The following is a 115,343-nucleotide window of genomic DNA, read 5'->3' as shown; positions in this document are numbered from 1 at the left end:
CGCGGTCGATCACTGCGTCCAGATCTTCGCCGCCGAGCATTTCAGCAGGACCGTGCACGAGTGGAGTTGTTCCGCGGCGCCCGTCCATCACCCGACGAGCGGACAGATTCTCGGCGCGATCGATATCACCGGCGGGCCTCGGGTTGCGGTTCCCGAGGTGTTGTCCCTGATCCGCGCCACTGTTGCCGCCGCCGAGTCGGAATTGCGTGTTCATCTGATGAACTCGCCGAAGTCGCTGGGCGACAGTGCCCCTCGTCTGGAAGTGCTGGGTTCTGGGCGACCTGGTCTGACGAAGGGGAGTGGACGTAGCGCGCTGTCGCAGCGGCATGCGGAGATCCTGTTGCTCTTGGCCGATCACCCGGAAGGCCTCAGTTCCGATCATCTCGCCGTACTGCTCGACGAGCAGGAACTGGACTCGGTGACCATACGTGCCGAAATGTCGCGGTTGCGTAAGGCATTCGGAAGCGCAGGCCTGGCGTCGAGGCCGTATCGCCTGGTGGGTGAACTGACCACCGACGTCTCCGATATCCGGCGAGCCCTCGATCGGGGCGATGTCGAGGGAGCGTTGCGCATCTACACCGGTCCTGTCCTTCCCGGATCGACTGCCCCGGGTATCGAGGACATCCGAGAGGAACTGCGCTCCCGGGTCCAGGCAGCCCTGCTGCGCGCGGGAGACCCGGTACTGCTCGCGCAGTGGACCTCGTCGATCCATGGTCGTACCGATGTGTACGCGTGGGAGGCCTACCGGGCGACGCTCAGCCGCGACTCTGCACTGTACGGCCAGGTCAGCGCCAGGATCGAGCATCTCGACCGCCAACTCGGCGTCTGACCTGTCGCGCTTCGTGCACACCACAAAAGGTGCACGCAGTGCAGCAACGTAGTTGCAACGTTGCAGGCTCTAGTGTCTTGAATCACATCAGTTGATGAACGACGAAGGAGTCACCAGATGTCCGTCTATGCCCGCCCAGGTACCGCCGATGCAAAGATGTCGTTCCAGCCGCGCTACGACAACTGGATCGGTGGCGAGTGGGTACCACCCGTCAAGGGGCAGTACTTCGAGAACCCGACTCCCGTCACCGGTGAGAACTTCTGCGAGGTCGCCCGCTCCACGTCCGAGGACATCGAGCTCGCCCTCGATGCGGCCCATGCCGCCGCTCCGGCCTGGGGTAAGACCTCTGCAGCAGAGCGTTCCGTCATCCTCAACAAGATCGCCGACCGGATCGCGGAGAACCTGGAGTCCATCGCGCTCGCCGAATCCTGGGACAACGGTAAGCCGATCCGAGAGACCCTCAACGCGGACATTCCTCTCGCCGTCGACCACTTCCGCTACTTCGCCGGATGCATTCGGGCGCAGGAGGGTTCGCTGTCGGAGATCGACGAGGACACGGTGGCCTACCACTTCCACGAGCCCCTCGGCGTCGTCGGACAGATCATTCCGTGGAACTTCCCGATCCTCATGGCCGTGTGGAAGCTCGCTCCCGCACTTGCTGCAGGCAACGCTGTCGTTCTCAAGCCTGCCGAGCAGACGCCCGCGTCGATCCTGCACCTGATCTCCATCATCGGCGACCTGCTTCCTCCGGGTGTCGTCAACATCGTCAACGGCTTCGGCACCGAGGCGGGTAAGCCACTCGCGTCGAGCCCGAGGATCGCCAAGATCGCGTTCACCGGTGAGACCACTACCGGCCGCCTGATCATGCAGTACGCCTCGCAGAACCTGATCCCCGTCACCCTCGAACTCGGCGGCAAGAGCCCCAACGTGTTCTTCTCCGACGTCCTGTCCTCCAACGACGACTACCAGGACAAGGCGCTCGAGGGCTTCACGATGTTCGCCCTCAACCAGGGTGAGGTCTGCACCTGCCCGTCGCGCTCGCTCATTCAGGCGGACATCTACGACGAGTTCCTGGCGCTCGCCGCGATCCGTACGAAGGCAGTTCGCCAGGGCGATCCGCTGGACACGGAGACGATGATCGGTGCACAGGCATCGAACGATCAGCTCGAGAAGATCCTCTCCTACATCGAGATCGGCAAGGGCGAAGGCGCTCAGGTCGTCACCGGCGGAGAGCGTGCACAGCTCGGCGGAGATCTCAACGGCGGCTACTACGTTCAGCCGACCATCTTCACCGGCAAGAACAACATGCGCATCTTCCAGGAGGAAATTTTCGGACCGGTCGTCTCGGTCACGTCCTTCAAGGACTACGACGAAGCCATCTCCATCGCCAACGACACCCTCTACGGCCTCGGCGCCGGTGTGTGGTCTCGTGACGGTGGCGTCGCCTACCGCGCCGGCCGCGACATCAAAGCCGGACGAGTGTGGACCAACACCTACCACCAGTACCCGGCGCATGCTGCGTTCGGTGGATACAAGCAGTCCGGCATCGGTCGTGAAAACCACAAGATGATGCTCGACCACTACCAGCAGACGAAGAACCTGTTGGTCAGCTACGCCCAGAAGGCTCAGGGCTTCTTCTGATGTCGCCCGTGGTCAGGCCTCCGGCCCGACTCAGAACCACCGCCGGGGCGATGGAGCTTCTCCGTCGCCTCGGCGGTATCCACGGCGCGTTGATGATGCATCAGTCCGGTGGGTGCTGCGACGGTTCGTCGCCGATGTGCTACCCGGCAGGGGAGTTCATCGTCGGTGACCGAGACGTGCTCCTCGGACTGTTGGACCTGAGGCTCGGAGTCGGTGACATCCCGACGGATCTTCCCGAGGGAAACGATGCTGTGCCGGTGTGGATTTCGGGTTCGCAGTTCGAGGCCTGGAAGCACACCCAGATGGTGCTCGACGTGGTCCCCGGGCGCGGCTCCGGATTTTCGCTCGAGACACCCGAGGGGCTGCGATTCCTGAGCCGCGGACGCGCCTTCACCCCAGAGGAGTTCGACGTCTTGAAAGAACAGGCTCCGTTCGTCGGGGTCGACTGGGAAGAAGGGCGACGGCCTCCGGTTCCCGACGATGTCATCGTCGTCGCCGAAGCCGTCGACGCCTGCCCGGTGCCGGGCATGCTGCAGGGCTGACCACTCACAAGGGGGTGGACGCCTACAGTCGAGCGCGTGAAATCTTCCAGCACGACGTCTGCCGGTGCGGAGACCGAGAGCCTTCGAACCGTCGTCATTGCCTTCGCCGCCAATCTGGGTGTCGCGATAGCCAAGACGGTCGCGGCGGTCATCACCGGATCGGCGTCGATGGTCGCCGAGGCGTCGCACTCGTGGGCGGACACCGGCAACGAGATCTTTTTGCTCGTTGCGAACAAGCGGGGTTCGCGTGGGCCGGACGAGCAGAGACCGTTGGGATACGGCAGGGAGGCGTACTTCTGGTCGACCCTCGCCGCGGTCGGGCTGTTCGTCGCGGGCGCAGCGGTGTCGATCTGGCACGGCATCACCTCACTTCTGGCGGGAGAGTCCAGCAGCGAGAACTACACCGTCGCGTACGTCGTGCTCGCGTTGGCGTTCGTCCTGGAAGGTATCTCTTTCCTGCAGTCGGTTCGGCAGATCCGCGGTGAAGCAGCCGAATACGAGAAGGACTTCTTCGACTACGCGCTCGAGACGTCCGACCCGACACTGCGTGCCGTGTTCGCCGAGGACAGCGCGGCCCTCATCGGCATCGTCATCGCCGGTGCGGGTATCGGCCTGCATCAACTCACCGGATCGAGTGCCTACGACGCCGTCGGATCGATTCTCGTCGGTGTCCTGCTCGCCGTCGTCGCCTTCGTGCTCATCGACCGAAATCGACGTTTCCTCACCGGCGAACCGGGGTCACGCGCATTATGGAATGCAGTGGTGGAGCGAATCGAACAGCTTCCGGAAGTGGCGTCCGTTCGGTTCGTTCGCATCGAATTCGTCGGTCCGAAGCAGATCCTTCTGGTCGCGAGCGTCGACCTCGTCGGCGACTCGGTCGAATCTTCGATCGCGCACACACTCCGGCGGCTGGAGCGTGAGCTCGAGACCAACAAGGCTGTGGTGGACGCAGTACTGACAGTCGCAGAACCCGACGAGGGAGATGTCGGTCCGACACCGAGCCACTGACGTAATTCCCTCGTCATATTGCGATGACTCGGTGCTTACACCGCGGGCATATCTTGATTCGGATTCGCTCACCCGCGAAAGAAGTCTCATCGCTTCGAGAGAGGCCGGCCATGTCCGTCACAGAACCAACACCCACCCATCACGACGGGACCGAGTCGCACGTCGAGGGAAGCGACTATCTGGCCAGACGCCAGTTGAAAAAGGGAACCGCAGGGTGGGTCCTCCTCGCGGGACTCGGCGTCAGTTATGTCATCTCCGGTGACTACTCGGGCTGGAACTTCGGTCTGGAACAGGGTGGCTTCGGTGGATTGCTGATCGCCGGCATCCTCATCGCAGGCATGTATCTGGCCATGGTCCTCGGCATGGCCGAGATGTCCTCGGCGTTGCCCGCGGCAGGCGGCGGGTACACGTTCGCTCGTCGCGCTCTCGGACCGTGGGGTGGATTCGCCACCGGTACCGCCATTCTCATCGAGTACGCCATCGCTCCGGCAGCCATCGCGACCTTCATCGGTGCCTACGTCGAGTCGCTCGGACTGTTCGGCATCACCGACGGATGGTGGGTGTACCTCGCGGTGTACGCCATCTTCATCGGTATCCACCTCGCGGGCGCCGGCGAGGCACTCAAGATCATGTTCGTCATCACCGCCATCGCCCTGGTCGGTCTGGTGATCTTCGCGGTATCGGCACTGGGACAGTTCGACTCGGCCAACCTGACCGACATCGCGCCGACGGACGCCGCGGGCGCCTCGAGCTTTCTACCGTTCGGTTATCTCGGAATCTGGGCGGCGGTTCCGTTCGCGATCTGGTTCTTCCTTGCCATCGAAGGGGTTCCGCTCGCCGCGGAAGAAGCGAAGGACCCCACCAAGAACGTGCCACGCGGCATCATCGCGGCCATGGGAGTCCTGTTGCTGACCGGAGCCGGGGTCTTGTTCCTGGTGACCGGCGCGGGCGGCGCCGACGCCATGCAGGCGTCGGGCAACCCGCTGGTCGAGGCTCTCGGTGACGGGACTGCCGCCAAGGTGGTCAATTACATCGGGCTCGCCGGTCTCGTCGCCAGCTTCTTCTCGATCATGTACGCCTACTCGCGTCAGCTCTTCGCACTGTCGCGGGCCGGGTACCTGCCGAAGACCCTGTCGGTGACCAACTCTCGGAAGGCTCCGACACTCGCGCTGATCGTCCCCGGCATCATCGGTTTCCTCCTCTCGCTCACGGGCCAGGGAGCGATGTTGCTCAACATGGCCGTTTTCGGTGCCGCGCTCAGTTACGTTCTGATGATGGTCAGTCACATCGTCCTGCGACGTAAGGAGCCGACCATGCCGCGGCCGTACCGGACCCCGGGCGGCATCGTCACCACGGGGTTCGCGCTCGTCGTGGCAGCTCTGGCCGTGGTGGCCACGTTCCTCGTCGACAGCACAGCGGCATTGTGGTGCCTCGGGGTGTTCGCCGCGTTCATGCTGTACTTCGGGCTCTACAGCCGTCACCACCTCGTGGCCAACTCGCCGGACGAAGAATTCGCAGCCCTCGCGAAAGCAGAAGCCGAACTCGAATGAGCAAGTATTCACACCAAGTCTCCGGTGCCAACTTCTCGTTCGACGGCCTCGTCGACCTGATGGCGAAGGCAACCCCGTTGCGGTCGGGTGACGAACTGGCCGGGTGCGCGGCACAGTCCGACGCCGAACGAGCGGCTGCGCAATGGGCACTGTCCGACGTCTCGCTCGACGTGTTCCTCGAGGATCTCCTCGTTCCGTACGAGAGTGATGAGGTCACCCGGCTCATCATCGACTCGCACGACCGCGCTGCCTTCGGTGCGATCTCGCACCTGACGGTCGGCGGACTTCGGGACTGGCTGCTCGACGCCGCCGCTTCGCGGGACTCGGCGTCGACACTGCGATCCGTCGCAGCAGGGTTGACACCGGAAATGGTTGCGGCCGTCAGCAAGATCATGCGCAATCAGGATCTGATCTCGGTTGCGCGGGCGGCCGAGGTGACGTCGGCGTTCAGGACGACTGTCGGACTGCCGGGGACTCTGAGCACACGGTTGCAGCCCAATCACCCGACCGATGATCCGCGTGGAATCGCTGCGGCCACTCTCGACGGTCTGCTCCTCGGATCGGGTGACGCCGTCATCGGAATCAACCCCGCGACGGACTCGCCGCACGCGACCTCCGACCTGCTGTACCTGCTGGACGAGATCCGGCAACGGTTCGAGATCCCCACACAGTCGTGTGTGCTCTCGCATGTCACGACGACGATGGAACTGATCGGCAAGGGTGTTCCGGTGGATCTGGTGTTCCAGTCCGTGGCCGGGACGGAAGGAGCGAATTCGGGTTTCGGTGTCGACGTCTCAGTGCTACGAGAGGCCAACGAGGCAGGCCGGTCGCTGCACCGGGGAACCGTCGGGAACAACGTCATGTACCTGGAAACAGGGCAGGGTTCGGCCCTCAGTGCAGGTGCCCACCTCGGCACAGGGGGACGCCCGGTCGATCAGCAGACCTTGGAGGCGCGTGCGTACGCCGTGTGCCGCGATCTCGAACCGTTGCTGGTCAACACCGTCGTCGGATTCATCGGACCGGAGTACCTGTACGACGGCAAGCAGATCGTCCGTGCCGGGCTGGAGGATCACTTCTGCGGCAAGCTTCTGGGCCTGCCGATGGGTGTCGACGTCTGCTACACCAACCACGCCGAGGCGGATCAGGACGACATGGACACCCTTCTCACGCTGCTGGGTACAGCCGGGGTTGCCTTCGTCATCGCGGTCCCGGGAGCCGACGACGTGATGCTCGGCTACCAGAGTTTGAGCTTCCACGACGTTCTGTACGTGCGGCAGGTGCTCGGGCTGAAGCCTGCACCGGAATTCGCAGCATGGCTGGACCGGCTCGGCATGGTCGACGGCAGCGGTCGAATCCTCGACGTCGACGCACTGGGGTCGCCGTTGCGTTCGCTGACGAGTGCACGATGAGCGCCGTAGAACGCGCCGACGACGGGTTCTGGCAGGAGCTGCGTCTGAGCACGCAGGCGCGAATCGGACTGGGACGTACCGGAGACTCGCTGCCCACCCGCCGGGTGCTCGAGTTCCGATCGGCACACGCGGCTGCGCGGGATGCCGTGCACATGCCGCTGGACATCGACGAGACTGTGTCGGCCGTGGACAAGATCGGCATCGGGGTACCGGCCGTCGTGACGTCCAAGGCGACCTCTCGCGCCGAGTACCTGCGACGGCCTGATCTCGGACGGACCCCCGACGACCTGTCCTCCATCACCCCAGGTGACTTCGACCTCGGATTCGTCCTCGGTGACGGGCTGTCGCCCCGGGCTCTGATGGATCATGGACCGTCGATGCTCGCGGCGCTGGTCGAGGAACTGTCCGATGTGTACAGCATTGCCCCGCCCGTCATCGCCACCGAGGCCCGCGTTGCGTTGGGTGACCACATCGCGGAGGCAATGGGTGTTCGCACCGTCGTCGTACTCATCGGTGAGCGGCCCGGGCTGTCGGTAGCGGACAGTCTGGGGATCTACCTGACGCATCTGCCCGCACCGGGAAAGTCCGACGCCGACCGCAACTGCATCTCCAACATTCATCCGCCGGAAGGGCTCGGGTACGAGCAGTCCGCCAGGATCGTTGCCAGTCTCGTCGCCGGCGCTCGCAGGCTCGGCAGGTCCGGTGTTGCGTTGAAGGACACCTCGCGCGCCGACGCGCTCGAGAATTCCGACGCGCTGACCATCGAGTAGTACACCCTTTCGGGGGTAGGCGAGTTGTGACGGCAATCACTACTGTGGTCGACATGGAAAGTCGTAGTTATTCGTCCGGGCCGTCGTCGACAGCGTTGCTCGAGGAGACCATCGGCCAGAACCTCGACCGAACCGTCGCCGAGTACGCCGGTCACGACGCACTGGTCGACGTCCCCTCCGGCAGACGGTGGACGTACTCCGAGTTCCTCGCCGACGTCGAACTGCTCGCCGCGGGCCTTCTGGTCAAAGGCGTCACGACGGGTGACCGAGTGGGAATCTGGGCACCCAACTGTCCCGAATGGGTGCTCGCGCAGTACGCGACCGCCAAGATCGGTGCAATTCTGGTCAACATCAATCCTGCGTATCGCACACACGAGTTGAAGTTCGTCCTGAATCAGGCCGGAGTGTCGGTTCTGTTGTCCGCGCAGGAATTCAAGGGCTCGGACTACGGCGCGATGATCGAGGACGCACGCGAGGAGACCGTGCGGGAGGTCGTCTTCATCGGGAGCTTCGGCTGGGAACTGATGACCGATCGCGGACATCGGGCGCTCGCCGAGAACCCTTCCCTGGTCGCGGACATCCAGAGCGCCTTGGTGCCGAGCGACCCGATCAACATTCAATACACCTCGGGCACAACAGGATTTCCCAAGGGCGCAACCTTGAGTCACCGAAACATCCTGAACAACGGGTACTTCGTCGGTGAACTGTGCCATTACACCGAACATGATCGCGTGTGCATTCCGGTGCCGTTCTATCACTGCTTCGGGATGGTGATGGGAAACCTGGCCTGTACATCGCACGGTGCGGCGATGATCATTCCCGGGCTCTCGTTCGACCCGTCGGCGACGCTGACCGCCGTTCAGCAGGAAAACTGTACGTCCTTGTACGGGGTTCCCACCATGTTCATCGCCGAACTTGCTCTGCCGGAATTCGATTCGTTCGACCTGTCCTCGCTCCGTACCGGAATCATGGCCGGTTCGCCGTGCCCGACGGAGGTCATGAAGCAGGTCATCGAAAGGATGGGAATGACGGAAGTGTCCATCTGCTACGGCATGACCGAGACTTCCCCCGTGTCGTTGCAGACACGCAGCGACGACACCATCGAGCAGCGCGTCTCCACCGTCGGCGCAGTCGGGCCGCACCTCGAAGTGCAGATCGTCGACCCCGTCGACGGATCGCCCGTCGCACACGGGGAGCCCGGCGAGCTCTGCACCCGCGGGTATTCGGTGATGCTCGGTTACTGGGACCAGCCGGAGAAAACAGCCGAGGCCGTCGACACGGACGGATGGATGCACACCGGCGACATCGGTGTCATGGACTCCGACGGTTACGTCTCCATCACCGGCCGGATCAAGGACATGGTCATCCGTGGCGGCGAGAACGTCTACCCGAGAGAGGTCGAGGAATTTCTCTACACCCACCCCGATATCCTCGACGCCCAGGTCATCGGGGTGCCCGACGCCAAATACGGTGAGGAGCTAATGGTTTGGATTCGTATGCAGGACGGAGCGGCTCCGCTGGATGCGGATTCGGTACGCGCCTTCTGCGACGGTAAGCTGGCGCACTACAAGATTCCGCGCTACGTACACGTCGTCGACGAGTTCCCCATGACCGTCACGGGCAAGGTACGCAAAGTCGAAATGCGCGAGCGGTCGCTGGATCTGATCTAGTTCTCGAAGGCAGGTGTCCGAGCTCCGAGGACAGTCAGCGCGATTGTGAACGCACATTCAGCTCATGAGTGCACGAGCCCTGGCTCGTTCGAATCGCATGAACACCTCCGCGAAATTCCACAGGTCCCTCCAGACCCAGCGGATGACCTGGTAGCCCTCGTCACGCAGGGCGTCCTCCCGGGCCTTCTCGCGAGCTAGGTTCCGGGAGTCGCCGCCGTACTTGCCCAGCCCGTCGAACTCGCCGATGATTCGTAACTTCGGCCAGAAGAAGTCCACCCGGAAATCGAGCAAGGGGACTCTGTACTGCAGAGTGGGAGTAGGCATTCCGTGCTCCTCCATCCGCAGTCGACTGAGGGATTCGCCTGCGCTTTCGCTGAGTCCGTTCATCCGGTGAACCGCCCGCCGCGCTGCGGCTATGTTGTGCAGCCTCGAACTCCGCTCGAGGGCGTCGGTGAGCTCGTCCGGCGTGATCGCGAACTTGCGCAGTGCCGAGTCGCCGATCACCACTGCATGATCCAGGTCGAGCACGCGCGCGGTGTCGACGATCGTGCGCGCCGGGGAGGTAACCGGTACCGACCCGAGTTCGACAGTGGTGGACGGCGTCGAACGGCCCGTATGCACGTGAAGGGTCGCGGTCCTCCTGGCCCCTGTCGCACGATCGGCCGTGAGGTGCACGCGCCCGAGGTCGGTGTTCCACATCGTCAAGCCGTGCAGCACCGCAGCGGAGACGTGGCTCACCGCATGTCCCCGCTTTCCTCGAACTGCGGCGACGGCTCTGAGTCGATGAACGCCCGTCGGTGTCAGAGCATCGAATCGATCTGCTGGACAGTAGATCCCGGTGGTGACCTTTCTGATCTCACCGGAGGCGATCATTCGACGGAATTCGTCGTCGCTGTATCCGGCTGCAGATGCTGCTGCACGGGTGAGGAAGCCATCGGCGTCGGGATGCATGCGGTGATCGTGCAGCTGATCAGGCGTCGAAACCACCCCCTCGCGTCCGATTGTGGACGAACGAGTGGGTTGTGGATGAATTCTGGTTCACTCGTACCATTCCGTCTGGTGTCCTTACAACGTCGATGGTGTTTTCACAACACGCATCAGCGTTGTGAACGCACATCTTTGTTGTGCGAAGCGACGCTCAGGGGATACTGGAACGCATGACCGAACCGCAGTGGACACCGTCGACGGAGGACGTCGAGAGCGCTCGCATCACCGACTTCACGCGAGAGGTGGAACGCAGGCACGGCGTCTCGCTGCCGGACTACACGGCGCTGTGGCAATGGTCGACGCAGAATCTGGGTGAGTTCTGGCGTCAGGTCTGGGACTATTTCGACGTCGCCGCCTCCCAGCCCGCGATCTCGGTGCTCGGCTCGTCCGATATGCCGGGGGCGCAGTGGTTTCCAGGAGCCGAGCTCAATTACGTCGACCAGGTGAGACGCCACGTGCGAGACGATCGTCCGGCCATCGTCCACGTCGGTGAGGACGGTGCCCGATCCGAGCTTTCCTGGGCCGAACTCGCGCGTCAGTGTGCTGCGTTGGCGGACGCTCTGCGCCGCGAGGGCGTCGTGCCGGGGGACCGTGTCGTCGGATACCTCCCGAACATCCCGGAGGCGGTGGTCGCATTCCTCGCTGCAGCAAGTATCGGGGCGGTGTGGTCGGCTTGTGGGCAGGACTACTCACCATCGGCGGCGATCGATCGTCTCGGACAGTTGGATCCGAAGGTCCTCGTGGTTGCGGACGGGTACTCCTACGACGGCAAGTTCCACGACAAGAGTGCCGACGCGGCCGTGCTGCGGGATGGCCTCCCGACGGTTCGGACGGTCGTCCAGGTCGGGAGCAAGGTCGCCGAAGGATCGATGTCGTGGGCAGAATGCACGGCAGGTGAGCACGAGTGGGTCACGACGCCCGTTCCGTTCGACCACCCGCTGTGGGTGGTGTTCTCGTCCGGCACGACAGGTCTGCCGAAGGGGATCGTCCACGGGCACGGGGGAGTCCTGCTCGAGCATCTGAAGGCCGTTGCGCTGCAATCGGATATCGGTGCCGACGACGTCTTCTTCTGGTACACGAGCCCGAGTTGGATGATGTGGAACTTCCAGGTCGCCGGCTTGCTCGTCGGGGCGACCATCGTGTGCAGCGACGGGAGCCCGTCCTATCCCGCGCCCGACGGGTTGTGGTCGATCGCGGCGGCGGAGTCGGTGACGTTTCTCGGGACCAGTCCTGGTTACGTTCTGTCCTGTATCAAAGCGGACTCTCTTCCGTCTCGTGATCACGATCTGAGTGCGCTTCGCGCGATCGGAATCACCGGGTCCAGCATGCCTGCGTCGTCGTCGGAGTGGTTGGCGCGGAGCGTCGGTGAGCGGATTCCGGTGTTCTCCATCTCGGGAGGAACCGACGTCGTGTCCGCGTTCGCCGGCGGTGTTCGCACTGTTCCGGTGTGGCCCGGGGAGTTGTCGGCGCCGTTTCTCGGAGTTGCCCTCGACGCGTTCGACGAGGATGGACGCTCCGTGACCGGGGAGGTCGGGGAACTGGTGGTCACGAAGCCGATGCCGTCGATGCCGGTGAGGTTCTGGAACGACACCGACGGAGAGCGATACCGAGACGCGTACTTCGACACCTATCCCGGCGTGTGGAGGCACGGGGACTGGATCACGCGTACCGACCACGGCAGCGTCGTCGTGCACGGCAGGTCCGATTCGACGTTGAACCGCAACGGTATTCGTATGGGCAGCGCCGACATCTACCAGGCTGTGGAATCCCTGCCGGAAATCGTCGAAGCTCTGGTTCTGGGAGTCGAATCCGAGGACGGTGGTTACTGGATGCCGCTGTTCGTCGTGCTGGCGGACGGTGAGGAGTTGAGCGACGCACTGCAGGGCAAGATCAAGGACTCGATTCGTCGACACGCATCGCCTCGGCACGTACCGGACGTGATCATCGCTGCGCCTGGCATTCCGCACACCCGGACCGGCAAGAAGCTCGAAGTGCCGCTGAAGAAGATCTTCCAGGGGCGAGATGCCGCGCGTTCTCTCGACCGATCAGCCGTCGACGCCCCGGACCTCATCGACTGGTACACGGATGTCGGGCGGACTCGTCAGGGCTGACGAGTCCACTTCGCCAGGTACTCCTTCTCCGTCGGACTGATCCGCCGCAGGCGCTCCGAGCCGACGTCGACCATCGCCATGCGCGTGGTAGCCAGCACGGCCGGAGCGGAGTCTGCCGGTGCGCCCGCTGCGCGCACTTCGTAACCGATAGTGAAATCGACCGAGCGCACCTGCTCGAACCAGAGCGTTACATCGAGCGGACTGTCCGAGTGGCGCAGGGGCTTCTTGTACGCGATGTTCACGTTCACGATCAACGCACTCTTGATCAGGGACTCGTTCGCCTGCGCGGCCTGATCTTCCGGACGTTCGCCTGGCTCGGTTCCCGTGCTGAGCAGCCATTCGATTCTGGCTTCCTCCAGCAAGGTGACCATCCGCGCATGATTGATGTGCGCGAAAGCGTCCATGTCCGACCAGCGGACGGTGATCGTGGCGTGGTAGCCGGGCTTCGAGTTCGTCACCGCATCACGGTCTCACGCCCCGCGGTGTTCTAGAGTCCGGGTGTGTTGATCAAGAACGTGGTCCTTACTCCAGGCGGCGCCGCGGTGGACGTACATACGGTCGACGGCCGGATCGCCGACATCAGCGCAACCACGGCGTCGGGCAGCGCGATCGAGCGCGACGCGATCGAGGGCGACACTCTCGACGGGCGCGGCGCGGCTCTGCTGCCGTCCTTCGTCGACAATCACGTTCACCTGACGCAGTGGGCGACGTCGTTGACTCGCATCGACGTCTCCGGTGCCGATTCCGCCGCGGATCTCGCGGACATACTGGCCCGCTCGAACGAGCGGCACGGTTCGGGGATTCTCCGAGCGCAAGGATTTCGCGACGCCCTGTGGCCGGACGCCCCGCACAAGGACATCCTGCAGAACGCGTTGCCCGGCCGCCGTGCGGCGATCACGAGCATGGATCTGCACACTCTGTGGCTCAGCCCTGCGCTTCTGGACGACCTCGGGATCGATCATCCGACGGGGGTGCTTCGAGATCACGACTGCATGGAGGGCCTCGGCGCTCTCGATCGGCTGGCGGACCCCGTGGACAGTGACCGCGGTGCCCTCGCCGCGACTCAGGAACTTGCACGACGAGGAATCACCGCTGTCACGGACTTCGAGTACGCGGACAACCGAGCCGTGTGGACCCGACGGTCGGCTTTGGGGCGCGCGGATGTCGACGTCGATTTCACGATCTGGCCCGAATGGCTCGATCACGAGTTGGAGAGCGGCGCATCCACGGGCGTCACCGTCGCCGACGGTGTCGCGCTCGGTCCGCTGAAGGTCATGTTCGACGGTTCGCTGAACACGAGGACCGCGTGCTGCCACGACCCGTATCCCGGCGGCACGTCGAGCGGGGTGCTTCTCGAGACGCCCGAGGACCTCGTGGCCGTCATGAGGCGGGCCAGGGCGGGCGGCATCACACCGGCCATCCACGCCATCGGTGATCGTGCCAACTCGCTCGCGCTCGATGCATTCGAGACGGTGGGCGGAGGAGGCCGCATCGAGCACGCTCAGCAGATCCGCCCCGGCGACATCGCGCGATTTGCTGCCGCGGGCGTTGCGGCGTCCGTCCAACCTCAACATGCAATGAGCGACCGGGATGTAGCCGACGAGCTGTGGGCGGGCCGCAGTTCCATCGCGTACCCCTACCACTCTCTGTACCGAGCTGGAGCACGGCTGTTGTTCGGTTCCGATGCCCCTGTCAGTCCTCCCAGCCCGCTCGACGCCGTCGCCGACGCCGTCTGGCGAACCGACGACGAGCGTCCGCCGTGGCAGCCGTCGGAAGCACTGCCTCTGGACGCAGCACTCGCCGCTGCGACCGGTGGGCGACACTCCGTCGAACTCGGATCGAAGGCGAACCTGGTGCTGCTCGCCGAGCATCCTGCACGGCTCGGCAACCGCGATCTACGAGCCGTCCCGATTCTCGCCACCGTGCTCGGCGGCCGCCTGACATTCGACGGTTCCTTCGCATGAACGACACGGGGTCCTGGCGCCGATACGAGGCGTCGACGCTACCCACGCCGTTGGCCGCAGCTCTGTCGGCCTTCGTCGACCAGGGGTACCACGGCACGTCCGTACGTGAAATCGCCGGACGAGCAGGGCTGTCCGTCCCTGGCCTCTACCATCACTACCCGTCCAAGCAGGCGCTGCTCGTCGGACTGATGACAGCAGCGATGGACGAGCTGCTGGAGAGGTCGCGATCGGCAGAGACCGAGGCCGGGCCGTCGCCGCGGAAACGATTCGACGCCGTCGTCGAGTCGTTGCTGCTGTTTCATATGCATCGCCGTGAGCAGGCATTTCTCGGGTCGACGGAAATTCGAAGCCTCGACGACGTGAACCGGATCGACTACGTCGGCAGGCGCGACGAGCAGCAACGCATGCTCGACTCCATCGTCGCCGACGGTATCGCGACCGGGGACTTCGACCTCGATCACGCCGAGGACGCGTCGCGTGCAGTCACGACGATGTGCGTCGGCGTCGCCGGCTGGTATCGGCCGGACGGGCCCCTCTCGCCGGCTGATCTGGTCGAGACCTACCTCGCCATCGCGCGGCGAATCGTTGGGGGGGGCGCGAGTGGAGCCTGCGGAATGAGCAGATAGGGCGCGAGTGGAGCCTGCGGAATGAGCGGAACGAGATGTGTCGGAACCTAGCGGTAGCGTTGTGCGCATGGCATCTCTTGCGGATCTCGAGGTCAGGAATTTTCTGCTGACGGGGACACGAACCGGAAAGCTCGGATTCGTGGCGTCGGACGGTCGGCCGTTGGTGGCGCCGGTGTGGTTCGTGCTCGAGGACGACGCCGTCGTGTTCAACACGGGCGCGGACACGGCCAAAGGTAAGGCGATCGCCAGGGATCCGCGGCTGGTGTTGTCGGTCGATCTGGAGGAGCCGCCGTACGGTTTCGTGCAGATTCAGGGTGTGGCGGAGACATCGGAAGACCCCGATGACTTGCTTCGGACGGCGACGGCCATCGGTGGTCGGTACATGGGCGCGGACCGAGCCGAGGAATTCGGTCGACGCAACGGCGTGCCCGGAGAACTGGTCGTGAGGATCAAGCCGACGAAAGTGATTGCGTCCATGAACGCGACTGCGTGAGTGGACCGAGAGTGGAGGGGATTCGTCGGTGTGCCGGGCTCGGTCCGCTCTCCTTGATGCCCTGTAGATTGGACAAGTGATGTGCACAGGCGCGAACGTCGCCGGCAGACGTCGATCCGGTCCTTGTCGTTTCGGGTCTCACGGAGCGCTGTCCGAATCGATATCTCACCTGATGGGACCGAGGCCGATGGCCGTGTAACGATTGATCCCATGTGCGCAGATGTACCCATGAGTAACATCAGCGACTGCTGGGGCGTCGATTAGTTCTCGTTGCAGATACCAATTAGATTTGTGAGTTCGGTGTTCGGAAGTGTCGGAACTGTCGACGCGGACCGAAGGCGTGTGATTGTGGGAAAGAGAGGATTCGATTGGACCCGCTAGGTTGGGACGAATCAGTCGGAGGAGCACAGGCGCATCAGGAAGTGCCGGACTCGTCTTTCCCGCTTTCTCCCGCACAGCTGGGCATGTGGTTCGCCCAGCACGTGGATCCGTCGGTGCCCGCCAACATCGCTCAGTACGTCGAGCTGCGCGGGGATCTCGATCTGGACGCACTGCGCACAGCGCAGTCCCGCGCCGCGTTGGAGCTGCAGTCCGGTTTCGTCCGCATCGTGGAGGTCGATTCCGAGCCACGCCAGTTCGTCGACTCCACCCTCGAAGATCCACTCGGTTACATCGATCTGCGGGGTGAACCGGACCCGGTCAGTGCAGCTCAGGATTGGATGCGCGCGGATTACAGCGCGCCCATCGACATTCTTCGGGATCGACTGATCGCGGCCACCGTTCTGCATCTCGAGGACGACAGGTACTTCTGGTTCAATCGAGTCCACCACGTCGTGCTCGACGGCTTCGGCGCCGTCACGTTCATGAACCGCGCCGCGGAGTTGTACACGGCATCCGTGGAGGGCCACGAGCCACCGCCGAGCAAGGCCTCCGATCTCAGCAAGGTGTACGAGGCCGAGGTCGCGTACCGTGAGTCGAGCCGGTTCGAGAACGACAAGAATTACTGGGCCGATCGCGTCGCGGGTATCGAGGCCCCCACGAGTCTCGGTGGCCGTACTGCCGCCCCCGCGCCCGTCAGTCAGATCGACAGTCGATCGCTGTCCGCGGGGACGACGGCGGACCTCGCTGCACTGGTCGACTCGGCTGACACCACGACTGCGACGGTGGTCATCGCTGCGTTCGCGAGCTACCTGGCTCAGATGACCGGCACTCAGGATGTCGTCCTCAGTTTGCCGGTGACCGCTCGTACGACGGCAGTGCTGCGTAGGTCCGGTGGCATGGTGTCCAACGTGGTGCCGTTGCGTCTGACGGTGACGGCGGACATGTCCGTCGAGGATCTGTTGGCGAAGGTCACCACCGAGGTGTCCGGCGCACTCAGACATCAGCGTTATCGCCACGAGGACATCCGTCGCGACGCAGGCAGTACCACCGGGCAGGCGTCGTTCTTCGGACCTTGGGTCAACATCATGCTGTTCTTCAGCGAGGTGCGGCTCGGCTCCATGGTCGGAACCCTGAACGTTCTGTCGACGGGTCTCATCGAGGATTTCGGGCTGAACCTGTACCAGAGCATGGGTGGACAGCAGACTCACATCGACTTCGAGTCGAACCCCAACGTCTACTCGGCAACGGAATCCGAGCGCAACCACACGCGTTTCGTGGAGTTCCTCGACCGATTCGTTGCGGCGGCACCCACCGACCGTGTGTGGGATCTCGATTTGCTCACCACGACGGAGCAGGAACTCGTCGTCGGTAGGTTCAACGAGACCGACCACGAGGTTTCCCAGCGAACGTTGCTGTCCGATTTCCACGCCCGCGTGGATATCGATCCGTCGGCAACGGCCTTGGTCTACGAGGGAACGACTCTCAGCTACGGCGAATTGGCCTCCCGGGTCAGTGGTCTCGCGCGACTTCTGGTGAGCAAGGGGGTCGGGCCGGAAACACTTGTCGGTCTGTCCATCCGACGATCACTGGACCTGATCGTCGGAATGTACGCCATCGTCGAAGCCGGTGGCGGATGGGTTCCCATCGATCCCGACCATCCCGCCGAGCGCACCAGGTACATCCTGGAGTCCGCCGATCCGCTGTGCGTCCTCACCGTCGCCCGCGACGACGTCGATCTGCCCGACGGTGTCGAGGCCGTGGAGATCGACCTCCTCGATTTCGAATCGATGAACCGTACGCGCATCGAGGACGGGGAGCGCATCGCTCCGTTGCGCCTGGACAACACGGCATACGTCATCTACACGTCGGGTTCGACGGGACGCCCCAAGGGTGTCGCGGTGTCGCATGCGGCTATCGACAACCAGCTGCAATGGATGCGTGAGGAGTATCGCCTCGACGCCTCCGACGTCTACCTGCAGAAAACTGCGACGACGTTCGACGTGTCGTTGTGGGGGTTCTTCCTGCCGTTGCAGGTGGGTGCCACCATGGTGCTGGCGACCCCCGATGGGCATCGAGATTCGATCTACGTCGCAGACAGGATCGCCGAACACGGCGTGACGGTCACGGACTTCGTGCCGTCCATGCTGACTGTGTTCGTCGCCAATGCCCCTGTGGGAACGTGTGATTCGCTCCGTCACGTGTTCGTCATCGGTGAAGCGCTCCCTGCCGAGACCGCGGCGGCGTTCCGCGAACTCTGTGGGGCAGGTCTGCACAATCTGTACGGCCCGACCGAGGCTGCAGTGTCGGTGACCTACTACGAGAGCGGGATCCAGGACGTCAGAACTGTCCCCATCGGCGTCCCGGAATGGAACACTCGTGCGTTCGTGCTCGACGGCAGGCTCAGGCCGTCGCCGATCGGGGAAGCGGGCGAGCTCTACCTCGCAGGTGTCCAGCTGGCACGCGGCTATGTCGGTCGACCCGATCTGAGCTCGGATCGTTTCGTCGCGAACCCCTTCGGTGCGGGCGGGGACCGCATGTATCGCACAGGCGACCTCGTGAAGTGGCGCGCTGACGGCAATCTGGACTACATCGGCCGAACTGATTTCCAGGTCAAGTTCCGTGGTCAGAGAATCGAGCTCGGCGAAATCGAGACTGTGCTACTGGCCGACGAGACTATCTCGCAGGCAGTCGTTCTCGTGGTGGAGACGGCGACGGGTGAGCAGATCGTCGCGTATGTCGTTCCGGGGAGCGGCGAGTCGATAGACGTCGCGGCGGTGGTGGAGCGAGCGGGCCGATCGCTGCCGTCGTACATGGTGCCTGCGTCCATCATGGCGTTGGACGCATTCCCACTGAACACCAGCGGCAAGCTCGACCGAAAAGCATTGCCGGAGCCTGTTTTCAGTAGCGACCGCGAGTATCGCGCGCCACAGACTCACGCGGAGCAGGTCGTCGCGACCGTATTCGAGGACGTGCTCGGCGCCACCCGTGTCGGGCTCGACGAGGACTTCTTCGAACTCGGCGGAAACTCCTTGGTCGCAACGCAACTCGTGACGCGCGTCGGATCGGCGCTCGGAGTACGCCTCGGTGTACGTGAACTGTTCGAGGCCCCCTCCGTCGGTGCCCTGGCAGCGCGCGCAACGAGCGCTCTGGCGCAGGGCTCCGTCGGACCCGAGCTCGTGGCAGGGCCCAGGCCGGATGTCGTGCCTCTGTCACTCGCTCAGCAGCGAATGTGGTTCCTGAACAGGTTCGACCCGGATACCGCTGCGTACAACCTTCCCTTCATGGTTCGACTTCGTGGAAACGTCGACCGATCGGCCGTGGAGCGCGCCTTCGCGGACGTCGTCGAGCGCCACGAGACATTGCGGACGGTCTACCCCCAGATCGACGACGCCCCACAGCAGGTCGTTCTGCGTGCACAGGACGTGTTCGACGGACTGAACGTGACGGATGTCGACGAGGCCCAACTCGTCGACAGTCTCGTCGAACTCGCGCGGGGTGGGTTCGACGTCTCCGTTCGGGCGCCGTTCCGAATCGAGCTGTTCAAGCTGTCCGACACCGACTACGTGTTGGCGATGGTGCTGCACCACATCGCAGCCGACGGGTCGTCGTTCGGACCTCTCGCGCGTGACATCATGGTCGCCTACGAAGCTCGCATCGACGGGCGGTCGCCGAGCTGGACTCCACTCGAGGTCCAGTATGCGGATTACGCACTGTGGCAGCGCCGAGTACTGGGCGCCGAATCGGACGAGAATTCGCTCTCGGCACGGCAAATCGCGTTCTGGTTGCGCACGCTCGACGAACTCCCCGATCAACTCGACCTCCCGTCGGACCGACCGCGCCCGGCGGTTGCGACCAACGGGGGCGCCAAGAGTCGCTTCGTGATCGAACCCGATGTGCATCGTGGATTGAGCACCGTGGCTCGATCGCACCAGGCGTCGCTGTTCATGGTGGTTCAAGCTGCGTACGCAGTTCTGCTGTCGCGCTTGAGCGGAACGACCGACATCTCCATCGGTGCGCCGATCGCCGGTCGAGCGGACGAGAAACTCGACGACATCATCGGCATGTTCGTCAACACTCTCGTGCTCCGCGCGCGGGTGGATCCACACTCGTCATTCGACGTGCTGCTGGATCAGGTCAGGAATACCAACCTGTCCGCGTTCGCGCACGCCGACATCCCGTTCGAACGGCTCGTCGAGGTACTGAATCCTGCGCGGTCCACGGCACGGCACCCACTGTTCCAGGTCGCTCTGTCGCTCGAGTCCGCCCGCCAGCGTGAGCTCAGCTTCGCGGGCCTCGAGGTGGCCGCGGAGGAACTCGACGTTCCCATCGCGAAGTTCGACCTGCAGTTGTGGTTGACCGAGCATCAGGACGAGAACGGACGACCTGGCCGGATCGAAGCGGTCTTCGAGTACGCCACCGATCTGTTCGACGAGGCCACGATCCAGAGCTTCTCGAAACGGTTCGTGCGGATCCTGGACGCGATCGTGACCGATCCCTCGGTTCCGGTCGGCGCGATCGACATTCTGGCGGCCGACGAAGCAACGACGCTGACATCGGTGCACGGCGGTGCGAACGAATCGCAGCGATTGCTGCACGAGTTCTTGGACGCCGGTGTCGCAGCCAACCCCGACGGCGCGGCTGTACGCGCATCCGGAGCGGAACTGACGTACAGCGAACTCGACGTGCTCACCAACCGCTACGCGCGGTACTTGATCGAACGTGGAATCGGCCCGGAGACCGTGGTGGCTCTCGCGTTTCCGCGATCGCTCGAGATGGTCCTGTCCATCTGGGCAGTCGCGAAAACCGGCGCAGCATGGGTGCCGGTGGACCCCGAGTACCCCGTGGATCGGGTGCGTCACATGCTCTCGGACTCCGGGGCGGTTGTCGGCATCACCACCTCGGCGCGAGTCGACGCCCTACCCGCGACGTGCGAATGGTGGCCGATCGACTCCGAGGAATTCGAGAAGTCGGTCGAACGTCGTTCCGGCGCAGCGTTGGTCGATACCGACAGGCTGTCCTCGGTGACCCTCGACAGCGTCGCCTACGTCATCTACACCTCCGGTTCGACCGGCCTGCCCAAGGGCGTGAGCGTCACCCACCGTGGCCTGTCCGGACTGATCGATTCTTCACGCGAGCTGTACCGAGTCACGCCCGAATCACGCTTCCTGCACGTGATCTCACCGTCGTTCGACCCGTCTGTCCTGGAATGGGCGCTGGCTGCTTCCGCCGGCGCGACACTGGTTGTGGTCCCGCCGTCGATCATCGGCGGACCTGAGCTTCACACGCTTTTCGCGGACGAATCCGTGACGCACGCCGTCATCACACCTGCCGTGCTCGGTTCGATGGATTCCGCCGGTCTCGACGATCTCGAGTTGCTTTCCGTCGGCGGCGAGGCGTCGGCGGCAGATCTGGTCGGCCGGTGGGCCCGAGGGCGTCGCTACTTCAACGCATACGGTCCCACCGAAACGACAATAGTTTCGACGCGCGGCGAGCTCTTCGCCGGTGAGCGGATCACCGTCGGTGGCCCCGTGCCCGGAGTTGGGGCACTGATCCTCGACACCCGGCTGAACCCCGTTCCGGTGGGTGTCGCAGGTGAGCTCTACCTGTCGGGCGAAGCCGTAGCGCGGGGGTACTACCGTCGTCCCGGATTGTCCTCGGAACGATTCGTCGCCGATCCCTTCGGCGTGCCGGGCACGCGTATGTACCGGACGGGCGACGTCGTCCGGTGGACCAACGAGTTCGACATCGAATACGTCGGACGGTCCGATTTCCAGGTGAAGGTCAGAGGGTTCCGCATCGAACTCGGCGAGATCGACGCGGCACTCGAAAGCTTCCCCGCGGTGACCTTCGCTGCCACTCTCGGCCGGGAAACGGCGTCGGGACAGACGGCGCTGGTCTCGTACGTGCACGGTTCGGCCGGTATCGACAGCGACGAGTTGGCCCGGTACGTATCGCGGCTGCTCCCGAACTACATGGTGCCGTCGGCGATCGTCGTGCTCGACGAGGTCCCGCTGACACCGATCGGCAAGCTCGACCGTCGGGCACTTCCCGAGCCGGAGTTGGGAATCAGCTTTCGCAAGTTCCGTGCTCCCACGACACCGATCGAAGAGACCGTGGCGACGGTGTTCAGCGACGTTCTGGGAGCGCCCGTAGTCGGTCTGGACGACGACTTCTTCGAACTCGGTGGAAACTCGCTGGTCGCGACTCAGGTCGTCGCCAGACTCGGTGCCGCGCTCGACGCGCAGGTGCCGGTGCGGGCGATCTTCGAGTCACCGACCGTGGCGCAGTTGGCCATCAGGGTCGAGCAGGAGGCCGGACGTGGAGCTCGTATCGAGCTCTCCAGAGGTGTTCGGCCGGAACGTATTCCGCTCTCCCTGGCGCAGCAGCGGATGTGGTTCCTCAACCGTTTCGACACCGAGTCGGCCACGTACAACCTGCCCATCGCGCTTCGTCTGTCCGGAGCGCTCGACGTGCCTGCACTTCAGGTCGCGATCATGGACGTGATCGACCGCCACGAATCGCTGCGGACGGTGTTCCCCAACTCGGCCGACGGTCCCCACCAGGTGGTGCAGGACGCAGCACAGATCGTTCCGAATCTGATGCCGGTGTCGACCACCGCGACGGACCTGCAGGGATCCATCGCCCACCTGGCTGCGACCGGATTCGACGTCACTGCGGACGTTCCCGTGCGCGCGCAATTGTTCGAGATCACGCCGACCGAGCACGTTCTGACGATCGTCGTTCACCACATCTCGGCAGATGGTTGGTCACTGGGCCCCCTCGCGCGCGACGTGATGATCGCGTACGCCGCGCGGACGGAGTGGGACGCTCCTGCCTGGGTTCCGCTTCCGGTCCAGTACGCCGATTACACCCTGTGGCAGCGCGCGGTTCTCGGTTCCGAGGACGACGCGTCCTCGTTGATCTCTCAGCAGGTTGCGTACTGGAAGTCGACGCTCGACGCGCTTCCTGATCAACTCGATCTCCCGACGGACCGTCCGCGCCCGGCGCGTCAGTCCTTCGGCGGGGGGACAGTGGAGTTCGAGATCGAGCCTCGGATCCACGCCGGGCTGCTCGAGCTCGGACGAGAGCGCAATGCATCGCTGTTCATGGTGGTCCACGCAGCGTTGGCTGTGCTTCTGGCACGCCTGTCGGGAACCGAGGACATCGTCGTCGGAACCCCGGTGGCGGGGCGCGGCGAGCAGGCACTCGACGACGTCGTGGGCATGTTCGTGAACACGCTGGTGTTGCGCACCGATGTCGACGGACACGAGAGCTTCAACGACCTGCTGGCGCACGCCCGCGAGGCCGCGCTCGGCGCATTCGCGCACTCGGACATTCCGTTCGAGCGCCTCGTCGAGGTGTTGAACCCGTCCAGGTCGACGGCACGGCATCCGCTGTTCCAGGTGATGCTCTCGTTCGAGAACCTCGGGCCCACGCATCTCGATCTACCTGCGCTGAGTATCGACAGCCTCGATCTGGATGTCGCAGTCGCGAAGTTCGATTTGCAACTGACGCTCACCGAGCGACTGACGTCGGGCGGCGACGCGGACGGTCTTGCGGCCGAATTCACCTACGCGACCGATCTGTTCGACGAAGCCACTGTCCAGGCGTTCGCGGACCGCTTTCTGCACGTGCTCGGCGCGGTCATCTCCGACAGCTCCGTTTCGGTCGGCGACATCGAATTGTACGACGCCGTCGAGCGTGGGTTGATCCTGAAGTCCTGGAACAACACCGAGCACGGAATCAACGCCGACGCAACAATTCTCGACGCATTCGACGCCCAGGTCGACGCGCGCCCCGACGCGATTGCCGTCGTGTTCGACGGACAGGGTGTCACGTACGCGGAACTCGACGCACGTATCAACCGTCTTGCTCGCGAACTCGTTGCCCGTGGTGCGCGACCGGACAGGTTGGTCGCCGTGGCGATGCGGCGGTCGTTGTCGATGATCGTCGCGCTGTACGCAGTTCTCCGGTCGGGAGCAGGCTACGTCCCGGTCGACCCGGACCAGCCGGCCGAGCGTAATGGGTACATCCTCGATGTCGCGTTGCCGATCGCTGCGCTGACGACGTCCCACGACGACCTCGACCTTCGAGCCGACGTACCGATCGTCGAGGTCGACTCGCTCGACACGAGCAGTCACTCGGCGGCGAAGGTCACCGATGCGGATCGCCTCGCGCCGCTCCGCGCGGACAACGTCGCCTACGTGATCTTCACGTCCGGATCGACGGGCAAGCCGAAGGGTGTCGCCGTTTCACACTCCGCCGTGGTGAACCAGATCTCGTGGCTGGTCGCCGAATACGGCCTGAGCACCGACGACGTCGTCCTGCAGAAAACTCCGTTCACGTTCGACGTGTCGGTGTGGGAACTGTTCGCGTCGCTCGCTGCCGGTGGTCGCCTCGTCGTTGCCGAGCCGGATGGTCATCGCGACCCGGCATATCTGGTGTCCGTCATAGAGTCGGAGGGCGTCACCGCGACGTCGTTCGTGCCGTCCGTCCTGTCCGCATTCGTCTCGGCTGTCGGTCCCGACGGATGTTCGTCGCTGCGGACGGTGTTGGTCGCAGGTGAAGCTCTGCCGACATCGGTGGTTCGGTCCGCTGCGTCGGCGCTTCCGTCTGCACGGATCCACAACCTCTACGGTCCGACCGAGTTCGCGGTTCACGCAACCGCGCGTGCAGTGGCCGGACTTCCGGGCGTGTCCATCCCCGGTGCCTCGGCGCCGATGGGATCGCCGGTCTGGAACGCACGGGTGCTCGTGCTCGATTCTCGGTTGCGTCCGGTTCCGATCGGTGTCGCGGGAGAGCTGTATCTGACGGGCGCACAGGTCGCACGCGGTTACTTCGGCCGTCCCGACCTGTCGGCAGATCGCTTCGTTGCCTCGACGTTCGGCGACGGCACTCGGATGTATCGCACCGGTGACCTCGTTCGGTGGTCTGCTGCCGGGGAACTCGACTACCTCGGACGCACGGACTTCCAGGTCAAGCTGCGCGGCCTGCGTATCGAGCTCGGCGAGATCGAGTCCGCGCTGCTCGGACACGAGCTCGTGGCGCAGACCGTCGTTCTGGTTCGTTCCGATCAGCTCGTCGCGTACGTCGTTGCCGTCCCGGGTGCAACGGTGGACACCGGGGCGTTGCAATCCGCCGTTTCCACGGTGCTGCCGACCTACATGGTGCCGTCCACCTTCGTCGTGCTCGATGCTCTTCCACTGAACGCATCCGGCAAGCTCGATCGCCGGGCTCTGCCGGATCCGGTGTTCGAAGCGCGAGTGTTCCGTGCGCCGCGCACACCGGTCGAGGAAATCGTGGCGGGTGTGTTCGCCGAGGTCCTGGGTGCGCCGCGAGTAGGTCTCGACGACGACTTCTTCGAGCTGGGCGGAAACTCGCTCGTCGCGACGCAGGTCGTGTCGAGAGTCGGTGCTGCCCTCGGAGCCCGCGTGCCCGTGCGGACGCTGTTCGAAGCTTCGACCGTCGAAAGCCTCGCTGCCCGTGCGGAATCCCACATCGGTGGTGGTCGAGTCGCGCTCGTTGCAGGCCCGCGTCCGGATCACATTCCGCTGTCGCTCGCTCAGCAGAGGATGTGGTTCCTCAACCGCTTCGACACCGAGTCGGCTGTGAACAACCTCCCGGTGGCCATCCGGCTCTCGGGAAGCCTCGACGTGTCTGCGCTGCAGGCCGCCATCGCCGACGTGCTCGAGCGTCACGAAGCGCTGCGCACCGTCTATCCGGAGACCGATGGGGTCGCCTCGCAGGTGATTCTGCCGACGTCGTCGGCTGTTCCTGTGTTGGTGCCGGTCGCCGTTGCCGAGGACGACCTTCCGGGACGAATCGCGTCCGTGGTCTCGACAGGGTTCGACGTGACGCGTGAAGTGCCGCTTCACGCCGAGCTGTTCGCCGTCACCGAGACCGAGCACGTGCTCGTGTTCGTCGCGCACCACATCAGCGCCGACGGCTGGTCGATGGGCCCGCTGACGCGCGATGTCATGATCGCGTACGCAGCACGGACTGTCGGCGAGGAGCCGGGTTGGTCCCCGCTCGCAGTCCAATACGCGGATTTCACGCTGTGGCAGCGTGAGGCACTCGGAAACGAATCCGACCCCCGGTCGCTGATCTCGACGCAGGCAGATTTCTGGAAGTCGACGCTCGCAGGTCTGCCGGAGGAACTCGTTCTGCCGTTCGACCGGCCGCGCCCGGCCGTGCAGTCCTTCCTCGGTGGTACGAGCAGTTTCCGCATCGAACCGGAACTGCACCGAGACCTCGTCGAATTGGCTCGCCGTACCGGCACGACGCTGTTCATGGTCGTTCACTCGGCGCTTGCAGTTCTGTTGGCCCGCTTGTCCGGAACGTCGGACATTGCAATCGGCACGCCGATCGCCGGGCGTGGTGAAGCGGAACTCGACGACGTGATCGGCATGTTCGTCAACACGCTCGTCCTCCGGTCCGACGTCGAACCGAGTCGGTCGTTCGAGAACCTGCTCGAGACGACTCGCGAGGTCGACCTCAAGGCATTCGGTAATGCCGACGTGCCGTTCGAGCGGCTCGTGGAGATCCTGAACCCGGAACGTTCCACGGCGCGCCACCCGCTTTTCCAGGTCGCGTTGTCGTTCCAGAACCTGCCGCAGACCAGCTTCGAACTGCCGGGGCTCAAGGTCAGTGCGGTCGATTTCGACATCGACGTCGCCAAGTTCGATCTGTCGTTGCTGTTGTCCGAGCACACCGATCAATCGGGTGCGCAGACCGGAATCTCCGCTGAATTCACTTATGCGACAGCTCTGTTCGACCGCTCGACGGTCGAGGTGTTCGCTCGCCGGTTCGTTCGAATTCTCGAAGGTGTCGTCGCACGACCCGATCGTCCGGTCGGTGACCTCACCATTCTCGAGAACGACGAGTACCAGTGGCTGACTCACGTCCACGGCGACGAGGTGACTCACGGCGGTACTTTGCCGGAGATCTTCCAGCGCGGTGTCGACATCGATCCCGACGGTGTGGCGGTGCGCGCGGACGGCCGCTCCATCACCTATCGAGAACTCGACGAGACGTCCACGCGTGTCGCGCGTGCGTTGATCGAACGTGGTGCCGGACCTGATCGCATCGTTGCGCTCGCCTTTCCGCGCTCCTACGACATGGTCGCCGCGGTCTGGGCGGTGGCCAAGTCAGGAGCTGCGCACCTGCCGGTCGATCCCAACTACCCGTCCGGACGCATCGAGCACATGGTCGGCGACTCGGGCGCTCTGTTCGGCCTGACGTCGGGCGACCACGTCGAGGAACTGCCTTCGGCGATCGAGTGGCTCGTGACCGACGGCGCGGATTTCGCAGCGGCGGTCTCTCGGCAGTCCGACGCTCCGATCACCGACGCGGATCGCACGTCGCCGCTGTCCATCGATCACGCCGCGTACGTGATCTACACGTCCGGCTCGACGGGACTCCCCAAGGGCGTCGTCGTCACGCACAGTGGTCTGGGCGGCGTGCTCGACGCGGCGACCGACCTGTATCACCTGGACCGAACATCCAAGTTCCTGCACATCTGTTCGCCGAGCTTCGATCCGTCGGTTCTCGAATGGATGGCCGCGTTCTCCGAAGGCGCGACCCTCGTCGTCGTGCCGTCGACCATCATCGGCGGTGAGGACCTCGCCGAGTTGCTCGTCACCGAGCAGGTGACCCATACGATCATCACGCCCGCCGTGCTCGGAACAGTGGACGCGGCGGGGATCGACAGTCTCCGGGTCGTCTCCGTCGGCGGCGACGTCACCACTCCCGATCTCCTCGCTCGGTGGGCGCCGGGCCGCACGTACTTCAACGGGTACGGTCCGACCGAGACCACGATCATCTCCACGTTCGCCGAGCTTCGTCCGGGCATGCCCATTACCGTGGGCCGACCGATTCACGGTATGTCGGCGCTCGTTCTCGACGCGCGTCTTCACCCGGTTCCCGTCGGGGCCGCAGGTGAGCTCTATCTTGCGGGCGGCGCTCTCGCGCGGGGCTACCACGAGCGCGAGGATCTGACGTCGTCGCGCTTCGTCGCCAATCCGTACGGCGCTCCCGGTGCTCGGATGTACCGCACGGGCGACGTCGTCCGATGGACCTTCGGATCGGATGCCGTGATCGTCGACCCGAACGCGGTGACCATCGAATTCGTCGGGCGATCGGACTTCCAGATCAAGGTCCGCGGATTCCGTGTCGAACTCGGTGAGGTCGACGCAGCACTGACCGAACACGACAGTGTGTCCTTCGCGGCCACTCTCGGACGTGAGCTTCCCAGCGGTGCAACCGGTCTGGTTGCCTACGTGCTCCCGGCGCGAGGGGCGACAGTCGACGTCGAGGATCTCACCGAGTTCGTGGCGAAAACTCTTCCTGCGCACATGGTCCCGGCGTCGATCATCGTTCTCGACAGTGTTCCGTTGACCCCGGTGGGCAAGCTGGACCGTGCGGCGCTACCGGAACCGGTGTTCACCGAACAGGAATTCCGCGGTGCGACCGGAGAAATAGAGACGATCATCGCCGAAGTCTTCGCCGATGTTCTGAACATGGAGCGTGTGAGCGTCGACGAGTCGTTCTTCGCTCTCGGCGGCGACAGCATCGTGTCTATTCAACTGGTCTCTCGGGCGCGTGCACGGGGTATCTCCTTCACCCCTCGGGACGTGTTCGAGCGCAAGTCCGTTGCCGCGCTTGCCGAGGTCGCCACCGTGGTGAGCGAGACCACGGACGTCCCGGTGGTGGAAGAGCTGCCCGGCGGCGGACTGGGTCCGCTCGCACTGACGCCGATCATGAAATCCATCCTCGAAGGTCCGGGTGGATTCGCCAGGTTCGCGCAGTCGGTGGCGGTCACGCTGCCCACCGGCATCGACCACGGGCTGCTGAGCAGGACCATCGGCGCGGTCGTCGATCACCACGACGTGCTTCGGTCCGTCGTCGAGCGTGCCGAAGGCGGCGAGTGGACCTTCTACGTCCGTGATCACGGCACCGTCGACGTCGACGATCTGCTGGTTCGCGTCGAGCTCGACTCCGGGCTCGACGACGCAGCGGTCCGCGTGCGTGCCGAGTCCGCGCTCGACGAGGCCAAGGACCGCCTCGATCCCGAGCGTGGTCGGATGTTGGAGGTCGTCTGGTTCGACTTCGTCGGTGACGGGCCTGCGCGGGCCGGCATCCTCCTCCTGGTCGCACACCACTTCGTGGTCGACGGCGTGTCGTGGCGAATCCTGCTGCCCGACCTCGCCGTGGCATGGGGGCAGGGAGCGGCCGAGCAGCCGATCACTCTTCCTGCCGTCGGTACGTCGATGCGTCGGTGGGCCCACGGTTTGGTCGATGCCGCTCACGACAGCGAGCGCGAAGCTGAAATTGGCTGGTGGACAAGCGTTCTGGCAGGTGCTGATCCGCGGATCGGTTCTCGCGCGTTCGACGCGCGAATCGACACGCTGTCGTCGACCGACCGTGTCGACATCGAACTGTCCGCGGCGGTCACAGACGCCGTGCTCACCCGAGTACCGAGCGCGTTCAACGGTGGCGTCAACGACGGACTTCTGGCCACCCTGGCGTTGGCTCTCGGCGAATGGCGATCCCGAACCGGCGCTGTGACCTCCGAAAGCCTGGTCAAGCTCGAGGGCCACGGTCGCGAGGAGGACATCGTTCCGGGTGCGGACCTCTCTCGAACCGTCGGATGGTTCACCAGTGCGTTCCCGGTCCGACTCGATTTGAACGGGATCGACGTCGACGACGCTCTGTCCGGTGGCACAGCGGTCGGCGATGCGGTCAAGGCCGTGAAGGAACAACTCCTCGCTGTGCCGGACAAGGGAATGGGCTACGGTCTGCTCCGCTACTTGAACGGTGAGACCGCCAAGGTTCTGCAGTCCAGCGCGAACACTCCGCAGGTCAGCTTCAACTACCTGGGACGCGTGTCCACCGAGGGCATTTCGGCGGAACTGACCGGCGGTGCTTGGCTCCCGTCCGCGGTGCTGGCAGACGTCGGCGCACCGGGTGACCCGGACATGCCGGCCAATGCCGCGGTGGACATCAACTCTGCCGTCGTCGACACCGTCGACGGACCACGTCTGACAGCAAGTTTCACGTTCGCGACAGGGATGCTCACACGCACCCAGGTCACCGAATTGGTCGAGCTGTGGGATCGTGCGCTGACCGCGCTGACCGAACATGTGGCAGGAGACAACGCAGGGGGACTGACTCCGTCGGATGTTCCTCTGGTGTCCGTGTCGCAGGCCGACATCGATCGTTGGGAAGCGTCGTATCCCGCGGCGGCAGATATCTGGTCGCTCGCACCGCTGCAGTCGGGCTTGCTGTTCCATGCACTGATCGCCCAGTCGACCGACGCCCAGGCTGGGTCGGTCGACGTCTACACGATGCGGGTCGTACTGCGGCTGAGCGGAAACGTCGAGCGCGAACGTCTACACGGCGCCGCACAGGCACTGCTCGACCGATACGAGAACTTGCGAACGGCATTCGTCCAGAACGTCGACGGTACGTCGGTCCAGTTGGTGCTGGACCGAGTCGACGTGCCGTGGAAGGACGTCGATCTGACGTCGCTGCCGGAATCGGAGCGCGAGGCGGCCTTCGACGAGCTTCGAGCAGCCGACAAGATCGAACCGTTCGACCTGACGTCGGCTCCGCTCATGCGGTTCACGTTCGTCACCGTGTCGGCCACCGACGTACGGTTCCTCGTCTCCAGTCACCACCTTCTTCTCGACGGTTGGTCGACGCCGCTGCTGATGCGAGATCTTCTGGCTCTGTACGCGCTTGAAGGTGACGTGTCGTTGCTGCCTCGTGTGCGGTCCTACCGGTCGTTCCTCGGCTGGGTCGCGGAGCAGGACGCACGCGTGTCGATCGACAAGTGGATCGAGGCCTTGGCGGGTGTCGAGGAACCGACGATGCTCACGTCGGCCGAGCGCGCAGGACAGGCGTCCACCGATATCGGTGAGGTGATTCTGGATCTCAGCCCGGCGTTGTCGTCGGCGCTTCACTCGGTCGGAGCGCAGCTCGGTGTCACGCTGAACACGATGGTCCAGGCAGCGTGGGGTCTGCTCCTCGGCCGGTCCGTCGGAAGCAACGACGTGCTGTTCGGCGCCACGGTGTCCGGACGCCCGGCGGGCCTGGCGGGCGTCGAATCCATGGTTGGTCTGTTCATCAACACCCTCCCCGTCCGTGTTCGGTTCGACGGCCACGAATCCGTCGAATCCGTACTGGTGCGTCTGCAGGGTGAACAAGCCGATCTGCTCGATCATCATTATTTGGGGCTCAACGAGATTCAGCGAGCCGCGAATCTGGGAGCGTTGTTCGACACCCTGACGGTCTTCGAGTCGTACCCCGTCGACGAAGCGGGTCTCGCCGAACAAGCGAAGAACATCGACGGTATGTCGGTGTCCGGGGTGGAGCTGGAGGACGCGACCCATTACCCGCTCACGCTGCTCATCGCGGTGGACTCGCAGGTGCATCTGAAGCTGAAGTATCTGACCGATGTTCTGGACGGCGCGGCCGTGGCCACCATGATGGGCCGGTTGGAACGCATTTTCGAGGCTTTCGCCGCGGATCGAACGGCCGCTATCGGCGATGTCGACCTGTCCGACCCGAGCGAACGCGCACTGATCGCGGCGGCGAACGACACCGCTCACGCTGTCGACGAGTCGGCGACGCTCGTTTCGATGTTCGACGCCCAGGTGGCGAGGACGCCCGATGCGGTGGCGCTGACGTTCGAGGACGAATCGCTCACGTACGCCGAGTTCCATCGCCGGGTCAATCGACTCGCCCGCGCCCTCGTCGAACGTGGTGTCGGCGCGGAATCGCTTGTCGCGGTTGCCTTCAAGCGGTCGCTCGATCTGATGGTCGGCATCTACGCCGTTCTGGAAACGGGTGCGGGCTACGTGCCGGTCGATCCGGATCAGCCGGCCGATCGTGTCGAGTACATCCTGGACACTTCCGGGGCGGCCACGGTCCTGACCACGTCGCGGGAGGGTTTCCGCGCGGACGACGCGGTGGTGCTCGAGATCGATCGTCTGGGGCTCGGCGAGTACTCGGATGCGCTGCTCACCGACGCGGATCGCATCGGTGTTCTTCGTCCGTCGAATGCCGCGTACGTGCTGTTCACCTCGGGCTCGACGGGTCGGCCGAAGGGCGTGACGATCACTCACGCCGCCATCGTCAACCGCCTCGTCTGGATGCAGGAACAGTACGGCCTCCGGGGCGACGACGTGGTGGTGCAGAAGACACCGGTGACGTTCGACGTGTCGGTGTGGGAACTGTTCTGGCCGCTGCAGATCGGCGCGCGTCTGGTGATCGCGAAGCCGGACGGGCATCGTGACCCGGTCTATCTGGCGGAGCTGATGCGCGGCGAGCAGGTGTCGGTCGCACACTTCGTGCCGTCGATGCTTGCCGTCTTCGCAGCGGAACCGTCGGCGAACGGGGCCGACGCGCTGCGCTGGATCTTCGCGTCCGGTGAGGCGCTGCCGCCGGCCACTGCGCGGGCGATCGGGTCGGTTCTGCCGGCCGCTCGGTTGGTCAACCTGTACGGCCCCACCGAGGCGGCCGTCGACGTGACCTACCACGAATTCGTCGGTACGGACGTCGCCTCGGTGCCCATCGGACGTCCGGTGTACAACACCCGCGTCCATGTGCTCGACGATCGTCTGCGCCGGGTCCCGCTCGGGATGGTGGGCGAGCTCTACCTGGCCGGTGTGCAGCTCGCTCGTGGATACCATTCGCGTCCGGACCTGACGGCCGACCGGTTCGTCGCCGATCCGGCAGACGGGCAGGGTGGCCGCCTCTACCGCACCGGCGACCTGGTTCGCTGGACGTCGAACGGCGAGCTCGAATACATCGGGCGCTCGGACTTCCAGGTCAAGCTTCGTGGCCTGCGTATCGAGCTGGGAGAAATCGAGTCCGCCCTTCTGAGTGCCGATTCGGTGGCTCAGGCCGTCGTACTGGTCGTGCGCGATCAGCTTGTCGCCTACGTAGTGCCCACAGCAGGCGCGTCGGTGGACGTCGACGCGGTACTCGCGTCGGCGGCGACCACGCTGCCTGAGTACATGGTTCCGGTGTCGGTTCTCGTTCTCGACGAACTGCCGGTCGGACCGTCGGGCAAGCTCGACCGTAGAGCGCTGCCGGAGCACACGTTCGAGAGTTCGGCCGAGTTCCGCGGTGCCGAAACCGATGTCGAGCGAGTACTCAGCGAAGTCTTCGCGGACGTCCTCGGTCTCGACACCGTCGGCGTCGACGACTCGTTCTTCGCGCTCGGCGGTGACAGCATCGTGTCGATCCAGCTCGTTGCACGCTCTCGAGCCAGGGGTGTCGTGATCACCCCGCGTGACGTGTTCGAGCAGAAGACCGTCGCCGGTCTCGCGTCGGTGGCCGCCGCTGCCGAGAACCTCGTCGACGAAGTCGTTCTCGGTGAGCTCGACGGCGGCGGAATCGGCTGGGCACCACTGCTTCCGTTCGCTCGTTCGATGACCGATCGGGGTGGATCGTTCGATCGGTTCGTGCAGTCGGTGACCCTCGAGTTGCCCGTCGGTATAGACCGTCAGGGAATCGTGGCGACCATCCTCGCCGTGGTGGACCGACACGACGGACTCCGAGCGCGCCTGGTGAACGGGTCTCAGGGGTGGGGTCTCGAGACTTCCGCACCTGGTTCGGTCTCGGTCGATCGACTCGTCGACCGCATCGACATGGGCGCCGAGCTCGATATCGACGAGGTTCTTGCTCGTACCGCAGCGGCCGTAGACGATTCCATGTCGCACCTCGATCCGTTCGCAGGTGACATGCTCCGTTTCGTGTGGGTCGATTTCGGTTCGTCGAGGAGCGGCCGTCTCGTCGTCGTGGCACACCACCTCGTCGTGGACGGCGTGTCCTGGCGAATCCTGGTGCCGGACTTCGTCTCCGCCTGGGCGCAGACAGCGGCGGGTGCAGTCCCCGCTCTGCCCGAGGTCGGCACGTCGGAGCGTCGCTGGGCGCACGCCCTCGCGGACGACGCGCGTTCGCCTCGCCGTCTCGCGGAGATGGACCTGTGGCGGAGCGTCGCGGAAACTCCGGACCCGGTCCTCGGTACGCGCCCGTTCGACCCCGCCCGTGACGTGACGTCGACGGTGGAACGTTGCGCGATCGAGTTGTCGCCGAGCGTGACTCGCGCCCTGCTGACTACCGTGCCCGATGCCTTCCACGGTGGAGTGTCGGACGGTCTGCTGGCCGGTCTTGCTCTTGCCGTGCAAGAGTTCCGTGCGCGTCGCGGAGTCGATGCGCCTGCGACGTTGGTTCAACTCGAAGGGCATGGCCGCGAAGAAGAACTGATTCCAGGTGCCGATCTCTCGCGCACCGTCGGATGGTTCACGAGCATGTACCCGGTCCGTCTCGATCTCACCGGAGTCGACATCTCCGACGCGCTCGGCGGTGGCTCCTCCATCGGTGCCGCGGTCAAGCTGATCAAGGAGCAACTGCTCGGCATTCCGGACAAGGGCATGGGATACGGGTTGTTGCGGCACCTCAACGAGGACACCGCGAACGAGCTCGGCTCGCTGTCGACCGGTCAGATCAGTTTCAACTACCTCGGTCGTGGTAGCACCGGTGAGGTTCCGGAAGGAATCGAAGGGTGGTTGCCCGCAACCGATTTCGACGATCTGGCTATCATCGGTGACGCCGACATGGCGGCGAACAAGACCGTCGACATCAATGCGATCGTCCGCGGAGCCGGCGACGATTCGGCGCTCGCCGCGACGTTCGCATTCCCCATCGGTGCCATCGATGCAGACGACGTTCGGGAACTGGCCGACCTCTGGGTGGGCGCGCTGACCGCTCTGGCCGCTCACGTCGCGGACGGTACCGCCGGCGGTCTGACACCGTCGGACGTCCCGCTGGTCCGTATCGGTCAGCGCGACATCGACGTCGTCGAACAGCGCTACCCGTCGACGCGTGACATCTGGTCGCTTGCACCGCTGCAATCGGGTCTGTTGTTCCACGCATTGCTCGCGGAGTCGTCCGTCGACGTGTACACGATGCAGATGGTTCTGCGCCTGACCGGCGACGTCGATGCCGGTCGTCTTCGTACCGCCGCGGCGTCGCTCGTCGACCGGTACGACAACCTGCGTTCCGCGTTCGTGACGGTCGCCGACGGCTCCACCGTTCAGGTGGTTCAGGACGACGTCGAACTTCCGTGGTTCGAGCACGACTTGTCCGGACTCCCGTCGGGCGATCGTGAGCGTGCGTACGAGGAGCTGCGTACGGGGGAGCAGGAAGCTCGATTCGACACCGCCACGGCACCTCTCGTGCGCTTCACCCTGGTGAAGATCGCCGAGGACGACAGTCGGCTGCTGTTCGCGAACCACCACGTCCTGCTCGACGGATGGTCCATGCCGTTGCTGATGCGGGACCTGTTGGTTCTGTACGCCGCACACGGAGACGCGTCCGGTCTGCCGCGTGTGTCGTCCTACCGAACGTTCCTGTCCTGGATCGCACGTCAGGATCGAGCACGGTCGGAAGGTGTGTGGGCCCGAGCGTTCGAGGACGCTCCGGAGCCGACGATTCTCGCTCCCGGTGCCGCGGGACGTGAGATCACGTCGCGGTCGGGTGCTGTGGAGACAGTCCTGTCGGCAGAGTTGTCCTCGTCGCTGACGCACTTGGGCGCGCGCCTCGGAGTCACCGTGAACACGCTGGTTCAGGCCGCGTGGGGAATCCTGCTGTCGGCATCGACCGGCCGGGACGACGTCGTGTTCGGTGCGACGGTATCCGGTAGGCCTGCAGGACTTCCCGGTGTCGAGTCGATGGTCGGTCTGTTCATCAACACACTCCCGATCCGTGTTCGCCTGAACGCAGCCGAGTCCGTCGAGTCGGCGCTCACGAGGCTCCAGGCCGAGCAGGCCGATCTGCTCGATCACCACTACCTCGGGCTTACGGACATCCAGCGCGCAGCCGGTGTCGGTGCCCTCTTCGACACACTGACCGTGTTCGAGTCCTACCCCGTCGACGAGGAAGGCCTCGCGGCCCAGGCGTCGAACATCGACGGCATGGCCGTGTCCGGTGTGGAGTCGAACGACAGCACGCACTACCCGCTGACGTTGCTCATCGTCGCGAACGACCGAATTCGGTTGACACTGAAGTACTTCGAGGACCTGTTCGACGAAGGTCACGTGGCAGCACTGATCGGTCGGATGGAGCGAATTCTCACCGCGGTGGCAGCCGATCCGAGTGTCAGGGTCGGCGACCTCGACCTACTCGGCGACGACGAACGTCATGCCCTGGTCGTCGATCGCAACGAGACCGATCATGCCGTCGACGAGGCGCTGCTGCTGGACGCCTTCTTCTCCCGCGCAGAATCGACTCCCGACGCACCTGCGTTGACGTTCGAGGGCGACACCATCAGCTACCGCGAGTTCGCCGAACGCGTTCACCGGTTGGCGCGCTACCTGGTGGGCCGCGGTGTCGGGCCGGAGATCGCGGTGGCAGTCGGCATGCGCCGGTCGATCGATCTGATGGTCGGCATCTACGCCGTCGTGGAGGCAGGCGGAGCGTACGTTCCACTCGACCCGGAACAGCCCGTCGATCGTCTCGAGTACATCGTGGACGTGGCGAACGCGGTGCTCGTGCTCTCGACCGAGCGCGACGCGGTGGATCTGGGTGCAGGCTCACCCCCGGTGGTGCACATCGACACGCTGCCGCTGTCCGAGTACCCGGCGCTCGCACTCGGGCCGTCGGACCGTACGGTCGGGCCGGACAACAGTGCATACGTGCTGTTCACCTCGGGTTCGACGGGGCGGCCCAAGGGCGTCACGATCACTCATCGCGCCATCGTCAACCGGCTCGAGTGGATGCAGGCCGAGTACGGCCTGCACGACGCCGACACCGTCGTACAGAAGACACCGGTGACGTTCGACGTGTCGGTGTGGGAGCTGTTCTGGCCCATGCGTGTCGGGGCGAGAACCGTCGTCGCTCGGCCGGACGGTCACCGCGATCCCGCATATCTCGCGCAGCTGTTCGCGCAGGAGTCGGTCTCGGTGGCGCACTTCGTGCCGTCGATGCTCGGCGTGTTCTCGGCAGAACCAGGTGCCGCCGACGCTCGCGACCTTCGGTGGGTGTTCGCGTCCGGTGAGGCATTGCCGGAGTCGACTGCAGCACGGATCGTGTCGCTGCTTCCGTCGGCGCGGCTGGTCAACCTCTACGGGCCGACCGAAGCAGCCGTCGATGTGACGTATCACGAGTTCGTCGCTGCGGACACCCGCGGTGTCCCGATCGGTCGACCGGTGTGGAACACACAGGTGTACGTACTCGACAACGCTCTACGGCCGGCTCCCGACGGCTCCGAGGGAGAGCTGTATCTCGGTGGCGTTCAACTGGCACGCGGCTACAGCTCACGACCTGATCTGACCGCGGACCGATTCGTCGCGAACCCCTTCGGACTCGGGCGGCTGTACCGCACGGGTGATGTCGTGCGGTGGAACACAGCCGGCGAACTCGAGTACGTCGGCCGCTCCGATTTCCAGGTCAAGCTGCGCGGACAACGAATCGAGCTCGGTGAGATCGAGGCCGCCCTCGTCGCGGACCCTGCGGTCGCGCAGGCTGTAGTGGCCGTGCGCGGCGATCGTTTGGTGGCATGGGTGGTTCCATCGACGGCACGCACGACAGTCGCGGACATCTCGTCGGAAGCCGAGACTCGACTGCCTGCGTTCATGGTTCCGTCGGCTGTCGTGCTCCTGGACGGTCTCCCGCTGACGAGCTCCGGCAAGCTGGATCGCAAGGCTCTTCCCGATCCGGAGGTGTCTGCCGCGGACTTCCGTGCACCGACGACTCCGATCGAACAGGCCGTTGCGACGGTGTTCTCCGACGTGCTCGGCGTGCAGTCCGTCGGTCTGGACGACGACTTCTTCTCCCTGGGCGGCAACTCCCTGGTGGCAACGCAGGTCGTCGCCAGGCTCGGCGCAGCCTTGGATACGACGGTCCCGATCCGGGTTCTCTTCGACGCCACCACGGTCGGCGCTCTCGCACGTGCAGTGGAAGCACACGTCGGGTCCGAGGGAACGGGCTCGCAGCGCCGTGTCGCACTGGCTGCCCAGGACCGCCCGGAACGGATTCCGCTGTCGCTCGCTCAGCAGCGAATGTGGTTCCTGAATCGTTTCGACTCTGCCTCCGCGGTGAACAACATCCCCGTCGCGATACGACTGACCGGCGAGTTGGATACCGAGGCGCTGCGCGACGCGGTGACCGACGTCCTCACCCGCCACGAGACGATGCGGACGGTCTACCCCGAGGTCGACGGTGTCGGGCATCAGGTGATCCTCGAGCCGTCCCAGGTCTCCTTCGACATGGCGCCGCACGCTGTGTCCGAATCGGAGGTAGTGGACGAGGTCGTGTCGATCGTCTCGGTCGGGTTCGACGTCACTCGAGACGTCCCCGTGCGAACTCGGTTGCTGGAAGTGAGCCCCGAGTCGCACGTTCTGGTGTTCGTCGTGCATCACATCGCTGCCGACGGGTTCTCGATGGGCCCTCTGACGCGCGACGTGATGACGGCCTACGCGGCACGCACGGCCGGTGATCGACCTCAGTGGCAACCGCTGGACGTGCAGTACGCGGATTACACGCTGTGGCAACGCAGTGTTCTGGGCAGCGAGGACGACGCGTCGTCGCTCGTGTCGGCGCAGATCGACTACTGGACGTCGCAGCTGTCCGGGTTGCCGGATCAGATCGACCTACCGTTCGATCACGCTCGACCCGACGTGGCGAGTTACCGCGGGCGAACCGCGCAGTTCTCCGTCTCGCCGACTCTGCATCGCAGTCTCGAAGAGCTTGCGCGGGCGCACGATTCGACCGTGTTCATGGTGGTGCATGCTGCGTTGGCCGTGCTGATGGCGCGGTTGTCCGCGTCCGAGGACGTGGCGATCGGTACGCCTGTCGCGGGACGTGGTGATGCGCGCTTGGACGACCTGATCGGCATGTTCGTGAACACGCTGGTTCTGCGCACCGAGGTGTCGCCTGCAGTTGCGTTCGACGAGGTGTTGGCGCAGGTACGTGAAGTCGATCTGCAGGCGTTCGGAAACGCCGACGTTCCGTTCGAGCGACTGGTGGAGATCCTCGACCCGCAGCGGTCGCAGGCTCGTCATCCGCTCGTGCAGGTGGTGCTCGCATTCCAGAACCTCGGTCGTACGGCCCTGGAACTGCCGAAGCTGTCCGCGGAGGCGTTGCAGTTCGATGCGGAGATCGCGAAATTCGATCTGCAGTTCACCTTCGAGGAGGTGACCGGCGGCGGTTACACCTGTTACGTCTCGTACTCGACCGATCTGTTCGACGAGTCGACGGTCGTGTCGATGGGGGAGCAGTTCCTCGCGGTTCTCGGTGGTGTCGTGACCGATTCGTCTCGGGCGGTCGGTGACATCGAGATCGTCGATTCGCTGACGCGTGATCGTGTTCTCACTCAGTGGAGTTCGTCGGGTTCGGACGTGTCCGTGAGCGAGGCGACGCTGATCGATCGGTTCGAGGCAGCTGCGTCCGCTAATCCGGGTGGTGTTGCCGTCCGTTTCGGCGACGAGTCGGTGACGTACGCGGAACTCGACGGCCGGGCCGATCGTGTCGCGCGAGCACTGATCGAGGCCGGAGCACGTCCGGACGCGCTCGTTGCGGTGGCGCTCCCGCGGTCGGTCGAGCTGATCGTGGGCTTGTTGGCCGTGCTGAAGGCCGGCTCAGGCTACCTGCCGATCGACCCGTCGTACCCGTCCGAGCGGATCGCGTTCATGGTCGACGATGCGACTCCGGTTGCGGTCCTCACCGATTCGGCCGTGCTGGAGGGCGAGTCGATGGCGCATGTGCGCGCCGGTTCCCTGCCGGTGGTGGACTTGACTCGACTCGACGGCGAGGGGCACACCCATGACCGCGGCGACAGTGCGGGCACGGTGTCCGACGCCGATCGACGCGCTCCGCTGCGCCCCGAGCACTTGGCGTACGTCATCTACACGTCGGGTTCGACCGGTCGTCCCAAGGGTGTGCTGATTCCGCACCGTACGGTCGTCCGACTTCTCGACAACACGGACGCGTCGTACGGTTTCGGGCCGGACGACGTGTGGACGATGTTCCACTCCTACGCGTTCGACTTCTCGGTGTGGGAGCTGTGGGGTCCGTTGGCTTTCGGCGGCACGTTGGTGATGGTGGACTACTTCACCTCGCGGTCACCGGAGGCGTTCCGCGAGCTTCTCGCCGCGGAACGTGTCACGGTGTTGAATCAGACGCCGTCGGCGTTCTACCAACTTGCCGAACTCGATCGGGTGCAGGCTGCGGACGCAGGTGAGCTGTCTCTTCGGTACGTGATCTTCGGTGGTGAGGCTCTCGAGCCTCGTCGTCTCGCTGGATGGTTCGATCGCCACGGCGACGGCAGCACTGCGGGGCCGCGACTGGTGAACATGTACGGCATCACCGAGACGACGGTCCACGTGTCGTACCGCCCGTTGACTGCGGAGTCGATCGGCTCGGCGTCGGTGATCGGTGCACCCATCACGGGCTTGGGTGTCTATGTGCTCGACACTCGGTTGAACCCGGTGCCCGTGGGAGTGGCGGGCGAGCTGTACGTCTCCGGTGGGCAGCTGGCTCGTGGCTACCTCGGACGTGCGGAGCTGTCCTCGGTGCGGTTCGTGGCCAATCCGTTCGGCGAGGGGCGGCTCTACCGCACAGGCGACGTTGCGCGGTGGACGCAGCGTGAGGACGGCAGCGGCGAGCTGGTGTACCTCGGCCGTGCGGACGATCAGGTCAAGGTGCGTGGATTCCGCATCGAGCTCGGTGAGATCGAGGCCGCGGTGTCTGCTCAGAACGGGGTTACTGCGGCTGCGGTCGTGGTGCGTGAGGACTCTCCGGGCGCGGTGCGTCTCGTTGCCTACGTGGTGGGCTCTGTGGACCTCGACGCGGTGCGAGCGGGAACGGCGACGTCCGTTCCCGAGTACATGGTTCCCTCCGCCTTCGTGCAGATGGACGAGATTCCGTTGACCGTCAACGGCAAGCTCGATCGGCGTGCTCTGCCGGAGCCCGCGGTGGTGGCCACGGCGTTCCGCGCGCCGTCGACACCGATCGAGGAAATCGTCGCGGGAGTGTTCGCGGACGTGCTCGGTGTCGCGCGCGTGGGTATCGACGACGACTTCTTCTCGCTCGGCGGAAACTCCCTGATCGCAACGCAGGTGGTGTCTCGGCTCGGTAGTGCCTTGGACGCGACGGTTCCGGTGCGGCTGTTGTTCGAAGCCTCGTCTGTCGGCGACCTGGCTGCACGCGTCGAGTCCGCCGTCGGAGGTGGGCGCACCGAACTGGTCGCCCGCGAACGGCCGGCGAACGTGCCGTTGTCCTTGGCGCAGCAGCGTATGTGGTTCCTCAACCGCTTCGACAGTGCGTCGACGGCGTACAACATCCCGATGGCACTTCGCCTGTCGGGCCGCCTCGACGAGGACGCGTTCTCCGCGGCCATCGGTGACCTCGTGGCACGCCACGAGACGCTCCGGACGGTCTACCCGGAAACGGACGGTGGTGCCGTACAGCGGGTGCTCTCGTCCGAGCGTGCCGGTATCTCGTTGCACATCGAGGATGCCGATCCGGCGTCGGTGACGGAGAAGGTGATGGCGCTGGCCGCCACCCGATTCGACGTCACGACCGAGGTTCCGGTACGCGTCACCCTGTTCCGAGTCGGTGCCGACGAGTACGTCGTGGCGATGGTCGTTCACCACATCTCCGCCGACGGTTCGTCGATGGTTCCGATGACGACCGACCTGATGACCGCGTACGCGGCGAGGACTACGGGCACCGAACCGCAGTGGACCCCACTGCCGGTCCAGTACGCCGATTACGCACTGTGGCAACGCGAGGTTCTCGGTCGAGAAGACGATCCGACGTCGGTCGGCGCGCAACAGTTGGACTACTGGAAGACTGCACTCGCAGACCTGCCGGACCAGCTGACCCTGCCGATCGACAAGCCGCGTCCTGCGGACCAGAGTTTCCGGGGCGGCCGCGTCGAATTCACGGTTCCGGCCGGCACGCACGCCGCGTTGCAGGAGCTCGCTCGCGCACACAATGCGACCGTGTTCATGGCCGTGCACGCGGCGTTCTCGGTACTCCTCGCGCGTTTGTCGGGCATGACCGACATCGCCGTCGGCACACCTATCGCAGGACGCGGAGAAGCGGCGCTGGACAATCTCGTCGGCATGTTCGTCAACACTCTGGTGTTCCGACTCGATGTGGACGGCGGCCGGGACTTCGTGGACCTGCTGGCGCAGGCACGCGAGACGGATCTACGGGCGTTCGCCAACGCGGATGTTCCGTTCGAACGCCTCGTGGAGGTCCTCAACCCCACGCGGTCGACGGCACGGCACCCGCTGTTCCAGGTCGGTTTCTCGTTCCAGAACGTGGCGCAGACGGCCCTCGAGCTCGGTGATCTGACGGTGTCGGCGGTGGATGCGGACTCGGGTAACTCGCAGTTCGATCTGCACCTGATCCTGGCGGACAAGTACGACGACTCGGGTGCGCCTGCGGGCTTCGAGGCGCTGATGACCTACGCGACCGATCTCTTCGAGCCAGAGACGGTCGACGCCGTCGTCGCACGCTTCGTTCGCGTCCTGGACGAGGTCGTGGCGCGGCCGGACGTTCCGGTCGGAGACATCGACATCACCTCGCCCGGCGAACGCGTCGAGCTGGTGTCGACATGGAACGACACCGCTCGGGACATCGGGGCGGACCGAACTCTCGTCGATCTGTACGACGAGCAGGTACGGCGCACCCCGGACGCGACCGCGATCGTGTTCGACGGTGTCTCGATCACCTACGCCGAGTTCGACGCTCGCGTCGAGCGCGTCGCGCGGTCGCTCGTCGAGCGCGGCGTCGGACCCGAAAGCCTGGTAGGACTAGCCATTCGACGGTCCACCGATCTCGTGGTCGCGATGTACGCGATCGTCAAGGCCGGGGGTGCGTACGTTCCTCTCGATCCAGATCAGCCGATCGAACGGACCGAGTACATCCTGTCCGTGGCGGCACCGGTCTGCGTGATCACCACGGCACGCGAGAACGTCGACATCGACGGCTCCGTCGATCTGGCGGATCTCGAGAAGGACGCGGATGCAGGCCGGACGACGGACGCGCGCGCGCTTCGCAGTGACAACCGCGCGCTTCGCAGTGACAACCGCGCGCTTCGCGCTGACAACACGGCGTACGTGATCTTCACCTCCGGGTCGACCGGTAAGCCGAAGGGCGTCGCGGTTTCTCACGGCGCCATCGTCAACCAGTTGGTGTGGAAGCACGCGGAATTCGGGATGAACTCGTCGGATTCGGTGCTGCTCAAGACCGTCGCGACGTTCGATCTCTCGGTGTGGGAGTTCTGGTCCGCTCTCACCGTCGGTGCATCCGTGGTGATCGCCTCGGCCGACGGTCACCGTGATCCGGACTACCTGCTGGGTCTGCTTCGTGACTCCGAGGTGACGACACTGCACGTGGTGCCGTCGATGTTGTCGATGCTGACCACGGTGTCCGACGGTGCACTGCCACCGACGCTGCGGCGAGTCCTGGCGATCGGTGAAGCACTGCCCGCGGCTACCGCGTCGGCGCTGAAGAAGGCGAGTTCCGCGGAGCTGTACAACCTGTACGGGCCCACCGAGGCGGCGGTGTCGATCACCTCGCACCGCGTCGTCGACGGTGACACCACGACGGTTCCGATCGGAAAACCGGAGTGGAACAGTCGGGTTCACGTTCTCGATGCGCGTCTGCAGCCCGTTCCCGTCGGCGTCAGCGGTGAGCTCTACCTGGCGGGATCTCAGCTGGCGCGTGGCTACCACGGTCGGGTCGATCTGACAGCCGATCGATTCGTCGCGAATCCGTATGCGAGCTCGGAACGTATGTACCGAACGGGCGACATCGTGCGGTGGACGCGCTCGGGTGAGCTGGAGTACATCGAGCGTGCGGACTTCCAGGTCAAGGTTCGCGGATACCGCATCGAACTCGGTGAAATCGAATCTGCCTTGCGCGGAATGGATTCCGTTCGCGACACCGCCGTGACCGTCTACAACGACGGACGCACCGGTGACCAGCTGGTGGCGTACGTCGTGCCGAACCTCGCCGGGGGCGAAGACGGCACAGATGCCGAGACGATTCGGATGGAGCTGACCCGAACCCTCCCGTCGTACATGGTTCCGTCGGTGTACGTGATGCTGGATGCGTTGCCGCTGAACGCCAACGGCAAGCTCGATCGCGCAGCACTGCCGGAGCCGGAGACGACCGTCGGGGAGTTCAGGGCCCCGACCAATCCCATCGAGGAAGTCGTCGCACGAACGCTGTCCGACGTGCTCGGTCTCGGTCGTGTCGGGTTGGACGACGACTTCTTCGCACTGGGCGGAAACTCCCTGATCGCGACGCAGGTGGTGTCCAGACTGGGCGCAGCCCTCGATACCCGCATTCCGGTGCGGACGATCTTCGAAGCGTCGTCGGTGGAGGCGCTCGCCGCACGGGTTCAGCCACTCGTCGGTGGCGGGGCGCGGGTTCCGCTCGCTCCGCGCACCCGGCCGGACGCGGTTCCGCTGTCGCTTGCGCAGCAACGCATGTGGACCATCAATCAGGTGGACACCTCGTCGGCTGCGTACAACATCCCGGCAGCCATACGGTTCACCGGTGCGCTGAACACGGCAGCGTTCGCAGCCGCCATGGCCGATGTGATCGAACGTCACGAAGTGCTCCGGACGCGGTACCCGGACAGTGAGGACGGACCGATCCAGCTGATCGGTTCGGTGTCGGACGCTCTGCCGGATCTGACGCCGATCCCCGTCACGGAGAGCGACGTCTTCGGCCGCGTCGGCGCGATCCTCGGTGAAGGCTTCGACGTGACGAGCGAGGTGCCGGTTCGTGCGGCTCTGTTCGCCCTGTCCGACACCGATCACGTGTTCGCGCTCGTTGCGCATCACATCACGGCAGACGGGTTCTCGATGCGCCCGCTCATCCGCGACGTGATGCTGGCGTACACCTCTCGTGCCGCGGGGGATGCTCCGCAGTGGGCACCGTTGCCGGTGCAGTACGCGGACTTCAGCCTGTGGCAGCGCGAGGTGCTCGGTAGTGAGGACGACCCGGACAGTGCACTCGGCGGCCAGCTCGCGTTCTGGACTCGTGAGTTGGCGGGGCTTCCGGACCTGTTGCCCTTGCCGACCGATCATCCGCGACCGGCACGGCAGTCGACGATCGGTGAGGCGTACGAGTTCACCCTCGGTGCCGATATCGCAGGACGTATCGAGAAGACAGCTCGCGAGCACAACGCGACCGTCTTCATGGTTGTCCACAGTGCATTGGCTGTGCTGCTGTCCAGGCTCAGCGGTACCGACGACATCGCTGTCGGAACGCCGACGGCGGGCCGAGGCGAGGAAGCCCTCGACGATCTGGTCGGCATGTTCGTCAACACCTTGGTGTTGCGTTCGTCCGTGCAGGGCGGGTCGACGTTCTCCGAGTTGTTGGCGGACACGCGTGACCGCGACCTGGCGGCCTTCGGCAACGCCGACGTGCCGTTCGAGCGGCTCGTCGAGCAGATGGGTAGAACGCGATCCAGTGCGTATTCCCCGCTGTTCCAGGTGATGCTGACGTTCCAGAACGCTGTCAGCGGCACGTTCGAGCTGCCAGGGCTCGAGGTGTCGACCCTGGCTGCAGACGAGGATCAGGCCAAGTTCGACCTGCAGTTGACCGCAATCGAGCAGTTCGACGAGTTCGGTGCGCTCACCGACATTCGGGCGCTCCTGAACTACGCGACCTCGATCTTCACGAGATCGACCGTCGAGAAGATCGCGGACAGGTTCAGGCGCATCCTCGACACGGTCACCCAGGATCCGTCCGTGACGCTTCGATCGATCGACATCCTGACGGAGTCGGAGCGTGCGGCGCTGACACCGAAACGGGCCCCGCGGACAGTGGACGACCTTCCGTCGCTGGTGTCGGAGGCTGCGTCGGCGAGCCCCGCGGCGACGGTTCTGACGCACGAGGGGCGTGAGATCTCGTTCGAGGAGTTGTCGGACAAGCTCGCGTCGGTGTCCAAGGCTATGGGTGCCACCCTCAAGCCCGAGGCGTTGGTCACCGTTGCACTGTCGCAGTTGGTGCCTGGAATCCTCCCTGCGCTCGGTGCTCAGGGGTACGCGCAAGCGGTAGCGACGATGATCTCCGCGGCCGAGGACGTGGTCGACAGCTGACCCACGACGACAGCTGACGTCCTCGCCGAGGAATTCCTCGGCGGGAGAGGGGGACGTCGGCTGCTGTCGTGGGAGTAGGGATAATCGACCGGGTATTCGACGCGTGTCGTGATCAAGAGGAGAAGTAGATGGTGTCTGGTGGATCCGGTTCGCACTCGACGGCGATCGAAGATCTACCTGGGCTCGTCGACCGTGTCGTCGCGGCCGAGCCTGAGCGGACCGTCGACATCGGCGGCAATGTCGTGTCCTACGGTGCCGTCCAACTCGAGCTGACGAACCTGGACGCTGCCATGGGCGGGGTTCTCGGCGCCGACGCCCTCGTTCCGCTGGCGCTGTCGACGCTCGCTCCGGGAGCCGTCGAGTCGGCCGAAGGTGGTCTGGAGTCCGTCGTCGCCGCGATCGTGGGCGACGTGCGTTCGGTTCTCGGCGCGGACGCCTCGGAGACGGGTCCAGGGGAACACGTCACCCTGGCCACTCGTTTCCGCGAGCGAGCAGACCGCACTCCGGACGCCGTTGCCCTCGAGTTCGACGGCCGGACACTGACGTACGGCGAGTTCTCTTCTCATGTCGATCGCTTGGCTCGTCGACTCGTCGAACTGGGGGTCGGCCCCGATGTCCGAGTCGGCCTGTCCATCTCCCGCTCCGTGGACCTTCTGGTGGCGATGTACGCGATCGTCGAGGCGGGCGGCGCCTACGTCCCCATCGATCCGGGTCACCCTGCGGAGAGAATCGCCTACGTCGTCGGCATCGCCGAACCGCTGCTCGTGCTCACCACGTGGGGGGAGCACGTGGCGCTGCCGGACGGTGTCCCGGTTCTGTCGGTGGACACTGAGCCGCTCGACGACTACTCGTCCGATCCGTTGACCGACGACGAGCGGCCGTCCGGTCCGGCACGTCCGAGCAACACCGCCTACGTCATCTTCACCTCCGGCTCCACGGGACGACCCAAAGGTGTCGCCGTCTCGCACGACGCAATCGTGGCGAACCTCGATTGGCGACAGGCGGCCTACCCGTTGTCGGACGCCGACGTCGTTCTGCAGAAGACACCGTTCACGTTCGACGTATCGGTGTGGGAGTTCTTCTGGCCGCTGCAAGCAGGGGCAAGGTTGGTGATCGCGGCGCCGGACGGTCATCGCGACCCCGCCTACATCGCCGATACGATGCGTGCGCACGGGGTGACCACCACTCACTTCGTGCCCTCGATGTTGACGGTCTTTCTCGGCCAGTTCGACGGTTCGGACGAGCGGAACAGCCTGCCGGCACTGAAGCAGGTGTTCGCGTCCGGTGAGGCACTTCCGGCCAGCTCCGCTCGCCGGTTCCACGAGCTGTTCGACGCGGAACTGCACAACCTCTACGGCCCGACCGAGGCCGCTGTGGACGTGACCTTCCACCGGACCGGCAGTGCCGACGCGGTGTCCGTTCCGATCGGTTCGGCGGTGCCGCGCACCGAACTGCACGTACTCGACGAAGGCTTGAACCCTACGCCGCCCGGGGTGCCGGGTGAGCTCTATCTGTCGGGCGTGCAATTGGCGCGTGGATACCTTGGCCGCCCGGATCTGACGGCCGACCGCTTCGTCGCGAACGTGAACTCCTCGACCGGCGAGCGGATGTACCGCACCGGCGACCTCGTGCGGTGGAACAACGACGGGGTGTTGGATTACCTGGGGCGCACCGACTTCCAGGTCAAACTTCGTGGTCTGCGTATCGAGCTCGGCGAGATCGAGGCAGCGCTGCTCACGCTGGACGATGTTCGTCAGGCCGTGGTGGTCGTCGTCTCCGACGAGTCCGACAACGGAGTCGACGACAGGTTGGTGGCGTACGTCGTCACCTCGACGGGTACGGCGGACTCCGAGCAGTTGGCGGCCGGAATTCGTGGCACGTTGCCGGACTACATGGTGCCGGCCGTGTTCGTCGCGCTCGACGAGTTTCCGCTCAACGCCAGCGGAAAGCTCGATCGCAAGGCACTTCCCGTGCCCGGCTCCGCAGACCTGGCGACCGAGTACCGCGCCCCCGAAAACGACGTCGAGCGCGCGATCGTCGCCGTGTTCGAGGACGTTCTCGGTGTCGACCGGGTTGGCGTCGACGACGACTTCTTCGCGCTGGGCGGCAACTCGCTGAGCGCGACGCGCGCGGTCGCTCGCGTCAACGCGGACGCGAAGGTCAAGGTCGACGTCCGCGGTTTCTTCGACACGCCCACGGCCGCGGGACTCGCCGCCTCGGTGGAGAGCGCCCTGGCGTCGGGAACATCGTCCACGGCCGTGCCCTTGAGTCGACGCGAACGTCCCGACGTCGTCCCCTTGTCGATGGCACAGCAGCGCATGTGGTTTCTCAATCGACTGGACCCGACGTCGGCCGTCGACAACATCCCCGTCGCGATCCGGTTGTCCGGCGAGCTGGACAAGGATGCGCTGACCACGGCAGTCGACGACGTGGTCGAGCGCCACGAGGTGCTTCGAACGTTCTACCCCGACACCGACGGCGTCGGTCGTCAGGTCGTCGCGGACATCGGTGACCGCACGCCGGAGCTCGAGACCGTCGTCGTGAGTGAGCAGACCGTTCTGGACCGAGTCGTCGAGCTGGTGTCGGCAGGCTTCGACGTGACGTCCGAGGTTCCCGTCCGGTTGACACTGTTGGAACTGGAGCCGAGCGAACACGTACTCGTCGTAGTCGCGCATCACATTGCAGCAGACGGTTTCTCGATGGTTCCACTCACCCGGGACATCGTGTCCGCATACGTGGCACGCACAGCAGGGGCGGCACCGGAATGGGCGCCACTCGAGGTGCAGTACGCCGATTACTCGCTGTGGCAGCGAGAGGTACTCGGATCGGACGACGATCCGACGTCGCTCATCGCCGAGCAGGAACGATTCTGGATCGGCGCACTCGCCGATATTCCGGTCCAACTCGATCTGCCGTCGGACCGACGTCGACCGGCTGTGGCGTCGGGCCGCGGCGCGAACTACTCGGCCTTCATCGACGCCGAGATGCGGCGCAGGGTCGAGACACTGGCCTCGGCCCGAGGCGCCACCCCGTTCATGGTGGTGCACGCCGCACTCTCGGTATTGCTGGCGAAGCTGTCGGGCACGTCGGACATCGTGGTCGGGACCCCGGTCGCGGGTCGAGGGGAGCAGGTACTCGACGAGTTGGTCGGCATGTTCGTCAACACGTTGGTGTTGCGAGCCGACGTCCAGGACCGCCGAAGCTTCACCGAGTTGCTGACTTCCGTCAGAGACACCGATCTCGATGCGTTCGCGCACGCGGACGTACCGTTCGAGCGACTCGTCGAGGTTCTGGACCCGGCTCGGTCGCAGGCCCGTCATCCGCTCTTCCAGGTCCTCCTGGTGTTCCAGAACGTCGGTTCGACCGATCTTCGGCTCCCCGGTCTCACGGTGTCGGGCGTGGAGTTCGACACCGCTGTCGCGAAGACGGACCTGCAGGTGACCGTCTCCGATCGGGGGGACGGGTGGTCGCTCGATCTGACCTACGCCACCGATCTCTTCGACGAAGCAACGGTCGCGGACATGGCGCGACGGTTCCTCCTCGTGCTGGACTCGGCCGTTGCTGCGCCCGATGTGCCGGTGGCGTCCGTGGACATCGTCGACGAGTCCGAGCGGACTCGGGTGCTGCACGAGTGGAATGCAACCGATCACGTCGTCTCCGACGTCTCCCTGCTCGACGGGTTCCACCGGACAGTGGAGGCGTCTCCGCATGCGCGGGCACTGCAGTTCGGTGACGAGTCGCTGACGTACGCCGAGTTCGCCTCCCGGGTCGCTCGGCTCGCGCGGTACCTGCTCCGACGGGGTGTCGGTCCGGAAGTACTGGTCGCGGTTGCGATTCCACGCTCGCTCGACATGATGGTCGCGGTGTACGCGGCGCTCGAGGCCGGCGGTGGGTACGTACCGATCGACCCGAGCCAGCCGGTCGAACGAAACCGGTACATTCTCGAGACCTCGCGCGCCTCCGTCGTACTGACGACCTCCGAAGCCGATGTGGCCGGTGGAGTTGCCGAGACCGTTCGCCTCGACGAACTGGATCTGTCCGAGTTGTCGGGCGCCCCGCTGTCCGGCGTCGATCGCCGAGCGCCCCGAGGCGACAACGTCGCCTACGTCGTGTTCACCTCCGGTTCGACCGGAAGGCCGAAGGGCGTCGCCGTCTCGCATTCGGCCGCAGCGAACCAGACAGCGTGGTTCGCTTCCGAATACGGGATCGACAGTCAGGACTCGGTGCTTCAGAAGACGCCGTTCACCTTCGACGTCTCGGTGTGGGAGTTGTTCGTGCCGCTCGCATCCGGGGCGAGACTCGTCGTCGCGATTCCGGACGGTCATCGCGATCCGGCCTATCTGGTGGACGTGGTCGAATCGGAGGGAATCACCGCGCTGTCCTTCGTGCCGTCGATGGTCGGTGCGTTCCTGGGAGAGTCGGTCGGCCGCGACCTCTCGGCTCTCCGCCTGATCCAACTGGCCGGCGAGGCATTGCCGACCTCGACGGTGACCGCGCTGTCGAAGGTGACCGATGCATCGGTGCACAACCTCTACGGGCCAACGGAATTCACGGTTCATGCGACTGCCCGCTCGGTCTCCGGCGCGGAGGTTCCAGCTGACGCATCCATACCCATCGGCACCCCGGTGTGGAACACGGCTGCGTACGTACTCGACGGCAGTCTTCATCCGGTACCGGTAGGTGTCGCAGGTGAGCTGTATCTGTCCGGGCGGCAGATCGCGCGCGGGTACTACGGTCGACCCGATCTGACGGCCGACCGGTTCCTCGCCGATCCGTTCGGCGGCGGGAGGATGTATCGCACCGGCGACCTCGTGCGCTGGAACCACCAAGGCGACCTCGAGTACATCGGCCGAACCGATTTCCAGGTGAAGCTGCGAGGACTGCGTATCGAACTGGGCGAGATCGACACTGTCGCCCGTACCGTTCCCGGCGTCGCGGATGCAGTTGCCGTCGTGCGCAACGACCGGATAGCGCTCTACGTCGCGTCACCGGCGAGCGACCGCGTGGACGCGGCCGAACTGCGCGAGACACTGGGACGTGAACTGCCGTCCTACATGGTGCCGGCCGCGATCGTCGAACTCGACGAGTTCCCGGTCAATTCCGCCGGAAAGCTGGACCGTGGAGCACTACCCGAACCGCAGGTGGAAGCGGCGGAATTCCGCGCGCCGTCGACCCCCGTCGAGGAGATCGTCGCGAGCGTGTTCGGTGAGGTGCTGGGGGCCGAACGTGTAGGAGTCGACGACGACTTCTTCTCGCTCGGCGGAAACTCGTTGATCGCAACACGAGTCGTGTCACGGCTGGGTGCTGCGCTGAACACGACGGTTCCGGTTCGACTGATGTTCGAGACCTCGACCGTCGCAGCCCTGGCGACACGGATCGAGAGCGAGGCAAGCGGTGGGGCACGAGTACCTCTCGCCCCGCGTCCGCGGCCCGATCGTGTGCCACTGTCCTTGGCGCAGCAGCGCATGTGGTTCCTCAACCGACTGGACACGGAGTCGGCGGTAAACAACATCCCGGTCGCGATCCGGTTGTCCGGTCTGCTGGACAGACACGCACTGCACGTCGCGGTCGCCGACGTCCTGGCCCGCCACGAATCTCTGCGGACGGTGTACCCAGAGGTGGACGGGGTGGGCAGCCAGGAAGTCGTGCCGACTCGCGCTGTCATCCCCGACCTCGCCCCCATCCCGATAGACGCCGACGAGCTTCCGGCAGCGATCGAGGAGACCGTGCTCGCTGGTTTCGACGTCACCGGGCGAGCGCCGTTCCGCGCGAGCCTGTTCGAGGTGTCGTCGACCGAGCATGTTCTGGTGTTCGTCGTCCACCACATCGCCGCGGACGGGTACTCGCTCGGTCCGCTGACGCGAGACGTCGTCCGGGCCTACACCGCACGAGCGGCAGGGCTGGACAACGATTGGGAACCTCTTGCCGTCCAGTACGCCGACTACACGCTCTGGCAGCGGGAAGTGCTCGGCTCCGAGGACGATCCCGATTCGATCATCTCCGCGCAGAAGGACTACTGGCAGAGCACTCTCACCGGGCTCCCCGCTCAGTTGGATCTGCCGTTCGACCGTCGCCGTCCGGCCGTGGCGAGCAATCGTGGTCGAACCCACCGGTTCGAGGTTTCCGGCGAGCTTCGCGCGTCCGTGGAACGGATCGCGCAGGAGTACCGAGCCACTCCGTTCATGGTGGTGCACGCTGCGTTGTCCGTCCTGCTCGCTCGACTGTCGGCAACGTCGGACATCGCCATCGGTGCGCCCATCGCCGGCCGCGGTGACGCAGCGCTCGACGACATGATCGGTATGTTCGTCAACACCCTCGTCCTGAGGACGGACGTGGATGCCGCGGCATCCTTCGAGGACCTGCTCGACACGGTGCGCCGCACGGATCTCGCTGCATTCGCGAACGCCGACATACCGTTCGAACGCCTCGTGGAGATACTCGACCCGGCTCGGTCCGCGGCTCGTCACCCACTCTTCCAGGTAGCACTCTTCTTCCAGAATCTCGGCCGATCCTCGTTGGAGTTGCCGAATCTGTCCGTGTCGGCAGTCGACTTCGACGCCGGGATCGCCAAGTTCGATCTGCAGGTCGCGGTCAGCGAGCCCGTCGACGGCAGTGGATGGTCCGTCGAATTCACTTATGCAACCGATCTTTTCGATCCGGCGTCCGTCGAGATGCTCGAACGGCGATTCCTCCGCGTTCTCGAGCAGGTCACCGACGAGCCGACGGTGACCGTCGGCGATATCGATCTGGTCGCTGCGGACGAGGCGGAACTGCTCGTTGCCGGATGGAACGAGACCGGACGAACCGTCGACGATGCGATGCTGCTCGACCGGTTCGCCGACGCTGCGCGCGAGACACCGAACGCCGTCGCGGTGGTCTACGAGGACGAATCTCTGACGTACGGCGAATTCGCCACGAGGGTGGATGAACTCGCGCGCGTGCTGGTGGACGCAGGCGCGGGGCCCGACGCCTTGGTCGCCATCGCGGTGCGCCGATCGATCGACCTGGTCGTCGGAATGTATGCGGTGCTGCGTGCGGGCGCAGGCTTCGTCCCCATCGACCCCGACCACCCGGTGGAGCGAATCGACTACATACTCGGTGCCGCACAACCGGTCTGCGTCCTCGTGCGCGGTCGGGACCTGTTCACACCTCCCGGGGCCGTCCGAGTGATCGACGTGGACTCCGCGCCGGCCGAGTTCCGGGGCGGCAAGGACGTGGTCCTGCCGCCTTCTCCGGTGTCTGCCGAGTCCGTCGCATACGTGATCTTCACGTCCGGGTCCACCGGCCGTCCCAAGGGCGTAGCAGTGAGTCACCGCGCGATCGTGAACCAGATGGAATGGATGCAGTCCGAGTACTCGCTCGACGCGTCGGACGTGTATCTGCAGAAGACCGCGACGACGTTCGACGTCTCGCTCTGGGGATTCTTCCTTCCACTGAGAGTGGGAGCACAACTGGTGCTCGCCACCCCCGATGGTCATCGCGACCCGCGCTACCTCGCCGAGGTGATCTCGCAGCGACACGTGACGGTCACGGACTTCGTTCCCACGATGCTGTCGGTGTTCGCATCGGCGGTAGGGCGTGCGGCGCTTCGGTCCGTGCAGCAGATCTTCGTCATCGGTGAAGCTCTTCCCGGAGAAGCGGTCCGTGACTTCGCGCGTGTCTCGGACGCGCGGGTGCACAACCTGTACGGCCCCACCGAGGCGGCCGTGTCGATCACGTACGCGGACGTGACCGACACCGCGATCGGCTCGGCTGTCACCATCGGGCGACCCGAGTGGAATTCCGCTGTCTACGTGCTCGATTCACGACTCCGGCCGGTCCCGGTCGGAGTTCCGGGCGAGCTCTACCTTGCCGGCGTCCAGCTCGCGCGTGGCTACCACGGTCGAGTCGACCTGACGGTCGATCGATTCGTGGCCAATCCGTTCGTGTCTCGCTCGTCCTCGGCCAGCAGCCGGATGTATCGGACGGGCGACCTCGTGGTGTGGCAATCCGACGGCACGCTCGAGTACATCGGTCGCACCGATTTCCAGGTCAAGTTCCGTGGGCAACGTATCGAGTTGGGTGAAATCGAGGCCGCGCTCGCTGCACACCCGCGGGTGGGCTTGTCCGCCGCTGCGGTGGTGCAGACGAACACCGGTGACCAACTCGTCGGATACGTCGTTCCTGCGTCCGGCGAAGACACCGACCTCGACATCGACGAACTGCGCGATTCGCTTGCCGCGGCGCTGCCTCGCTACATGATTCCCGGTGCGATCCTCACGCTCGACGAGTTCCCGTTGAACACCTCCGGCAAGCTGGACCGGAAGGCGCTCCCCGCCCCGGCGGTCCACGCCACGCAGTTCCGAGCACCTCGCACACCGATCGAGGAGATCGTCGCAGACGTCTTCGCGGACGTACTCGGTCTCGAACGGGTCGGTCTCGACGACGACTTCTTCGAATTGGGCGGTAACTCGCTCGTTGCGACTCAGCTCGTGTCCCGACTCGGAGTCGCCCTCGACAGTCGAGTTCCGGTGCGCATGGTCTTCGATGCGTCTTCGGTCGAATCCCTTGCGGCACGCGTGGAGTCGGGCTCCGGCGCCCGCCCCGCTCTGACCCCCCGCCCGCGACCGGACCGCATTCCACTGTCGCCTGCGCAGCAGCGCATGTGGTTCCTGAACCGTCTGGAGCCCGAGTCGGCGGTGAACAACATTCCGGCGGCGGTGCGATTGAGCGGTGCACTCGACGTCGATGTGTTGCGTGCAGCGATCGACGATGTCGTCGCTCGCCACGAAAGTCTGCGCACGGTGTACCCGGAATCTTCCGGAACCGGAATCCAGGTGGTCCTTCCTGCCACGGCTGTTCGACCGGATTTCCGGGTGGAGCAGGTGTCCGAGGCCGACGTGGTCTCTGCGGTCACCACGATCGTGTCCGAAGGATTCGACGTCACCCGGTCGGTGCCGGTTCGAATTCGGCTGCTGGACCTCGGCAGTGACGAGTACGTGCTGGTCGTCGTTGCTTATCACATTGCGGCCGACGGCTTCTCGATGATGCCGTTGATCCGAGACGTGGTGACGGCCTACGTGGCGCGCGCAGCAGGCGACGAGCCGGGATGGTCGCCCCTGCCGGTGCAGTACGCGGACTACACGTTGTGGCAGCGCGAAGTGCTGGGGTCCTCGGACGATCCGACGTCACCCATGGCTGCCCAGGAACGGTACTGGTTCGAACGGTTGCGTGATGCTCCGGACGAGCCGGCACTACCGGTCGATCGTTCCCGTCCCGCCGTGGCCAGTGGGCGGGGTGCCGCCCACCGCTTCACCATCGACGCGGAGACAGTGGCAGCCATCGATTCCGTGGCAACCCGTGCCGGCGTGACTCCGTTCATGGTGGTGCACGGTGCGCTGGCGGTGTTGTTGTCGCGGGTGTCCGGTGAATCCGACGTGGTGTTGGGCACTCCGATCGCCGGTCGCGGTGAAGCCGAGCTCGACGACGTGATCGGAATGTTCGTCAACACGCTAGTGCTTCGAACGCCGGTGGCAGGAACCTCGACGTTCGTCGACCTGTTGAAGGTCGTCCGCGAAACGGACCTGTCAGCCTTTGCGCACGCGGACGTTCCCTTCGAGCGTGTCGTCGAGGTTCTCGATCCACCGCGTGTCGGTGGACGACATCCGTTGACTCAGGTGCTGCTCACGTTCCAGAACTTCGCATCCACCTCGTTTTCGCTACCCGGTCTGAAGGCGTCGTCGATCGACTTCGACGCTGCGGTGGCCAAGATGGACCTTCAAGTGACTGTCGGGGAGCCCACTGCAGGCCTCGACGGCGCACCGGTCCGTGAGGCCGAAATCGTCTACGCCACCGACTTGTTCGACGCGTCGACGATCGAACTACTCACCGCGCAGTTCGTCACGGTGCTCGGTGCGGTCGTGGCTGATCCTTCGGTCGTCGTCGGTGATATCGACCTCGTCGACGACGCGGAGCGAAGCCGATTGCTGGTGGAGCTGAACTCGACCGGTCACGATCTGGATCCGTCGGCGACGCTGGTCTCGATGTTCGAGTCACGCGTGTCGATCTCGCCGAATGCAGTGGCGTTGACCTACGAGGGCGAGTCGGTCTCATACCGAGAACTCGACTCGCGTGCGAACCGCCTCGCGCGGTACCTCGTCGAGCGAGGCGTCGGTCCGGGCGGAACGGTGGCAGTAGCGGTCGGCCGATCGATCGAGCTCATGGTCGGTATCTACGCGGTGCTGAAGGCAGGGGCCGCGTACGTTCCGGTCGACCCGTCGCAGCCGAACGACCGAATCTCCTACATCCTCGACACCGCGGCCACCGCGCTGACCCTGACGACGACGCGTGATCGCGGAGAACTCGCGGGCGACGACGTGGTCGTGCTGGACGACCTGGTGGTTCTGGACGACCTGGTGGTGCCGGACGATCTGGACACGAGTGTCCACCCCGACCGCCCCCTCACCGACGCCGAGCGCACGGGAGCACTCACCCCTCGCGATCCCGCGTACGTTCTGTTCACCTCCGGTTCCACCGGAAAGCCCAAGGGCGTCGTCGTCGAGCACCGTTCGATCGTCAACCGTCTGGTGTGGATGCAGGACGAGTACGAGCTGACGGTGGACGACACCGTGGTGCAGAAGACGCCGACGACGTTCGACGTGTCCGTGTGGGAACTGTTCTGGCCGTTGCAGATCGGCGCCCGACTGGTGATCGCACGGCCGGACGGGCACCGTGATCCGAAGTACGTCGCAGAGCTGATCGCCGCGGAACGGGTGAGTGTGGCGCACTTCGTTCCGTCGATGCTCGGGGTGTTCGCCGCCGAGCCGTCTGCGGCGTCGGACAGGTCTCTGCGGATCGTGTTCTCGTCGGGTGAAGCCTTGCCGACGTCGACGGCGCGTGCTCTCGCCGAGGTTCTTCCGTCCACCCGATTGGTGAACCTGTACGGACCGACGGAAGCGGCTGTCGACGTTACCTTCCATGAGGTCTCCGAAGCTGATATCGCCGCCGTCCCGATCGGTCGACCGGTCTACAACACGCAGGTGTACGTTCTGGACGCGCGACTGAACGCGGTCGGCGTCGGCGCAGTCGGCGAGTTGTATCTCGGTGGCGTGCAACTGGCACGCGGATACTCGTCCCGTCCCGATCTCACCGCGGACCGATTCGTCGCGAACCCGTTCGGCGACGACGGCGCGCGGCTCTACCGCACCGGCGACCTCGTGCGGTGGAACTCCGCCGGCGAGATCGAGTACATCGGACGGTCGGACTTCCAGGTCAAACTGCGCGGATTGCGCATCGAACTCGGAGAGATCGAATCCTCTGTGCTGCGATCGGATTCGGCTGGACAGGCGGTCGTTCTGGTCCGTGGTGACCGGCTGGTCGCCTATGTCGTTCCCGCAGCAGGTCGAGTCGTCGACGTGGACGCGATCCGGCGCACCGTCTCGGAGTCGTTGCCCGAGTACATGGTGCCCGCGGCGTTCGTCGTGCTCGACGAGTTCCCCCTCGGCTCAGCGGGCAAGCTCGACCGCAAGGCGCTGCCGGACCCGGCGCCCCAGCTGTCGGAGTTCCGTGAACCGACTTCCGAGGCCCAGGTCACGGTTGCCAGTGTCTTCACCGAGGTCCTGGGGCTCGAACGGGTCGGTCTCGACGACAACTTCTTCGACCTCGGCGGCAACTCGCTCATCGCTACCCAGGTCGTGTCCCGTGTCGGCGCGGCGCTCGATGCGTCGATTCCAGTCAGAACACTGTTCGATTTCTCGACGGTCGAGTCCTTCGCCGCCGCAGTCGAGAGTCTGGCCGGCACGGGTAGCCGGGCACCTCTGGTCGCGACCGAGCGTCCGGCGCGACTGCCGCTGTCGCTGGCGCAGCAGCGCATGTGGGTGCTGAGCACCATCGACCCGGAGTCGAGCGCGTACAACATCCCCCTCGCGGTGCGGTTGACCGGTGAGCTGGACCACGATGCGCTTGCCGCAGCGATCGCCGATGTCGTCGCTCGTCACGAAACCCTGCGTACGACCTACCCGTCGGACGCCGACGGCCCGGAGCAGAAGATCCTGTCACCGCAGGAGGTCGTCTTCGACCTGCGTCCTACAGTCGTCGACGGTGAAGCAGGGGCGTTCGAGGCAGTCGCCCAGCTGGTTCTCGGAGGATTCGACGTCGCGTCGGCGGTACCGGTTCGTGTGGGGTTGGTTCAGCTGAGCCCGACCGAGCACGTGCTTGCTCTCGTCGTCCATCACATCTCCGCCGACGGCGCCTCGATTGCGCCGCTCGCCCGGGATGTCATGGTGGCCTACTCGGCCCGGACGCAGGGCACTCCGCCGATGTGGACTGCGCTCTCCGTGCAGTACGCGGACTTCGCGCTGTGGCAACGCCAGGTGCTCGGCGACACGACCGTGGAGGGATCGCCGGCGTCGACACAGCTCGAGTACTGGAAGCAGACCCTCTCGGGAGTTCCGGAGGCTGTCGATCTACCGACCGACCGTCCGCGTCCGCCGACCCAGTCGATGCGAGGGCACTCGACACCGTTCCATGTCGATCGCGCAGCGCATGCAGGATTGATCGACTTCGCGCGTGATCGTGGCACCTCGCTCTTCATGATCGTGCACGCTGGTCTGGCTGTTCTGCTCGGCCGTCTCAGCGGCAGCAGCGACATCGTCGTCGGAACCCCGGTGGCGGGACGCGGAGCCGCCGAACTCGACGATCTGGTGGGCATGTTCGTCAACACCCTCGCGCTGCGCACCCAAGTCGACTTCGGTGGAACGTTCTCCGGTTTGGTCGACGACGTGCGGTCGGTCGACCTCGGTGCATTCGGGAACGCCGACCTGCCGTTCGAGGAGATCGTCGACGCCGTGGTGCCGGCACGGTCTCAGGCACGCCACCCGATCTTCCAGGTTGCCCTGTCGTTCCAGAACCTCGAACGGGTGAAGTTGGAACTGCCGGGACTCTCGGTGGAAGGCCTGGAGGCGGGCGAGCTCGGCGCGAAGTTCGACCTGCAGTTCACCGTCGAGTCCAGGATGGACGACGCCGGCGAACCTGCCGGACTGTTCGGCTCGCTGCTGTACGCCACCGACCTGTTCGACGAGCAGACTGCGGCGTCGTTCGCAGACCGACTGACGCGCATCCTCACCGCTGTCGCGTCGGATCCGTTCGTGATCGTCGGTGATATCGAGATCATGTCCGCCGAAGAAAGGGCTCGAACCGACGCGCAGACGACCTCGGCTGGGGCGAACGACGCCACGGCGGTCGCCGTCGAACGGTCGCTGCCGCAGGTGATCGGATCCGTGGTCGAGCTCGATCCGGAGGCTCCCGCGGTCGTGGACAACGGTGACGAGATGTCCTACATCGACATCGAAGGACGGTCGTCCGCGCTGGCGCGTGTCCTGGTCGACCGCGGTGTCGGGCCCGGTGATCGCGTGGTCGTCGACGTCGCGATGTCGGTGGACTGGGTAGTGACCGTGCTTGCGGTCGTGTTCGCGGGTGCCGCCGTGGTGGTGTCGGAGGCGGACACACCCGCTTCGGTACTCGGCACGAGCGCGGATGCGACGTGGGTGATCGGCACCTCCGACTCTCAGAAGAGTGACGGTGCGCAGCTCGTTGCGCTCGACGATCCCGCGGTGTCCGACGCCGTGCAGTCCGCATCGCGTCGTCCGATTGCGTACTCTGCGCGCACCCGACTGCTCGCCGTCGACGACGCGGCTGTCGTCGTGGTCGACGATCGAGCGACCGAGCCGTTCGTGATCGCCCAGAGTGAGTTGGTGGCGTCGTTGCTCGCCGCGGATGCACGATTGTCGATGACGTTCGAGTCCCGGGTGCTCGCGGATGTCGCTGCGGGACGGCTCTGGCATCTGTCCACACTGCTGTCGTCCGCTCTCGTCGGCGCGGCGTGGGTGGTACCAGCGGCCGGCGTCTCGCTGAGCGATGCGGTCCTGGACGACTGGGTCACGCATGCGTTCGTCACCGCGGATCGAGTCGAGGAGCTGTCCGAGGAAGAGTCCGAGGACCTCCAGTTCGTCGTTCTCGTCGACGCACCGACCGAGGGCGAACCCGCGGCACGTGCGATCGGAGAGGCTCGGGTGACTGCAGGCGAACGAGCTTTCGGGCGCGGCTAGGGCGGCGTCTCGGCCCGGCCGGGCGGACCTTACCGCGCAGTAACGTCGTCCGCTCGGCAATCGATGAACGGTTCGGTACGCAATCTGCGGTGCCGAGTGCATCGAACCACCTGTAGTTCGCATACCGGTGCGGATGTAACCGAGCTTCGGCCCCAGGGTCGAGCGTCGATCGAAGGGGCGAAACGGAACGTGTACGTGCAGTCAGCAAAAATGGACATCGTGTACTGCATGGACTGCACCGGCTACCGCACGGACCGCGACGCATGAGCGACGACCGACCCTCGGATGTCGACCGTGCACGGTCGACGCGCAGACCCAGGCCTCCACGACCCCGCAGGGTCCGGAACTCGTCTCCGCTGCTGCCCCAGTTGCTCGCGGCGGCCGTCGAACTGGACCCGTCGCACACCGCGCTGGTAGCGGGAGACGTCGAGCTGTCCTACGCCGAGTTGGATCGTAGATCGTCCCGGATCGCGCGCGTGCTGATCTCGTCCGGAATCGGGCCGGAATCGGTGGTCGCGATCGGGATGACGCGGTCACTCGATTCGGTGCTGTCGGTGTGGTCCGTCGCCAAGACCGGAGCCGCGTTCCTGCCCGTCGACCCCACGTATCCAGCGGACCGTGTGCAGCACATGATCTCGGACTCCGGCGCGCGAGTCGGCCTGACCACCAGTAGGTTTCGGGACTCACTACCCGACGAGTGTGCGTGGACGGTCCTCGACGACGCAGGTTTTCAGACCGAGGTGGCCGGCGTCTCCGACGAACGGATCACGGTGTCGGATCGGACCGCAGTGCTCCGTAGCGACAATCCGGCGTACCTGATCTACACGTCGGGCTCGACGGGACTGCCCAAGGGCGTCGTGGTGACCCATCGTGGACTCGCGGACCTCACGGCCGCGCAGAAGGCCGACTACGGGCTCACCAGCCAGGCCCGCACACTGCACTTCGCATCACCGAGCTTCGATGCGTCGGTGCTGGAGCTGTCGATGGCCGTTGCCGCCGGTTCCACGATGGTCGTGGCACCGACCGACATCTACGGCGGAGCGGAATTGGGTGCCTTCCTTCGACGGAACCGCATCACCCACGCGTTCGTCACACCCGCGGCCCTGGCGTCGGTGGAACCGGTCGACCTGGACGACTTGGTAACCGTCGTGGTCGGCGGTGAAAGCTGCCCACCCGAACTCGTCGAGGCGTGGGCGCCCGGCCGGTCCTTCTTCAACGCCTACGGGCCGACGGAATCAACCGTCGCCAGCACCATCTCTCCGGCATTGAGGCCTGGAGATCCCGTGGTCATCGGCAAGGCGATCGTCGGAACGACAGCGCACGTTCTGGATCGACGGTTGCGCCCCGTTCCGGCCGGCGTCGCCGGTGAGCTGTATCTGGACGGCGCCGGACTGGCGCGTGGGTACGAGTCACGTCCGGGCTTGACCTCGTCTCGCTTCGTCGCGAATCCGTCGGCCGATCAGGGAACACGTATGTACCGAACGGGAGATGTCGTTCGTGTCACGGCATCCGGTGCTCTCGAATATCTCGCGCGGAACGACTTCCAGGTCAAGGTCCGCGGGTTCCGTATCGAACTCGGCGAGATCGACACCGCGTTGTCCTCGCACGACTCCGTGGCGTTCGCGGTGACCGTCGGAGTTCCTGGACCGACCGGAGACACCGCGCTCGTTTCCTACGTCCGTCCGGTCGTAGGCCACGAGATCGATACCGCCCAGCTCACGGCATTCGCCGGTGGTGTGCTGCCCAAACACATGGTGCCCGCATCGATCATGCAGATCGACACCGTTCCGCTCACCCCGTCGGGCAAGCTCGACCGTGACGCGCTTCCCGAACCGGTGTTCGCGAGTCGTCACTATCGTTCTCCCGAAACCGCGTCCGAGCGCGCAGTGGCAGCGGTGTTCTCGACGATTCTCGGGATCGAGCAGGTCGGGCTCGACGACGACTTCTTCGAACTGGGCGGTAATTCCCTGTCCGCGACCAGACTCGCGGCGAGAATCGGCGCTGCCACGGACGTCAACATCGCTGCGGGTGAGGTGTTTCAGGATTCCACGGTCGCCGGGCTCGCTCGGGCTGTCGACGCGCGGGAAGGAGCTGCTCGCCGTATCGCATTGGGAGAGCTGCCGCGTCCTGATCGTATTCCGGTTTCGTTGGCGCAGCAGCGCATGTGGTTCTTGAATCGGTTCGACGCGGAATCGGCTGCGTACAACATTCCCGTCGCGATCCGGTTGTCGGGTGCTCTGGACGTCGATGCATTACGTGCAGCGATCGACGACGTGGTGGCGCGGCACGAGCCGTTGCGGACGTTGTATCCCGAGGACGAGTCGGGGCCGGTGCAGAAAATTCTGCCCGCTGCCCAGGCTGGTGTCGATCTCGAGGTCGTCGATGTCGATCCTGGTGAGATCGTTTCCGTGGTGCGAGCATTGGCGGCGACGTCCTTCGATGTCACCGCTCAGGTGCCGGTTCGGGTGCGGTTGTACCGGTTGTCGGAGACCGAGTACGTGTTGGCGTTGGTGGTTCAGCACATCTCCGCCGACGGTGGATCGATGGGTCCGTTGACCCGCGATGTAATGGTTGCGTACGGTGCTCGGTCTGCCGGTGAGGCTCCGGGGTGGGCGCCGCTGGAGGCTCAATACGCGGACTTCGCGATTTGGCAGCGTGAAGTTCTCGGTTCCGAAGATGATCCGAGATCGGTTGCGTTCGAGCAGTTGTCGTTCTGGAAGCAGGAGCTCGCCGGGCTTCCGGATCAGTTGGAGTTGCCGACGGATCGGCCGCGACCTGCTGTGCAGTCCTTTGCCGGCGGGAAGATCGATTTCTCGATCGACGCCTCGATCCAGGAGTCGTTGACGGGGGCTGCACGGTCGAGCAACGCGACGTTGTTCATGGCGGTGCATGCGGCGTGGGCGAGCGTGTTGGCGCGGCTGTCCGGTTCGGTGGACATCGCAGTCGGGTCGCCGATCGCAGGTCGTGGTGAAGCTGCCTTGGACGAGCTGATCGGAATGTTCGCGAACACGTTGGTCTTTCGGACCGAGGTGGATCCGTCGGCGAGTTTCGAGCGGACGTTGGCTGCTGTGCGCGAGGTGGATGTCCGTGCACTGGCGCACGCGGACGTTCCGTTCGAGCGGCTCGTCGAGGTGCTCAACCCTGCGCGGTCCACCGCACGGCATCCGCTGTTCCAGGTCGGTCTGTCGTTTCAGAACATCGAGAAGGCGGTGCTCGAACTGCCAGGACTGTCGGTGTCCGCGGTCGATGCGGACGCGGAGGTCGCGCAGTTCGATCTGCACCTGATCGTCTCCGACCAATACGACGAGGACGGTACTGCAGCAGGGATGGGCGCCACCCTGAAGTACGCGACGGCGCTGTTCGACGAGGACACCGCCCGGTCGATCGTGGATCGGTTCGTTGCGTTCGTGACTGCGGTGGCGTCGGACCCCGAGGCCGTCGTGGGCGATGTGGACATCATGAGCGTGAGTGAGCGCGAGTTCACGCTGGTGACGTGGAACGAGACGGCGCACGAGATCGATCCGGGGGCGACTCTGGTGACCGCTGTCGACTCGGCGGTGTCGAGTCGCCGGGATGCGATCGCGTTGACGTTCGGGGATCGGTCGTGGTCCTACCGGGAATTCGACGAACGCGTGAATCGTCTTGCTCGGTATCTGATTTCGTGTGGTGTCGGGCCCGAATCCACGGTCGCGGTCGCCATGCGCCGGTCGGAGGTGATGGTGCGGGCGATGTTCGCGGTGGTCAAGGCCGGCGGTGCGTACGTGCCCGTCGATCCGGATCAGCCCGCGGACCGTGTCGAATACATCGTCGGGTCCGCCGCGCCCGTGGTGGTGTTGATCGCCGGTGGAGACGGTGCCGAGTTCGCCCGTGCGTCGATTCCGGCCGGACAGCGGGTCGTGGACGTCGAGAATCTGGACCTCGGCGGCGTCGACGGTACTGCGGTGACGGATGTGGATCGAACGGTGCCGTTGCGTCCGGACAACACCGCGTACGTGATCTTCACGTCCGGTTCGACCGGCCGCCCCAAGGGGGTCGCGGTGTCGCATCGTTCGGTGGTCAATCAGCTCGAATGGACGCGCGCCGAGTACGAACTGGACGAGTCCGACGTCTTCCTGCTCAAGACTGCCGCGACGTTCGACCTGTCGGTGTGGGAGTTGTGGTCGTGGGTGGTCGTGGGTGGTCGCCTGGTGATCGCTACTGCGGACGGGCATCGCGATCCGGTGTATCTGTCGACGCTCGTGCAGCACGAAGCAGTGACGACATTGCACGTCGTGCCGTCGGTGCTCGCGGCGATGGTGGAGGCATCGGGTGGGGCGTTGCCGCCGTCGATCCGACGGGTACTGGCGATCGGCGAGGCGCTGCCCGCATCGACTGCGCGGACGGTGCTCGGCGGCGGAAACCTCCGCTTGGACAATGTGTACGGTCCTACCGAGGCCGCGGTGTCGGTCACGTCGATCCAGCTCGAGCTTCCGATCGACTCCGTCGTACCGATCGGCCGGCCGGAGTGGAATTGTCGTGTAGCGGTGTTGGATTCGCGTCTACATCCGGTTCCTGTCGGCGTCGTGGGCGAGCTGTATCTGTCCGGAGTGCAATTGGCTCGGGGCTATCAGGGTCGGTTCGATCTGACGGCGGATCGTTTCGTCGCCGATCCTGCCGGGAGTGGTGAGCGGATGTACCGCACCGGTGATCTGGTCCGGTGGCGAGCCGACGGAGTGCTCGACTACGTCGGACGCAGTGACTTCCAGGTCAAGATTCGTGGATTCCGAATCGAACTGGGCGAGATCGAGTCCGTGGTCGCCGGAGTGTCCGGAATTCGCGACGTCGCCGTTCTGGCGCGGTCGGACGATCGGTTGGGTGATCGCCTGGTCGCGTACGTCGTGGGATCGTCGGGTGACGTCGATCCAGGTGCGGTGAAAGGGGCGGTGGCCGAACGGCTTCCGTCGTACATGATCCCGGCCGCGTTCGTCGTGCTGGACGAGTTGCCTCGGAACGTCAACGGAAAGCTCGACCGTGCTGCGTTACCCGAGCCCGAGATGGAGGTGCGTGAGTTCCGTGCACCGACATCGCCGACAGAGCAGACGGTGGCCGACGTGTTCGCGGACGTGCTCGGAGTCGAGCAGGTCGGCCTCGACGACGACTTCTTCGAATTGGGTGGCAATTCGTTGGTGGCCACCCAGATCGTGGGTCGGTTGAGCACGGCGGTCGGCTTCCAGGTCCCGTTGCTGTGGATGTTCTCGGGATCGACGGTCGACGCGTTGGCGAGCAGAATCGACGAGGGACCGGCGCATACGGACGCCCGGACAGCATTGGACGTCGTGTTGCCGATACGACCCTCGTCGTCCGGTCGTCGACTGTGGTGTTTCCATCCGATAGTGGGTGTGTCGTGGTCGTTCGGAGGGTTGGCACAGACGCTGGCGTCCGACATCGGCATCACCGCACTGCAGTCACCGGCACTGACGGAGCCCGAGTGGGCTCCGAGATCCATAGCGGACTGGGCCGACAGGTACGTCGACGAAATTCGACGCGTTCAACCGGAGGGTCCGTACGAACTCCTGGGATGGTCGCTCGGGGGTGTCCTGGCTCATGCCGTCGCAGTGCGCTTGCAGCAACAGGGGAGCACTGTTCGGCTCCTGGCGATGATGGACAGCGCGCTGGGCGGATCCCAGGAAGCAGCCGACGTCGCTGCGCGCGCCACCCCCGTGACGATGGCGCATCTGTTCGGCGCACTCTTACCGGACGCCACGTTCGACGGTTCGGACGTCACTGCGGAGTCCATAGCTGCCGCGGTTGCCACTCTTCCTGCTCCGTTCTCCGAGATCTCGGCGGAGCGAATAACTGCCGTGGTTTCCGGCGCAGAGCAGGCACGCTCTCTGCTGGTCGGGCACGTACCCGAGGTCTTCGACGGTGACCTGGTGTACTTCACCGCCGGAGAAGACGATTCGACGGGCAGTGTCGGCGCGGACGGATGGCAACCCTTCCTCACCGGCCGTGTGGACAATCATGTGGTCGACGAAACTCACTGGGGAATGGCATCCGCTCACGCATTGGCCGTCGTCTCGAAAGTGGTGAACACGTCGAAATAGTACGTAAACAATCGAATGTATTGTTATGAACTATTGGAGACGACTCGTATCCCGTTATTTCGGACATTCGACTGTGTAGTGCTTGTTCGGGCAGTTGTTGAAGGATCCAAAACCTCAGTGTGACTTGGCTTGTGCGCTGTTCGCCGCGCGGTCGGCGGGCGTTCGCCGAACCGTTTCGTAATCGTGTTGTAATAGTTCGTCCAGTCCGGGTGGGAAGGTTCCAACGAAGCCTGCCCATGACGAACGGCGGGCGACCTGGCCACGAGGCGTCGTCCAACGAGCACGGTCGAGGGGTTGTTCACGTATGAGTTCGCGGTCCACGTCGTCGAGTGACCGAGTGAAAGGTGAACGAAAGGATCGCGGGCAGCGGGGGCGTAGACCGACCCGTAGTCGGGTCACGCTGCTACCGGCGTTGCTGAGTACCGCGGTCGAACGAGATCCGAGCGCCGTCGCGATAGTCGACGGCGAGCGGACGGTCACGTACGCCGAACTCGACGCCCGGTCCTCGAGGCTGGCACGGCACCTCATCGCCGGCGGAGTCGGTCCCGAAGTCGTCGTCGCACTCGCTCTGACTCGATCGATCGAGTCGATCGTCGCAGTGTGGGCCGTCGTGAAATCGGGAGGCGCCTTCCTGCCGGTCGACCCGTCCTACCCGGCCGAACGCATCCGCCACATGATCACCGACTCGGGCGCGAGCCGAGGACTCACCCTCACCGAGCATCTGTCGTCGTCGACCACGCACCCGTCCGGGCTACCGAATGCGTGCGCGTGGACCGCACTCGACGACAACGAGACGCTGGCGCGCCTGGTGGAACTGTCCGACGAGCCGGTGTCCACGAGCGAACGGACCGGTACCTTGCGTGCCGAGAACCCCGCTTATCTCATCTACACCTCCGGTTCGACGGGCACGCCGAAAGGTGTGGTGGTGACGCATTCGGGGCTGGCCGCCCTGTGCGCTCAGGCGGTCAGGGCACTCGACTTGACCCCCCGTTCGCGGACACTGCATTTCACCTCGCCCAGCTTCGACGTGTCGGTGTTCGACTACCTGATCGCGATCGGCTCGTCCGGGACGATGGTGATCGCGCCTCCGGACAACTACGGCGGCGACGAACTCGTCGAATTGCTTCGCCGAGAACGCGTCACGCACGGCTTCTCGACCCCTGCGGCCCTGACATCGGTGGACGGCAACGGACTCGACGACCTGGAGGCTCTCGTTGTCGGAGGTGAGGACTTCGGGGCCGATCTGGTCGCGCGGTGGGCACCCGGCAGGTCGCTGATCAACGGGTACGGACCCACCGAGGCCACGATCTTCGCGACGATGTCCGATCCGATCCAGGACGGTTCCCCTGTGACGATGGGCCGCCCTGTCGACGGTATGCGCGCTCACGTCCTCGACGCGCGTCTCGCGCCTGTTCCACCGGGGGTCGCGGGGGAGTTGTACCTTGCCGGACCCGGTGTGGCAAGGGGATATCACGGTCGCTCGTCGTTGACCGCGGCGCGATTCGTGGCCGACCCGCGCGATTCCTCCGGTGGACGTATGTACCGGACGGGCGACCTTGTCCGCACTACGTCATCCGGCGATCTGGAGTACTTGGGCCGCAACGACTTCCAGGTGAAGATTCGCGGATTCCGAATAGAGCTCGGTGAGATCGACGCCGTCCTTCGTTCCCATCCGAAGGTCGATTTCTCCCTCACGACAGGCGTCGACGCCGGTGCCGGGACCACTGCGCTGGCGTCCTACGTTCTGCCCTCGAATTCCGCAGCGCCCGACGCCGCTGAATTGAAAGAGTGGGCGGGCCGGTCACTGCCGTCGCACATGATTCCGTCGGCAATCGTGCTGATCGACCATGTGCCGCTCACGGGTGCAGGCAAAGTGGATCGTTCTGCACTGCCGCGGCCGGAGTTCACCGTGCGTGAGTTCCGCGAACCGTCGACGTTCGTCGAGAAAGCAGTTGCCGCCGTCTATGCGGAACTGCTCGGCCGCAACCGGGTGGGCGCGGACGACGACTTCTTCGAACTCGGTGGAAACTCGCTGATCGGAACGCAGGTCGCAGCCCGTGTCGGATCGCGGCTCGACCGCCGCGTGCCCGCTCGTTTGTTGTTCGACTCGCCCACGGTGGCCGGCTTGGCACGCGAAATCGAAACCCTCGCCGAGGAGCACACCGAGCACTTGGTCGCAGCAGACCGGCCCGCGAGGATCCCACTGTCGCTGGCGCAACAGCGGATGTGGTTCCTGAACAGGTTCGATCCGGACTCGTCTGCCTACAACATCCCGGTCGCCGTTCGGCTGTCCGGCCACTTGGACGCCGACGCTCTCGATCTGGCCGTCGCCGACCTCGTTGCACGCCACGAGTCGCTCCGGACGTACTACCCTTCGGACGATCTGGGCCCACACCAGGTGATCCTCGATGCTGCCGACGGGGCGGTCGAGGTGGCCAGGGTGCACACCACCGAAAGCGCTGTGGTCGCGGACGTGGTTGCGCATCTCGATGTCGCGTTCGATGTGGCGCGCGAGGTGCCGCTGCACGTGTCGTTGTTCGACATCTCCGCGACCGAACACGTGCTCGTCGTCGTCGTGCATCACATCTCGGCCGACGGATCGTCGATCGGGCCGATGACACGCGACATCATGACGGCCTATTCGGCTCGCGTTCACGGGGACGAACCTGCATGGGCGCCACTTCCGGTGCAGTACGCGGACTACACGCTGTGGCAGCGACGAATGCTCGGAAGCGACAAGGTCGAGGGAAGTCTCGCCTACGCTCAAACACAGTTCTGGACAGCCGAACTGGCCGGGCTCCCGGATCAATTGGCGTTGCCGTTCGATCGGCCACGACCCCCGGTGCAGTCTCTGGCGGGCGGTGAGATCGCGTTCGAAGTCGATGCCGAACTGCACTCACGACTGTCGGACGTCGCGCGCGGACACAACGCGTCGCTGTTCATGATCGTGCATGCGGCATGGGCGGTGTTGCTCGCTCGACTGTCGGCATCGGACGACATTGCGATCGGATCGCCGATCGCGGGCCGAGGCAATGCAGAGCTGGACGACTTGATCGGAATGTTCGCCAACACCGTGGTGTTCAGAACCGCGGTCGACACCGGCGGTTCGTTCGCCGAACTGCTGGCATCGGTCCGAGACACCGATCTCGAAGCACTGGGCCATGCAGACGTGCCCTTCGAGGCACTCGTCGAAGCCTTGGAACCGGTGAGATCGACCGCGCGCCACCCTCTGTTCCAAGTGGGTCTGTCCTTCCAGAATCTGGCACGCACGTCGCTGGAGTTGCCCGATCTCACTGTGTCGGCAGTCGACGCGGAGGGGAGCGTGTCCAAGTTCGACCTCCACCTCGTCGTGTCGGATGCGTATGCCGAGGACGGGGCGCCGGCGGGAATGCAGGCTGCACTGACCTACTCGTCCGCGCTGTTCGATCGCTCGACTGCAGCGTCGATAGCGGAGCAGTACGTCAGGGTTTTGGCTGCCGTCACGACGGACCAGGCCGTCACGGTCGGCGACATCGACCTGATCGGTGTGGAGGCGACCCGCGACATCGTCGAGACCAGAAATCTCACGGCGCGCGAGACCGATCCGTCGGCCACCCTGGTCTCGCTGTTCGACCTGCGCGTCGACTCGGCACCGGACGCAGTGGCAATCGTCGATGCAGACGGCGCCGAGTGGACCTACGGACGATTCGACCGACGCGTCAATCGGCTCGCACGCCATCTCATCTCGCTCGGCATCGGCCCCGAATCGTTGGTGGCACTTGTATATCCTCGCTCGGTCGATCTGCTCGTCGCGATGTACGCGGTGGTCAAATCGGGTGCCGGTTACGTACCGATCGATTCCTCGCAACCGTCGACCCGCATCGACCACATTCTGAGCACATCGGGGACCGCAGCCGTACTGACGACGTCCGCAGTCGGTTTCCGTTCCGAGGTGGACTGCCCCATCATCACCACGGACACCGTCGATCTCGACGCGACGCCGTCCACGCCGATCGTCGACAGCGAGCGAACAGCGCCACTTCGTCCGTCGAACACCGCGTACGTGATCTTCACCTCGGGTTCGACCGGCGTACCCAAAGGTGTTGCGGTGAGCCATGAAGCCGTGGTCAATCAGCTGCTCTGGCTGCAGCACGAGTACGAGCTGACGTCCTCGGATTCGACGCTTCTCGCGACGCCGGCGACGTTCGATCTGTCCGTGTGGGCGTTGTGGTCGATGACGACGGTGGGCGGACGCGTGGTTCTGTCCGACGCCGATCGTCACGGTGATGCCCAGTATCTGGGCGAACTTGCGGTAGCCAACGCCATCACGACTCTCTATGTGGTTCCCTCGATGCTGTCGGCGCTCGCTGTGACGAGCGGATTGTCCGATTCCCTCCTGCGTGTTCTCGTGATCGGTGAGGTCTTCCCGCCACGTCTGGCGCAGGACACACTCCGCGAGAACGACGTCCGGCTCGACAATCTGTACGGTCCCACCGAGACGGCGGTGTCGGTCACGAGCCACCGGGTGTCGGCTGAACCGGCCGACACGGTTCCGATCGGACTTCCCGAATGGAACTCGCGCGTGTACGTTCTCGACGAGAGGCTCGAGCCGGTTCCCGATGGCGTGATCGGTGAACTGTACGTCGCCGGAGCGCAACTCGCGCGTGGGTACCACGGCAACCAGAGCGTCACGTCTCGCACGTTCGTCGCGGATCCGTTCGGGGTGGGCGGACGCATGTATGCGACGGGTGATCTCGTGCGGTGGACGAGGCAAGGTGTCCTCGACTACGTGGGTCGAGCCGACTTCCAGGTCAAGATCCGCGGGTTCAGAATCGAACTGGGCGATGTGGAGGCAGCGCTTCGCTCGGTTCCAGGTGTCCGCGATGCGGTGGCCGTCGACCTGTCCGACCGCACGCTGGGTACTCAGTTGGTCGGCTACGTCGTCGCCGACCTCGCCGCGGACGACGTGAACAAGGCGGTTTCCCAGCGACTTCCCTCCTACATGGTTCCGTCGGCAGTCGTCGTCCTCGATGCGTTCCCGTTGACCGTGAACGGCAAAATCGACCGACGCGCACTGCCTCGGCCGGTGTTCGAGACCGCGCGCTTCCGAGCCCCGACAACTCCTGTCGAGGAGACCGTCGCCGCGGCAGTGGCAGACCTTCTGGGCATCGAGCGCGTCGGCGCCGACGACGACTTCTTCGTGCTCGGGGGAAACTCGCTGATGGCGACCCGACTGGCTGCACGTTTGGGTACTGCACTGGACACGCAGGTTCCCGTGCGCACGGTGTTCGAGGATCCAACCGTGTCTGCTCTCGCGTCGAGGATCGAGCAGCACGCAGGTAGCGGAGGCGCGGTGACGCTGGCGCGCCGTGAGCGACCGGACATCGTCCCGCTGTCCCTTGCCCAACGGCGAATGTGGTTCTTGAACAGATTGAATCCGGAATCCGGTGCCGAGAACATCCCCGTCGCCGTTCGGTTGTCGGGCGACCTCGACGTCGCTGCTCTCAGCTCGGCGGTGCACGACGTGCTCGGTCGGCACGAAGTGCTGAGAACCGTCTATCCCGAAGTCGACGGAATCGGAACCCAACTCGTCCTTCCTCCCGGTCGGGTCGACCTGGACCTCGACGTTCACACGATCGGCGACACTGCGCTCATCGGCGAGATCGCCGGGTTCGTGGGGCGTCCCTTCGACGTGCGGACCGCCGTTCCGCTACGCACGCGCATTCTGCGCGTGTCCGACAACGAGCACGTTCTCGTTCTCGTGACGCATCACATCGCCGCCGACGGATTCTCGATGGCCCCGCTGGCCCGAGACGTGATGATCGCGTACGCATCTCGTGTCGGCGGCAACGAACCCGGTTGGTCGCCGCTTCCTGTGCAGTACGTCGACTACACGTTGTGGCAGCTGGAATCACTGGGTGATCCGGACGACGCCCGCTCCACGCGGGCACGTCAGGAACAGTTCTGGCGCAAGCATCTGGTCGGTTCACCGGAGCAGCTCGAATTGCCGACGGACCGTGTGCGCCCGCTCGTGGCCTCGGGTGTCGGACGTGCGATCACCGAGACGATCGGTGCGGATACGCACGCCGGAATCGGCCGCCTTGCGCACGAGTACCGTTCCACGCCGTTCATGGTGGTGCACACCGCGCTCGCTGTTCTTCTGTCCAGGCTCTCCGGGTCCACGGACATTGCTGTCGGAACGCCGGTGGCAGGGCGTGGCGACGCGGCGCTGGACGATCTGGTCGGCATGTTCGTCAACACCCTCGTTCTGCGGACCACAGTTCCGGCGAACGCTGCGTTCAGCGATCTGCTGCACGAGGTGAGCGACGTCGATCTGACGGCCTTCGGGAACGCGGACGTGCCCTTCGAGCGGATCGTCGAAGTCGTCGACCCTCCGCGGTCTCAGGGCCGTCATCCGCTGGTGCAGGTTCTCCTCGCGTTCCAGAACGCTCCTCGGTCCCACTTCGAGCTGCCCGGTCTCGCGGTGTCCGCCGTCGATATCGGGTCGACGACGGCAAAGATGGATCTGCAGGTGACGGTCGTCGAACGGTGGAACCCCGACGGCACTCCTGCCGGATACGATGTCTCGACGACCTACTCGACCGACCTGTTCGACGAATCGACAGTCGCGTTTTTCTCCCGATCGCTCGGCAGAATCCTGGGCGCCGTGGTGGAGGACCCGACCACGATCGTGGGCGACATCGACATTCTCGGCGACAACGAACGAGCACGAATCCTGAAGTCATGGAATCGGACAGGTCATGTCGTCGAGTCAGGCAGTCTCGTGCTGGACGAGTTCTCCTCCCGGGTGGACAGCAGCCCGGACGCCGTTGCCATCGAGTTCGGTGACACGCACGTGACGTACGCCGACTTCGACGAGCGCATCAACAGGCTCGCGCGCTACCTGGTCTCGATCGGAGCAGGGCCTGAGCGCACCGTTGCCGTTGCCATGCGGCGCTCGGTCGAGATGATGGTTGCGTTGTATGCAGTACTGCGGTCTGGCGCTGCCTACGTCCCGATCGACCCCGACCAGCCGTCGGACCGGGTCGGGTACATTCTGGAGATCGCGAAAGCGACTGCAGTGCTGACCAGATCGACCGAAAATTTCTGGGTGGACACGGTCGACGTCGACACAGTCGATGTCGACACGCTGCCGTTGGCTCACTTGTCGAGCGCGCGGCTCACCGATTCGGACCGTCGTGCCCCTCTCCGTCCGGAGAACTCCGCCTACATTCTGTTCACCTCTGGATCGACCGGACGCCCCAAAGGGGTGGCCGTATCGCACTCGTCCGTCGTCGGACAACTCGCATGGTTGACGGGCGAATACGAGCTCACCGCAGACGACGTCGTACTGCAGAAGACGCCGTTCACTTTCGACGTGTCGGTGTGGGAACTGTTCGGCGCCACCGCAGTCGGTGCGCGGATGGTGGTGGCAGAGCCGGACGGTCACCGTGACCCCGAATACCTGGCCTCGGTGATCGAGACGAAGGGCATCTCGGCCACATCCTTCGTCCCCGCAATGCTCGCAGTCTTCGTGTCGCACGTCGACGCATTCCGGGCGAGAAGTCTTCGGCACGTTCTCGTCGCGGGCGAGGCGTTCCCCGGCACGGTGGCATCGTCCGTACGTTCGGTGCTGCCGTCGGTCGGTCTGCACAATCTCTACGGGCCGACCGAGTTCACGGTGCACGCCACTGCGCACACCGTCGGAACCGGCGACGAGTTCGGGACAGGCATCCCGATCGGGGTTCCCGTGTGGAATTGCTCTGCATACGTGCTGGATTCGCGGTTGCAACCCGTTCCCGTCGGCGTGATCGGCGAGCTGTATCTCGCCGGGACGCAACTCGCGCGTGGCTACCACGGCCGTAGCGACCTGACCTCGGACCGGTTCGTCGCGAACCCGTTCGATCCTGCGTCCAGGATGTACCGCACGGGCGATCTCGTGCGGTGGAACTCCGGAGGAGTGCTCACCTACGTGGGACGCTCCGATTTTCAGGTCAAACTGCGGGGTCAACGCATCGAACTCGGCGAGATCGAAGCGGCTCTGGCCTCCGCGCCCGAGATCTCGCATGCAGTGGCGACGGTTCGGAACGACCGCCTGGTGGCCTACGTCGTTCCGCTGCGTCCGGAACCGGAGGTGGACACAACCGAGTTGGTGTCTTCACTCCGGCGAGTTCTTCCCCAGTACATGGTGCCCTCCGCGGTGCTCGTGCTCGACGCGCTTCCCCTCGGCCCATCGGGAAAGCTGGACCGCCGCGCACTGCCCGAGCCGGAGGTCGAACTCAGACCGTTCCGCGCTCCGCGAAACGCTGCCGAGCAGACTGTTGCAGAAGTGTTCTCCGAACTTCTGGGAGCAGACACGGTCGGACTGGACGACGACTTCTTCGAGCTCGGAGGCAACTCGCTCACCGCGACGCAAGCTCTGGCACGCATCGCCGCAGCGCTGGGCGTCAGAATCGCCGTTCGTGTCCTGTTCGAGTCGTCGACGGTCGAAGCGCTCGCTGCAGCAGTGGGCACGTCCGCCGGGAACCAGGTCGCCCCACTCACCGCGCGGCCGAGGCCTGCGCGGGTACCGTTGTCCCCGGCGCAGCAGCGCATGTGGTTCCTGAACAGGCTCGACCCGACCTCGGCGCAGAACAATATTCCGATGGCCATCCGTCTGCACGGGCAACTGGACATCGACGCGTTGCGGGCAGCGATCGAGGACGTCGTCGAGCGCCACGAGATCCTGCGAACTGCGTATCCGGAGGACAACGGGGTCGGTTACCAAGACATTCGTACAGTCGATGCAGTGGACGTCGACCTCGTCCCGTGCTCGATCGACGCGGACGCGATTCTGCCGTCCGCGTTCGAACTCTTCGCCGACGGTTTCGACGTGACAGCACGACCTCCGCTGAGGATGAGGCTGCTCGAGGTCGACGCCTCGGACCACGTCCTGGTGGTCGTCGTTCATCACATCGCCGCCGACGGATACTCGGTCGGCCCGCTCACGCGTGACCTCGTACTCGCCTATTCGGCGCGAACCACAGGGCTCGAACCCCAGTGGTCGGCGCTGCCGGTTCAGTACGCGGACTACACGTTGTGGAAACGCGAGATCCTCGGCAGCGAGAGCGACCCGCAGTCGCTGCTGGCGACCCAGGAGGCCTACTGGATCGACCGATTGCGTGATCTCCCAGCGCTGCTGGACCTTCCTACGGACCGCCGACGCCCTCCGGTGGCCACCGGAGTCGGTGCGATGCACACCTTCGTCGTCGATGCCCCGAGCCGACGACGTCTCGACGAGCTCGCGCGTGCACGTTCCGCGACCCCGTTCATGGTGGTCCACGCTGCGCTCGCCGTAGTGCTGTCGAGGATGTCCGGAACCACCGACATCGCCGTCGGGACCCCGGTGGCCGGCCGCGGGGACGCAGCGCTCGACGATCTGGTCGGAATGTTCGTCGGAACTCTCGTTCTGCGTACCCAGGTCGAGTCGGGCGCACGATTCTCGGATTTTCTGAGGGCGGTGCGTCGTACGGATATCGACGCCCTCGATCACACCGACATGCCGTTCGAGCGGCTCGTCGAGGTGCTCGATCCACCACGGTCGCAAGCTCATCACCCGCTGGTGCAGGTGATGTTGGCATTCCAGAATCATGCGTCGGGCTCGATCGACCTTCCGGGATTGTCCATCGCGGGAATCGAATTCGACGCTGCAACTGCCAGAATGGATCTTCAGCTCACGGTGGCCGGGGACGCCGACGGCGGCTATCGCATCGACGTCACATACGCGACCGATCTGTTCGACCGAGCCACCGTCCAAGGCTTCGGTGATCGATTGATCCGAATTCTCGATGCGGTCGTCTCGGATCCCGACGTCGTCGTGGGGGACATCGATGTGCTGGGTGGACCGGAGCGGAGCCGCGTTCTCGACATGTCTGCAGGCCAGGTCCGCGACATCGAGGCCGATGCGACTCTCCTCGACGCGTTCGACCGTCAGGTGAAGGACCGTCCCGACGCGACGGCAGTTCGTTTCCGTGACACGTCGTGGACCTATCGCGAATTCGATGCACGAGTCCAGCTCGTCGCGACGGCGTTGACCGAGGACGGAGTCGGAGTCGGGTCCACCGTTGCGGTGGCTATGAGGCGTTCGGAGAACATGCTCGTCGCTGTCTACGCAGTAGTACGCACAGGCGCAGCCTACGTTCCGGTCGATCCCGACCACCCCGCCGACCGCACCGAGTACATCCTGGGAGTCGTTCGCCCACAGCTCGTCCTGGCCGATGTCGATGTCGAGCGTGACGGGGCCATCTCCGTCGAGTCCCTGCTCGAGGTCGAATCCGACGTGCGCACGACCACGCCGAGAGCAGACGGCCGATCCTCCGCGTACGTCATCTTCACGTCGGGGTCGACCGGTCGCCCCAAGGGCGTGGCGGTGTCCCATCGTGCAGCGGTGAATCAGATCTCCTGGCTCGTGGAAGAATACGGTCTCGGACCCGACGACGTCGTGCTGCAGAAGACGCCGTTCACGTTCGACGTGTCGGTATGGGAGCTGTTCGGCGCGTTGGCATCCGGGGCGACCCTGGTGGTCGCCGAGCCCGACGGGCACCGAGACCCGGACTATCTGGCATCGGTGATCGAGTCCGAATCGGTGACAGCGACGTCGTTCGTGCCCTCGATGCTGTCGACGTTCGTCGATCGCATCGCCGCCGAGTCCTTGCCGACCCTGCGCGCCGTTCTCGTCGCGGGGGAGGCGTTCGACGTGTCGGTGGCCGCGAAAGCCGCACGTGTCCTGCCGTCGGCGCGTCTGCACAATCTCTACGGCCCGACCGAGTTCACCGTGCACGCCACCGCACATGCCGTGATCGACGACGACCACGCGACGCACGGTGTTTCGATCGGTCGTCCGGTGTGGAACACCGCGGCCTACGTGCTGGACGCTCGAGTGCACCCGTGTGGAGTCGGCGTGATCGGCGAGCTGTACCTCGCGGGCGCTCAGTCGGCCGAGGGGTACTTCGGGCGGCCGGATCTCACTGCCGACCGTTTCGTGGCGAATCCGTGGAAATCCGGCGGACGACTGTACCGGACAGGAGATCTCGTGTTCCGGGATGCCGCCGGGCTGCTGCACTACATCGGTCGATCCGACGGCCAGATCAAGCTTCGCGGGCAGCGAATCGAACTAGGTGAGATCGAGGCCGCCACGCTCGCACTCCCGACTGTGTCGCGAGCGGTGGTCGATGTTCGCGACGATCGTCTGATCGCGTGGGTCGTCCCCGAAGGGGATTCTCTCGACGCCAACGACATCCGTTCCGCGCTGGCATCCGTCGTACCGTCGTACATGGTGCCGACGTCGATCGCGACGATCGACGAGCTACCGCTGGGGGCCTCCGGCAAGCTCGACCGACGTGCTTTGATCGAGCCGGAAATTCGAGCACGCACCTTCCGCGCACCGACGACGCCGGTCGAGGAAGCCGTCGCGCGCGTGTTCGCGGACGTGCTCGGGGTCGACTCGGTCGGAACCGAAGACGACTTCTTCGCGCTCGGCGGCAACTCGCTTCTCGCGACGCAGGTCGTCGCCCGGCTGGGTGCACAGCTGCACTGCCGGGTTCCGGTGCGTCTGCTGTTCGAGTCGTCCGACGTCGCGGCCGTGGCAGCCGGACTGGCGACGATCGCCTCCGCGGGACGCCCACCGCTGCAGGCTCGTCCGCGACCGGACCGGGTTCCGCTGTCGATGCCGCAACAGCGGATGTGGTTCCTCAACCGCCTCGACCCCACGTCCGCGGTCGACAACGTACCGATCGCGATCCGGGTGAACGGGCGCGTGGACGTCCATGCCCTCGCTGCCGCGGTGACCGACCTCGTCGAGCGTCACGAAGTTCTGAGAACCATCTACCCGGACGTCGACGGAGTCGGCTACCAATCCGTTCTGCCGGCGTCGGACATCTCGATCGATGTCGAACCTGTCGCAGTGGACGAGTGCGATGTCGCCGATGCAGCACGACAGTTCTTCGGACGCGGGTTCGACGTGACCGACGAGCAACCGTTCCGTGTGCGTCTCTTCCGGACGTCGGAGGACAGTTACGTGGTGTCGGTCGTCGTACATCACATCGCCGCGGACGGTTTCTCGATCGCGCCGCTGACCCGTGACCTGATGACCGCGTACGCGGCTCGCGCCGGTGGCAGGGGACCGGGATGGAACCCGCTGGCCGTACAGTACGCCGACTACACGCTGTGGCAGCGTGACGTGCTCGGCGACCCGTCGGACCCCGAGTCCGTCGCTGCGACCCAGGAATCCTTCTGGCGAACTCGGCTTGCCGAGCTGCCGGCCGAAGTGCAGATCCCATCGGACCGGGCGCGTCCCCCGGTCGCGTCGGGTATCGGTGCGACACACACGTTCTTCCTGTCGCCGGCACTGCGGTCCGCGATCGACAAGGTCGGCTCCGACCATCGAGCGACACCGTTCATGGTGGTCCATGCGGCGCTCGCCGTCCTGCTCGCACGGGTGTCCGGCACCGACGACGTCGCACTCGGTACGCCCACGGCCGGGCGCGGTGAAGCGGCGCTGGACGACCTCATCGGGATGTTCGTGAACACCCTCGTGCTCAGGACGACTCTGGACATGGGTGCATCGTTCGCCGAAGTGCTGGAGTCGGTGAGGCAGAGCGACATCGACGCATTCGAGCACTCGGACGTACCGTTCGAGCGCGTCGTGGAGATCATGGATCCGCCACGCGTTCAGGGGCGACATCCGTTGGTGCAGGTATTGCTCGCATTCCAGAACCTTCGGTCGGATGCGTTCGAACTGCCCGGCGCCGGAGTGTCTGCCTTCGACGTCGAGACGGTATCGACCAAGATGGACCTTCAGGTCACGGTCTCCGACGACTCCGTCGGAGACGACCGGAACTACCGCGTCGTCCTCACCTACGCAGTGGACATGTTCGACGCGTCGACGATCGAGACCTTCGCGGAACGTCTGGTGAAGGTGTTGCGCGGTGCAACAGCAGATCCGACCACGGTGGCCGGGAACATGGACGTGCTCGTGCGAGACGAATCGGCGGTCATCGCCGGGTTCGCGGCGGGCGCGGTACACGAGCCCGATGCCTCCGCCACTCTGCTCGACGGGTTCGATCGGCAGGTCGCCCTGCGGCCGGACGACATCGCGATCGTGTCCGACGAGGTGTCCTTGACCTACCGCCAGTTCGACGAGCGTGTCGAGCGCCTGGCACGCGGTCTTCACGCCTTCGGCGCTGGACCCGACGTCCCTGTGGCCGTCGCGGTTCGCCGGTCGGTCGACATGATGGTGGCGCTCTACGGCGTACTCCGATCCGGGTCCGCCTACGTGCCCGTCGACCCCGACGGTCCAGCGGATCGGATTGCGTACATGCTGGAAACAGTTCGTCCTGCGCTGACGATCGTGGCCCGTGAGGCGGACATCGCCCTCGTGGCATCGTCATCGGTGCCGGTGCACACCGTGCGTGATCTCGACTCCGCGGTACCTGGCGGCGCGGCGCACGGGGGAGTGGTCGCTCGGCCTTCGGTGCCGGCCACGAGCACGAGCGCCTACCTGATCTTCACATCGGGTTCGACGGGCAGGCCCAAGGGCGTCGCCGTATCGCACGGTGCGGCGGTGAACCAGATCTCGTGGCTGGTGGACGAGTACGGTCTCGGGCCCGACTCCGTGGTGCTGCACAAGACTCCGTTCACGTTCGACGTGTCGGTGTGGGAGTTGTTCGGTGCTTTGGCCTCCGGTGCGCGACTCGTGATTGCGGAGCCCGACGGCCACCGAGATCCCGAATACCTCGCTGCGGTCGTCGAGTCCGAAGGTGTCACTGCCACATCGTTCGTCCCGTCGATGCTGTCGGCGTTTCTCGAGCACGCGGACCCGGCGCGTCTGCGTTCGCTCACGGATGTTCTGGTCGCCGGGGAAGCATTCGGTCCGGGTGTCGCGCGCGCTGCCCGTACTGCTCTGCCCGAAGCGCGCATTCACAATCTGTACGGCCCGACCGAATTCACCGTTCACGCAACGTCGTTCGTCGTCTCCGGTGATAATGTGACCGACAGTGATGTCTCGGGCGCCGTCGCCGAATCGACCGTGCCGATCGGAACACCGGTGTGGAATTCCACTGTTGCAGTCTTGGATTCGCGGCTTCGGCCCGTGCCGGTGGGCGTGGTCGGCGAGCTCTACCTCGGTGGTCGTCAGTTGGCCCGCGGGTACGTCGATCGCCCCGGCACCACCGCGGAACGATTCGTGGCCGATCCGTCGGGCTCGGGCGCGCGTATGTATCGCACAGGAGATGTCGTCCGATGGCTGCCGAACGGTGCGCTCGAGTACGTCGGGAGATCGGACTTCCAGGTCAAGATCCGCGGACAGCGAATCGAACTGGGCGAGATCGAAGCGGTACTGTCGTCGATCAGTGGGGTACGTGACGCAGTCGTCGTCGCACGCGCCGACGAGCGTGTCGGCGACCGGCTCGTCGGTTACGTCGCGGGTGACCTCCACCTGCTGCACGCCGTCGACTTCGAGCGTGCGTTGGCGCAGTGGCTTCCCGCCTACATGGTGCCGGCCGCGTTCGTGCTGTCCGAACGGTTACCCGTCAGCGCCTCGGGAAAGCTCGACCGGAACGCGTTGCCGGAGCCGGAGTTCCGGGCAACGGAATACCGTGCGCCGAGAACTGCGACGGAGCAGCTCGTCGCCGGGGTGTTCGCCGATGTACTCGGCATCGACAGAGTGGGTCTCGACGACGACTTCTTCGAGTTGGGAGGAAATTCGCTCGTGGCAGCGCGCGTGGTCAGTCGGATCGGTGCCGCTCTCGACTCGGCCGTGCCGCTCCGTCACCTCTTCGACGTATCGACAGTCGAGGGGCTTGCCGATCGAGTGTGCGGTGAGCAGTTCGAGCAACCACGACCGAGAATCGTTCCCACGACGCGGCCCGCCGTAGTACCGCTGTCGCCCAATCAGGAGCGGCTGTGGGCCGAGAACCGAGTCTCGCACTCTCACGCGCGCAACATTCCCGTGGCCGTGCGGATGCAGGGAGAGCTGGACGTCTCCGCGTTGCGTGCGGCGGCACTCGATCTCGTCGACAGGCACGAGGTACTTCGAACCGTCTATCCGGATGTCGACGGTGTCGGACACCAGAAGACAGTCGCGGCCCACGAGGTTCGGCTCGACCTCGAACCGATCGAGGTCGACGAGGACGACATCGTCTCAGCGGCCGAGAACATAGCTGCGACCCGTTTCGACGTGACCGCCGAGGTTCCTGTGCGCACCGCGTTGTTGAGAGTGTCGCCGGTGGACCATGTCCTCGTCTTCGTCGTGCACCACATCGCCGGCGACGGATTCTCGATGCGTCCTCTGACCGCGGACGTGCTGACCGCGTACGTCTCGCGAACAGACGGCCGTACGCCCGAGTGGGAGCCGTTGCCGATCCAGTACGCCGACCATGCCCTCTGGCTTCGGGGTGTCCTGGGTGACCTCGACGATCCTGAGTCGCTGGCGCACCGACAGGTCGAGTACTGGCGGTCCCGATTGGACGGCCTCGCATCAGCGGGACGGGTCCCGATCGATCACGCGCGTCCGGCGACGGTGACGATGTCGGGTGCGCACGTCGGCTTCGTGATTTCCGCGGACGTTCGTCGAACCGTGGAAACGTTGGCCGCGGAGAACAACGCATCGCTGTTCATGGCCGTACACGCTGCTGTAGCAGCAGTGCTCGGTCACGAATCGGGGTCCGGAGACATCGCCGTGCGAATTCCCACTGCCGGCCGAGGGCAGGCAGAGCTCGACGGGCTCATCGGGAAGTTCAACAACTCGGTGGTGCTGCGAACGCGTATCGACCCGGATTCCGCGTTCACCGACCTGCTCGCGCACAGCCGCGCCGTCGACCTGAGTGCTCTCGAAAATGCAGACGTGCCCATCGACGACGTGCTGAGCCGAGTCGACACCGGTGAATTGCCCGTTCAGACAACGGTCAGTTTCCAGAACCTCGGGTGGTCCGGCTTGGAACTCCCGGGCCTGCGGATCACACCCGTCGATGTCGACTACGGGGTCAGTAAATACGAACTTCAGCTGGTGTTCCAGGACGTGCGGGGTGACGAAGGCGACGTCGCACTGGCAGGGACCGTGCTCTATTCGACCGACCTGTTTCGCGAAGAATCGGCGGAACGACTGGCAGCCGGCGTCTCACGTCTTCTCGGCGCCGTGTCGATAGACCCGTCCGTGACCATCGGCGAGGCCCTCGCACCGTCGGTTCCCGGTGCGATCGGACGAGACTGACGGTCAGGGAAGTTTCACAAAACGCCCAGCCCGACCGGAGAGGAAGCGTTCGCCACAGTATCGTGGGCAAGGTAGACCGCTCTTGATTGTTCGGCACGCGAACACCGCGGTACCGAACATTCGATCGAGGGTGGGGAGGATTGCGCCACATGGTTGTCGATCCCGACCGCGGCCGGCCCCTCTCGATCACGGACGTTCGCAGGCTCGTCGCGTCCGTCGCGCACTCGGATGCCGATCGACACGCCTTCGTTTTCGACGGCGTGACCGTCCGATTCGGGCAGCTGGCCGACGCACTGGACCGACTGGACTCCAGCATGGGTGGTGTCCTGGGACCGGACGCACTGTTCGCGCTGGTCCTGGGAGATCTGCTTCCTGCGACTTTCCAGTCCGACGAAGGTGCGCTCGATCGCGTTCTCACCGAGCTCGCCGAGTCACTGTCCCCACTCGTCGCCGCCCCCGAAACCGAGGTCGTCCGGCATTCCGGCACGTTGCTCGACGAATTCGACGCTGTCGTGGAGAGCACACCGGACAGCCCTGCGGTGCGGTTTCGAGACCAGGTGTTGAGCTACGGAGAGCTGGATCGAAGGGCCGAGCAGGTGGCGCGTCACCTCATGTCGCTGGGTGCCGGGCCCGACCGAACCGTCGGCGTGGCCATGCATCGGTCGCTCGAGTTGATCGTGGCAATGTACGGAATCGTCAAGTCCGGCGCCGCCTATCTACCGTTGGACCCCGATCATCCTCGCGAGCGGCTCGACTACATCGTCGACGTCGCCGAGCCGGTACTGATCGTCACCGAGGACACCATCGCCCACGGACTTCCGTCCGCCGTGCCCGTCGTCGATGTTCGAACCCTCCTGTCCCACGGCTCCGACGTCCGCGACGGGGTCCTACCGGGCCCGGCGCCGGACGACCTGGCGTATGTGATCTTCACGTCCGGATCGACCGGTCGGCCCAAGGGCGTCGGGGTCTCGCACCGGGCAATCGCCGCGAACCTGCATTGGCGACAGCGCCTGTACCCGCTGAACACGCGGGACGTGGTCCTGCAGAAGACACCGTTCACCTTCGACGTGTCGGTCTGGGAGTTCTTCTGGCCGCTGCGAGTCGGTGCGACGCTCGTCGTCGCGGAGCCGGGTGGGCACACCGACCCCGAATACCTTGCGCAGACCGTCCGGTCCACCGACGTGACCGTCGCGCATTTCGTCCCGTCGATGCTGGCGGTGTTCGTCGATGTCGCCGACGCAGAGGATATTTCGAGTCTCAGATACGTCTTCGCGTCGGGCGAAGAGCTCGGTGCCGCCACCGCAGCACGGTTCGTATCGCTGTCGTCCGCCGAGCTGCACAATCTGTACGGACCGACCGAGGCCGCCGTCGACGTGACCGCGCACCACGTGACGGTGGCAGGAGACGGACCTGTACCCATCGGCGTTGCCGCCGACGACACCGAACTGTATGTACTCGACGGGGCACTCGGCCCCGTGCCTGCCGGAACCGTCGGTGAGTTGTACCTCGCGGGCATTCAACTGGCACGCGGATACGTCGGAAAACCGCCGCTCACCGCGGATCGGTTCGTGGCCAACCCATTCGAATCGGGTCGGCGCATGTACCGCACCGGGGACCTGGTCAAGTGGACCGACGGCGGGGTTCTGGTCTACCTCGGCCGCAGTGACTCACAGGTCAAACTTCATGGACTCCGGATCGAGCTCGGCGAAGTGGAAACCGTTCTGCAGCAGGATCCGTCCGTGCTTCAATGCGCGGTGATCGTGCGCGGCGAACGACTGGTCGGATACGTGGTGCCGACCAGATCGTCCGAATTCGATGGGGAGGCGGCGACGTCCAGGCTGAAGGCGGCGCTTCCGGGGTACATGGTGCCGAGTGCGTTGGTGGAACTTCCCGCTATGCCACTCGGCCCATCCGGCAAACTCGATCGACGCGGGCTTCCCGACCCCCCGGACGAACGCACTGCCTTCCGCGCACCGGAATCCGACACGGAAATCGGTGTCGCAGAGGAGTTCGAGGTGCTTCTCGGTGTATCCGGCGTCGGGCTGGACGACGACTTCTTCGCCCTCGGCGGGAACTCGTTGGCTGCGACGCGTGCGGTGTCCCGTATGAATTCTCGATTCGGGGTGCGCACCGCAGTGCGTGACTTCTTCGACAACGCGACCGTGGAACAGTGGGCGACGGTCGTCGAGTCCGCCGCCGGTTCCGGGCCCGACGGCACCGCCGTGCTCGGGCGTCTGCCGGTGACCTACCCCGTCCCGCTCTCGGCTGCCCAACAACGAATGTGGTTCTCGGCCAGGCTCGACAGCGAGTCCGCCGCCGAGAACATCGTGCTGGCGCTCGAACTGCGCGGGCCGCTGGATCCGACTGCTCTGACGGCAGCTGTCGGTGACGTGGTCGCTCGCCAGGCGGTACTGCGGACCACCTACCCGGAGGTCGACGGAACAGGCACCCAATCGGTAGCCGATCCAGGGCATGCCCCGATCGATCTGAGCGTCGTCGACGCGGATCCGTCGTCGGTGATGCGTCACCTGGAGCGCGCCGCCACGACGCCGTTCGACGTCACTGCCGCGCCGCCGTTCCGAGTCAGGTTACTGCGCACGGCATCCGAGCATCACGTCTTGATCTTCGTGGTCCACCACATCGCGGCCGACGGCTTTTCCATGCGCCCTCTCGTGTCGGATGTCACGGAAGCGTATGTCTCGCGCCTCGGTGGGCACGCGCCCGAGTGGGTACCGCTACCGGTGCAGTACACGGACTACACGGTGTGGCAGCGAGCGATGCTCGGGGCATCCGACGATCCGACGTCACTGGCGGCGGCTCAGGAGAGATTCTGGTCGACGACACTCGCCGGTGCGCCGGAGGAGACGATCGTCCCGACGGACAGGACGCGAGGGCCCGTTCGGTCGGGATCGGGTGGACGTAGATCAGGACGTCTCGATGCAGCCGTCCATCAGCGAATCGTCGAACTCGCCGGACGCCGGGGCGTCACTCCGTTCATGGTGGTGCACGCCTGCCTCGCAGTGTTGTTGGCGCGGATGTCCGGTCAACCGGATGTCGTCGTGGGTACACCGGTTGCCGGCCGCGGTGAGACCGATCTCGACGCAGTCGTCGGCATGTTCGTCAACACGCTGGTGCTGCGGACGCCGGTGGACTCGTCGGCGACCTTCGACGACGTGTTGGCCCGAGTACGCGAGGTGGACCTGTCCGCGTTCGCTCACGCGGACCTTCCGTTCGACCGTGTGGTGGAGATACTGGACCCACCTCGTGTCTCTGGACGTCACCCGTTGTTCCAGGTCTTGTTGACCTTCCAGGACGCAGGCCGCGCGACCGTACAGGCGTCCGGACTTGCGCTGTCGCCCGTCGAGGTCGCCGTCCATGCCGCCAGATTCGACCTCGAACTGGTCTTCTCCGAGAGCTACTCCAGCTCCGGTGACCCGAACGGCATCGAATTCTCCATCACGTACGCGCACGACATCTTCGATACGTCGACCGTCGACGCGCTGGCCGCGCGCGTTCGTCTTCTCCTCGACGTGGTGTCCGAGGATTCGACGGTGGTCGTCGGCGACATCGCTCTGATCGATGCCGCCGAGCGTCGCTGGTCGATCGACGAGATCAATTCGACCCATCACGAGTACGACGAGACGTCGACGTTGGTGTCGATGTACGCTGCGCGCGCGGCAGCGTCGCCCGACGCCGACGCTCTCACGTTCGACGATGTCACCCTGACCTACTGGGAGTTCGACGCACGTGTGAACACGCTTGCGCGCTACCTGATCTCGCGAGGCGTCGGTCCGGAAACGCGAGTCGCGGTCTCGATGCATCGCTCGTTCGAGCTGTTCGTGGCCATCTACGCGGTGCAGGCGGCCGGTGCTGCCTACGTCCCGATGGATCCGGACCAGCCTGGAGAGCGGCAGCGGCACATCGTCACGGCGTCGAACGCCGTGCTGGTGTTGTCGAGGAACGAGGACCGTGTCGGCGCGCCGATCTCGAACCAGGCGCCCGAAGCATCGAGTGTCCCGGTGGTGTCCGTGGACGAGATCGACCTGCGCGACTTCTCGCCCGGACCGCTGACCGACGCCGATCGTCTCGGTACGCTCACCGCTGCGAACACTGCCTACGTTCTCTTCACGTCGGGATCGACGGGTGTCCCCAAGGGGGTGTCGGTCGACCACGGCGCCATCGTGAATCGGCTCGTCTGGATGCAGGAACAATACGGGTTGACCCGAGAGGACGTCGTCCTCCACAAGACCCCGGTGACGTTCGACGTCTCGGTGTGGGAGTTGTTCTGGCCGTTGCACATCGGTGCTCGAACGGTGATCGCGCGTCCGCACGGCCACCGTGATCCGAATTACCTGGCCTCGCTTCTGTCGTCGGAGCGGATAACGGTCTTGCACTTCGTACCGTCGATGGCCGCCGTCTTCGCCTCCGATCGGGCACCGGTGGACCTCGCGCCGCGATGGGTGTTCTGTTCGGGAGAAGCGCTCCCGTCCGCAACGGCGTCGTCGCTGCGGACGGCACTGCCGGGTGCACGTGTGGTCAACCTGTACGGCCCTACGGAGGCTGCCGTCGACGTGACCCATCACGAGTTCTCCGACACCGACACCGGCGGCGTACCGATCGGACGTCCCGTGTTCAACACTCGTGTGCACGTGCTCGATTCGAGGTTGCACCCGGTCCCCGTGGGTGGGCGAGGGGAGTTGTACCTCGGCGGTGTGCAACTCGCGCGCGGATACTCGAACCGGCCGGACCTGACGGCCGACCGGTTCGTCGCCGACCCGTTCTCGATCGACGGAGCGAGGCTCTATCGCACGGGTGACGTCGTGCGTATGCGCTCCGACGGTGAACTGGAATACCTCGGACGCTCGGACTTCCAGGTCAAGCTGCGAGGGTTGCGCATCGAACTCGGAGAGATCGAGAACGTTCTCCTCCGTGACGGTTCGGTTCACCACGCTGTGGTGGATGTGCGAGGTGACAGGCTCGTTGCCTACGTCGTTCCCTCGCACGGGTCGACCGTGGACACCGAACGGCTGCGGGATGTGGCCGGACGGGCACTGCCCGAGTACATGGTTCCATCGGCGTTCCTCGTGATCGGTGAGCTCCCGCTCGGGCCGTCGGGCAAACTGAACAGGCGAGCGCTGCCGGAGCCGATGTTCGAACGAAAAGAGTTCTTCGAGCCGCGTACTCGCGCCGAGCATGTTGTCGCCGAGGTCTACGGCAACCTACTTCGTGTCGATCGAGTCGGACGTGACGACGACTTCTTCTCTCTCGGCGGCAACTCCCTTCTCGCCACTCAGGTGACCGCCCGAGTCGGTGCCGAACTCGACGTCGACCTCGATGTCCGTGCCGTGTTCGACGCACCCTCGGTGGCTGCCCTGGCAGCAGTGATCGATCGCAGCGTCGGGAAGAAGCGACGCGCACCCCTGACTGCGCGGACACGTCCGGAACGGATCCCGCTCTCCCTTGCGCAGCAACGAATGTGGTTCCTCGACCAGTTCGAACCGGACTCCGCCGCCTACAACATTCCGATCGTCGTCCGTCTCACCGGTGAGCTGAACGAAACCGCCCTCCGAACAGCCATCGACGATATCCGTGAACGCCACGAAACGCTACGCACCGTGTACCCCGACGTGGACGGCATCGGCCACCAACGCGTTCTGGGTATCGACGAGAGCCCGTTCGAGCTCGGTGTGGACACGTGCACCGAGAACGACGCGCTCGGACGCATTCGCGTGCTGGTGAACTCGAGTTTCGCGCTGTCCGAGGAACCGCCGTTCCGTGCCCATCTGTTCCGAGTCGGCGATACCGAAGGAATTCTCGCGGTCGTCGTCCACCACATCGCCGCCGACGGCTTCTCCATCGGTCCCCTCATGCGGGACATCGTGTACGCCTACGCGGCACGAGTCGGTGGGCGGACACCGATGTGGGAGCCGCTGAAGGTCCAGTACGCCGACTTCTCGGTGTGGCAACGTGAGGTCCTCGGTGAGGAGAACGACCCGGAATCTCTGGTCTGTACGCAGATCGACTACTGGAAGCGGCGTCTCGCAGGTAGCCCCGAGCAATTGGACCTTCCGACCGACCGTCCTCGCCCGGTGGCGCAGTCCGAGCGCGGCGCCGTGCACGGCTTCGCGATCGGTGGTGCATTGCATCGCGCCGTCGTCGGACTCGGTCTCGACGTGGGATGCACGCCGTTCATGGTCGTGCACGCCGCGTTCGCGATTCTGTTGGCACGTACCGCGGCAACGGAGGACGTCACGATCGGAACGCCGATCGCAGGCCGGGGTGAGCGTGCGCTGGACGATGTGATCGGCATGTTCGTCAACACGCTCGTGCTCAGATCCGAGATCCGTCCCTCGGACACCGTGAGGGACGTGCTCGCGTCGACGCGCGAATCCGACCTCGACGCGTTCGCGAACTCGGACCTTCCGTTCGAGCGGCTGGTGGAGATACTCGATCCGACGAGGTCGACGGCGAGACAACCTCTGTTTCAGGTGATGCTCGCGTTCCAGAATCTCGAACGCACGAGCGTCGAGCTCCCGGAGATCCGCGCCGCGGGCGTCGAACTGGAAACCGGGCTGTCGAAGTTCGATCTGTACCTGACCATGTCGGAGGATTTCGACCGTTCCGGCGAACCCGCAGGAATGTCGGCTCAGTTCCTCTACCTGACGGAGCTGTTCGACGACGACACCATCGCCGCAGCCGGACGGCGATTCGTCCGAATACTCGAGGCCATGGTCACCGATCGGTTCGCGGTCGTCGGTGACATCGACCTTCTCGACGACCACGAGGCGACGTCGGTTCTCACCGAATGGAACCGAACCTCGGTGGAGGCTCGCGAGGACATGCTCCTCGATCGATTCCACCGGGTGGCGGAGACGACTCCCGATTCGATCGCGATTCGCCACGGAAACCACGAGATCTCCTACGCACAGTTCTCCGATCAGGTGAAGGCGCTGTCTCGGACGCTGCAACACGCAGGTGTCGGACCGGAGACCACCGTCGGTGTGGCAGTGTCACGGTCTTTCGAGTCGGTCCTCGCGGTGTACGCCGTGCTCGACGCCGGCGGTGCCTACGTACCTATCGATCCGCAGCAACCGATCGAGCGCCTGCACTACGTTCTGGAGGCGTCCGAAGCCGCGGTCGTTCTCGTCGACGGTGCTGCGTCGAGCGTGGAGTTGTCGAAGGCGACAACCGGGGTCGTCACCGTCGACGTGCACGACATCGTCCAGGGCGAACCGACCACGATGGCGTCGGTCCATCGACACCGTCCGGACATCGCGGCGTACGTGATCTTCACGTCCGGGTCGACCGGCAGGCCGAAGGGTGTGGTGGTCAGCCACCGCGCCGTCGTCAATCGGCTGGACTGGATGCAGCAGTGCTATCCACTGGGCACCGACGATGTCGTGGTCCACAAGACTCCGCTGACGTTCGACGTGTCGGTGTGGGAGCTGTTCTGGCCGCTCGGGATCGGGGCGACGCTGGTGATCGCGGATGCGGACGGTCACCGCGACCCCACCTATCTTGCACGGCTGATCGAGACGCACTCCGTTACCGTCGCGCACTTCGTACCGTCGATGCTCGCGGTGTTCACCGCTCATCCGGACGCGCGGTCGGCGCGAAGGCTGCGGCGGATCTTCGCATCCGGAGAAGCGCTCCCCGCTGCCACAGTGCGTGCGACGTCGGAGATTCTCTCCGGAACCGACCTCGTCAACCTGTACGGACCCACCGAGGCCGCCGTCGATGTCACCCGGTACGACATCGTCGACTCCGCTGCGCCGACCGTACCCATCGGCCGGCCGGTCCCGAACACCCGTGTGTACGTGCTCGATTCGCGCTTGAACCCGGTATGGCCCGGTGTCGTAGGGGAGCTGTATCTGGCAGGGGTACAACTCGCCAGAGGCTATGCGACGAGACCGACACTGACTTCCGAGAGGTTCGTCGCCGACCCGTTCGATTCGACGGGCGGGCGACTCTATCGGACTGGAGATCTGGTGCGGTGGAACCCCGTCGGTGAACTCGACTACGTGGGCCGCAGCGATTTCCAGGTGAAACTTCGAGGCCAGCGCATCGAATGCGGTGAGGTCGAGGCTGCAGTGCTCACTCATCCCAACGCTCGCCAGGCCGTCGTGGTACTGCACACCGACGCAATCGTCGGTGACTCCTTGGTGGCGTACGTCGTACCCGAGGACGGGGCGAGCATCGACGCAGCGGACATCCGTGCGGCTACTGCGCGCTTCGTCCCCGACTACATGGTTCCGACGTCGATCGTCGTCGTCGACCGGCTGCCGGTCGGTCCGAACGGCAAGCTCGACCGTCGGGCGCTGCCCGCGCCTGCGGTCCAGGTGCGGACGCACAGGGCGCCGTCGACTCCCGTCGAGGAGATCGTCGCCTCGACCTACTCGGACATGCTCGGCGCACCCCGAGTGGGTCTGGACGACGATTTCTTCGCCCTGGGCGGGAACTCGCTGATCGCAACCCAGGTGGTGGCGCGGTTGGGTGCGGAGCTGTCCACCGATGTTCCCCTGCGGATGTTGTTCGACGCTCCGGGAGTCGAGGTCCTCGCGGGACGAATCGAGCGGGAGACCACGCGGTCGATCCGAGGCGTTCTGGCGCAGCGACCGAACGACGGCACCCCGGCCCCGCTGTCCCTACCGCAGCAGCGCATGTGGTTCCTCAACCGACTCGATCCTCGTTCGGCAGCCAACAACGTGCCTGCGCTGATCCGCATAACAGGGAACCTCGACGTCGCGGCTTTGGTCGAGGCCTTCCACGACGTCACGACTCGACACGAGATCCTCCGGACGCGCTACCCCGACGTCGACGGGATGGGCTTCCAGTTCGTCGAACCCCACCGTTCGGTTGCCCTACGCGTGGAGGACAGTGACTCGGCGTCGACTGCCGCGACGGTCCTCGAGATGGTGTCCCGTGGATTCGACGTGACCGAGACGGTGCCCGTACGTGCGGTCCTGCTTCGGGAGTCCGCAGACGAGCACGTCCTCGTCGTCGTCGCCCACCACATCTCCGTGGACGGGTTCTCGATAGGCCCGCTCACCCGTGACCTGGCGCGCGCGTACGCAGCCCGGGCGACCGGCAACGAACCTGCGTGGGATTCTCAGCCGCTGCAGTACGCGGACTTCGCTGTGTGGCAGCGCGATTTCGTCGGCTCCGAAGACGATCCCGAATCGCCCGCGTCGCGTCAGATCGACTACTGGGTCAAGCAGTTGTCCGAGGTACCGGTCGAGATCGAGTTGCCGCGCAGCAGTTCTCTCGCGGTGTCTCGGAACGCAGCCGAAGTACGGGCCGGTGCCGTCGTCGTGTCCATCGATCGGCCGACGCGAGATGCGGTGGCAACGTTCGCCAGAGGCGTCGGGGCAACTCCGTTCATGGTCATGCACGCCGCCCTCGCCGTGGTGTTGTCGCGAATGTCCGCGAACGAGGACATCACCGTCGGAACCGTTGTCGCGGGTCGGGGAGACAGCCGGCTCGACGAGATGATCGGGATGTTCGTCAACACTCTCGTTCTGCGCACCAAGGTCGATCCGGCCACGAACTTCGAGCAGTTCGTGGCCGACGTACGCGAAACCGATCTGTCCGCATTCGCCAACGCCGACGTGCCGTTCGAACGGATCGTGGATGTGACGGATCCGCACCGGGCCCGCGGCAGACACCCGCTCTTCCAGGTGATGTTCGTGTTCCAGAACCTCGCTCGGATCGAACTGGAGCTGCCCGACCTGACCATCAGCGGGGTGGAATTCGATTCCGTCGAAGCGAAATTCGATCTGCAGGTGACGGTGGCCGACGCCTACGACGCCGGTGACGTATCCGGTTGGGACGTCGAATTCGTGTACGCCGCAGAGGTACTGGATCGAGCGACGGTGCAGCGCATCGCCGACGCCTACGGGCGTGCTGCGGCTGCGCTCGTCGCACATGCACGTGCGCCGTTGGGTGACGTGACGCTGCTTCCGGCGGCGGAGCTCGAGCTCGCACTCGCCCACGAGTCGACAGACGACCTTGTTCCGTCCACTTTCTCCACGTTGGTCGACCGATTTCACGCCGTGGCCGAGGCAGCACCCGATCAGGTCGCGCTGCGTGACGGCGGTCGATCCTGGACTTACCGAGATGTCGCATCGAAAGTGAACGTGATCGCTCGCGAACTGATCGCGCTGGGTGCGCGCCCGGAATCCACGGTCGCTGTGTCGCTGCCCCGATCCGCGGATCTCGTGGTCGCGCTGCTCGCCGTGGTCACCTCGGGCGCCGCCTACCTCCCCATCGATCCGGATCACCCGGACGAGCGGGTTCGTTTCGTCCTCGACGATTGCGCCCCGGTCGCAGTCGTGTACCAGGGCGTCGATTCACGCTTCGCTGAACTGCCTGCCGTCGACATGGCCGATTTCGCTTCCAGCTCGCCCGAGGTGGATCGGTACTCCGAGGCGACCGTGACCGACGGAGATCGACATTCGTCGCTGCATCGCGGTTCGCTCGCATACGTCATCTACACGTCGGGATCGACGGGGCGGCCGAAAGGCGTGGGAGTCACCCATGACAACGTGCTGACCCTCTTCGAGAGGACGAGCGACGTCTTCGAGTTCGGAGCGACCGACGTATGGACGATGTTCCACTCGTTCGCATTCGATTTCTCCGTGTGGGAGATGTGGGGGGCCCTCCTTCACGGCGGCACGCTCGTCGTGGTCGACCACTACACCGCGCGTTCGCCCGAGGTGTTTCGGGAACTGCTCGCTTCCGAGCGCGTCACGGTTCTCAATCAGACGCCGTCGGCGTTTCAACGGCTGATCGACGTGGACACTCGGTCGTCGTCGACACTCGTTCTTCGGCACGTGTTGTTCGGGGGAGAAGCGCTCGAGCCGAGCCGTCTGCGCACCTGGTTCGACAGCCACGGTGATGGCGAAACGCGCGGTCCTTCACTGTTCAACCTGTACGGAATCACGGAGACGACGGTGCACGTCACCGTACGGCGAATCGCTGCGTCCGACGTCGAGTCCGGGTCGATCATCGGGCGGCCGATCACGGGCCTGTCCGTGCACGTGCTCGATCGGCGCCTGCATCCCGTGCCGGTAGGCGTCGAAGGCGAACTCTACGTGGGTGGCGCTCAGGTGACCCGCGGTTACCTGGATCGACCGGGCTTGACGGCCACGCGCTTCGTCGCAAACCCCTTCGGAGGCAACGGCGAACCTCTCTATCGCACCGGTGACCGTGTCCGGTGGGTGACCTCCGGGAATGCCGGCGAGCTCGAATTCTCGGGTCGAGCCGATCAACAGGTCAAGATTCGTGGTTTCCGCATCGAACTCGGTGAGGTGGAAGCAGCGACTGCGGCCCACCCGTCGGTAGCCGCAGCGGTTGCAGTCGTGCGGGACGATCCACCGCTCGGACCTCGGGTCGTCGCGTACCTCGTACCGGCGAACGGTGTGGCTCTCGACCTCGACCTGATCCGCCGAACCGTAGCAGAACGATTGCCCGACTACATGATTCCGTCCGGGTTCGTCGAACTCGACGACCTGCCCCTCACCGTCAACGGCAAGCTCGACCGGCGCGCGCTGCCTGCACCGACCGTCGTCGAAACGTCGTTCCGCGCCCCGTCCACTGCTGTCGAAGAAGCAGTGGCGGAGGCGTTCTCGGCCGTTCTCGGGCACGACCGGGTCGGCGCGGACGACGACTTCTTCGCGCTGGGCGGGAACTCGTTGGTCGCGACCCAGGTCACCGCCCGACTGGGCGCGGCTCTCGACACCGAGGTGGACCTACGGGCACTGTTCGAAGCACCCACGGTGTCGGCTCTCGCGGCGAGGATCGCGTCCCACGTCGGAACGGGCAGGCGTCGAACACTGGTCTCACTCGGCCGACCAGACACGCTCCCGCTCTCCCCAGCGCAGCAACGCATGTGGCTGCTCGCTCGACTCGACCCGACGTCCACGGACTACAACATCGCGTTCGCGCTGCGAGCGACCGGCACCTTCGACGTCGACGTGCTGCATCAGGCCGCACACGACGTCGTCGGTCGCCACGAGACCCTGCGAACGTATTATCCCGACATCGACGGCGTCGGCACCCAGGTCGTTCTTTCGCGTGCGGACGCAGCAATCGACTTCGTGGTCGAACAGGCCTCCGGTGACGACGTCGTCGATCGTGTCGGCGAGATTCTCGCGACCCCGTTCGACGTCACCGTGTCGGTCCCGGTGCTCCTGCGTGTTCTCGAGGTGACGCCCACCGAGCACGTCATGGTGTTCGTCACCCACCACGTCGCGGCGGACGGTTTCTCGATGGCACCGCTGACACGTGACCTGCTGATCGCGTACAACGCGCGCACCCACGGCATGGAGCCGTCGTGGACACCGCTCGACGTCCAGTACGCGGACTACGCGCTGTGGCAGCTCGAAACGCTGGGCTCGACCGACGACCCGGACTCGCCGGTGTCACGGCAGGAGTCGTACTGGCGAGCCACACTGGACGGACTTGCCGAGCAGCGGGGTGTGCCCGTCGACCGAGCACGGGGCGTGGACGCCGGTCGAATCGGTGCTGGGTACGACTTCGTCGTCGACGCGGACTTGCGGTCGGCCCTCGACACGCTGGCTCGCCGGCATGGCGTCACGCTGTTCATGACGCTGCACGCTGCCCTCGCCGTTGCATTGGCCAGACTGTCCGGTGATGCCGACATCGCCGTGGGAACGCCAGTTGCCGGACGCGGTGACTCTGCCCTCGACGACATGGTGGGAATGTTCGTCAACACCGTGGTGCTGCGAACACCGGTCGACGGATCCGAGACCATCGGTGAAATGCTTGCCCTGGTCCGCGAGACCGACCTGGATGCGTTCTCGCATGCCGACGTACCGTTCGATCGCATCGTCGACATCCTCGACCCCCCGCGATCGAGGTCTCGATCGCCGTTCTTCCAGGTGCTGCTCGCGCTACAGAATCACGCCACCACTGTTCTCGAACTTCCGGATCTGGCCGTGTCCGCACTCGAGGCAAAAGAACACGTCGCGAAATACGACCTTCAGTTCGTGTTCTCGGATGCTGTTGCGTCCGATGGGCGAGTCGAATCCACATGCTCGTTGATCTACGCGACCGACCTGTACGACGAGGCCACGGTGGTCCACGTCGCCGAGGTGTTGCTGTCGGTCCTGCATTCGTTTGCGCTCGACGACGATGCCGTCGTCGGCGACATCGAGATCACCCGGCCCGTGCCACCGTCACCCGAGCCCCGTGATGCCTACTCGGCCCCGGCCGCCCAGCGCACGATGGTGGCGATATTCGACGCGTCGGTCGAAGCGGAACCGGGTGCGCCGATGATCGTCGACAGAGACGTCGAGCAGTCCTACGTCAAGACTTCGAACTACGTCGCGCAGCTGGCCCGCTTGCTGATGTCCGAGGGCGTCGGCCGGGGGACACCGGTGACGATCCAGCTGCCGTTCACCGAGCAGGGCATCTGCGCCGTACTCGCTGTCTGGGCCGCCGGAGGTGCTGTGTCCCTCGACGCTGGTGAAATCGCGGTCGGTGTAGGTTCCTCGGATCCGTCCGGCTCGGCGCTCACCTGGATCTCCATCGACGACTCGAATCTGTCCGGCCGATCGACGCGGCCGATCGACCGGGGCGTACGAGGCTTCGGCATCGAGTCCGACGACACGGCCGTCGTCTCCGCCGGGGAAGTGGTCACGCACGGTCGGCTGGCGCAGTCGGCATCGTCGTCAGGGCATACCTTCGGCGTCGATCACGAGGCACGGGTACTGACTGTCGACCACGAGGCACGCCTGTGGACTGTCGATCCGGGGGAGAGCCTGACGGCTGCTGTCGATCGACGACACGTTCTCGGGGACCGCGACGTCCTGACGGTGGCCGTCGCAGCCGCGACCGGGGCTGCGATCGTCGTGGACGACGGGACTGCCCAGGTGCGCGACCTCATCGACGACACTTGGGCAACCCACGTCGTTCATGGCAGTGGGGCCGGCGTGGACCTCAGCGGGACGGATGTCGTCGACGTGGTCATCGACGACCCGTGGTCGCAGTAGCGGAGGTCAGGACTGCGGAGGTCAGGACTGCGAAGGTCAGGACTGCGGAGCGCACGCCAAGGGGTGCGAATCCGGATACGTGGGATCCAACGCGCGACTGATCAGGTAGAACACGTCCGGATCACGCGTCATACCCATGTGCGACGCCGTGTTGCCGGGGCAGATGTCCTGAACCCACTCGTTCTTCACTTGGCCGGTGCCGCCGTCGTTCAAGAACGTCCGCTCCGGCGGCGTGACGACCTCGTCCTTGCGAGTGGCGATGACGGTGTACTCGACACCGGGCATGACCTCGCTACCGGCGTTGAGTTTCTTCAGCAAAGGCGAACCGATGAGCTGTTGGGTGCCCGCGATCCCGAACACCAGCTGCGACGTCAGGTCACGGGGAAGCCCGAACGACGCCGCGAGTAAATACAGTTGCTGCAGCCCGTTGAAGCTGGTTCCGTGGTTGGTGGCGCCCAGCGTGATGACCTGATTCACCTTGCTGCGTGACGCGTCGGATGCATCGGCACCACCGTTGAACTTGAGATACTGCCGCGAGACCGTACCTCCCTGCGAATGTCCGACGAGATCGACCTGGGAGGCGCCGGTGCTCGACAGGACCAAGTCGACGAATTGGCCGAGCTCGTGTGCCGACTGCTCGATGTCGTCGATTCCCCAGACGAGCCGACTGTGGTCCCACATCACCGGCATCGCCCCGTAGTTGAGTGCGAACACGCAGTAACCCTGACCAGCGAGCTCGGGCGAGAGCTTCGGCCAGCTCTCCTGCATGTCGGTGTCGGTTCCGTGGACCAGGATGACCGGACGGGGATGCGCTTCGGAGGGCTTGCACGAGAAGTCGTTCGCGCCGTCAGGAGGAGTGCCCATGCGCTCCAGGGACAAGGGTTCCGGTCCGACTCCCGGCTGGGCGGAGGCAGTCGGTGCGCCGATCACGGCAGCGAGTCCGACCAGAGCACACAGTGAAACGAGTGCACGTAGTGACCGCGTCGTGAATAAGGCTCGGCCGCGTCGTACGCATGCGTTCAACTGCTTGCTCCTTGTTCGTTCGTCCACCGCGATTGTTCGTCCACTGCAGCTTGCTCTTGGGCCGGTTTCGACTATCTCGATTCCAGCGGAAGCGAGTCCGATGCCGTCATCGGAGTAGACGAGAATTGCTGTCCGCTGCATGGACACATCTACCCAGCATTACGAGACATGCGGTTAAATGCAAATGGCTACCAGCCGAATGTGTGATATTTCAAGCCTCCACGCACCTCGCCGACATGCGCCGCTACTGCTCGTGCCCATTGACCGCGTGAAATTTTGGTGACGAATGAGGGAACCAGCGGATTCCCCAGGCTCAGTAGCGCCCACCAGTAGGCAACCCGTCGGATGCTGACCGGTGGGCACCCTCGGGCGCGATATTCACCCTGCAATCTCGCGAATCCGTACCCCAGCTTGTAGGACTGTCGGAGCAACGGCCGCAACTCCTCGCGCAGTCTGTAGGCAACTTCAGCCATCGGCAGGAATCCGAAGGTGTACCCGGCCAATTGTGCTCGCCAGCAGAACTCGACGTCCTCGCTGGCGTGATAGGAGGTGTCCATCCCTCCCAGGTCACGCCACACGCTCGTCCAGGCCCCCATGCTGGCACCGATGGCGTGAGGGAGAAACGTGGTCTTACCCTGCCGTTCGGCGGGCATCGACGGTGTCCAGGACATTGCCTTCGCGGTGTTGATCCCAGCGGTCTCCACAGCCGTTCCGACAACGTCGAAGTCCTGCGCCAGGTCCACGAGTGAGCTGATCCAGGTCTCGTGAACTATGTCGTCTGCGTCACAGAAAGCCAGAAATTCGCCCGACGCGTGCACGCCGCCACAGTTTCGTGCAAAAGACACGCCTGCCTGCGCGGAAGCGTCGATGTACTGGATTTTCATTCGAGTATTGAGCGAATGGTCGGCTATGTGGCGCCTCAAGCGTTCGCCGACTCCGTTGTCGGCTACTACGACTTCGAATTCCCCCGAGTAATTCTGCTGCGCCAATCCGTCGAGTTGTTCGTCGAGTTGGCTGATAATTCCATTCATCGGAATTACGACGGAAACAGTCGGGCGAACGGTTCGGTGCGCGTCGATTGTCATATCGACAGCATAAAAGAAAACTGGTCAGGCGGAACTCGATGCCTGCCGATAACCGCGGATGGCGGGGTAGAGGAACACGATCACCAAACCGAAGGACCACGCGAGAGTCTGCAGGACCGGCGTCAACGTCGGTCCGCCCAGAGCGAAAGCACGCATCGCGTCCACCGCACACGACATGGGCTGCGCTGCAACCACTGGCTGCAGCCAAGTCGGGTACGCCGCTACCGGCACGAACCCGGAGTTGAAGAAGAGCAGCAACGTACACAGAATCGAGACCAACTCGACCAGCGGCGCGTCGCGTGACACGGTCGCCAGAAACGTCACCAGAACTGCGAAGCCGATGCCGAACGCAATGGGGAGCAGCACGAGGCCCAGCCCGGCCAGCAATCCCTGGTTGAGCCGGAATCCGAGTGCGAACCCCATGGCGATGATCACCAGCGTGGTCACGAACACGCGCACGGCCTCGGCCATCATTCGACCCACCAGTCCGGCTGCACGGTGGGTGGGCAGGGTCCAGAAACGTGGCAACAACCCGTTCATACGTTCCTGTTTGAGGCCCACTGCACTGACGATGGAACCGAACATTGCGCCGATGAGCACGATGAGAGGCACCTGGCCGTACACCGCAGGCTGGCCGGTGGCCATCGAAATCGAGTCCCCGAGCACTACTCGGAACATGAGGAGCATCAATGCCGGGTAGAGCATGGCCTGAATCATCGTCGTAGGGTCTCTCGACCAACGTTTGAGCAGGCGATTGCACTGAATCGTGCTGTGGACGAGCAGAGCACGAGCCGACGACTCCGGCAGCAGGGTCGTGGGTTCTGGAAATCCGAACGTCTCACGAGTAGCGGCGCGCGGCTGAATGTCGGTCATGGTCAGTCTCTCCGTCGCAGGCTCGCCCACAGGGCAAGTGGAACGAGCACAAGGGTAAGGCCGACGATCCAGAGAACGGCGGGGAGCACGACCGACAGCTGAACTGTCCCGTCGGCCATGTCTCTCATCGCGGCCGCGAACTGTGAGATCGGCTGATTACGCACGAACGGGCGAATCCACTCGGGAAAGCCGGACTCCGGAACGAACCCTGTCGACGCCATCCCCAGGATCAACTGCGGCAACGTCAGCGCCTGGCTGGTGGCCTCAGGGCTCTTCGAGAGCGTTCCGATTGCGTCGGCGCCGAAGGACAGAACAGTACTGATCGCCAGGGCCATGGCGCCGAACATGACTGCCTGGTCGAACCCCGCGCTGAATCGGAACCCGATGACGTGCCCGTAGATCAGAGCGGCGGTCAAAGTCACCGTCGACCTGAGGAACGCACTGGTCATTCGGGCCATGAGAGGCGCGCCGATCGCGACCGGCATGGTTTTCAAGCGCGTGGACAGACCGGTCAGGGATTCCGTCGAAGCTCGCTGCGCCGAGGAAATCGCGGTGAACGCCATTGCCTGCAGAACGATGATCGGCATGAGGAACTGCGCGTAGTCGATCCCCTGGAACTGCATGACGAACTTCAGCGGCAGGAAGAAACCCAGCGTGAAGATCAGCGGTGCGAGAACCGCAATGAACAGCTCACCTTTGCGGACCATGGTTCGGACGGTGCGTGCAGTGAGGACTTTCCATTGCACGAAGCCCGAGGGCTCGAAGCGAGACTTGGTACGGGAGCGGCCAGGCGGTGTCGCCGACGTCGGATTCGGCGCAGCAGCCACCGTCGAGTCCCGAGATGTCGTCGTCACTTCGTGGCAGCGGTGTTGGAGTGACCGGTCAGGGAAAGGAACACATCGTCCAGGGACGGCCTGCGCAGTGCAATATCCGCCAGTGGAATGCCTGCATGATCGATTCGACGCAGAACCTCGGACAACGTGGCAGCACCGTCCGGAGCGGGGATGGAGACGCGGTCTGCGCCGGGCGCGAGTTCGCGTGCCACAACTCCGGGTACCAACTCGCCGAGGATTCCCACTACCTCCGTCAAGCGGTTCGGATCGACCGGGACCACTTCACAGAAGTTGCCGCCTGTCATCGCTTTGAGCTGATCCGACGTTCCTTCCGCGATCACAGTCCCCTTGTCGATGACGATGATGTTGTCGCTGAGGACATCGGCTTCCTCGAGGTACTGCGTGGTGAGCAGCACCGTGATTCCCTGCGCCTTGAGTGCCTCGACCAGCGACCAGACGCCTTGACGGCTGCGGGGATCCAGACCCGTCGTCGGCTCGTCGAGGAACACGACCTCCGGACGGACGACCAGGCCACACGCGATGTCGATGCGGCGGCGCATTCCACCGGAGTACCCGCGCACCGGCCGCTTGCCGGTGTCCGCCAGGTCGAATTCCTCGAGCAACGCGTGAGCGCGGGCCTTGGAGGCCTTCTTGTCCAGGCCCATCAAACGACCGAACAGTTCGATGTTCTCCCGTCCGGACAGAGTGTCGTCGAGGGCGGCGTACTGGCCGGTCATCATGATGGATCTGCGAACTGCAGGTGCATCGGTGACGACATCGTGGCCCGCGACGAGTGCCCTGCCGGTGTCCGGTTTGATCAGTGTCGCCAGTACTTTCACCGTGGTCGTCTTACCAGCGCCGTTGGGGCCCAGTATTCCGAGAACCGTCCCCTTGGGAGCCGAGAAGCTGATGCCTCGGAGGGCGTGCACGTCGTCGAAAGATTTGTGGACGTCTTCGACTAGTACAGCTACGTCCTCGGGAAAGGGCATCGATACTCCGTGCGGTCGGTGGTGCAGTCGGGTTCTTCTGAAGAAGGGATTCGGTGAGCGCGTACCCGTCAGTTCAATCCAGGCACCGGACGGAAATGTTACCTGCCGGGAAAGACGGCGATTTCACATCGCTCACGACCACTCGATTCCAATTTCGTCCTCGACGTCCAGTTCGCGGCACAGAGATCGAATGCCGCTGTAGTCCTGGACGAGGTGCTCCCGGCTCCCGTCGTCGACGATGTCGCGAAGCATCGCCTCGAATCCGTCGACTTTCTCGGCACCGAGAATTGCTTCCCACGTCGAGAAGTCCGTGCTCGAGAACGCCTTCATGCCCTGGGCGAGGCCGTCGAGGAACAGTCTGCGATCACGGTCGTCCAGTGTGCCGAAGACGATCTTTGCCATCTCGTCGGCGATCGAGGCATGGCAGTACTCGTCGCGGTTGTGGAGCTTCACCGTCGCGCGATTCACCGGTTGAACGACGTCGTCGTCCTCGATCAAGTCCAGGTAGGAGGTGATCGAGATCTCCGCGACGGTCGTGTACGCAAGCGCGCTCAACGCAGCATCTCCGGAGTCCGCGGCACCGAGCTGCGCGGCGCGTTGGGCACGGACTGTTGCGCTGAACGGGAGCTGTCGCTCGGGCATCGCCCAACCGCGCTGACGACGGGTGAGTGCGCTCGCGTTCAGGTGCATGAGGGTGTGGTACTGCTCGTCGACCATCGCCTGGGTGACGGCGATCGCCAGGACGTCACCCATTCCGGTGCCGAACGCGTCCTGAGCGAGGAGTGAGAAACCCGGATTGACTACATGCTGCTCCACGTCCATGACGTTCTTGTTGAACGCGACCCAACCCCAGGCCCGGATCCGTTCCCTCTTCTCCTCCGGCAGTGAGAGGTACACGTCGTGTTCCGCGAACGGGATCAGGGCTTCCGGGAAATCGTGCTTGGCATGATCGAACAGGTCGTCCAGTTCGGGTTCGGGCTTCTTGACCGTGGCCCGATTGGCCCAGTTGCCGGCCAGCCTCGACACGATCGCGCTCTCCACTGGATCGTCCGGGTCGTACTCGGGCAGTGATGGATTGTCGATCATGACCGGTTCTCCTCACGTCCTTGTTCTCGCACGATACCGAAGAGTCGAGCGCAGAGAGCCGCGTATCCGGCGGGATCGGGGAGGGCCGACCCGGCGCGGTCGAGGTACTTCTCGAAATCCCGCGCTCCGCCGTCCTCGACGACCGTAGTCAACTCGGACATCGCCGACGCCAACGCGGACCGCGCGCTCATCGCGTGAGGGTTTCCGGATTGCACATCCCAGTAGACCTCCGGCTCGCCGCCCGTCACTCGCGCCAGCAATGCCAACGCGGTACGAGCCGGGGGAGGCGCGACGGCGTGCACGAGCGCCGGGTCGACGTCGAGCGAGGCGAGAGCAGTTCCGAACGCCAGAACAGCAGCATGGGTCAGAGCTTGGGTTGCAGCCGCCACCCGATCGTGCTCGTCGGCGTTCACTCGCACGATCAGTGCGCCCCACGTTTCGAGACGAGCAAGGAATTCGCCGACGCGTGTGCCGTCTCGGTGGACGACCGCCGCGACGGGGCGTCCCTCCATCCCGAGGGACGGAGCGAACATCGGATTGATGCCGAGCACGGAGGCCTGCGTCGAGCGAGCCTCGACCGAGGAGGCGAATCGGGATTTCACCGACAACGTTTCGACCAGCAGAACGTCCCGGCTGGAATTCGGAACCTGAGCGGCCAGAGCTACCGATTCCGGGACCGCCAATACGATGACGGTCGTCGACGCCAACAATTCGCGGAGATCGTCGTCCGGATCGACGATGTTTCCCTGCACATGGTCACAGTCGTGCTGTGGATCGTCGGACGCGTCGACATCAACGGTGACGACGGACAGGCCGTCGGAGACGAGGAGCCCGGTGAGAAGGGTGCCGACGGCTCCACGGCCGCCGACCACGACGGCGTCATACGACTTCATTCGTCGAGTATCACCGCTTTCTGCTCGCGACGGAGATCCAGATGGTGATGTCCGCATGGACGACCTCGACACCAGCGCTGTCGCGAATCGACACCGGGACGACGATGTCCGAGCCTTCCGTGACGGTCGCCCACTCGGGCGGATCGAGCAGGGCTACCGCGGTCAGTGATGTGGTGGCCTTGGTCAGATAGCGCACCGTCATCTCCTTCGGGATCCAGCGATGAGTCGGTGGCACCGTCGCTTCGGCGAGCATGCCCATGGCCACCTCGGCGAGATTGCACGCGGCGATCGCGTGAAATGTTCCCAAGTGGTTCCTGATTCCCCACCACTTCGGGGCCGTCACCTCGCAGCGACCTGGCTCGAGGGACTTCACGCGGGGGAGGACGGATCCGAAGTACGGGACCCTGAGACACATTCCGATGGAGAAGATCGTCTGCCCGACGACATTGTCGGGAAGCTTCTTCCACAGGCCGTAGGTAGTACTGGTGGCGGTCATGCGCGTATCTTACTGCCGAGTAAGGTTCGCGGGTTCCGCGTGCGACGAATCCGCATCGAGAGGGATTTGTGCTCCGGCGCGGTCTACGGCATACTGGTCGGGTTGCCTGGACACGGGACGCGCTTTCGTGCGGCCTTCGCCAGGTAAGAGCAGAACAGGACCAGCACTCCACGTGAGTGCGTTCGGTTTGCCGGCTCGGAGATGAAGGACGCCTCGCGCACCCGGTCATCGAAGAAGAGCAAGCGGAAAGAAGTGTCAGTAGAAATACGACACGCCCGACCGCGTGGACCGGAGAACCATGACAGATGAACAGCGGCAACGGATCGGGTCTTTCCTGATCGCCAACGTTCGGTTCGTCGTGTGAGCACGAGGGCAGTTCGAGTCTCCTCGGTTTTCGCCGAGCGGCTCGGGGACTGTGCAGACGAGGTGGAGCAGGCCATGAGGCCGGCTTCACGACAAGCGGCAAGAAAAGGACACTAAGCGTGGCGGGACAAAAGATCCGCATCAGGCTCAAGGCCTACGACCACGAGGCGATCGACGCGTCAGCGCGCAAGATCGTCGAGACGGTCACCCGTACGGGTGCCCGCGTCGTCGGACCGGTGCCGTTGCCGACCGAAAAGAACGTGTACTGCGTCATCCGTTCGCCCCATAAGTACAAGGATTCGCGCGAACACTTCGAGATGCGTACTCACAAGCGGCTCATTGACATCCTCGACCCGACGCCGAAGACGGTCGACGCGCTCATGCGCATCGATCTGCCTGCCAGTGTCGACGTCAACATCCAGTGAGCGCGGAGACAACGATGACTGATAACAAGAATCGGCCTGCCACAGGCATTCTGGGCACCAAGCTCGGAATGACTCAGGTCTTCGACGAGAACAACCGCGTCGTTCCCGTGACCGTGATCAAGGCCGGACCCAACGTGGTCACCCAGATCCGCACGCAGGAGCGCGACGGCTACAGCGCCGTCCAGGTCGCCTTCGGCGCGATCGATCCCCGCAAGGTGAACAAGCCGACCACCGGCCAGTTCGAGAAGGCAGGCGTCACGCCTCGCCGCCATGTCGTGGAGATCCGCGTCGCCGACGCCTCGCAGTTCGAGGTCGGCCAGGAGCTCACCGCTGCAGTGTTCGAGGACGGCGCTTTCGTCGACGTCACCGGCACCAGCAAGGGCAAGGGCTTCGCCGGCACCATGAAGCGCCACGGATTCAAGGGCCAGGGCGCAAGCCACGGCGCCCAGGCCGTGCACCGTCGTCCGGGATCCATCGGCGGTTGCGCCACTCCCGGTCGCGTCTTCAAGGGAATGCGTATGTCCGGCCGCATGGGTGGCGACCGCGTTACCACGCAGAACCTCTCGGTCCACAAGGTGGACAGCGAGAACGGTCTGCTCTTGATCAAGGGAGCAATCCCGGGCCGTCGCGGCAATGTCGTGATCGTCAAGTCTGCATTGAAGGGTGGTGCTCGGGCATGACCAGCCTCGAGAAGAAGACCAACCTGACGCTCGACGTCAAGGAAGCCGGCGGCAAGACCAACGGCACCGTCGATCTCCCCGCCGAGATCTTCGATGCGCCTGCCAACATCGCGCTTCTGCACCAGGTCGTCGTGGCTCAGCTCGCTGCTGCTCGTCAGGGAACTCACTCCACGAAGACTCGTGGCGAGGTTCGCGGTGGCGGCAAGAAGCCGTACCGGCAGAAGGGCACCGGCCGGGCTCGTCAGGGCTCGACTCGCGCTCCTCAGTTCGTCGGCGGTGGCACGGTCCACGGACCGCAGCCGCGTGACTACAGCCAGCGCACCCCCAAGAAGATGAAGGCAGCTGCACTGCGCGGTGCCCTCTCCGACCGGGTTCGCAGCGAGCGTCTGCACGTGATCACCGAACTGGTTGCCGGACAGACTCCGTCGACCAAGGTCGCGAAGTCCTTCCTCGGTGAGATCTCCGATCGCAAGAAGCTTCTTCTTGTTGTCGGCCGCGAGGACGTTGCAGCGTGGAAGAGCGTTCAGAACCTGGACGGCGTGCACCCCATCGCACCCGATCAGCTCAACACGTACGACGTGCTCGAAGCCGATGACGTCGTCTTCAGCGTGGAAGCGCTGAACACGTTCATCGCAGGGCCTGCGAAGAACGAGGAGGGAAGCAAGTGACCACCATCGCCGATCCCCGCGACATCCTGCTTGCACCGGTCATCTCCGAGAAGTCCTACGGACTGATCGAGGAAGGCACCTACACCTTCCTGGTGCACCCGGATTCGAACAAGACGCAGATCAAGATTGCCGTCGAGAAGATCTTCGACGTCACTGTGACCAGCGTCAACACGCAGAACCGTCAGGGCAAGCGCAAGCGGACCCGCACCGGTTACGGCAAGCGCAAGGACACCAAGCGCGCGCTCGTGACGCTCTCCGCCGACAGCAAGCCCATCGAGATCTTCGGAGGTCCGGTCGCGTAAGCGACTGGGACTCTTCGGATATAAGGACGAGAAGACTCATGGCAATCCGTAAGTACAAGCCGACCACTCCGGGCCGCCGCGGCGCCAGTGTCTCCGATTTCGCGGAGATCACTCGCAGCACGCCCGAGAAGTCGCTGATTCGCCCCCTGCACGGTCGCGGTGGACGTAACGCACACGGTCGTATCACCACCCGGCACAAGGGTGGCGGTCACAAGCGTGCATACCGTCTGATCGATTTCCGTCGCAACGACAAGGACGGCGTGCCGGCCAAGGTCGCTCACATCGAGTACGACCCCAACCGCACCGCCAACATCGCACTGCTGCACTACGCAGACGGCGAGAAGCGCTACATCGTCGCCCCCAAGGGCATCGCTCAGGGTTCGCCAATCGAGCAGGGTGCAGGCGCCGACATCAAGCCGGGCAACAACCTGCCGCTGCGCAACATCCCGACGGGTACGACCGTTCACGCGGTCGAGCTTCGTCCGGGCGGCGGCGCGAAGATGGCACGTTCGGCCGGCGCGAGCATCCAGCTCCTCGGTAAGGAAGGCCCCTACGCGACCCTGCGTATGCCGTCCGGCGAGATCCGTCGCGTCGACGTGCGCTGCCGCGCAACCGTCGGCGAGGTCGGCAACGCCGAGCAGTCGAACATCAACTGGGGTAAAGCCGGCCGTATGCGTTGGAAGGGCAAGCGCCCGACCGTTCGTGGTGTCGTGATGAACCCGGTCGACCACCCACACGGTGGTGGCGAGGGCAAGACCTCCGGTGGACGCCACCCGGTCAGCCCCTGGGGACAGCCTGAAGGCCGTACCCGCAAGAACAAGGCGAGCGACAAGCTGATCGTCCGTCGTCGTCGTACCGGCAAGAACAAGCGCTAGGAGGGAGTTCAGAATGCCACGCAGCCTGAAGAAAGGCCCGTTCGTAGACGATCACCTCCTCGCGAAGGTTGACGTCCAGAACGACAAGGGAACCAAGCAGGTCATCAAGACCTGGTCCCGTCGATCGACAATTCTCCCCGACTTCATCGGTCACACCTTCGCCGTCCACGACGGTCGCAAGCACGTGCCGGTGTTCGTGTCCGACTCGATGGTCGGCCACAAGCTCGGAGAGTTCGCACCGACCCGCACGTTCAAGGGTCACATCAAGGACGACCGGAAGGCGAAGAGGCGATGAGCAACACCGAAACCGCCAACCCGACTGCCAAGGCCGTCGCGAAGCACGTCAGCGTCACGCCCATGAAGGCTCGTCGCGTCGTGGATCTGGTTCGCGGGCGCTCCGTCGAGGACGCGCTCAACATCCTGAAGTTCGCGCCGCAGGCAGCCAGCGAGCCGGTCGCCAAGGTGATCGCCTCAGCAGCGGCCAACGCAGAGAACAACCTGGATCTCGACCCCAGCACGCTGATCGTCGCGACCGCGTTCGTCGACGAGGGCAAGACGGGCAAGCGATTCCAGCCGCGCGCTCAGGGTCGTGCTTTCCGGATCCGCAAGCGCACCAGCCACATCACGGTGATCGTCGAGAGCCTGCCCAAGACCGGCGGAACAAGTCGTAACCGTCGTAAGGGCCAGGCGTCCAAGGAAGGGGCTCAGTAGTGGGTCAGAAAATCAACCCGCACGGCTTCCGCTTGGGTATCACCACTGACTGGAAGTCGCGCTGGTACGCAGACAAGCAGTACTCGGAGTACGTCAAGGAAGACGTCGCGATCCGCAAGCTCCTCGCCACCGGCATGGAGCGCGCAGGTATCGCGAAGGTCGAGATCGAGCGCACCCGTGACCGTGTTCGCGTGGACATCCACACGGCACGTCCGGGCATCGTCATCGGTCGTCGTGGCGCCGAGGCCGACCGCATCCGCGGAGCTCTCGAGAAGCTGACCGGCAAGCAGGTCCAGCTGAACATCCTCGAGGTCAAGAACGCCGAGTCCGAGGCTCAGCTCGTGGCCCAGGGTGTTGCAGAGCAGCTCAGCAACCGCGTCGCTTTCCGTCGTGCAATGCGTAAGGCCATTCAGTCGGCCATGCGTCAGCCGAACGTCAAGGGCATCCGTGTCCAGTGCTCCGGCCGTCTCGGCGGCGCCGAGATGTCTCGCTCGGAGTTCTACCGCGAAGGCCGTGTGCCCCTGCACACCCTTCGTGCGGACATCGACTACGGCCTGTACGAGGCAAAGACCACCTTCGGCCGTATCGGCGTGAAGGTCTGGATCTACAAGGGCGACATCGTCGGTGGCCGTCGTGAGCTGGCCGCCGCTGCACCTGCTGCAGGCAACGATCGCCCGCGCCGTGAGCGTCCCTCGCGTCCGCGTCGTTCCGGTGCTTCGGGCACCACCGCGACGAGCACCGAGGCAGGCCGTGCGGCATCCGCAGAGGCTCCGGCCTCGACCGAGCCGAATCAGGAGGGCTGACGATGTTGATCCCACGCCGGGTCAAGCACCGGAAGCAGCACCACCCGAAGCGATCGGGTGCGTCCAAGGGCGGCAACCACGTGACGTTCGGTGACTACGGTATCCAGGCTCTCGAGCCTGCCTACATCACCAACCGTCAGATCGAGGCCTCCCGTATTGCGATCACCCGCCACATCAAGCGTGGCGGCAAGGTCTGGATCAACATCTTCCCGGACCGCCCGCTCACCAAGAAGCCTGCCGAAACCCGAATGGGTTCCGGTAAGGGTTCGCCCGAGTGGTGGGTCGCGAACGTCAAGCCGGGTCGCGTGCTCTTCGAGCTCTCGTTCCCCGACGAGGCCGTCGCACGTCAGGCCCTGACGCGCGCAATCCACAAGCTGCCGATGAAGGCACGCATCATCACCAGGGAGGAGCAGTTCTGATGGCTACCGGAACCCCAGCCGCAGAGCTCCGCGAGCTCACCGGTGAAGAGCTGGTCACCAAGCTGCGTGAGTCGAAGGAAGAGCTGTTCAACCTTCGCTTCCAGATGGCTACCGGCCAGCTGGACAACAACCGTCGACTGCGCACCGTTCGTCACGAGATCGCGCGCATCTACACCGTCCTGCGTGAGCGTGAGCTCGGTCTGGCCACTGGTCCTGCCGACGACACTGCAGGTGACGCGGCATGAGCGAGGAAAAGACTGTGACTGAAGGACGCAACAACCGCAAGACCCGCATCGGATACGTCGTATCCGACAAGATGGAGAAGACGATCGTGGTCGAGCTGGAAGACAGGGTCAAGCACCCTCTCTACAGCAAGGTCATCCGTCGGACCACCAAGGTCAAGGCACATGACGAGAAAGGCGACGCCGGCGTAGGCGATCGCGTTCAGCTCATGGAGACCCGCCCGCTGTCCGCCACGAAGCACTGGCGACTGGTCGAGGTCCTCGAAAAGGCCAAGTAAGCATTCACTGCTGCGAAAAAGCCCACTTCCTTTCGGAAGTGGGCTTTTTCGTGTCGTTGGAATGGTTCAGTTCGCCCGGGAGAGTCGCAGGACTTCCTCCTCGGTCGGAGGGCTCTTGGGGTGGTACGTCAGGCAGAGTGCCGTTGCTGTTCTGCGGAATTCGGTCCCCTCGACTGCGGCGTAGAACTGGCCGGTGGGCAGACGTGCAATGTCGGGCACCGAGCCACCCTTCGCGCGAGCGATCTCCTGAGCGGTGTTGATCTGCACCGGGCTGTTGAGCAGACCGTAGAACTGAGTCGCCGCGTTTCCGGCTATGTGGGGATGCAAGCCTTTGGGGGCTTGGGTCGCGAACACCAGTCCGAGTCCGTACTTGCGTGCCTGCGACGCGAGCGCGAGTGTGCTTCTGGTAGCCGCAGTCGTACGGCCGGATGGGGCGAAGTTCTGCGCCTCGTCCATGACGAACAGCCCACCGAGTGGGCGATCTCCTGCGGGGTTGCGCTTGATCCAGGCGAACAGGCCCATCTGCAACTGGTTGACGAAATTGTGCTTCTGCTCGTCCGTCGTCAGCCAGCCGAGATTGATCACCGATACCCGCGCCTTCTTACCCGCAGCGGGGGTCAGAAGCACACCGGGGTCGACCGGCGTTCCTTCGCCGGCGAAGAGTGGATCGTTCGAGGCAGCAGCCTTGAGATTTTCCGCGAGACCGGACGCAATGCGCACTGCGTCGCGCATGTCGCTCGCACCCTCGGGAAAGTCTTCGAGTAGGTCGACGAAGCTGCCGAGTGTCCCGCCGCCGGATCCGCCGAACAGCACGAGCGCCTGCTTGAGAACGGCCCGGCCGTGCTTTGCCCGCGGCGACTCTCCTGTGACCATCGCGGCGGGAATGAGCGCAGACAGGGCCGATTCGACGGATGCGTCGAACTCGTCCTGGTCACCCACGACGGCCGCGAAGTCGGGCAAAGGTTGAAAACTGAGCGGGCGGCCGCTGGACTTACGGGGAGTCCAGACGACGATGTCGGTGTCGGTCAGATACGCGGCTGCTTTCGCCTCGTCGCCGGGCGGCCATGTGCGTTCGTCGGCGGGCCAGGGGGTGCCCAACCTCGCGAGGTCGTTGTTCACGTCGAGGACGATCGCCGAAACGCCCTGCAGCGCACACTCTTCGATGAGTCGACGGATCAGCACGGTCTTGCCCGAACCCGAGCCCGCGAAAATCGCGGTGTGCTTCCGCAGCGCTTCGAGTGGCACCGTGACATCCGCGTTGGTACTGGTCTCCTGGCCGATCGAGATCGATGCGACTCGGGCCGGCGACACTGCGAGAGTGGGCGCCGGGGGTTCCGCTTCCTGTTCGATGAGGGCGCGGTCGTCGTCGACAACGCTGACCGCGGGCAACACAGTCTTGAACAGCTCGATCGAATGAGCGGGTTTGCGCACGAGCAACCACGAGGTCAACGCGGGTGAATTCTCTGCCACCAGCGTACTCAACGCGGACAGCGAGCGTCGGTCATCCTCGGACAGCGGCACCTCGACGCCACCTGCACGGCGAAGTGCGGCAATTGTCTGCTCGGTCTTCGCTCCCGACGGCCACGGCGCGTTTCTGATGAGAATCAGACGGCGACGGGGCATGTCGATGTGTAGGCCCGCCGTCGACACGGCCCGCTCGACGCGCGCGAGAGCAGCCCGGGCGTTCGGCGAGGTGACCGCACGGAAGCACCAGTGCTCCTCGTCGTCGGTGTCGGTGTCGACGGTGTGGCGTAGGCGGGCGTGCAGAGCGGGCTTACCGCTGGGTGGCGGGTCCTGGGCAAGGCTGTCGTCGGAAGACTGGTGCTCGTGAATCCATGCGGTGAGGCCCGCAGACAGCAGAACCGGGACGAGAGAGTCCTCCGTATCGGGGACCAGAGGCGTCGAGACGTCGGCTCCGCGGCGAAGTTCTGCGTAGCGCTCGTCGAGAGCATCGAGTTCGCTGAGCCGTGCATGGGGGAGTTCACCTGGCGCCGCCGAGCCTGTTCGATCGGCAAAGGACGTCAGTTCCGACGCCTCGCCGGTGTCGAGGCAGTGCCTGATGTGACGGTCCACCGCGATGAGAAGCTGACGCGGTGTGAAGTCCGGGGCTTGGTCGAAAGCCTGAGCTGCGACCGGCCACGTCTGGTGTGGAGGCGCGAACCCTGCTTCGAGGAAGCACGCAGCCAGTCGCCGCCCGAGTAGAAGTCGACCGACCTCGGACGAGGGAATCGGTTTGAGAGGCTGAGTGACCCGAAAACGATCTCGCATCGGGGCAACGCCACGTGCTGCGATGAGCTCCCATGCGCTCGACAGGGCGGACAGCACCGATGCCGTCCTCGGGAGCGTCTCACGGAGTGACATCAACCCGTGCGCGAGGTGCTCGACAACTTTGTCTTCTTGTTCGTCGGCGGCTTGTTGATCCGATCCCGTCCGCGCTTGCGCAACGAGTGTGTCGATCTGATCGATCGCGAGGACCGTCGGCCCGGTGATCGCCAGAAGCCGAGAAATGTTCTCGGCGATTCCCTGGTGTCCGAGCTCGGCCCGGCGAATACCCCATGGCGCGAATTCCTGAGCGTCGACGTCGTCGATCGACTGCAAGTACGCGTCTCCGAGGTCCTGCACCGACGCATCGGGTGCAATCGAGAGAACGAGCGCTCGGAGTGTGTGTTGCGAGGTCCGACGATGCCGGGGATGGACCTTGTACACAGCCGTCACGAACTCGTCGAGTGTGGTCGGTTCGATCATGGATTCGCCCATGATCTGATGTCGCTGCTCGTCGGAGACCTGTCCGATCTCGCAGAGCCTGCGGAGCAGCAAAGACAGCTGGCTGTCCGTGCCCTCACCGGACGGACGCATGAGATCGTCGAGCATGCCCATCAGGGTCGAGCGCCAGAAGCCCGCGGCGTCGAGAAGGCGAATCAGGAAGAAATAGCCACCGCGACTCTGCACCTCTTCACGGACTTGGCCTAGCAGATGTGTCTTGCCGGAACCTGCGGGCCCACGGACCACGACACCGAGCGGGCTTGCATCGTCCGACGATTCGGCGTCGGAGTATGCGTTCATCACCTCGACGAATACTCGCTCGTGCATGCCCGGGACGTGAACGTTCGATTGAGAACGCCATACGTCGTCGGGAGTGGGCGCCCAGCTCAACCGGACCGATTCGAGTGCTCGGATCTGCTCTCGTGCCCCATCGTTGCTCGTCAGTGTCACAGCTCGATCTCCAGAAGGTGGTTGCGCTGATTCCCGACTACGACGGCTGCGTCGTGATCCGCATCGGAGAGTGTCTTCTGGTTCTCCTCTGGGATCAACGACACGTCCGGCGCGCGCCGGAGGCGGACAAGGGCGTCGTCGAGCTCGTCTCGGGGGATGTCGGAGAGCTCCGTACGCAGGCGGGTGAGGCGAATCGGTCGTCCGGGCTCGGGTGCCAACCGGGCATAGGCTTCGCGGATTCGAGCCTCGACCCCTGCTGGCTCGACCCCTGCTGGCTCGACCCCTGTTGTCTCGACCCCTGCTGGCTCGGCCGCAGACTGCGTGTCGACGACCGCATCGGATGTCGGCCCACTGCGCGGGGAGAAGATCTCCGCGGGCCGGGTCTGCGACGTATCGAGCCAACGACGCAGTCCGGCCAGGACAGTGAACAGTGCCTTGCCCGCACCGGTCGGTCGCGCCGGGGGAGCGCCACCCATGAGATCACTGCAGAAGCGCCACCCTGCGTCGGTCAGCTCCAGCGTCATCGGGCGCACTGCGGTGTCCACATCGATCAGGCCCATCTTCGTCAGCTTGTCACGAGACGGCTTGTCGAGACTGGGTCCCAGGTTCTTCAACTCGGAATTCTTGACCGCAGTTGCCTCGGCCATCAACACCAGCAGGACGGCGGCCTCGGTGCCTGTCACGTCATCAGCGCTCAACGGTAGTTCCTTTCGATCGTCGTCGTGCCAGTGCTGCGCCGACGGTCGCGACCACATGCTCGTGGTCGTCGATCACCTGGCTGTTGGTGAAGCGCAACACGATAAATCCCTCGGTCTGAAGTTGGTTGTCTCGCATGCGGTCCGCGCCGAACTTCGTTGCCGCACGGTGTTCGTCACCATCGATCTCCACGACGACGCGTTCGGTCCGCCACAGTACGTCCACCGTGAAGGGGCTCGACAGCGAGCCGAGTCGCACTGCTCGGTTGTGCTCGCGGCCCGTTGCCCACGGCTGGTTGTCGAGTGCTCGGCAGAGAATCTTCTCCGGTTCGCTGCCGGGATGGGGGTGCCCGACGATCGGCGGATAGCTCAGCGGGCGGAATCGATCGACCACGGTGCTCACACCGATCGGCAAGGCGGCCGCAGTCACACGAACCGACGGAAATCTGTCGACGGCGGACACGTCGTCGCCTGAAATCCAGACTCCGATGCCGGCGCGAGCGCATAGCCACTCACTCGCTGTGGCGACGACGGACGGGTCGTAGGAGGTACCGACCACGAGCACGAGCGCCGCGCAGTGCTTGCCGTAAGCAGCCGCCACCAGGGAAGCAGAACCTGACGCTCTGGTCTCCAGTGGAATCCCATCGGCGTTCGGCGAAACCCCGGTAGCTGCTGCACTCGTGAGCCTCTCCAGATATGGGCCGAAATGCGAACTTTCGGCGGCTAGTCGACGAACCGCGACGCCTCTGGCGTCACCGTCGAGCGTGGACGTACCGCGAAACAGGTCGGACTCCGGGAGCCACAGCGCGGTCGTCTCGACGGCGGCTCGTTCGAGGGCGCTGACGACGTCTTCGACGAGGTCGCGGACGCCACGAGTGTGTGCAGCAGGCAATGCGAAGAACACGACCGCAGGTGCCCCCGCGGGCAGAGGATCGACGGATTCGGCCAGTTCCCGAACGGACGAACCGTGCAGCCGTACGACACGGTCCAGTGGTAACCCCGCCCACCACGACTCGATGTGTTCCCCCACCCCGTGAACCGTACCGAGTAATCGGCCTCGATGCCGATCGGTCACCGTCCGAGCAGACCTCCCAGCGCGCCGCCGACGCCCGCCTGTTCACCGCTGCCGCTGCCCCCGATCAGCCCGCCTGGAGGCTGCTCCGACGGCTGCACCACGACGAATCCCTGCCCACCGAATTCCAAGGTGAACCGCTCGCCGGTGCTGCGCCCGATCAGTGTCCCGAGGCCGAAAGAATCGTTCTTCTTCACGCGGGTGGACAAGCTCGACGACCAGGCGACCGCGGCTTGCGGGTCCGCGAAGGTGGGCTGATCCACCTGAAGAACCACCGGCACTCCGTCGGTCGTGATGGCGATCCGACCGCGTCCAGTGAAGACGCAGTTGAAGAAACCGGCGTTTCCGCCGGAAGCAGCACCCTGAACGCGTTTGACGTCGTAGGACAGGCTCGACTCGAATGCCAGGACGTTGGCGCCGTTGATCGTGAGGCCGTCGTTACCGTCCAGATCGATGAGGTGCACGTCCTGGGCGGCGTTGGCGAGAAACAGATCCCCGTGGCCGGATACCTTCATCAAGGGCACGCCCTCACCGGACAATGCCTGTTTGAGCGCCCGCCCGAGCCCGCCGGAGCCCTTCGCCTCGAAGTGAAGATCACCCTGATACGCGACCATGGAACCAGCTCTGGCCATGATGTCGCCGTTCATACCGATGCGACACATCTTGCTGCCCTGCTTCTGAATACCGGCCCCGGGCACTTCCGCGTGGGCGGGTGCGAACAGTTCGCTTCTCATAGGGAGGTGTCCTCCTGATGTCGGGGTGGGGGTCGGGGTCGGAAGCAGGTAGGGCGC

At 64.8% G+C, this 115,343-nt stretch carries 42 protein-coding genes (1 of these 42 running past the window's edge); 28 read left to right on the top strand and 14 right to left on the bottom strand.

All coding sequences use genetic code 11. From position 1 onward, the window contains the following. From CH293_RS01840 to CH293_RS01805, 8 genes are all read left to right on the top strand, one after another. Positions 1–829 carry the 3' portion of a transcriptional regulator gene (locus CH293_RS01840; protein WP_037113504.1) on the top strand. 464 nt of this gene lie to the left of the window's left edge, so 829 of the gene's 1,293 nt are visible here — the last part of the coding sequence; its start codon lies off the left edge, out of view; its stop codon occupies positions 827–829. A gap of 117 nt (positions 830–946) precedes the next feature. After that, a complete protein-coding gene (gene adh / locus CH293_RS01835) occupies positions 947–2,470 on the top strand; it encodes an aldehyde dehydrogenase (protein ID WP_037113503.1) in 1,524 nt (507 codons plus the stop codon). Positions 2,471–2,520: 50 nt separating this feature from the next. Continuing rightward, positions 2,521–3,012, top strand: a complete 492-nt coding sequence (locus CH293_RS01830; protein WP_037113502.1) for a DUF779 domain-containing protein — start codon at positions 2,521–2,523, stop codon at positions 3,010–3,012. Between the two features lie 36 nt (positions 3,013–3,048). Then, positions 3,049–4,020: a cation diffusion facilitator family transporter gene (locus tag CH293_RS01825; protein ID WP_094719175.1), complete on the top strand. Its 972-nt coding sequence runs from the start codon at positions 3,049–3,051 to the stop codon at positions 4,018–4,020. A gap of 110 nt (positions 4,021–4,130) precedes the next feature. Next, positions 4,131–5,570: an ethanolamine permease gene (gene eat, locus CH293_RS01820; RefSeq protein ID WP_037113500.1), complete on the top strand. Its 1,440-nt coding sequence runs from the start codon at positions 4,131–4,133 to the stop codon at positions 5,568–5,570. Continuing rightward, positions 5,567–6,979, top strand: a complete 1,413-nt coding sequence (locus CH293_RS01815) for an ethanolamine ammonia-lyase subunit EutB (protein WP_094719174.1) — start codon at positions 5,567–5,569, stop codon at positions 6,977–6,979. Before eat ends, CH293_RS01815 begins: the two co-directional genes overlap by 4 nt. Next, positions 6,976–7,749, top strand: coding sequence for an ethanolamine ammonia-lyase subunit EutC (eutC, locus tag CH293_RS01810; protein WP_094719173.1), 774 nt, complete (start codon positions 6,976–6,978; stop codon positions 7,747–7,749). Before CH293_RS01815 ends, eutC begins: the two co-directional genes overlap by 4 nt. A 53-nt stretch (positions 7,750–7,802) precedes the next feature. Next, a complete protein-coding gene (locus CH293_RS01805) occupies positions 7,803–9,419 on the top strand; it encodes an AMP-binding protein (protein ID WP_176459871.1) in 1,617 nt (538 codons plus the stop codon). A gap of 57 nt (positions 9,420–9,476) precedes the next feature. Here the strand turns inward: CH293_RS01805 and CH293_RS01800 are convergent, their stop codons facing one another. Further along, positions 9,477–10,370 carry a hypothetical protein gene (locus tag CH293_RS01800; protein ID WP_094719171.1) on the bottom strand — a complete coding sequence of 298 codons (894 nt, stop codon included), beginning with the start codon at positions 10,368–10,370 and terminating at the stop codon, positions 9,477–9,479. 206 nt (positions 10,371–10,576) lie between these two features. Here CH293_RS01800 and CH293_RS01795 point away from each other — a divergent pair, with 206 nt between their 5' ends. Beyond that, a complete protein-coding gene (locus tag CH293_RS01795; RefSeq protein ID WP_094719170.1) occupies positions 10,577–12,517 on the top strand; it encodes an acetoacetate--CoA ligase in 1,941 nt (646 codons plus the stop codon). On the opposite strand, the gene CH293_RS01790 is transcribed toward CH293_RS01795, so the two are convergent. Continuing rightward, positions 12,508–12,975, bottom strand: coding sequence for a thioesterase family protein (locus tag CH293_RS01790; protein WP_037113495.1), 468 nt, complete (start codon positions 12,973–12,975; stop codon positions 12,508–12,510). The two genes, CH293_RS01795 and CH293_RS01790, sit on opposite strands and share 10 nt — an antisense overlap. Positions 12,976–13,017: 42 nt before the next feature. Between CH293_RS01790 and CH293_RS01785 the strand changes: the two genes are divergently transcribed. The 8 genes from CH293_RS01785 to CH293_RS01750 all read left to right on the top strand — a co-directional run bounded on the left by CH293_RS01785 (position 13,018) and on the right by CH293_RS01750 (position 96,528). Then, positions 13,018–14,481, top strand: a complete 1,464-nt coding sequence (locus CH293_RS01785) for an amidohydrolase (protein ID WP_094719169.1) — start codon at positions 13,018–13,020, stop codon at positions 14,479–14,481. Further along, positions 14,478–15,107, top strand: coding sequence for a TetR/AcrR family transcriptional regulator (locus tag CH293_RS01780; RefSeq protein WP_141217127.1), 630 nt, complete (start codon positions 14,478–14,480; stop codon positions 15,105–15,107). Before CH293_RS01785 ends, CH293_RS01780 begins: the two co-directional genes overlap by 4 nt. Positions 15,108–15,174: 67 nt before the next feature. Next, on the top strand, positions 15,175–15,600 hold the full coding sequence (locus CH293_RS01775; RefSeq protein WP_037113836.1) for a PPOX class F420-dependent oxidoreductase: 426 nt from the start codon (positions 15,175–15,177) through the stop codon (positions 15,598–15,600). 422 nt (positions 15,601–16,022) lie between these two features. Then, positions 16,023–46,121, top strand: coding sequence for a non-ribosomal peptide synthetase (locus CH293_RS01770; protein ID WP_094719168.1), 30,099 nt, complete (start codon positions 16,023–16,025; stop codon positions 46,119–46,121). A 128-nt stretch (positions 46,122–46,249) separates the two neighbouring features. Next, positions 46,250–60,205 (top strand): non-ribosomal peptide synthetase, encoded by a 13,956-nt coding sequence (locus tag CH293_RS01765; protein ID WP_094719167.1) that lies wholly within the window; start codon positions 46,250–46,252, stop codon positions 60,203–60,205. 263 nt (positions 60,206–60,468) lie between these two features. After that, entirely contained in the window at positions 60,469–66,288 is a 5,820-nt protein-coding gene (locus CH293_RS01760) for a non-ribosomal peptide synthetase (RefSeq protein WP_255122663.1), read from the top strand. A 337-nt stretch (positions 66,289–66,625) separates the two neighbouring features. Then, complete coding sequence (locus tag CH293_RS01755; RefSeq protein WP_176459870.1) at positions 66,626–82,513, top strand: non-ribosomal peptide synthase/polyketide synthase; 15,888 nt, start codon at positions 66,626–66,628, stop codon at positions 82,511–82,513. Positions 82,514–82,662: 149 nt separating this feature from the next. Further along, entirely contained in the window at positions 82,663–96,528 is a 13,866-nt protein-coding gene (locus tag CH293_RS01750) for a non-ribosomal peptide synthetase (protein ID WP_094719164.1), read from the top strand. Positions 96,529–96,564: 36 nt separating this feature from the next. On the opposite strand, the gene CH293_RS01745 is transcribed toward CH293_RS01750, so the two are convergent. From CH293_RS01745 to CH293_RS01710, 8 genes are all read right to left on the bottom strand, one after another. Next, on the bottom strand, positions 96,565–97,392 hold the full coding sequence (locus CH293_RS01745; protein ID WP_241483934.1) for an alpha/beta fold hydrolase: 828 nt from the start codon (positions 97,390–97,392) through the stop codon (positions 96,565–96,567). 347 nt (positions 97,393–97,739) lie between these two features. Further along, positions 97,740–98,636, bottom strand: a complete 897-nt coding sequence (locus CH293_RS01740; protein ID WP_052059563.1) for a glycosyltransferase family 2 protein — start codon at positions 98,634–98,636, stop codon at positions 97,740–97,742. 24 nt (positions 98,637–98,660) lie between these two features. Continuing rightward, the gene (locus tag CH293_RS01735) at positions 98,661–99,509 is read right to left on the bottom strand and encodes an ABC transporter permease (RefSeq protein ID WP_037113826.1); all 849 of its coding nucleotides are present in this window, start codon (positions 99,507–99,509) and stop codon (positions 98,661–98,663) included. Between the two features lie 2 nt (positions 99,510–99,511). Continuing rightward, positions 99,512–100,336 (bottom strand): ABC transporter permease, encoded by an 825-nt coding sequence (locus CH293_RS01730; protein ID WP_080733101.1) that lies wholly within the window; start codon positions 100,334–100,336, stop codon positions 99,512–99,514. 23 nt (positions 100,337–100,359) lie between these two features. After that, complete coding sequence (locus CH293_RS01725) at positions 100,360–101,331, bottom strand: ATP-binding cassette domain-containing protein (RefSeq protein WP_094719163.1); 972 nt, start codon at positions 101,329–101,331, stop codon at positions 100,360–100,362. 132 nt (positions 101,332–101,463) lie between these two features. Continuing rightward, a complete protein-coding gene (locus tag CH293_RS01720; protein WP_094719162.1) occupies positions 101,464–102,417 on the bottom strand; it encodes a diiron oxygenase in 954 nt (317 codons plus the stop codon). After that, complete coding sequence (locus CH293_RS01715) at positions 102,414–103,310, bottom strand: prephenate dehydrogenase dimerization domain-containing protein (protein ID WP_094719161.1); 897 nt, start codon at positions 103,308–103,310, stop codon at positions 102,414–102,416. The genes CH293_RS01720 and CH293_RS01715 overlap by 4 nt, the downstream gene beginning before the upstream one ends. A 10-nt stretch (positions 103,311–103,320) precedes the next feature. After that, positions 103,321–103,806: a hotdog fold domain-containing protein gene (locus tag CH293_RS01710; protein ID WP_037113475.1), complete on the bottom strand. Its 486-nt coding sequence runs from the start codon at positions 103,804–103,806 to the stop codon at positions 103,321–103,323. A 482-nt stretch (positions 103,807–104,288) separates the two neighbouring features. On the opposite strand from CH293_RS01710, the gene rpsJ reads away from it, so the two are divergent. Genes rpsJ through rpsQ form a run of 11 tightly spaced genes read left to right on the top strand, consistent with a single transcriptional unit; the run spans position 104,289 to position 109,572 of the window. Next, a complete protein-coding gene (gene rpsJ / locus CH293_RS01705) occupies positions 104,289–104,594 on the top strand; it encodes a 30S ribosomal protein S10 (protein WP_003938093.1) in 306 nt (101 codons plus the stop codon). A gap of 14 nt (positions 104,595–104,608) precedes the next feature. Beyond that, positions 104,609–105,274 (top strand): 50S ribosomal protein L3, encoded by a 666-nt coding sequence (rplC, locus tag CH293_RS01700; RefSeq protein ID WP_026347512.1) that lies wholly within the window; start codon positions 104,609–104,611, stop codon positions 105,272–105,274. Then, complete coding sequence (gene rplD / locus CH293_RS01695) at positions 105,271–105,942, top strand: 50S ribosomal protein L4 (protein WP_019663545.1); 672 nt, start codon at positions 105,271–105,273, stop codon at positions 105,940–105,942. The genes rplC and rplD overlap by 4 nt, the downstream gene beginning before the upstream one ends. Then, positions 105,939–106,244, top strand: a complete 306-nt coding sequence (gene rplW, locus CH293_RS01690; RefSeq protein WP_019663546.1) for a 50S ribosomal protein L23 — start codon at positions 105,939–105,941, stop codon at positions 106,242–106,244. Before rplD ends, rplW begins: the two co-directional genes overlap by 4 nt. A 38-nt stretch (positions 106,245–106,282) precedes the next feature. Further along, positions 106,283–107,119, top strand: coding sequence for a 50S ribosomal protein L2 (gene rplB / locus CH293_RS01685; protein ID WP_019663547.1), 837 nt, complete (start codon positions 106,283–106,285; stop codon positions 107,117–107,119). 13 nt (positions 107,120–107,132) lie between these two features. Then, a complete protein-coding gene (gene rpsS / locus CH293_RS01680; protein WP_008718309.1) occupies positions 107,133–107,414 on the top strand; it encodes a 30S ribosomal protein S19 in 282 nt (93 codons plus the stop codon). Continuing rightward, entirely contained in the window at positions 107,411–107,830 is a 420-nt protein-coding gene (gene rplV, locus CH293_RS01675; RefSeq protein ID WP_019663548.1) for a 50S ribosomal protein L22, read from the top strand. The genes rpsS and rplV overlap by 4 nt, the downstream gene beginning before the upstream one ends. Next, entirely contained in the window at positions 107,830–108,633 is an 804-nt protein-coding gene (gene rpsC, locus CH293_RS01670; protein ID WP_019663549.1) for a 30S ribosomal protein S3, read from the top strand. The genes rplV and rpsC overlap by 1 nt, the downstream gene beginning before the upstream one ends. Before the next feature lie 2 nt (positions 108,634–108,635). Next, entirely contained in the window at positions 108,636–109,052 is a 417-nt protein-coding gene (rplP, locus tag CH293_RS01665) for a 50S ribosomal protein L16 (protein ID WP_019663550.1), read from the top strand. Further along, on the top strand, positions 109,052–109,297 hold the full coding sequence (gene rpmC / locus CH293_RS01660) for a 50S ribosomal protein L29 (RefSeq protein ID WP_019663551.1): 246 nt from the start codon (positions 109,052–109,054) through the stop codon (positions 109,295–109,297). Before rplP ends, rpmC begins: the two co-directional genes overlap by 1 nt. Beyond that, the gene (gene rpsQ / locus CH293_RS01655; protein ID WP_019663552.1) at positions 109,294–109,572 is read left to right on the top strand and encodes a 30S ribosomal protein S17; all 279 of its coding nucleotides are present in this window, start codon (positions 109,294–109,296) and stop codon (positions 109,570–109,572) included. Before rpmC ends, rpsQ begins: the two co-directional genes overlap by 4 nt. Positions 109,573–109,638: 66 nt before the next feature. Here rpsQ and CH293_RS01650 read toward each other — a convergent pair whose 3' ends face one another. The 4 genes from CH293_RS01650 to CH293_RS01635 form a co-directional block, all read right to left on the bottom strand. Beyond that, entirely contained in the window at positions 109,639–112,785 is a 3,147-nt protein-coding gene (locus CH293_RS01650; protein ID WP_255122662.1) for a DUF87 domain-containing protein, read from the bottom strand. After that, a complete protein-coding gene (locus CH293_RS01645) occupies positions 112,782–113,483 on the bottom strand; it encodes a hypothetical protein (protein WP_094719325.1) in 702 nt (233 codons plus the stop codon). Before CH293_RS01645 ends, CH293_RS01650 begins: the two co-directional genes overlap by 4 nt. Continuing rightward, complete coding sequence (locus CH293_RS01640; protein WP_094719160.1) at positions 113,473–114,510, bottom strand: endonuclease domain-containing protein; 1,038 nt, start codon at positions 114,508–114,510, stop codon at positions 113,473–113,475. Before CH293_RS01640 ends, CH293_RS01645 begins: the two co-directional genes overlap by 11 nt. Before the next feature lie 41 nt (positions 114,511–114,551). Further along, positions 114,552–115,343: AIM24 family protein (locus tag CH293_RS01635; protein WP_141217126.1), on the bottom strand; the 792-nt coding region annotated here is incomplete at its 5' end.

The sequence above is a fragment of the Rhodococcus sp. 14-2470-1b genome (assembly GCF_002259415.1).
GTDB lineage: Bacteria > Actinomycetota > Actinomycetes > Mycobacteriales > Mycobacteriaceae > Rhodococcoides.
Note: the sequence above shows the minus strand (reverse complement) of the source record. Positions and strands in the feature narration are given on the sequence as shown.

Bases quoted from the DNA above. Each gene is read 5' to 3' on its own strand.
- rplP (WP_019663550.1), top strand. From the start codon at position 108,636: ATGTTGATCCCACGCCGGGTCAAGCACCGGAAGCAGCACCACCCGAAG.
- CH293_RS01800 (WP_094719171.1), bottom strand. From the start codon at position 10,370: ATGCATCCCGACGCCGATGGCTTCCTCACCCGTGCAGCAGCATCTGCA.
- rplV (WP_019663548.1), top strand. From the start codon at position 107,411: ATGAGCAACACCGAAACCGCCAACCCGACTGCCAAGGCCGTCGCGAAG.
- CH293_RS01780 (WP_141217127.1), top strand. From the start codon at position 14,478: ATGAACGACACGGGGTCCTGGCGCCGATACGAGGCGTCGACGCTACCC.
- CH293_RS01775 (WP_037113836.1), top strand. From the start codon at position 15,175: ATGGCATCTCTTGCGGATCTCGAGGTCAGGAATTTTCTGCTGACGGGG.
- CH293_RS01715 (WP_094719161.1), bottom strand. From the start codon at position 103,310: ATGAAGTCGTATGACGCCGTCGTGGTCGGCGGCCGTGGAGCCGTCGGC.
- CH293_RS01795 (WP_094719170.1), top strand. From the start codon at position 10,577: ATGACCGAACCGCAGTGGACACCGTCGACGGAGGACGTCGAGAGCGCT.
- CH293_RS01805 (WP_176459871.1), top strand. From the start codon at position 7,803: ATGGAAAGTCGTAGTTATTCGTCCGGGCCGTCGTCGACAGCGTTGCTC.
- CH293_RS01710 (WP_037113475.1), bottom strand. From the start codon at position 103,806: ATGACCGCCACCAGTACTACCTACGGCCTGTGGAAGAAGCTTCCCGAC.
- rpmC (WP_019663551.1), top strand. From the start codon at position 109,052: ATGGCTACCGGAACCCCAGCCGCAGAGCTCCGCGAGCTCACCGGTGAA.
- eat (WP_037113500.1), top strand. From the start codon at position 4,131: ATGTCCGTCACAGAACCAACACCCACCCATCACGACGGGACCGAGTCG.
- eutC (WP_094719173.1), top strand. From the start codon at position 6,976: ATGAGCGCCGTAGAACGCGCCGACGACGGGTTCTGGCAGGAGCTGCGT.
- CH293_RS01815 (WP_094719174.1), top strand. From the start codon at position 5,567: ATGAGCAAGTATTCACACCAAGTCTCCGGTGCCAACTTCTCGTTCGAC.
- rplB (WP_019663547.1), top strand. From the start codon at position 106,283: ATGGCAATCCGTAAGTACAAGCCGACCACTCCGGGCCGCCGCGGCGCC.
- rplC (WP_026347512.1), top strand. From the start codon at position 104,609: ATGACTGATAACAAGAATCGGCCTGCCACAGGCATTCTGGGCACCAAG.
- CH293_RS01750 (WP_094719164.1), top strand. From the start codon at position 82,663: ATGGTTGTCGATCCCGACCGCGGCCGGCCCCTCTCGATCACGGACGTT.
- CH293_RS01720 (WP_094719162.1), bottom strand. From the start codon at position 102,417: ATGATCGACAATCCATCACTGCCCGAGTACGACCCGGACGATCCAGTG.
- CH293_RS01760 (WP_255122663.1), top strand. From the start codon at position 60,469: ATGAGCGACGACCGACCCTCGGATGTCGACCGTGCACGGTCGACGCGC.
- CH293_RS01735 (WP_037113826.1), bottom strand. From the start codon at position 99,509: ATGACCGACATTCAGCCGCGCGCCGCTACTCGTGAGACGTTCGGATTT.
- adh (WP_037113503.1), top strand. From the start codon at position 947: ATGTCCGTCTATGCCCGCCCAGGTACCGCCGATGCAAAGATGTCGTTC.
- CH293_RS01830 (WP_037113502.1), top strand. From the start codon at position 2,521: ATGGAGCTTCTCCGTCGCCTCGGCGGTATCCACGGCGCGTTGATGATG.
- CH293_RS01745 (WP_241483934.1), bottom strand. From the start codon at position 97,392: ATGGGCACTCCTCCTGACGGCGCGAACGACTTCTCGTGCAAGCCCTCC.
- CH293_RS01725 (WP_094719163.1), bottom strand. From the start codon at position 101,331: ATGCCCTTTCCCGAGGACGTAGCTGTACTAGTCGAAGACGTCCACAAA.
- rplD (WP_019663545.1), top strand. From the start codon at position 105,271: ATGACCAGCCTCGAGAAGAAGACCAACCTGACGCTCGACGTCAAGGAA.
- CH293_RS01765 (WP_094719167.1), top strand. From the start codon at position 46,250: ATGGTGTCTGGTGGATCCGGTTCGCACTCGACGGCGATCGAAGATCTA.
- rpsS (WP_008718309.1), top strand. From the start codon at position 107,133: ATGCCACGCAGCCTGAAGAAAGGCCCGTTCGTAGACGATCACCTCCTC.
- rpsQ (WP_019663552.1), top strand. From the start codon at position 109,294: ATGAGCGAGGAAAAGACTGTGACTGAAGGACGCAACAACCGCAAGACC.
- CH293_RS01740 (WP_052059563.1), bottom strand. From the start codon at position 98,636: ATGACAATCGACGCGCACCGAACCGTTCGCCCGACTGTTTCCGTCGTA.